General features: G+C 70.5%; 140 protein-coding genes, 37 tRNA genes and 2 pseudogenes (2 of these 179 only partly in view). 51 read left to right on the top strand and 128 right to left on the bottom strand.

Going from position 1 to position 104,237, the window contains the following annotated elements:
• From ACGF5G_RS08465 to ACGF5G_RS08360, 22 genes are all read left to right on the top strand, one after another.
• Positions 1–691, top strand: the 3' portion of a protein-coding gene (locus ACGF5G_RS08465) for a major capsid protein (protein WP_393260204.1). 341 nt of this gene lie to the left of the window's left edge; only the last 691 of its 1,032 coding nucleotides appear in the window; its start codon lies off the left edge, out of view; it ends in the stop codon at positions 689–691.
• A gap of 14 nt (positions 692–705) precedes the next feature.
• Positions 706–1,314 carry a hypothetical protein gene (locus ACGF5G_RS08460; RefSeq protein ID WP_393260202.1) on the top strand — a complete coding sequence of 203 codons (609 nt, stop codon included), beginning with the start codon at positions 706–708 and terminating at the stop codon, positions 1,312–1,314.
• A 69-nt stretch (positions 1,315–1,383) separates the two neighbouring features.
• Complete coding sequence (locus ACGF5G_RS08455; RefSeq protein WP_393260199.1) at positions 1,384–2,091, top strand: hypothetical protein; 708 nt, start codon at positions 1,384–1,386, stop codon at positions 2,089–2,091.
• Positions 2,078–2,389 carry a hypothetical protein gene (locus tag ACGF5G_RS08450; RefSeq protein ID WP_393260197.1) on the top strand — a complete coding sequence of 104 codons (312 nt, stop codon included), beginning with the start codon at positions 2,078–2,080 and terminating at the stop codon, positions 2,387–2,389. The genes ACGF5G_RS08455 and ACGF5G_RS08450 overlap by 14 nt, the downstream gene beginning before the upstream one ends.
• A 12-nt stretch (positions 2,390–2,401) precedes the next feature.
• Positions 2,402–2,851 (top strand): hypothetical protein, encoded by a 450-nt coding sequence (locus ACGF5G_RS08445; protein WP_393260194.1) that lies wholly within the window; start codon positions 2,402–2,404, stop codon positions 2,849–2,851.
• Complete coding sequence (locus ACGF5G_RS08440) at positions 2,848–3,240, top strand: hypothetical protein (RefSeq protein WP_393260192.1); 393 nt, start codon at positions 2,848–2,850, stop codon at positions 3,238–3,240. The genes ACGF5G_RS08445 and ACGF5G_RS08440 overlap by 4 nt, the downstream gene beginning before the upstream one ends.
• A 64-nt stretch (positions 3,241–3,304) precedes the next feature.
• Positions 3,305–3,970, top strand: coding sequence for a hypothetical protein (locus ACGF5G_RS08435; protein ID WP_393260190.1), 666 nt, complete (start codon positions 3,305–3,307; stop codon positions 3,968–3,970).
• A 137-nt stretch (positions 3,971–4,107) separates the two neighbouring features.
• Positions 4,108–4,305 (top strand): hypothetical protein, encoded by a 198-nt coding sequence (locus tag ACGF5G_RS08430; RefSeq protein WP_393260188.1) that lies wholly within the window; start codon positions 4,108–4,110, stop codon positions 4,303–4,305.
• A gap of 30 nt (positions 4,306–4,335) precedes the next feature.
• A complete protein-coding gene (locus ACGF5G_RS08425; protein WP_393260186.1) occupies positions 4,336–4,692 on the top strand; it encodes a hypothetical protein in 357 nt (118 codons plus the stop codon).
• A gap of 146 nt (positions 4,693–4,838) precedes the next feature.
• The gene (locus ACGF5G_RS08420) at positions 4,839–5,147 is read left to right on the top strand and encodes a hypothetical protein (protein ID WP_393260183.1); all 309 of its coding nucleotides are present in this window, start codon (positions 4,839–4,841) and stop codon (positions 5,145–5,147) included.
• Between the two features lie 39 nt (positions 5,148–5,186).
• A complete protein-coding gene (locus ACGF5G_RS08415) occupies positions 5,187–10,988 on the top strand; it encodes a hypothetical protein (RefSeq protein ID WP_393260180.1) in 5,802 nt (1,933 codons plus the stop codon).
• Positions 10,989–11,024: 36 nt separating this feature from the next.
• Positions 11,025–11,981, top strand: a complete 957-nt coding sequence (locus ACGF5G_RS08410) for a phage distal tail protein (protein ID WP_393260177.1) — start codon at positions 11,025–11,027, stop codon at positions 11,979–11,981.
• A 3-nt stretch (positions 11,982–11,984) separates the two neighbouring features.
• Positions 11,985–13,148 (top strand): hypothetical protein, encoded by a 1,164-nt coding sequence (locus tag ACGF5G_RS08405; RefSeq protein WP_393260174.1) that lies wholly within the window; start codon positions 11,985–11,987, stop codon positions 13,146–13,148.
• Between the two features lie 46 nt (positions 13,149–13,194).
• On the top strand, positions 13,195–14,127 hold the full coding sequence (locus tag ACGF5G_RS08400; protein ID WP_393260172.1) for a hypothetical protein: 933 nt from the start codon (positions 13,195–13,197) through the stop codon (positions 14,125–14,127).
• Entirely contained in the window at positions 14,042–14,830 is a 789-nt protein-coding gene (locus tag ACGF5G_RS08395) for a hypothetical protein (protein ID WP_393260169.1), read from the top strand. Before ACGF5G_RS08400 ends, ACGF5G_RS08395 begins: the two co-directional genes overlap by 86 nt.
• A 3-nt stretch (positions 14,831–14,833) precedes the next feature.
• Complete coding sequence (locus tag ACGF5G_RS08390; RefSeq protein WP_393260166.1) at positions 14,834–16,789, top strand: alkaline phosphatase D family protein; 1,956 nt, start codon at positions 14,834–14,836, stop codon at positions 16,787–16,789.
• Between the two features lie 50 nt (positions 16,790–16,839).
• Positions 16,840–17,112, top strand: coding sequence for a hypothetical protein (locus tag ACGF5G_RS08385; protein ID WP_393260164.1), 273 nt, complete (start codon positions 16,840–16,842; stop codon positions 17,110–17,112).
• A gap of 91 nt (positions 17,113–17,203) precedes the next feature.
• The gene (locus ACGF5G_RS08380; RefSeq protein ID WP_393260162.1) at positions 17,204–17,356 is read left to right on the top strand and encodes a hypothetical protein; all 153 of its coding nucleotides are present in this window, start codon (positions 17,204–17,206) and stop codon (positions 17,354–17,356) included.
• Between the two features lies 1 nt (position 17,357).
• Positions 17,358–18,059, top strand: a complete 702-nt coding sequence (locus ACGF5G_RS08375) for a peptidoglycan-binding protein (RefSeq protein WP_393260159.1) — start codon at positions 17,358–17,360, stop codon at positions 18,057–18,059.
• A 4-nt stretch (positions 18,060–18,063) separates the two neighbouring features.
• Positions 18,064–18,510: a hypothetical protein gene (locus ACGF5G_RS08370; protein ID WP_393260157.1), complete on the top strand. Its 447-nt coding sequence runs from the start codon at positions 18,064–18,066 to the stop codon at positions 18,508–18,510.
• On the top strand, positions 18,511–18,885 hold the full coding sequence (locus ACGF5G_RS08365; RefSeq protein ID WP_393260154.1) for a hypothetical protein: 375 nt from the start codon (positions 18,511–18,513) through the stop codon (positions 18,883–18,885). It begins immediately after the preceding gene.
• The gene (locus ACGF5G_RS08360; RefSeq protein WP_393260151.1) at positions 18,872–19,489 is read left to right on the top strand and encodes a hypothetical protein; all 618 of its coding nucleotides are present in this window, start codon (positions 18,872–18,874) and stop codon (positions 19,487–19,489) included. Before ACGF5G_RS08365 ends, ACGF5G_RS08360 begins: the two co-directional genes overlap by 14 nt.
• Before the next feature lie 21 nt (positions 19,490–19,510).
• Here ACGF5G_RS08360 and ACGF5G_RS08355 read toward each other — a convergent pair whose 3' ends face one another.
• The gene (locus ACGF5G_RS08355) at positions 19,511–19,837 is read right to left on the bottom strand and encodes a hypothetical protein (protein WP_393260149.1); all 327 of its coding nucleotides are present in this window, start codon (positions 19,835–19,837) and stop codon (positions 19,511–19,513) included.
• A 25-nt stretch (positions 19,838–19,862) separates the two neighbouring features.
• Here ACGF5G_RS08355 and ACGF5G_RS08350 point away from each other — a divergent pair, with 25 nt between their 5' ends.
• The 3 genes from ACGF5G_RS08350 (at position 19,863) to ACGF5G_RS08340 (ending at position 21,210) form a co-directional block, all read left to right on the top strand.
• Positions 19,863–20,213: a RyR domain-containing protein gene (locus tag ACGF5G_RS08350; protein ID WP_393260146.1), complete on the top strand. Its 351-nt coding sequence runs from the start codon at positions 19,863–19,865 to the stop codon at positions 20,211–20,213.
• Positions 20,210–20,479: a hypothetical protein gene (locus tag ACGF5G_RS08345; protein ID WP_393260144.1), complete on the top strand. Its 270-nt coding sequence runs from the start codon at positions 20,210–20,212 to the stop codon at positions 20,477–20,479. Before ACGF5G_RS08350 ends, ACGF5G_RS08345 begins: the two co-directional genes overlap by 4 nt.
• 359 nt (positions 20,480–20,838) lie before the next feature.
• Entirely contained in the window at positions 20,839–21,210 is a 372-nt protein-coding gene (locus ACGF5G_RS08340; protein WP_393260142.1) for a hypothetical protein, read from the top strand.
• A 69-nt stretch (positions 21,211–21,279) separates the two neighbouring features.
• Here ACGF5G_RS08340 and ACGF5G_RS08335 read toward each other — a convergent pair whose 3' ends face one another.
• The 13 genes from ACGF5G_RS08335 to ACGF5G_RS08275 form a co-directional block, all read right to left on the bottom strand.
• Positions 21,280–22,056, bottom strand: a complete 777-nt coding sequence (locus tag ACGF5G_RS08335; RefSeq protein ID WP_393260140.1) for a hypothetical protein — start codon at positions 22,054–22,056, stop codon at positions 21,280–21,282.
• A gap of 102 nt (positions 22,057–22,158) precedes the next feature.
• Positions 22,159–22,347 (bottom strand): hypothetical protein, encoded by a 189-nt coding sequence (locus tag ACGF5G_RS08330; protein ID WP_393260137.1) that lies wholly within the window; start codon positions 22,345–22,347, stop codon positions 22,159–22,161.
• Positions 22,344–22,565, bottom strand: coding sequence for a hypothetical protein (locus ACGF5G_RS08325; protein ID WP_393260134.1), 222 nt, complete (start codon positions 22,563–22,565; stop codon positions 22,344–22,346). The genes ACGF5G_RS08330 and ACGF5G_RS08325 overlap by 4 nt, the downstream gene beginning before the upstream one ends.
• Positions 22,558–22,950 carry a hypothetical protein gene (locus tag ACGF5G_RS08320; protein WP_393260132.1) on the bottom strand — a complete coding sequence of 131 codons (393 nt, stop codon included), beginning with the start codon at positions 22,948–22,950 and terminating at the stop codon, positions 22,558–22,560. Before ACGF5G_RS08320 ends, ACGF5G_RS08325 begins: the two co-directional genes overlap by 8 nt.
• Complete coding sequence (locus ACGF5G_RS08315; RefSeq protein WP_393260130.1) at positions 22,943–23,203, bottom strand: hypothetical protein; 261 nt, start codon at positions 23,201–23,203, stop codon at positions 22,943–22,945. The genes ACGF5G_RS08320 and ACGF5G_RS08315 overlap by 8 nt, the downstream gene beginning before the upstream one ends.
• Positions 23,200–23,595, bottom strand: coding sequence for a hypothetical protein (locus tag ACGF5G_RS08310; RefSeq protein WP_393260128.1), 396 nt, complete (start codon positions 23,593–23,595; stop codon positions 23,200–23,202). The genes ACGF5G_RS08315 and ACGF5G_RS08310 overlap by 4 nt, the downstream gene beginning before the upstream one ends.
• The gene (locus ACGF5G_RS08305) at positions 23,592–24,470 is read right to left on the bottom strand and encodes a hypothetical protein (protein WP_393260127.1); all 879 of its coding nucleotides are present in this window, start codon (positions 24,468–24,470) and stop codon (positions 23,592–23,594) included. Before ACGF5G_RS08305 ends, ACGF5G_RS08310 begins: the two co-directional genes overlap by 4 nt.
• 122 nt (positions 24,471–24,592) lie before the next feature.
• Complete coding sequence (locus ACGF5G_RS08300) at positions 24,593–24,892, bottom strand: hypothetical protein (protein WP_393260124.1); 300 nt, start codon at positions 24,890–24,892, stop codon at positions 24,593–24,595.
• A gap of 3 nt (positions 24,893–24,895) precedes the next feature.
• On the bottom strand, positions 24,896–25,486 hold the full coding sequence (locus ACGF5G_RS08295; RefSeq protein ID WP_393260121.1) for a DUF6221 family protein: 591 nt from the start codon (positions 25,484–25,486) through the stop codon (positions 24,896–24,898).
• Complete coding sequence (locus ACGF5G_RS08290) at positions 25,483–25,665, bottom strand: hypothetical protein (protein ID WP_393260118.1); 183 nt, start codon at positions 25,663–25,665, stop codon at positions 25,483–25,485. Before ACGF5G_RS08290 ends, ACGF5G_RS08295 begins: the two co-directional genes overlap by 4 nt.
• Positions 25,662–25,910, bottom strand: coding sequence for a hypothetical protein (locus ACGF5G_RS08285; RefSeq protein WP_393260115.1), 249 nt, complete (start codon positions 25,908–25,910; stop codon positions 25,662–25,664). The genes ACGF5G_RS08290 and ACGF5G_RS08285 overlap by 4 nt, the downstream gene beginning before the upstream one ends.
• 20 nt (positions 25,911–25,930) lie before the next feature.
• A complete protein-coding gene (locus ACGF5G_RS08280; protein ID WP_393260113.1) occupies positions 25,931–27,061 on the bottom strand; it encodes a hypothetical protein in 1,131 nt (376 codons plus the stop codon).
• Entirely contained in the window at positions 27,058–27,429 is a 372-nt protein-coding gene (locus ACGF5G_RS08275; protein WP_393260110.1) for a hypothetical protein, read from the bottom strand. The genes ACGF5G_RS08280 and ACGF5G_RS08275 overlap by 4 nt, the downstream gene beginning before the upstream one ends.
• 75 nt (positions 27,430–27,504) lie before the next feature.
• Between ACGF5G_RS08275 and ACGF5G_RS08270 the strand changes: the two genes are divergently transcribed.
• The gene (locus ACGF5G_RS08270) at positions 27,505–28,191 is read left to right on the top strand and encodes a hypothetical protein (protein ID WP_393260107.1); all 687 of its coding nucleotides are present in this window, start codon (positions 27,505–27,507) and stop codon (positions 28,189–28,191) included.
• A 127-nt stretch (positions 28,192–28,318) separates the two neighbouring features.
• On the opposite strand, the gene ACGF5G_RS08265 is transcribed toward ACGF5G_RS08270, so the two are convergent.
• Positions 28,319–29,485, bottom strand: a complete 1,167-nt coding sequence (locus tag ACGF5G_RS08265) for a tyrosine-type recombinase/integrase (RefSeq protein ID WP_393260105.1) — start codon at positions 29,483–29,485, stop codon at positions 28,319–28,321.
• 208 nt (positions 29,486–29,693) lie between these two features.
• Between ACGF5G_RS08265 and ACGF5G_RS08260 the strand changes: the two genes are divergently transcribed.
• On the top strand, positions 29,694–30,095 hold the full coding sequence (locus tag ACGF5G_RS08260) for a hypothetical protein (RefSeq protein ID WP_393260103.1): 402 nt from the start codon (positions 29,694–29,696) through the stop codon (positions 30,093–30,095).
• A 97-nt stretch (positions 30,096–30,192) separates the two neighbouring features.
• Positions 30,193–30,690 carry a hypothetical protein gene (locus ACGF5G_RS08255; RefSeq protein ID WP_393260100.1) on the top strand — a complete coding sequence of 166 codons (498 nt, stop codon included), beginning with the start codon at positions 30,193–30,195 and terminating at the stop codon, positions 30,688–30,690.
• Positions 30,691–30,755: 65 nt separating this feature from the next.
• Here the strand turns inward: ACGF5G_RS08255 and ACGF5G_RS08250 are convergent, their stop codons facing one another.
• Positions 30,756–31,325 (bottom strand): hypothetical protein, encoded by a 570-nt coding sequence (locus ACGF5G_RS08250; protein WP_393260098.1) that lies wholly within the window; start codon positions 31,323–31,325, stop codon positions 30,756–30,758.
• A 111-nt stretch (positions 31,326–31,436) separates the two neighbouring features.
• On the opposite strand from ACGF5G_RS08250, the gene ACGF5G_RS08245 reads away from it, so the two are divergent.
• Entirely contained in the window at positions 31,437–32,084 is a 648-nt protein-coding gene (locus ACGF5G_RS08245) for a hypothetical protein (protein ID WP_393260096.1), read from the top strand.
• 126 nt (positions 32,085–32,210) lie between these two features.
• Here the strand turns inward: ACGF5G_RS08245 and ACGF5G_RS08240 are convergent, their stop codons facing one another.
• Together ACGF5G_RS08240 and ACGF5G_RS08235 are read right to left on the bottom strand one after the other, a co-directional pair.
• Complete coding sequence (locus tag ACGF5G_RS08240; RefSeq protein ID WP_393260093.1) at positions 32,211–32,426, bottom strand: DUF397 domain-containing protein; 216 nt, start codon at positions 32,424–32,426, stop codon at positions 32,211–32,213.
• A gap of 20 nt (positions 32,427–32,446) precedes the next feature.
• Positions 32,447–33,298, bottom strand: coding sequence for a helix-turn-helix domain-containing protein (locus ACGF5G_RS08235; protein WP_393260090.1), 852 nt, complete (start codon positions 33,296–33,298; stop codon positions 32,447–32,449).
• A gap of 235 nt (positions 33,299–33,533) precedes the next feature.
• Between ACGF5G_RS08235 and ACGF5G_RS08230 the strand changes: the two genes are divergently transcribed.
• From ACGF5G_RS08230 to ACGF5G_RS08210, 5 genes are all read left to right on the top strand, one after another.
• The gene (locus ACGF5G_RS08230; RefSeq protein WP_393260087.1) at positions 33,534–34,163 is read left to right on the top strand and encodes a GPP34 family phosphoprotein; all 630 of its coding nucleotides are present in this window, start codon (positions 33,534–33,536) and stop codon (positions 34,161–34,163) included.
• A 137-nt stretch (positions 34,164–34,300) separates the two neighbouring features.
• On the top strand, positions 34,301–35,719 hold the full coding sequence (locus ACGF5G_RS08225; RefSeq protein WP_393260664.1) for an APC family permease: 1,419 nt from the start codon (positions 34,301–34,303) through the stop codon (positions 35,717–35,719).
• Entirely contained in the window at positions 35,719–36,396 is a 678-nt protein-coding gene (locus ACGF5G_RS08220) for a GNAT family N-acetyltransferase (RefSeq protein WP_393260084.1), read from the top strand. The genes ACGF5G_RS08225 and ACGF5G_RS08220 overlap by 1 nt, the downstream gene beginning before the upstream one ends.
• 134 nt (positions 36,397–36,530) lie before the next feature.
• On the top strand, positions 36,531–36,677 hold the full coding sequence (locus tag ACGF5G_RS08215; protein WP_393260081.1) for a hypothetical protein: 147 nt from the start codon (positions 36,531–36,533) through the stop codon (positions 36,675–36,677).
• 73 nt (positions 36,678–36,750) lie between these two features.
• Positions 36,751–38,340 carry a hypothetical protein gene (locus tag ACGF5G_RS08210; RefSeq protein ID WP_393260078.1) on the top strand — a complete coding sequence of 530 codons (1,590 nt, stop codon included), beginning with the start codon at positions 36,751–36,753 and terminating at the stop codon, positions 38,338–38,340.
• Between the two features lie 64 nt (positions 38,341–38,404).
• Here the strand turns inward: ACGF5G_RS08210 and ACGF5G_RS08205 are convergent, their stop codons facing one another.
• From ACGF5G_RS08205 to ACGF5G_RS08190, 4 genes and pseudogenes are all read right to left on the bottom strand, one after another.
• Positions 38,405–38,755, bottom strand: a complete 351-nt coding sequence (locus ACGF5G_RS08205) for a DUF6300 family protein (protein WP_393260075.1) — start codon at positions 38,753–38,755, stop codon at positions 38,405–38,407.
• On the bottom strand, positions 38,752–42,303 hold the full coding sequence (dnaE, locus tag ACGF5G_RS08200; protein WP_393260074.1) for a DNA polymerase III subunit alpha: 3,552 nt from the start codon (positions 42,301–42,303) through the stop codon (positions 38,752–38,754). Before dnaE ends, ACGF5G_RS08205 begins: the two co-directional genes overlap by 4 nt.
• A 208-nt stretch (positions 42,304–42,511) precedes the next feature.
• On the bottom strand, positions 42,512–43,903 hold the full coding sequence (locus ACGF5G_RS08195; protein WP_393260072.1) for a hypothetical protein: 1,392 nt from the start codon (positions 43,901–43,903) through the stop codon (positions 42,512–42,514).
• A gap of 67 nt (positions 43,904–43,970) precedes the next feature.
• A pseudogene (locus ACGF5G_RS08190) lies at positions 43,971–44,048 on the bottom strand.
• A gap of 114 nt (positions 44,049–44,162) precedes the next feature.
• On the opposite strand from ACGF5G_RS08190, the gene ACGF5G_RS08185 reads away from it, so the two are divergent.
• On the top strand, positions 44,163–44,678 hold the full coding sequence (locus tag ACGF5G_RS08185) for a hypothetical protein (protein WP_393260070.1): 516 nt from the start codon (positions 44,163–44,165) through the stop codon (positions 44,676–44,678).
• A 40-nt stretch (positions 44,679–44,718) separates the two neighbouring features.
• Complete coding sequence (locus tag ACGF5G_RS08180) at positions 44,719–44,958, top strand: hypothetical protein (protein ID WP_393260069.1); 240 nt, start codon at positions 44,719–44,721, stop codon at positions 44,956–44,958.
• Between the two features lie 151 nt (positions 44,959–45,109).
• Here ACGF5G_RS08180 and ACGF5G_RS08175 read toward each other — a convergent pair.
• A tRNA-Cys gene (locus ACGF5G_RS08175) sits at positions 45,110–45,180 on the bottom strand.
• 23 nt (positions 45,181–45,203) lie between these two features.
• Between ACGF5G_RS08175 and ACGF5G_RS08170 the strand changes: the two genes are divergently transcribed.
• Positions 45,204–45,476: a hypothetical protein gene (locus tag ACGF5G_RS08170; RefSeq protein WP_393260067.1), complete on the top strand. Its 273-nt coding sequence runs from the start codon at positions 45,204–45,206 to the stop codon at positions 45,474–45,476.
• A 2-nt stretch (positions 45,477–45,478) separates the two neighbouring features.
• Here the strand turns inward: ACGF5G_RS08170 and ACGF5G_RS08165 are convergent.
• The 34 genes from ACGF5G_RS08165 to ACGF5G_RS08000 all read right to left on the bottom strand — a co-directional run bounded on the left by ACGF5G_RS08165 (position 45,479) and on the right by ACGF5G_RS08000 (position 51,144).
• A tRNA-Arg gene (locus tag ACGF5G_RS08165) sits at positions 45,479–45,551 on the bottom strand.
• A gap of 21 nt (positions 45,552–45,572) precedes the next feature.
• Positions 45,573–45,659, bottom strand: a tRNA-Tyr gene (locus ACGF5G_RS08160).
• Between the two features lie 114 nt (positions 45,660–45,773).
• The gene (locus ACGF5G_RS08155; protein ID WP_393260064.1) at positions 45,774–46,145 is read right to left on the bottom strand and encodes a hypothetical protein; all 372 of its coding nucleotides are present in this window, start codon (positions 46,143–46,145) and stop codon (positions 45,774–45,776) included.
• 82 nt (positions 46,146–46,227) lie between these two features.
• Positions 46,228–46,300 (bottom strand) — tRNA-His (locus tag ACGF5G_RS08150).
• A gap of 73 nt (positions 46,301–46,373) precedes the next feature.
• Positions 46,374–46,445 (bottom strand) — tRNA-Val (locus ACGF5G_RS08145).
• 5 nt (positions 46,446–46,450) lie between these two features.
• Positions 46,451–46,918: a macro domain-containing protein gene (locus ACGF5G_RS08140; protein ID WP_393260061.1), complete on the bottom strand. Its 468-nt coding sequence runs from the start codon at positions 46,916–46,918 to the stop codon at positions 46,451–46,453.
• Positions 46,919–46,959: 41 nt separating this feature from the next.
• Positions 46,960–47,044 (bottom strand) — tRNA-OTHER (locus ACGF5G_RS08135).
• A gap of 4 nt (positions 47,045–47,048) precedes the next feature.
• Positions 47,049–47,122, bottom strand: a tRNA-Asn gene (locus tag ACGF5G_RS08130).
• A 31-nt stretch (positions 47,123–47,153) separates the two neighbouring features.
• A tRNA-Glu gene (locus tag ACGF5G_RS08125) sits at positions 47,154–47,226 on the bottom strand.
• 6 nt (positions 47,227–47,232) lie between these two features.
• Positions 47,233–47,304, bottom strand: a tRNA-Val gene (locus ACGF5G_RS08120).
• Positions 47,305–47,348: 44 nt separating this feature from the next.
• Positions 47,349–47,423 (bottom strand) — tRNA-Met (locus ACGF5G_RS08115).
• Between the two features lie 2 nt (positions 47,424–47,425).
• A tRNA-Lys gene (locus ACGF5G_RS08110) sits at positions 47,426–47,497 on the bottom strand.
• A 9-nt stretch (positions 47,498–47,506) separates the two neighbouring features.
• Positions 47,507–47,579 (bottom strand) — tRNA-Arg (locus tag ACGF5G_RS08105).
• Between the two features lie 5 nt (positions 47,580–47,584).
• Positions 47,585–47,657: transfer RNA gene (locus tag ACGF5G_RS08100), tRNA-Lys, on the bottom strand.
• 1 nt (position 47,658) lies between these two features.
• Positions 47,659–47,733, bottom strand: a tRNA-Lys gene (locus ACGF5G_RS08095).
• A 1-nt stretch (position 47,734) separates the two neighbouring features.
• Positions 47,735–47,827, bottom strand: a tRNA-Ser gene (locus tag ACGF5G_RS08090).
• Between the two features lie 5 nt (positions 47,828–47,832).
• Positions 47,833–47,906: transfer RNA gene (locus ACGF5G_RS08085), tRNA-Pro, on the bottom strand.
• Position 47,907: 1 nt separating this feature from the next.
• Positions 47,908–47,976, bottom strand: a tRNA-OTHER gene (locus tag ACGF5G_RS08080).
• A gap of 389 nt (positions 47,977–48,365) precedes the next feature.
• Positions 48,366–49,109, bottom strand: a complete 744-nt coding sequence (locus ACGF5G_RS08075; RefSeq protein WP_393260058.1) for a hypothetical protein — start codon at positions 49,107–49,109, stop codon at positions 48,366–48,368.
• Positions 49,110–49,169: 60 nt separating this feature from the next.
• Positions 49,170–49,246 (bottom strand) — tRNA-Pro (locus tag ACGF5G_RS08070).
• A 77-nt stretch (positions 49,247–49,323) separates the two neighbouring features.
• Positions 49,324–49,396: transfer RNA gene (locus ACGF5G_RS08065), tRNA-Arg, on the bottom strand.
• Positions 49,397–49,400: 4 nt separating this feature from the next.
• A tRNA-Ile gene (locus ACGF5G_RS08060) sits at positions 49,401–49,475 on the bottom strand.
• Positions 49,476–49,481: 6 nt separating this feature from the next.
• Positions 49,482–49,569: transfer RNA gene (locus tag ACGF5G_RS08055), tRNA-Ser, on the bottom strand.
• A 14-nt stretch (positions 49,570–49,583) separates the two neighbouring features.
• A tRNA-Asp gene (locus ACGF5G_RS08050) sits at positions 49,584–49,657 on the bottom strand.
• Positions 49,658–49,769: 112 nt separating this feature from the next.
• Positions 49,770–49,838 (bottom strand) — tRNA-Ala (locus tag ACGF5G_RS08045).
• Positions 49,839–49,917: 79 nt separating this feature from the next.
• A tRNA-Leu gene (locus ACGF5G_RS08040) sits at positions 49,918–50,001 on the bottom strand.
• A gap of 1 nt (position 50,002) precedes the next feature.
• Positions 50,003–50,077 (bottom strand) — tRNA-Met (locus ACGF5G_RS08035).
• A gap of 80 nt (positions 50,078–50,157) precedes the next feature.
• Positions 50,158–50,233, bottom strand: a tRNA-Thr gene (locus ACGF5G_RS08030).
• A gap of 4 nt (positions 50,234–50,237) precedes the next feature.
• Positions 50,238–50,312, bottom strand: a tRNA-Leu gene (locus ACGF5G_RS08025).
• A 6-nt stretch (positions 50,313–50,318) separates the two neighbouring features.
• Positions 50,319–50,390 (bottom strand) — tRNA-Gln (locus ACGF5G_RS08020).
• Between the two features lie 37 nt (positions 50,391–50,427).
• Positions 50,428–50,871 (bottom strand): HNH endonuclease, encoded by a 444-nt coding sequence (locus ACGF5G_RS08015; protein ID WP_393260056.1) that lies wholly within the window; start codon positions 50,869–50,871, stop codon positions 50,428–50,430.
• A gap of 33 nt (positions 50,872–50,904) precedes the next feature.
• Positions 50,905–50,981, bottom strand: a tRNA-Gly gene (locus ACGF5G_RS08010).
• A gap of 1 nt (position 50,982) precedes the next feature.
• Positions 50,983–51,058: transfer RNA gene (locus ACGF5G_RS08005), tRNA-Thr, on the bottom strand.
• Positions 51,059–51,065: 7 nt separating this feature from the next.
• Positions 51,066–51,144 (bottom strand) — tRNA-Leu (locus tag ACGF5G_RS08000).
• 117 nt (positions 51,145–51,261) lie between these two features.
• Between ACGF5G_RS08000 and ACGF5G_RS07995 the strand changes: the two genes are divergently transcribed.
• Entirely contained in the window at positions 51,262–51,669 is a 408-nt protein-coding gene (locus tag ACGF5G_RS07995) for an Lsr2 family protein (protein ID WP_393260053.1), read from the top strand.
• A gap of 75 nt (positions 51,670–51,744) precedes the next feature.
• Here ACGF5G_RS07995 and ACGF5G_RS07990 read toward each other — a convergent pair.
• From ACGF5G_RS07990 to ACGF5G_RS07885, 22 genes are all read right to left on the bottom strand, one after another.
• A tRNA-Gly gene (locus ACGF5G_RS07990) sits at positions 51,745–51,815 on the bottom strand.
• A gap of 13 nt (positions 51,816–51,828) precedes the next feature.
• Positions 51,829–51,902 (bottom strand) — tRNA-Glu (locus ACGF5G_RS07985).
• 45 nt (positions 51,903–51,947) lie between these two features.
• A tRNA-Leu gene (locus tag ACGF5G_RS07980) sits at positions 51,948–52,020 on the bottom strand.
• A 93-nt stretch (positions 52,021–52,113) separates the two neighbouring features.
• A tRNA-Phe gene (locus ACGF5G_RS07975) sits at positions 52,114–52,186 on the bottom strand.
• Positions 52,187–52,193: 7 nt separating this feature from the next.
• Positions 52,194–52,266, bottom strand: a tRNA-Ala gene (locus ACGF5G_RS07970).
• A gap of 100 nt (positions 52,267–52,366) precedes the next feature.
• A tRNA-Trp gene (locus ACGF5G_RS07965) sits at positions 52,367–52,438 on the bottom strand.
• A 73-nt stretch (positions 52,439–52,511) separates the two neighbouring features.
• Complete coding sequence (locus ACGF5G_RS07960; RefSeq protein ID WP_393260050.1) at positions 52,512–52,640, bottom strand: hypothetical protein; 129 nt, start codon at positions 52,638–52,640, stop codon at positions 52,512–52,514.
• Between the two features lie 145 nt (positions 52,641–52,785).
• Complete coding sequence (locus tag ACGF5G_RS07955) at positions 52,786–53,508, bottom strand: hypothetical protein (RefSeq protein ID WP_393260048.1); 723 nt, start codon at positions 53,506–53,508, stop codon at positions 52,786–52,788.
• Positions 53,499–53,678, bottom strand: coding sequence for a hypothetical protein (locus ACGF5G_RS07950; protein WP_393260045.1), 180 nt, complete (start codon positions 53,676–53,678; stop codon positions 53,499–53,501). Before ACGF5G_RS07950 ends, ACGF5G_RS07955 begins: the two co-directional genes overlap by 10 nt.
• 161 nt (positions 53,679–53,839) lie before the next feature.
• Positions 53,840–54,052, bottom strand: a complete 213-nt coding sequence (locus tag ACGF5G_RS07945; RefSeq protein ID WP_393260042.1) for a hypothetical protein — start codon at positions 54,050–54,052, stop codon at positions 53,840–53,842.
• Positions 54,049–54,417 (bottom strand): hypothetical protein, encoded by a 369-nt coding sequence (locus ACGF5G_RS07940; RefSeq protein WP_393260039.1) that lies wholly within the window; start codon positions 54,415–54,417, stop codon positions 54,049–54,051. Before ACGF5G_RS07940 ends, ACGF5G_RS07945 begins: the two co-directional genes overlap by 4 nt.
• Positions 54,417–54,980: a hypothetical protein gene (locus ACGF5G_RS07935; protein WP_393260036.1), complete on the bottom strand. Its 564-nt coding sequence runs from the start codon at positions 54,978–54,980 to the stop codon at positions 54,417–54,419. The genes ACGF5G_RS07940 and ACGF5G_RS07935 overlap by 1 nt, the downstream gene beginning before the upstream one ends.
• Positions 54,981–55,068: 88 nt before the next feature.
• A complete protein-coding gene (locus tag ACGF5G_RS07930; protein ID WP_393260034.1) occupies positions 55,069–55,437 on the bottom strand; it encodes a hypothetical protein in 369 nt (122 codons plus the stop codon).
• Positions 55,434–55,754 carry a hypothetical protein gene (locus ACGF5G_RS07925; RefSeq protein WP_393260032.1) on the bottom strand — a complete coding sequence of 107 codons (321 nt, stop codon included), beginning with the start codon at positions 55,752–55,754 and terminating at the stop codon, positions 55,434–55,436. The genes ACGF5G_RS07930 and ACGF5G_RS07925 overlap by 4 nt, the downstream gene beginning before the upstream one ends.
• Before the next feature lie 103 nt (positions 55,755–55,857).
• Positions 55,858–56,358, bottom strand: coding sequence for an NADAR family protein (locus ACGF5G_RS07920; RefSeq protein ID WP_393260029.1), 501 nt, complete (start codon positions 56,356–56,358; stop codon positions 55,858–55,860).
• Positions 56,355–56,741, bottom strand: coding sequence for a hypothetical protein (locus ACGF5G_RS07915; protein WP_393260026.1), 387 nt, complete (start codon positions 56,739–56,741; stop codon positions 56,355–56,357). Before ACGF5G_RS07915 ends, ACGF5G_RS07920 begins: the two co-directional genes overlap by 4 nt.
• A gap of 55 nt (positions 56,742–56,796) precedes the next feature.
• Complete coding sequence (locus ACGF5G_RS07910; protein ID WP_393260023.1) at positions 56,797–57,480, bottom strand: DNA polymerase beta superfamily protein; 684 nt, start codon at positions 57,478–57,480, stop codon at positions 56,797–56,799.
• 1 nt (position 57,481) lies between these two features.
• Positions 57,482–57,904, bottom strand: a complete 423-nt coding sequence (locus ACGF5G_RS07905; RefSeq protein ID WP_393260020.1) for a hypothetical protein — start codon at positions 57,902–57,904, stop codon at positions 57,482–57,484.
• Between the two features lies 1 nt (position 57,905).
• Entirely contained in the window at positions 57,906–58,400 is a 495-nt protein-coding gene (locus ACGF5G_RS07900; RefSeq protein WP_393260017.1) for a hypothetical protein, read from the bottom strand.
• Positions 58,397–58,762, bottom strand: coding sequence for a hypothetical protein (locus ACGF5G_RS07895; RefSeq protein WP_393260015.1), 366 nt, complete (start codon positions 58,760–58,762; stop codon positions 58,397–58,399). Before ACGF5G_RS07895 ends, ACGF5G_RS07900 begins: the two co-directional genes overlap by 4 nt.
• Positions 58,763–58,794: 32 nt before the next feature.
• Positions 58,795–59,364 carry a hypothetical protein gene (locus ACGF5G_RS07890; protein ID WP_393260012.1) on the bottom strand — a complete coding sequence of 190 codons (570 nt, stop codon included), beginning with the start codon at positions 59,362–59,364 and terminating at the stop codon, positions 58,795–58,797.
• Between the two features lie 103 nt (positions 59,365–59,467).
• Entirely contained in the window at positions 59,468–60,400 is a 933-nt protein-coding gene (locus tag ACGF5G_RS07885) for an AAA family ATPase (RefSeq protein ID WP_393260010.1), read from the bottom strand.
• Positions 60,401–60,491: 91 nt separating this feature from the next.
• Between ACGF5G_RS07885 and ACGF5G_RS07880 the strand changes: the two genes are divergently transcribed.
• Positions 60,492–60,734, top strand: a complete 243-nt coding sequence (locus ACGF5G_RS07880; RefSeq protein ID WP_393260007.1) for a hypothetical protein — start codon at positions 60,492–60,494, stop codon at positions 60,732–60,734.
• Positions 60,735–60,770: 36 nt separating this feature from the next.
• Here the strand turns inward: ACGF5G_RS07880 and ACGF5G_RS07875 are convergent, their stop codons facing one another.
• The 8 genes from ACGF5G_RS07875 to ACGF5G_RS07840 form a co-directional block, all read right to left on the bottom strand.
• A complete protein-coding gene (locus tag ACGF5G_RS07875) occupies positions 60,771–60,962 on the bottom strand; it encodes a hypothetical protein (protein WP_393260004.1) in 192 nt (63 codons plus the stop codon).
• Between the two features lies 1 nt (position 60,963).
• Positions 60,964–61,176 carry a hypothetical protein gene (locus ACGF5G_RS07870; protein WP_393260003.1) on the bottom strand — a complete coding sequence of 71 codons (213 nt, stop codon included), beginning with the start codon at positions 61,174–61,176 and terminating at the stop codon, positions 60,964–60,966.
• Positions 61,177–61,735: 559 nt separating this feature from the next.
• Complete coding sequence (locus ACGF5G_RS07865) at positions 61,736–62,125, bottom strand: hypothetical protein (protein ID WP_393260000.1); 390 nt, start codon at positions 62,123–62,125, stop codon at positions 61,736–61,738.
• A gap of 3 nt (positions 62,126–62,128) precedes the next feature.
• Positions 62,129–62,452, bottom strand: coding sequence for a hypothetical protein (locus tag ACGF5G_RS07860; RefSeq protein WP_393259997.1), 324 nt, complete (start codon positions 62,450–62,452; stop codon positions 62,129–62,131).
• Positions 62,449–62,664 carry a hypothetical protein gene (locus ACGF5G_RS07855; RefSeq protein ID WP_393259994.1) on the bottom strand — a complete coding sequence of 72 codons (216 nt, stop codon included), beginning with the start codon at positions 62,662–62,664 and terminating at the stop codon, positions 62,449–62,451. The genes ACGF5G_RS07860 and ACGF5G_RS07855 overlap by 4 nt, the downstream gene beginning before the upstream one ends.
• Positions 62,664–63,041 (bottom strand): hypothetical protein, encoded by a 378-nt coding sequence (locus tag ACGF5G_RS07850; protein WP_393259991.1) that lies wholly within the window; start codon positions 63,039–63,041, stop codon positions 62,664–62,666. The genes ACGF5G_RS07855 and ACGF5G_RS07850 overlap by 1 nt, the downstream gene beginning before the upstream one ends.
• Positions 63,042–63,333: 292 nt before the next feature.
• A complete protein-coding gene (locus ACGF5G_RS07845) occupies positions 63,334–63,819 on the bottom strand; it encodes a hypothetical protein (RefSeq protein ID WP_393259989.1) in 486 nt (161 codons plus the stop codon).
• Positions 63,820–64,260 (bottom strand): hypothetical protein, encoded by a 441-nt coding sequence (locus tag ACGF5G_RS07840; RefSeq protein ID WP_393259986.1) that lies wholly within the window; start codon positions 64,258–64,260, stop codon positions 63,820–63,822.
• A 329-nt stretch (positions 64,261–64,589) separates the two neighbouring features.
• Between ACGF5G_RS07840 and ACGF5G_RS07835 the strand changes: the two genes are divergently transcribed.
• A complete protein-coding gene (locus tag ACGF5G_RS07835; protein WP_393259983.1) occupies positions 64,590–64,817 on the top strand; it encodes a winged helix-turn-helix domain-containing protein in 228 nt (75 codons plus the stop codon).
• 25 nt (positions 64,818–64,842) lie between these two features.
• Here the strand turns inward: ACGF5G_RS07835 and ACGF5G_RS07830 are convergent, their stop codons facing one another.
• The 8 genes from ACGF5G_RS07830 to ACGF5G_RS07795 all read right to left on the bottom strand — a co-directional run bounded on the left by ACGF5G_RS07830 (position 64,843) and on the right by ACGF5G_RS07795 (position 70,268).
• Positions 64,843–65,130 carry a hypothetical protein gene (locus tag ACGF5G_RS07830; RefSeq protein WP_393259981.1) on the bottom strand — a complete coding sequence of 96 codons (288 nt, stop codon included), beginning with the start codon at positions 65,128–65,130 and terminating at the stop codon, positions 64,843–64,845.
• Between the two features lie 40 nt (positions 65,131–65,170).
• On the bottom strand, positions 65,171–65,944 hold the full coding sequence (locus ACGF5G_RS07825) for a metallophosphoesterase (RefSeq protein ID WP_393259979.1): 774 nt from the start codon (positions 65,942–65,944) through the stop codon (positions 65,171–65,173).
• Positions 65,937–66,392, bottom strand: coding sequence for a hypothetical protein (locus ACGF5G_RS07820; RefSeq protein WP_393259976.1), 456 nt, complete (start codon positions 66,390–66,392; stop codon positions 65,937–65,939). The genes ACGF5G_RS07825 and ACGF5G_RS07820 overlap by 8 nt, the downstream gene beginning before the upstream one ends.
• Positions 66,382–66,741 (bottom strand): hypothetical protein, encoded by a 360-nt coding sequence (locus tag ACGF5G_RS07815; protein WP_393259974.1) that lies wholly within the window; start codon positions 66,739–66,741, stop codon positions 66,382–66,384. The genes ACGF5G_RS07820 and ACGF5G_RS07815 overlap by 11 nt, the downstream gene beginning before the upstream one ends.
• 119 nt (positions 66,742–66,860) lie before the next feature.
• Complete coding sequence (locus tag ACGF5G_RS07810) at positions 66,861–67,451, bottom strand: hypothetical protein (protein ID WP_393259971.1); 591 nt, start codon at positions 67,449–67,451, stop codon at positions 66,861–66,863.
• A gap of 55 nt (positions 67,452–67,506) precedes the next feature.
• A complete protein-coding gene (locus tag ACGF5G_RS07805; protein WP_393259969.1) occupies positions 67,507–67,818 on the bottom strand; it encodes a hypothetical protein in 312 nt (103 codons plus the stop codon).
• An 84-nt stretch (positions 67,819–67,902) separates the two neighbouring features.
• Positions 67,903–69,300: a replicative DNA helicase gene (gene dnaB / locus ACGF5G_RS07800; RefSeq protein WP_393259967.1), complete on the bottom strand. Its 1,398-nt coding sequence runs from the start codon at positions 69,298–69,300 to the stop codon at positions 67,903–67,905.
• A complete protein-coding gene (locus ACGF5G_RS07795) occupies positions 69,297–70,268 on the bottom strand; it encodes a hypothetical protein (protein ID WP_393259964.1) in 972 nt (323 codons plus the stop codon). Before ACGF5G_RS07795 ends, dnaB begins: the two co-directional genes overlap by 4 nt.
• 243 nt (positions 70,269–70,511) lie before the next feature.
• On the opposite strand from ACGF5G_RS07795, the gene ACGF5G_RS07790 reads away from it, so the two are divergent.
• On the top strand, positions 70,512–70,883 hold the full coding sequence (locus tag ACGF5G_RS07790; RefSeq protein ID WP_393259962.1) for a type II toxin-antitoxin system Phd/YefM family antitoxin: 372 nt from the start codon (positions 70,512–70,514) through the stop codon (positions 70,881–70,883).
• Positions 70,884–70,954: 71 nt separating this feature from the next.
• On the opposite strand, the pseudogene ACGF5G_RS07785 reads toward ACGF5G_RS07790, so the two are convergent.
• The 18 genes and pseudogenes from ACGF5G_RS07785 to ACGF5G_RS07700 form a co-directional block, all read right to left on the bottom strand.
• Positions 70,955–71,206: pseudogene (locus tag ACGF5G_RS07785) on the bottom strand (MarR family transcriptional regulator); the annotation flags it as partial.
• Between the two features lie 98 nt (positions 71,207–71,304).
• On the bottom strand, positions 71,305–72,813 hold the full coding sequence (locus ACGF5G_RS07780) for a hypothetical protein (RefSeq protein ID WP_393259959.1): 1,509 nt from the start codon (positions 72,811–72,813) through the stop codon (positions 71,305–71,307).
• Positions 72,813–73,289, bottom strand: coding sequence for a hypothetical protein (locus tag ACGF5G_RS07775; protein WP_393259956.1), 477 nt, complete (start codon positions 73,287–73,289; stop codon positions 72,813–72,815). The genes ACGF5G_RS07780 and ACGF5G_RS07775 overlap by 1 nt, the downstream gene beginning before the upstream one ends.
• Positions 73,290–73,412: 123 nt before the next feature.
• Positions 73,413–73,928 carry a single-stranded DNA-binding protein gene (locus ACGF5G_RS07770; protein WP_393259953.1) on the bottom strand — a complete coding sequence of 172 codons (516 nt, stop codon included), beginning with the start codon at positions 73,926–73,928 and terminating at the stop codon, positions 73,413–73,415.
• Position 73,929: 1 nt separating this feature from the next.
• Complete coding sequence (locus ACGF5G_RS07765; RefSeq protein WP_393259951.1) at positions 73,930–74,679, bottom strand: HNH endonuclease; 750 nt, start codon at positions 74,677–74,679, stop codon at positions 73,930–73,932.
• Positions 74,676–75,230, bottom strand: coding sequence for a hypothetical protein (locus tag ACGF5G_RS07760; RefSeq protein ID WP_393259948.1), 555 nt, complete (start codon positions 75,228–75,230; stop codon positions 74,676–74,678). Before ACGF5G_RS07760 ends, ACGF5G_RS07765 begins: the two co-directional genes overlap by 4 nt.
• Positions 75,227–75,586 (bottom strand): hypothetical protein, encoded by a 360-nt coding sequence (locus tag ACGF5G_RS07755; protein WP_393259945.1) that lies wholly within the window; start codon positions 75,584–75,586, stop codon positions 75,227–75,229. Before ACGF5G_RS07755 ends, ACGF5G_RS07760 begins: the two co-directional genes overlap by 4 nt.
• Entirely contained in the window at positions 75,583–76,302 is a 720-nt protein-coding gene (locus tag ACGF5G_RS07750) for a hypothetical protein (protein ID WP_393259943.1), read from the bottom strand. Before ACGF5G_RS07750 ends, ACGF5G_RS07755 begins: the two co-directional genes overlap by 4 nt.
• The gene (locus ACGF5G_RS07745; protein WP_393259940.1) at positions 76,299–76,925 is read right to left on the bottom strand and encodes a hypothetical protein; all 627 of its coding nucleotides are present in this window, start codon (positions 76,923–76,925) and stop codon (positions 76,299–76,301) included. The genes ACGF5G_RS07750 and ACGF5G_RS07745 overlap by 4 nt, the downstream gene beginning before the upstream one ends.
• Positions 76,922–77,434: a hypothetical protein gene (locus tag ACGF5G_RS07740; protein WP_393259938.1), complete on the bottom strand. Its 513-nt coding sequence runs from the start codon at positions 77,432–77,434 to the stop codon at positions 76,922–76,924. The genes ACGF5G_RS07745 and ACGF5G_RS07740 overlap by 4 nt, the downstream gene beginning before the upstream one ends.
• Entirely contained in the window at positions 77,431–77,691 is a 261-nt protein-coding gene (locus ACGF5G_RS07735; RefSeq protein WP_393259936.1) for a hypothetical protein, read from the bottom strand. Before ACGF5G_RS07735 ends, ACGF5G_RS07740 begins: the two co-directional genes overlap by 4 nt.
• On the bottom strand, positions 77,688–78,302 hold the full coding sequence (locus ACGF5G_RS07730; RefSeq protein ID WP_393259934.1) for a hypothetical protein: 615 nt from the start codon (positions 78,300–78,302) through the stop codon (positions 77,688–77,690). Before ACGF5G_RS07730 ends, ACGF5G_RS07735 begins: the two co-directional genes overlap by 4 nt.
• An 81-nt stretch (positions 78,303–78,383) precedes the next feature.
• The gene (locus ACGF5G_RS07725; RefSeq protein ID WP_393259931.1) at positions 78,384–78,563 is read right to left on the bottom strand and encodes a hypothetical protein; all 180 of its coding nucleotides are present in this window, start codon (positions 78,561–78,563) and stop codon (positions 78,384–78,386) included.
• Positions 78,560–78,787: a hypothetical protein gene (locus tag ACGF5G_RS07720; RefSeq protein WP_393259928.1), complete on the bottom strand. Its 228-nt coding sequence runs from the start codon at positions 78,785–78,787 to the stop codon at positions 78,560–78,562. Before ACGF5G_RS07720 ends, ACGF5G_RS07725 begins: the two co-directional genes overlap by 4 nt.
• Complete coding sequence (locus ACGF5G_RS07715) at positions 78,784–79,074, bottom strand: hypothetical protein (protein WP_393259926.1); 291 nt, start codon at positions 79,072–79,074, stop codon at positions 78,784–78,786. Before ACGF5G_RS07715 ends, ACGF5G_RS07720 begins: the two co-directional genes overlap by 4 nt.
• On the bottom strand, positions 79,064–79,831 hold the full coding sequence (locus ACGF5G_RS07710) for a hypothetical protein (protein ID WP_393259924.1): 768 nt from the start codon (positions 79,829–79,831) through the stop codon (positions 79,064–79,066). Before ACGF5G_RS07710 ends, ACGF5G_RS07715 begins: the two co-directional genes overlap by 11 nt.
• Positions 79,828–80,151 carry a hypothetical protein gene (locus ACGF5G_RS07705; RefSeq protein WP_393259921.1) on the bottom strand — a complete coding sequence of 108 codons (324 nt, stop codon included), beginning with the start codon at positions 80,149–80,151 and terminating at the stop codon, positions 79,828–79,830. Before ACGF5G_RS07705 ends, ACGF5G_RS07710 begins: the two co-directional genes overlap by 4 nt.
• Before the next feature lie 312 nt (positions 80,152–80,463).
• Positions 80,464–80,961, bottom strand: coding sequence for a helix-turn-helix transcriptional regulator (locus tag ACGF5G_RS07700; RefSeq protein WP_393259919.1), 498 nt, complete (start codon positions 80,959–80,961; stop codon positions 80,464–80,466).
• Positions 80,962–81,177: 216 nt separating this feature from the next.
• Between ACGF5G_RS07700 and ACGF5G_RS07695 the strand changes: the two genes are divergently transcribed.
• Entirely contained in the window at positions 81,178–81,582 is a 405-nt protein-coding gene (locus ACGF5G_RS07695) for a helix-turn-helix transcriptional regulator (RefSeq protein ID WP_393259916.1), read from the top strand.
• Positions 81,583–81,645: 63 nt separating this feature from the next.
• On the opposite strand, the gene ACGF5G_RS07690 is transcribed toward ACGF5G_RS07695, so the two are convergent.
• Positions 81,646–83,094: a tyrosine-type recombinase/integrase gene (locus ACGF5G_RS07690; RefSeq protein WP_393259913.1), complete on the bottom strand. Its 1,449-nt coding sequence runs from the start codon at positions 83,092–83,094 to the stop codon at positions 81,646–81,648.
• Between the two features lie 430 nt (positions 83,095–83,524).
• Here ACGF5G_RS07690 and ACGF5G_RS07685 point away from each other — a divergent pair, with 430 nt between their 5' ends.
• Both ACGF5G_RS07685 and ACGF5G_RS07680 read left to right on the top strand, forming a co-directional pair.
• Positions 83,525–84,160: a GAP family protein gene (locus ACGF5G_RS07685; RefSeq protein ID WP_393259910.1), complete on the top strand. Its 636-nt coding sequence runs from the start codon at positions 83,525–83,527 to the stop codon at positions 84,158–84,160.
• Positions 84,161–84,456: 296 nt separating this feature from the next.
• Positions 84,457–85,584, top strand: a complete 1,128-nt coding sequence (locus tag ACGF5G_RS07680) for an alpha/beta hydrolase family protein (protein ID WP_393259907.1) — start codon at positions 84,457–84,459, stop codon at positions 85,582–85,584.
• A 187-nt stretch (positions 85,585–85,771) separates the two neighbouring features.
• On the opposite strand, the gene ACGF5G_RS07675 is transcribed toward ACGF5G_RS07680, so the two are convergent.
• Positions 85,772–86,725, bottom strand: a complete 954-nt coding sequence (locus tag ACGF5G_RS07675; RefSeq protein ID WP_393259905.1) for a hypothetical protein — start codon at positions 86,723–86,725, stop codon at positions 85,772–85,774.
• A 220-nt stretch (positions 86,726–86,945) separates the two neighbouring features.
• Here ACGF5G_RS07675 and ACGF5G_RS07670 point away from each other — a divergent pair, with 220 nt between their 5' ends.
• A complete protein-coding gene (locus tag ACGF5G_RS07670) occupies positions 86,946–87,461 on the top strand; it encodes an SRPBCC family protein (protein ID WP_393259903.1) in 516 nt (171 codons plus the stop codon).
• 64 nt (positions 87,462–87,525) lie between these two features.
• On the opposite strand, the gene ACGF5G_RS07665 is transcribed toward ACGF5G_RS07670, so the two are convergent.
• Both ACGF5G_RS07665 and ACGF5G_RS07660 read right to left on the bottom strand, forming a co-directional pair.
• A complete protein-coding gene (locus ACGF5G_RS07665) occupies positions 87,526–88,233 on the bottom strand; it encodes a DUF2786 domain-containing protein (protein WP_393259900.1) in 708 nt (235 codons plus the stop codon).
• 52 nt (positions 88,234–88,285) lie between these two features.
• Positions 88,286–88,675 carry a hypothetical protein gene (locus tag ACGF5G_RS07660; protein WP_393259898.1) on the bottom strand — a complete coding sequence of 130 codons (390 nt, stop codon included), beginning with the start codon at positions 88,673–88,675 and terminating at the stop codon, positions 88,286–88,288.
• A gap of 154 nt (positions 88,676–88,829) precedes the next feature.
• On the opposite strand from ACGF5G_RS07660, the gene ACGF5G_RS07655 reads away from it, so the two are divergent.
• Positions 88,830–90,179 carry an ABC transporter substrate-binding protein gene (locus tag ACGF5G_RS07655; RefSeq protein ID WP_393259895.1) on the top strand — a complete coding sequence of 450 codons (1,350 nt, stop codon included), beginning with the start codon at positions 88,830–88,832 and terminating at the stop codon, positions 90,177–90,179.
• Between the two features lie 172 nt (positions 90,180–90,351).
• On the opposite strand, the gene ACGF5G_RS07650 is transcribed toward ACGF5G_RS07655, so the two are convergent.
• Both ACGF5G_RS07650 and ACGF5G_RS07645 read right to left on the bottom strand, forming a co-directional pair.
• Positions 90,352–91,095 (bottom strand): enoyl-CoA hydratase/isomerase family protein, encoded by a 744-nt coding sequence (locus ACGF5G_RS07650; protein WP_393259893.1) that lies wholly within the window; start codon positions 91,093–91,095, stop codon positions 90,352–90,354.
• Positions 91,092–91,949, bottom strand: a complete 858-nt coding sequence (locus ACGF5G_RS07645) for a 3-hydroxyacyl-CoA dehydrogenase family protein (RefSeq protein WP_393259891.1) — start codon at positions 91,947–91,949, stop codon at positions 91,092–91,094. Before ACGF5G_RS07645 ends, ACGF5G_RS07650 begins: the two co-directional genes overlap by 4 nt.
• A gap of 162 nt (positions 91,950–92,111) precedes the next feature.
• Between ACGF5G_RS07645 and ACGF5G_RS07640 the strand changes: the two genes are divergently transcribed.
• The gene (locus ACGF5G_RS07640) at positions 92,112–92,408 is read left to right on the top strand and encodes a hypothetical protein (RefSeq protein WP_350702120.1); all 297 of its coding nucleotides are present in this window, start codon (positions 92,112–92,114) and stop codon (positions 92,406–92,408) included.
• A gap of 48 nt (positions 92,409–92,456) precedes the next feature.
• Here the strand turns inward: ACGF5G_RS07640 and ACGF5G_RS07635 are convergent, their stop codons facing one another.
• Positions 92,457–93,236 carry a class I SAM-dependent methyltransferase gene (locus tag ACGF5G_RS07635; RefSeq protein WP_393259889.1) on the bottom strand — a complete coding sequence of 260 codons (780 nt, stop codon included), beginning with the start codon at positions 93,234–93,236 and terminating at the stop codon, positions 92,457–92,459.
• A gap of 53 nt (positions 93,237–93,289) precedes the next feature.
• On the opposite strand from ACGF5G_RS07635, the gene ACGF5G_RS07630 reads away from it, so the two are divergent.
• On the top strand, positions 93,290–93,688 hold the full coding sequence (locus ACGF5G_RS07630; RefSeq protein WP_393259886.1) for a PPOX class F420-dependent oxidoreductase: 399 nt from the start codon (positions 93,290–93,292) through the stop codon (positions 93,686–93,688).
• Between the two features lie 165 nt (positions 93,689–93,853).
• Here the strand turns inward: ACGF5G_RS07630 and ACGF5G_RS07625 are convergent, their stop codons facing one another.
• Both ACGF5G_RS07625 and ACGF5G_RS07620 read right to left on the bottom strand, forming a co-directional pair.
• Positions 93,854–94,063, bottom strand: coding sequence for a BldC family transcriptional regulator (locus ACGF5G_RS07625; RefSeq protein WP_007073996.1), 210 nt, complete (start codon positions 94,061–94,063; stop codon positions 93,854–93,856).
• Between the two features lie 251 nt (positions 94,064–94,314).
• Positions 94,315–95,154, bottom strand: coding sequence for a hypothetical protein (locus ACGF5G_RS07620; RefSeq protein ID WP_393259884.1), 840 nt, complete (start codon positions 95,152–95,154; stop codon positions 94,315–94,317).
• Positions 95,155–95,325: 171 nt separating this feature from the next.
• Between ACGF5G_RS07620 and ACGF5G_RS07615 the strand changes: the two genes are divergently transcribed.
• Together ACGF5G_RS07615 and ACGF5G_RS07610 are read left to right on the top strand one after the other, a co-directional pair.
• Positions 95,326–96,408, top strand: a complete 1,083-nt coding sequence (locus ACGF5G_RS07615; RefSeq protein WP_393259881.1) for a Glu/Leu/Phe/Val dehydrogenase — start codon at positions 95,326–95,328, stop codon at positions 96,406–96,408.
• Positions 96,409–96,697: 289 nt separating this feature from the next.
• Positions 96,698–96,913: a DUF3073 domain-containing protein gene (locus ACGF5G_RS07610; protein ID WP_091099829.1), complete on the top strand. Its 216-nt coding sequence runs from the start codon at positions 96,698–96,700 to the stop codon at positions 96,911–96,913.
• A 148-nt stretch (positions 96,914–97,061) separates the two neighbouring features.
• Here ACGF5G_RS07610 and amcA read toward each other — a convergent pair whose 3' ends face one another.
• The 5 genes from amcA to ACGF5G_RS07585 all read right to left on the bottom strand — a co-directional run bounded on the left by amcA (position 97,062) and on the right by ACGF5G_RS07585 (position 101,823).
• Positions 97,062–97,298, bottom strand: coding sequence for a multiple cyclophane-containing RiPP AmcA (gene amcA / locus ACGF5G_RS07605; RefSeq protein WP_357449724.1), 237 nt, complete (start codon positions 97,296–97,298; stop codon positions 97,062–97,064).
• A complete protein-coding gene (gene amcB, locus ACGF5G_RS07600) occupies positions 97,267–98,370 on the bottom strand; it encodes a cyclophane-forming radical SAM peptide maturase AmcB (protein WP_393260661.1) in 1,104 nt (367 codons plus the stop codon). The genes amcA and amcB overlap by 32 nt, the downstream gene beginning before the upstream one ends.
• 175 nt (positions 98,371–98,545) lie before the next feature.
• Complete coding sequence (gene purM / locus ACGF5G_RS07595; protein ID WP_350702130.1) at positions 98,546–99,700, bottom strand: phosphoribosylformylglycinamidine cyclo-ligase; 1,155 nt, start codon at positions 99,698–99,700, stop codon at positions 98,546–98,548.
• A gap of 59 nt (positions 99,701–99,759) precedes the next feature.
• On the bottom strand, positions 99,760–101,298 hold the full coding sequence (gene purF, locus ACGF5G_RS07590; RefSeq protein WP_393259878.1) for an amidophosphoribosyltransferase: 1,539 nt from the start codon (positions 101,296–101,298) through the stop codon (positions 99,760–99,762).
• A 171-nt stretch (positions 101,299–101,469) separates the two neighbouring features.
• Positions 101,470–101,823 carry a sterol carrier family protein gene (locus ACGF5G_RS07585; protein ID WP_393259876.1) on the bottom strand — a complete coding sequence of 118 codons (354 nt, stop codon included), beginning with the start codon at positions 101,821–101,823 and terminating at the stop codon, positions 101,470–101,472.
• A 160-nt stretch (positions 101,824–101,983) separates the two neighbouring features.
• On the opposite strand from ACGF5G_RS07585, the gene ACGF5G_RS07580 reads away from it, so the two are divergent.
• Entirely contained in the window at positions 101,984–103,981 is a 1,998-nt protein-coding gene (locus ACGF5G_RS07580; protein WP_393259874.1) for a hypothetical protein, read from the top strand.
• 248 nt (positions 103,982–104,229) lie between these two features.
• Here ACGF5G_RS07580 and ACGF5G_RS07575 read toward each other — a convergent pair whose 3' ends face one another.
• Positions 104,230–104,237: the final stretch of a 2-phosphosulfolactate phosphatase gene (locus tag ACGF5G_RS07575; RefSeq protein WP_393259872.1), read on the bottom strand. 748 nt of this gene lie beyond the right edge of the window; only the last 8 of its 756 coding nucleotides appear in the window; the start codon falls outside the window, past its right edge — the gene reads right to left on this strand; its stop codon occupies positions 104,230–104,232.

The raw sequence follows: 104,237 nt of genomic DNA, 5'->3' as shown, positions 1-104,237 counted from the left end.
CGCGGCCAACAACGCCCGCGCGGTCTACAACCGCATGGAGATCGCCCGCGGCGACGTGCTCCAGGACTGGAAGTTCACGCTGACCGGCGAGGGCAACCTCAGCCTGGAGGCCGACTTCGGGATGCCCGCGGGTCACGCCGTCACGGCCAGCGTCGTGTGGTCCGACCACGCCGACGCCAGCCCGCTGACGGACCTGAAGGCGTGGGTCAAGAACTACGTCGACGCCAACGGCGTGCGGCCGGCCTACATGCTCACCTCCTCCACCGTCATCAGCAACCTGCTGATGTCGCGGGAGATCCGGGAGCTGGCCGGCAGTCTCGCTGGCGTGCCGACGCTGGTCACCGAGCAGCAGCTCAACCAGGTCCTCACCGCGCACCGCCTGCCGGTGCTGGTGGAGTACGACACCCGCATCGACGTCGACGACGTCGACACCCGGGTCATCGCCGAGGACCGGATCATCTTCCTCCCGGCCGACCCCAGCTCCCTGGGCTTCACTGCCTGGGGTGTGACCGCCGAGTCCCTGGAGCTGGCCGCCGGCCAGAACCCGTCGCTGGAGTTCACCCAGCTGCCCGGCCTCGTCGGCGTCGTGCTCAAGGAGGGCGACCCGTTGCGGATCTGGACCAAGGTCGGCGCGGTCGGCATGCCCCTGATCACCAACCCGCGGCGACTCATGGTCGCCGACGTCCTCTGATCGGGGGAGAGCTGATGGCGAAGCCGAAGAGGCTCGCCACCACCGTGTACGTCGCCGGTCGGGCCTGGGGCCCGGCCGACGACGTCCCGGCCGAGGTGGCCGAGCTGATCAAGAACCCGAAGGCGTGGGCCTCCGACGACGTGGAGGAGCCCACCGAGGCGAAGGCCAAGCGCGCCGGCACCTCGTCCGGCGTCCGCCTGGCCTCCACCGTCTACGTCGACGGCCAGGCCTACGGCCCGAACGACCGGATCCCGGCCGACGTGGCCGCACGGATCCGCAACCCGAAGGCGTGGGAGGGCGGCGAGCTGCCCGCCGGCGTCGAGGCCAGCAGCCCGCTGCGCGGCCCCGAGCCGGCACAGCCGACCACCGCCTCTGCTCAGGCCTCCGGCGGCGACGCCGGAGCCACGGAGCAGGCCGCCGAGCCTGACGCCGAGGGCACTGCGACCGCGGACGGCGACTCGGCCCGGATCCAGGCCCCGCCGCGTGCGGGCGCGGGCTCCGGCGCCGACGCGTGGGCAGCCTTCGCTGCCGCCAACGGCGTCCAGGTCGATGCCGACGCCAGCCGCAACGACATCATCGCCGCGTGCGTGCGCGCCGGCGTGATCGCCGAGGACGGTAAGTAGGTCGACGAGCCCGCCCGGGGGTCAGGTCACCCCTGACCCTCGGGCGCCTACCGTCCGAGGGGAGGCTGGATGAGCGTCGTCGATGTCGGCGATGTCGTCGAGGTGACCTTCTCTACCGCAGCCGGCGCGACGGTGACCGTCACCTGGCTGGATCCGGAGGGCGTGCCCGCGGTCTTGGACGCTCCGACGGTCGAGACGCCGGCGGGATCCGGCCAGTACCTGGCCGCGTACGCGCCGACCGTGCCCGGCGTGTGGGAGGCGCGGTTCCGTGCGACCGGCACGACGACCGCCGTCGAGCGGTACTTCGTGCGCGCTCGGGCGCTCGATGGGCCGCCTCCGCTGGCCACCGTCGGCGAGGTCGCGGAGCTGTTCGGCACCATGACTCCGGCGCAGGAATCTCTGACGGCCGCCCTTCTGCGGCGCGCCTCGGAGATGGTGCGGGCGCACTTCCCTGACCTGGCCGCTCGCGTGGCCAGCGGGATGCTCAGCGCCGAAGCCCCGGCCATGGCCGTGATCAACATGGTGCTGCGCGTACTGCGCAACCCCGACGGCCTGCGCGCCGAGACGACCGGCCCGTTCAGCCGCACCTACGACACCACCGTGGCAGCCGGTCTGCTCGTGGTCAGCGACGGCGAGCTGGCGCTGATGACCAGCGGCGTGCCCGCAGACGAGACGGCGCTGCCGGTCGGCAGCGTCATCGCCAGGGCGGGCCTGGCGGACAACGTCTGGGGCGACTCCATCGAGTACCGCCTGAGGACGTGGCATGGCCTCCGGTGACCAGATCACCGTCGAGGTGATCCGGCCGCCGGCGAAAGACACCTTCGGCGACCCGCTACCGGGTCCGCCGGACGACTTCCTCATCCCGGGTTGCCTGTTCGCTCCGGGCCCGAGCGCCGAGATCGTCGACGGCGCCAACCAGGTGCGCACCGACGGCACCGTGTACGCGCCGGCCGGTGCCGATGTCCGCCCCGACGACAAGGTCAAGGTGCGCGGGGTGATCTACGAGGTGGTCGGCCGGCCCCAGGACTGGGGGCGCGCCGGCGTCGTGGTCGTCCTGCGCGAGGTCACCGGCTGAGGGGGTGACGCGGTGCCCGCGTTCCTGCTCAGGTTCAACCTCAACCGCTCGGAGGTCGAGCGCATCGCCGTCGGCTCCGAGTGCCGGCAGATGGTGCGCCAGCACGGCGAGATGGCCAAGGCGTACGCCGAGGGCCTCGCCTCCGAGATCTACAGCGGTGCCGATGACGACGACGGCATCCACTACCGCGACTCCTTTGAGCTGGACGTGCTCACGGTCCATGGCATCACGCCGGAGTGGCCGATGAGCCGCGCCGGCTCCCGACTGTGGAACTCCGCGCCGCACGCGGGCGCCATCGAGTTCGGCTACCAGGGCCTGTTCACCCGCGCCGAGGGCCAGGAGGTGCTCGGCCGGACGCTGGACTTCCTCTGGAGCCTCGACGGCCGAATCGACGCGTCGGAGTTCGACTACGACGACGGTGACGAGGGGTCGATGTCCGTCCACGACTGGACGGACGAATGACCGCCCCGCGCTTCCCGGACGTCCAGAAGGTGCTCGCAGCGGCCCTGGCCGCGTTGGTGGGTGGGCCCGAGCACACCGGCAGCGAGACGCCCGACGACCTGCAGGACCGACTGCCGTACATCCGGGTCCGGCGCCGGGGCGGCCCGAGCGACCGGTTCAGTGACTACGCGAGCGTCGAGGTCGATGTCTTCGCCAGCCGCTACGACGTCGCCGAACCTCTGGCCGAGGCAGTCCGGGAGCTGCTGACCGGCACGCCGATCACGGTCGGCCGCGCGGTGATCGATCGCATCACCTGCCCCAACGGGCCTGTCGAACGGCCCTGGGGTCCTGGTGTGCGCCGCTTCGGTGCCACCTACCGAGTTGTCTCGCGGCGCTACGCCCCGAGCTGAGCCCACACCCCATTCGCCCCGCATGTCGGGGCTTTTTTCATGCCTCGACCCGAAAGGGGGCACTGTGCCCTACTCCGCTCTGCGGGACAAGAAGCAGGAGCTGGTGAGGAAGGCCAAGGACGGCAGCGTCTTCATCGCAGACAAGGCCACCGTCACCGCCGTCCTCGGCGAACTCACCACCGGCGCGACCGCGGACCTGGCGACGCTGCCGACCGGCTACGAGGACCTCGGCTGGATGTCGACGGCCGGCGCGAGCTACGGCCGCACCACCGAGTCGTCCCAGGTGCAGGCCTTCGGCTCGACCGAGCCGATCCGGGAGGACATCACCCGGGACACGATCACCATGCAGGTGGTCGCCTATGAGACCAAGTTGCTGACGGTCGGCCTTTACACGGGCGTCGACACGTCCGGAGTGTTGGCCAAGGCCGTCACCGGCGAGGTCTCGATCGAGAAGCCGAACCTGCCCAACCCGCGGTACTACCACGCGCTGGGCCTGTTCGTGGACCAGTCGAGCGACGGAGAAATCTACATCGCTCGATACATGCCGAACGCGCGCATTACCGAGTACGGCGAGCAGGCGTACGGCGAGGGAGACGAGCCGATCGGCTACCCGATGACATTTACCGGTTTCGATGACTCGACGGCTGGATACAGCCACCGGTGGATCTTCGGAGGGCCCGGCTGGCTCGCCCTTCTGGACAAGATGGGCATCGATCAGGCCACCGCCTGACCAGCACGAACACAGGGGCGACGCATCACTGCGTCGCCCCTTTTTCGTGCCCACGACCGTCGGGGCGGCCCGCTGTGGGCTCGGGCCGTCCCGGCCATCACCCCAGCCCACGCCACGACCCCCGCGAGGAGACGGCGATGGCCGCCAAGGAGCAGTTCAAGACCTTCGTCAAGGACGGCAAGGAGCGGGTCGCGTACTCGCCCTCCGACGTCGTCGCCCTGCGCTTCGACGGCTGGACCGAGAAGGTCACGCCCCGCCAGCCGCCCAGCAGCAGCGCGACCCGGACCTCCGGCGGCACCAGCGCCGCCAAGGCCGACACCGACGCCAGCAAGTAACCCACCTCAGCAGAAGGAGCCCACATCTCCATGACCACCGACGACCGCAGCCCCGACCGCCTGCCGGAGGAGCGCCCGGACGGGCCGCGCACCGACGTCGCCCTGGACCTCGACACCCTGGAGCGCGAGGGCGCCAAGGATCCGTTCACGTTCCGCCACGGCGGCAAGCGGTTCATGATGAGCGACCCGCAGGAAATCGACTGGCAGAAGCTGCTCGTCGCCCTCCGCGACCCGGTGTTCTTCATGACGCTGGCCCTCCCCGCCGACGACCGCGAGGAGTTCTTCAGCCTCGACATGCCGAGCTGGAAGATGAACCGCCTCGTCAAGGCGTACAGCGAGCACTACGGGCTGCCGAGCCCGGGGGAAGCCGCCGGCTCGCCCTCCTGATCCGCAGGTACGGGCGAGCCATCGAGGCCGACCTTCCGCACCACTACCCGGGCCATGACCTCGGCACGGAGTGGCGGGCCCGCCGGTGGCGTCGACTGCTCAACTGGATCGACCACCTCCCGCGCAACAGCTACTTCATCGAGGCGATGACCGCCGACCCGGAGTGGGCGAAGCAGGTCATGGCCCACTCGCCGGCCGATGCGCCGCCGCGCGCCCGCATGTCGGACTGGTCGCCGGAAGTGGAGCGGCTCACCGACCTGTGCGATCTGCTCTCCGAGGCGATCCGCGCGATGGCGTCGCTCAAGGGCGTCAAGCCCGGACCGGCGAGGCGCATGCCGCGGCCAAGGACCGCGCTGGACCGCGAGCGCAACCGCCGCCGCTGGAGGCAGCACAACTCCCTGACCGCGCGACTGCTGCCGCACAAGGCCGCTGAGGGGGCGGGCTCGAACGCCTGAGCCCGCCCCGCCGGCCGTCTGACCTGAAAGCGAGGTCCGGTGGCCTACGACATCGGTACGGCGTTCATTCAGATCGTCCCGAGCTTCGACCGGATCGACGCCCAACTGAAGGAGGGCGCGCGGCAGATCGCGCAGGGGCTGGGCGAGGCCACCGAGAAGGCGCTTCCGGAGGCTCTGGCCAAGAGCGTCCGCGAGGCCGCCACGCGCACGGAGGCCGCGGCCCGCGAGGCGGGGCAGGCCACCGGCAAGGCCATCGCCAAGGGCATGGACGACCAGCTGGGAGCTTTCCGGCGCAGGTGGCAGTCCGAGCTGACCCGCGGTGCCGCTTCCCTGCCCACCATCAAGATCGACGCTGACACCAGCGTCGCCGAGAAGCGCATCGAGGCCCTGCGTCGGGAGATGCTGCGCCTGGCCGGCCTGCCTGTGGGCGAGGTCGGCAGCGAGCAGTCGATGGCGCACCTGGAGCGCCTGCGCGGTTCGCTGGAGAAGGTTGCCAGGACCTCCCCGTCGACGCAGATGCGGCACAACGCCGACATCGCCCTGCAGTCGATCGACAAGGTCTTCGACGCCACCGTCACCTCCATCGAGCGCGCCGAGCAGGCCGCTGCCGAGCAGCTGCGCAAGCTGCAGGCCGCCCAGGACGAGCGCGAGCGGGCCCGCCTGCAGCGTCTCGACGACCAGGAGCAGGCGCGTCAGCGGCGCCTCGCCGACCAGGCCGCTGCCCGCGAGCAGCGCCTCGCTGACCTGGCTGCCGCCCGCGAGCAGCGCCTTGCCGACCTGGAGGCCGCCCGCCAGAAGCGGCTGGCCGACCAGGAGGAACGCAACCGCAAGCGGCAGGAGGAGCGCGACAAGGCCGACCAGAAGCGCAAGGACGACCGCGCTGCCGCCGAGGCCAAGAAGGTTGCCGAGCGACTGCGGCGCGAGGCCGAGGAGGCGTTCGGCAAGACCTTCGCTGGCCGGGTCGCCAAGCAGCTCGAAGAGGCGTTCAAGTCGCTGCCTGACTTCAAGCTGCCGGTCGACCCGTCGCAGGGCGAGCTGGCCGTCAAGCAGATCCGCGACGACCTGCAGCGACTCAAGGACCTGGAGATCGGCGTCGACATCGACGCGGCCGAGGCGCTGCGCTACATCGCGCAGATCCGCGGTGCGCTCGTCGAGCTGGCCAACTCCGACCCGTCGCTGGAGATCCACGTCGACGCCGTCGCTGCCGCCGCCGAGCTGGCCAAGGCCGAGCGTATGGCGGAGCGGCTGGACGGCAAGTCGATCGACCTGAAGGTGTCCGGCCAGGACGAGCTGCGCGGAGTCGGTGACGCGGCCACCGTGTCGCTGTCGCGCATCGAGGCCCTGGTTGCAGGTGGCCTGTCGCTGGGCACCGGCCTGGTGCCGGTGGCTCTGTCTGCCGCCGCCGCGATCGGCTTCATCGGCACGGCCGCGCTCGCGGCCGGTGCCGGCGTCGGCGCGATGGTGCTCGGATTCTCCGGCATCGGCGACGCCGTCGGCGCGATGCAGCAGCTGGAGGATGCCTCCAACCAGTCCGCGGCCTCGTTCGCCCGCTCGGCCAACCAGCAGGAGTCCGCCCTGGAGTCGCTGGCTTCGGCGGAGCGGTCGCTGGCCAACACCCGCGCCAACAACGCCGACTCCGCCCGGCGAGCCGCTCAGGCGGTCGCCGACGCGGAGCGCGCCGTTGCCGATGCCCGCCGGGAGGCGGCCGAGTCGACGCGGGCCGCGCTGGAGCGCGCCAAGGACGAGGCTCGGGCCTACGCCGAGCGGCAGGCCGACGCGGAGCGGACCCTCGCTCGCGCCCAGGTCGACGCCCGCGAGGCCCGCGAGGCGTTGACGGCTGCCTACCGCGACGCCGTTTCCGCCCTGGCCGACCTGGATTCCGCGGTCAAGAAGAACGCGCTGGACCAGCGCGCAGCGACCCTTGAGGTCAAGAAGGCCAAGGAGGAGCTGGACAAGGTCCTGCTCAACCCCCGCGCCACGGAGGAGGAGCGCGAGCAGGCCCGCATCACCTACGAGCGGCGACTGCTGCAGATCGAGGACCTGAAGCGCCAGGGCAAGGAACTGGCCGACCAGCAGGCCGAGGCGAACCGCAAGGGGGTCAAGGGCTCCGACGAGGTGGTGGCCGCGCAGGAGCGCATCGCCGCCGCCGACGAGCGCGTGGCCGATGCCCAGCGGACCCTGGCTCGCATCCGCGAGGATGCGCAGCGTTCGGCGCAGCGCAACCAGGAGGCCATCGAGCGGGCCCAGCTGGACGGGGCTCGCCGCGTGGCCGACGCCGAGCGGCGGCTGGCCGACAGCCGGTACGCACAGCAGGCCCAGGCCCGGCAGGCCGCGTTCGCGGTGGCACAGGGTCAGCAGGCGGTCGCTTCGGCGGCCCGCCAGGCCGAGATGGCACAGATGCAGGCCGGCATCGCCGGCGGCGAGGCGTACAACAAGGTCCAGGACGCCCTGGACAAGCTGTCGCCTCGGGCCCGCGACTTCGCACGGTTCATCTTCGAGCTGCGCGACGAGCTGAAGGACCTGCGCGCCGCGGCGGCGGACAACCTGCTGCCCGGGGTGCAGACGGCCATCGAGACGGCCCTGCCGTACCTGCCCGCCTTCACCGAGTGGATGGGCTCGGTCGCCGGCGCCGTGGGTGACCTGTTCGCCGAGTCGGCGCGGTTCCTGAGCACCGACGAGACGTGGCGGGACTTCTTCGGCTTCGTCGGCGACAGCGCGGTGCCCACCCTGCAGCAGCTGTACCGGATCGGTCGCGACGTGGCCACCGGGCTCGCAGGGCTCTACCTGGCCTTCACGCCGTTCAACGGCGACGTCGGTGGCGGCCTGGAGAACCTGGCGCGCGACTTCGCCCAGTGGGCTTCGACCCTGGAGACCAACCCGTCTTTCCAGGAGTTCCTGGCCTACGTGCGGGAGAACGGGCCGGTGGCGGTCGACCTGATCGGCGAGCTGATCAGCTTCGTCGCCCGCTTCGTTGAGGCCGCGGCGCCGATCGGCTCCGTGGTCCTGGCGGTGTTCACCTCCTTCATCGAGTTGCTCAACGGCATCCCGATGCCGATGCTCACGGCGCTGGTCTTCGTGCTCGGCTCGTTCGCCGGGCTGATGCTGCTGTTCAGCAGCGCGCAGCGGCTGTCGGCCCTGACCCAGAACACCTGGAACAAGGCGGCCGACCGGGGGCGCACCGTCGCGTCGGGCTTCCGTGACGCGGTGGCCCACCTCAACGACTCGTGGAAGTCGGCGGTGGCGGAGCAGCGCGAGCACATCGCTGCCACGGAGCGCAACCGGACCGCCATGGCTACCGCCGGCACGCAGATGGCCAGCTACCGCAACCAGCTGTCCGTCACGGCGGACACGCAGCGGTCGGCGACCACCTCGCAGAACATGCTGACCGGCGCGCTGGACCGCACCCGGACGGCGTTCTACAACGCCGGCTCTCAGGTGTCGCTGTTCCGCATGGAGTGGCAGAACGCCATCCAGGCGCAGCAGTCCAGCATCGGCATGCAGGACACCGCGAGGAGCGCGGTGGACCGCACCACGACGGCGTTCTCCGCTCTCGGCCAGCAGCTGGCCGCCACACGGACGCGGATCGTCGAGTCCGACGCGGTGACCAGGACGATGACCTCGACCCTCGCGGGCGTTCGGGCCGGAGCTGGCCTGGCTGTTCAGGGGCTGGGCAGCCTCGTCGGCTTCCTGGGTGGACCGTGGGGTATCGCGATCACCGGCGCGATCCTGGCCGCCGGCTACTTCTCCGCCAAGGCGGCGGAGCAGAAGCAGCGGGTCGACAACCTCACCCAGGCCCTGATGCTGCTGGGCAAGGCGTACCGGGAGACCCGGGACGTCTCCTCGCAGAGCGTCAAGGACATCGTCGCCCAGTCCGACGAGCTTGAGCAGCTGATCAACCGTGCCAACGAGTACGGGATCGCGGTCGAGGACATCGCCCGGGCGGCGGCTGGCGAGCACGCCGCGCAGCAGCGCGTCATCGCCGCGCTGCAGGCGAAGAAGAAGGCCCTCGAAGAGGAGGCGCTGGCCTTCAGTAAGGACCCGAACGAGCGCATCCGCCGGCTGGAGGAGTACGACAAGCAGGCGAAGGCGATCGACGGGACCGTGGAGTCCCTGCAGCGGCAGTTCGCGGAGCTGAACGCGGCGACCCGGGCTCAGCAGGCTCTCGACGAGGCGCAGCTGCGGCTGGCCGAATCGACGCCGAAGCTGACGACGGAGCAGTTCCGGCTCAACGAGAAGCTCGGCGCGAACGCGGAGAGGATCTCCTACCTCAAGGGGCTCGTGGAGGTCTTCGGGAATGCCGAGTCGACCGCCGCGCAGCGCGTCGACGCGCTGCGTCGGGCCATCGAGCAGCAGACGGCCGCGAAGATCGGCGCAATCGAGGCGGAGGAGGCCCACGCACGGGGCGTCCTCGGACTCACCTCGACGATCGAGCAGAACCGCAGCAGCCTGCAGTCTCAGGTCGACGCGAACCGGCTGAGCGCGGCTGCGGCCGACAAGGCGGCCCGCAGCCTGGACACCCAGTCCGACTCCGGACTGCGCAACAGGGATGCCCTGGAGGCGGCGGCTGGCGCGGTGCGCGACCGGTATCTCGCCGACATCGAGGCGGGTGTGCCGATGGCGGAGGCCACGGAGCTGCACAACAAGCGCATCGAGGCCCTGATCAAGGAGGCCGACAAGCTCGGCTACGACGAGAAGAAGGCGCGCGAGCTGATCGACGCCTACGGAGACATTCCCGACGAGGTCAAGACGGTCTACACGACCAAGGGCTTCACGGATGTCTACAAGGAGCTGGAGATGCTCCAGGTCGCCCAGTACGCCCTGAAGCACGGCATCGAGCCCTCGGACGCCTGGGCCGAGTACAACCGAGCCAAGGCTGCTGCGAAGGGCGACTACCCGCAGGGTGGCGGCAACGCCGGCCTGAAGCCCCGCGGCGACGGATACGGCGTCTCGGCGCAGTTCTTCTCCGCCGGCGGCCGGGTCTGGGGCGAGGGCACCTCGACGTCGGACTCGAACCTGGCATGGCTGTCGAACCGCGAGTTCGTGCAGCCGGTCAGCTCGGTCGACTACTACGGCGAGTCCTTCATGGAGGCACTGCGCCACCGGCTGGTACCCAAGGAGATGCTCCCGGGGTTCGCCCGCGGTGGTTCGGTGACCTGGCCGTACAGCGTCACCGCGCTGTCCACCCGGATCCCCGCCATGGACGAGGTCCGCAGTGTGGTCCTCGCCCAGATCGCCAAGGGCGGGGCCAGCAGCGGCGGCATCGGGTCTGCCGACATGATGCGGCTGCTGCGGGTCGTCTTCCCGGGCCTCGCGTTGTACTCCGGCTACCGGCAGGGCTCGCGCACCCCGTCGGGGAACCTGTCGTACCACGCGATGACGGCCGCCGACGGCGACAAGGGTCGCGCGGTCGACCTGCCCCCGCGCCGGGATGTCTTCAACTGGATCCACGACCGCTATTTCCGGGGCACCCGGGAGCTGATCTGGGCCGGCGACCCGAACCGCAACATCCACAACGGCAGGCACCACCGGTACAGCGCATCACTGCTGGCCAACCACGGTGTCGCCGGTCAGCCGAACGCACACATCCACTGGGCCTACGACTCCGGTGGCTTCCTGCCGCCGGGCGTCAGCACGGTCTTCAACGGCACCGGCCGCCCGGAACCGGTCTTCACCGACGGCCAGTGGAGCGACATCAGCGCCCTGGTGCGCAACGCGCAGGACAACCCGCGCGGCGGCGAAACCCACCACTGGCACTTCGCCAAGCAGGACCTCGACATCCCTCGGCTCAACGCGTGGGCCAACGCCCGCGACGCGAGGGGGAGGCCTGGCCGACCCAACTGACACCACCCGGGGTGACCGGCGAGGGAGGGAGTCTGCATGCCTCTTGCAGTACGAGCGATCCAGACCCTTCCCCCGCCGGTCACTCCTCCGGTCGTCACGCCGCCGCCGCAGCGGCCCCGGGTCGGCACCATGCGTGCCACCTGGACCGACCCCAACGGCACCGTGTGGGAGCTGACCGGCCCCCACACGGTGCACGGGTGGCTCACCCGACCGGAGATCGGCGGCTGGGGCGCCAACCCCGTCACGATCGTGACCGACCCTCTGGCTCGTGGCGGCGTCACCGTGCGCCACCAGCGGGCCGAGCCGCGTCGGCTGACGTGGCCGCTGCACATTTACGGCGACACCCACCTGCAGTTCCTCGACCGGTACCGGCGGCTCATGCGGGCCTTCACCTTGACGAAGTACAAGGGCCCGGGCTTGTTGACGGTGGCGCGCCCCGACGGCAAGGCCAGGTCCATCCGGTGTCTACTCGAAGACGGCTGGGGCGGTGAGCCGGGCGAGAACCTCAGGTTCGCAAACCCGGTGCTGACCCTGTTTGCGCCCGACGGGTTCTGGCAGGACGTCGAGCCGCAGTTCGTGCGCCGCTCCTACGTCGGCGCGACGGTGCCCTACCTGAGCCCCTACCTGACCGTCTCCAGCTCGCAGATCCTCGGCGAGTCGACGATCAACAACCCCGGTGACGTCGAAGCGTGGCCGAGTTGGAAGATCACCGGCCCCGCCACTGAGCTGGTGGCGACGAACGGGACCACGGGTGAGAGCTTCACCCTCACCCACACGCTGGCGGCGGGGCAGACCGCCACCATCACGATCGCGCCCGAACGGACGCTGGTGCGCGGGCCGGCCGGCGAGAACCTGATCGGCTCCCTGAACTGGCCTGGCGCCATCCTCTGGGGGTTGGTGCCCGGCGTCAACGACGTCAACTTCGAGGTCAACGGATCCGGCGCCGGCACGCAGGTCGAGCTGTCGTACTTCCCGCGCTACGAGACGGCGTAGTCGATGGCGATCAAACTGCTCGTCACCGACCGGAACCTCAACGTCCTGAGCGACCTGACCGGCTGGGAGACCGTCGACGTCACCCTCCGGTTCAACGAGGTCAGCAGTGGCCAGTTCACCTGCCCTGCGTACCCGTGGATCCGGGAGATCCTCACCCCCGGAGCCCGCATCGTCGTGATCCGCGACGGCCAGATCTTCGCGGCCGGCCCGTGGGAGCGCCGGCTCATCGAGCGCAGCGACGACGGCGAGAACTCGGGGATCGGGAAGCTGACGGTGGAGTTCGCCGACGACCTGAGCCTGGTCGTCTCCCGCAACTCCTACCCCAAGCCGGCGCTCACGCCGGAAGCGCAGGACACCGACTTCTGGGAGTACAACAACAACGCCGAGCTGGTCCTGCTGGACCTGGTCAACGGCAACGCGGGCCCCGCCGCGCAGGCCATCCGCAGGATCCCTCGCCTGGTCGTCGCGGGCCCCACCGGCGTGGGCACCACGGTCGCCGGGAAGTTGCGCCTCGACCAGCTCGGCGACGGCATGCGCTCGATCGCCCTCGCCGGCGGCGGCATCGGCTTCCGCACCCGCCAGGTCGGACGGGACATCGTCTTCGAGACATACGGCCCACGAGACCTGAGCAACGTGGTCCGCTTCGGCTTCGGGCTCAACAACTTGCGGTACCTCGCGTACGAAGAGAGCGCCCCGGCCATCACCACGGCGATCGTCGGCGGCCAGGGCGAGGGCAGCGACCGCTACATCATCGGCCGCACCGACGCGGCCCTGGAGTCCGTGTGGGGTCGGCGCGAAACGTACGTGGCCCGACCCGGCAGCGACCCGCTGGCCGAACTGCAGCAGGCCGGCGACGAAGTCCTGACCCGCGAAGCCGCCACCGCCCGACTGCAGTCGTCCGCCTGGGACACCGAGGACCAGCGCTACGGCATCCACTACGGCCTCGGCGACCGAGTGTCCATCGAGGTCGGCCCCGGCGAGCAGGTCTCGGACCTGGTCCGCCTGGTGCACCTGCAGGCATGGGCGACAGCCGGCGAGCTGGTCAGCGCCATGGTCGGCGGCCAGGAGGCCAGCACCGACCCGCAGTGGATCCATCGCCTCCGCGAGATGAGCCGCCGGCTCGCCCTCCTGGAGCGCCGCGCCCTGCCGTCCACGCCCAGCGCCTGACCAGCCGCGGCCTCACCCCTTCACCCAGCAGCTCGGAAGGAGTGCTGTGGCATCCAAGTCCTACCCACGCCCCGGCTACAACAGCGGGTCGCTGACCAGCGTGGAGCACGAGCGCCTCGTTCACACCTCCCTGCCCGACGGGCTCGGCGGCCACCCGAACGACCCGGCGCCCGTCATTGCGGACGGCACCGGAACGCGGGTGGTCAAGGTCCGCGCCGGCCTCGTGGTCTGGCTGCGCGGCAGCTACTGGGAGTCCGGCCCGACGGACATCGCACTGCCGTCGCTGGAGGCGAACACCAGCGGCTCCCCGCGCATCGACATGGTCGTGCTCCGTCTCGACCGGTCGACGTACGAGATCAAGGAACACGTCATCACTGGCACGCCAGCGGCCAATCCCGTCGCGCCGGCGCTGACCTTCGACACCGGCAATACCGGCGTCTACGACTTCCCGCTGGCTGAGGTCCGAGTCAACTCGGGCGTGACGGCGCTGCCTGCGGACACCGTCACCACTCGCGCCTGGCACCTCGGCGAGGACGGCCAGATCCGCTGCAAGACGTCGACCCGCCCTCCAGGGCAGGTCGGCCGCAGCGTGTTCGACACCGAGGTCGGTCGGTGGCTGGTGCACAACGGCACCCGATGGCTGGTCGCCGCCGACGACAGCGGAGACCTGACCCTGCCACTGGCATCTGGATGGGCGGCGGGCTTCAACACCATGCGCCGCGTCAACGGCCTGGTGTACGTCGGCGTCACCATCCAGCGCAAGGTCCGGGCCATCGGCACCGGCCTCGTCACCTTCGCCCAGCTGCCAGAGGGATTCCGGCCCACCCGGCCGTTCGAGGGCGTGGCCTTCGCCCCGTCGAGCGGCGAGTGCCGCGTCGTGATCAACACCAACGGTGTCTGCCAGGTCGCCTGCTACGGCGGCCTCGCCGTCGACAAGTTCGTCAATATCCACCCGCTGGTCTTCCCGGCGGCAATCTGAACGGGGCTCCATGCGCTTCTCTTTCGGCGGCGGAATCGCCGACTGGACCTTTGCCCACGGCGACGAGGTCGTCATCGGGGCTTTCACCGGCAACAACGCCGTGGTGGTCGGCGGGGTGGCCATCACCTTCTGGTCGGACGAGCAGGCCGGCACGCAGTACGACGACCTGCTCGACACCGACGGGCAGCCCATCACGGTCGTCCTTTCCGAGGACGGCGCTGGCTTCCGCTCCAAGGGCCAGATCGCGCCCTTCCGCGGCCCCGACGGCATCACCAAGATGTGGGCGCAGGCGGGCGACAACGGGCCTCGCGCGCTGATGGTGACCACGGACGCGGCCGACACCACCAACGACCCCGGCACCGTCTGGCCGCCGCTGTCGATCGCGGGCCTACTGTCGGTCGGCACCGGCAGGCACCGGCTGTACAACGACACCGAGTCGAACCTGACGCTCGCCTCCGCGCGGGCGACGCTGGGCACGCCGGGCAGTGTCGACACGGTTCTCGACATCAACCGCAACGGCTCTTCGATCTTCCCCGCCCAGACGGGCCGGCTGACGATCGCCGCCGGCCAGAACACCTCCGGGAAGATGGCCCCGCTTGAGGTCGTGCAGCTCAACCCTGGCGACTACATCACCGTCGACGTCGACCAGACAGGCGGCGGCGCCGGTGACCTCGTGGTGCAGCTCCTGATGATGCAGGGCTGACCCGTGCCTACCCTTCTCAACACCTTCGAGACCGGTGCCGCAAACGGCACCACGGTCACTGCAGCCGGTTCCGGCGCCAGCGCGGCCGGAAACCCCGCCGATCTGATCGACGTCGGCGCGGGCAACGCGATGACGTACTCCGATGTCCGCTCGGCGCACGGGACGCTCAGTGCGCTCATCACCATGGGGCAGTCGAGTGGGCAGCCTGCCTACTGGGAATGGTCGACGTCGCTGGTCACCGCGCCCTACTCCGGGGCTACCTACTCCCGGATCTACGTCCACTACGACGTGCTGCCCAGCAACGGCGAGCTGGCGATCCTCCGGGGACTGCTCGGCACCAACCAGAGGTGGGCGACGCGCCTGCGTAACGACGGGAAGTTGGTCGTCTGGGGCGACGCCTCCACGCAGGCCGGCGTCTCGACCACCACCCTTACTCCGGGCTCATGGTGGCGTGTCGAGGCATCTGCGGTGGCAAGCGCCACGCAGGCCAGCACCACCATCGAGGTGCGGATCTACGCCGGGGACTCGCTGACCCCGACCGAGACGCTGTCCTACTCCGGCATCAAGATGGGCGGCCCGATCGACCGGGTCCGTTGCGGTGTGGGCAACTTCGTGGGTCTCGCGACGGCCTGGACGATCCACATGGACGACGTCGGCGCGTCCACAGTCGGCTGGCTCGGCCCTGCCATCGCACTGCCTGCGGTCACCCACTCCTGGATCGGTGCGGTGACCAGCACCTCCGCAACCGTGTCGTGCGGCTTGGAGAATGTCGCGTCGGCCCGGCTGGTCGTGTCCGCTTCGCCGGACCTGTCGGCGCCGCTGCTGTCGCCTGCCGGCACGCCCGATGCCGACGGCATCGTCAAGCTCACCTGCACCGGCCTAGCTCCGAACACGCTCTACCACTACGGGGTGCAGGCGGACGGGGCGCTGATCGAGGCGGGCCGGGGTTCGTTCACGAGCGACCCGACACCGGGCTCGCCCACGTCGTTCAGCATCGCCTTCGGCTCGTGCGCGCAGACCAACAGCAACTCCGAGACGTTCCAGGCCATCGCCGAGCGGGAGGGCCCGTACGGCAGGGCCCGCCGGATGCTCTATGAGGGCGACATCCACTACAGGGACTTCGGTGCCGGAGCCACCTATGCCGACGTCGTCGCGCAGTGGAAGTCCTCGCTCGCGCCGGCGCGCATGCGGCAGCTGACCTCCACGGTCCCGACGACCTACACGTGGGACAACCACGACTGGGGTGGCCCCAACTCCGACGCCGCCGCGCCGGCGGGGCCACTGGTCGCCGCCGCCTACCGGCAGGTGGTGCCGCACTACCCGCTGGCTACCTCTGGCGATACCGCGATCCACCAGAGCTGGGTCATCGGCCGCGTCCGGTTCATCCAGCTCGACACCCGCAGCCAGCGCTCGCCGCGCACCGACGCCGAGTCGCCCAGCAAGACCATGCTCGGCCCCGAGCAGAAGCAGTGGTTCCGCAACGAGCTGCTCCAGCCGGAGCCTCTCAAGGTCGTGGTCTCCGGCATCTACTGGCGGCGGGACTCGACCACCGGCGACCGGTGGGGGTCCTACGCCACCGAGTGGGCGGAGATCCGCGACTGGGTGGCCGCCAACGCCTCCGGCATCGGCAAGGTCATCGTTGTCAGCGGCGACCGGCACGCGCTGTACGCCGACGACGGCAGCGCCGCCGCCGACACCGGCGGCACCTACTGGCCCAATGTGTCGGGCGCCCCCTTCGACCAGGGAACATCCGCCCCGTTCGAAGTTTGGTCGCACGGCTACTACTACACCGGCGGCAACATGCGCGCCTATGGGTGGCTCGACATCCAGGACTCCGGCGCCAGCATCACCGTCACCTACTCCGGCATCACGGCGCTCGACGGCGCCACTCGCCTGTCGATGACTCTCGACGTGCCGGCCGCCTCCGCCCTGCCCGCCCGCTGGGGCATCCACCTGTAAGGCAGGACCACACACCCATGCCTCTCGCCATCCGTACGACAGGAGTCTCCTTGACCGTCAGCGTCGTTTTCAGCAAGGCCACCTACCGGCCCGACGAGCAGATCAGTTTTCAGGTCGTCGTCGAGGGCGAGCCGACCACGGTGACCAAGGACGTCACCGTCAACGGCTCGGTCGTGCTGCCCGGCCAGAACACCGTTCCGGTCACCGGGTCGACCCGCGTGGTCGACGACATCACCTACGGCGCGTTCGCCGCCGAGGGCTACGCGGTCGAGCAGGACCCGACCGACCCGTCCCGGTACACCGCCACGCCCGCCGCGGCGTAGCCGCCGGCACCCACCTACCAGGCCGTCCACCCCCTTCGGGGTGGGCGGCCTCTTCATGCCCTCTCACAAGCGCAGCGGAAGGAGCCTGCCCATGTCCGAGCAGGAACTCAAGCCGACCGTCGTCATCACGCCCGGCGACGACGAAAACCCGGAGGACGTCACCGGCGAGCCGGTCGACGAGGCGGAGGTGCTCGGCGACGCCACGCACCTCGCCGACCCGGCCGAGCATCAGGGGGTGGCCTGAGATGGGCGCACCGTGGGTGCTGGTGGCGTGGGCGGAGCAGTTCCGTTCGGAGCTGAACGCCATCGCCCCGAAGCGAGACAAGGCGTCCGACGGGTCGATCGGCGACCAGGCGCACCAGGGATCCAGGTCGGGCCACAACCCCGACGAGACGGGCCGCGCGGAGCGCAGCGACGCCGACCGGATCAACGAAGTCAGGGCGATCGACGTCGACAAGGACCTGCGGGTGACCGGCCTGACCGCGGAGATGATCGTGGCGTACCTGGTCGGGCGTTGCCGCGCCGGCCGCGAGCGCAGGCTGATCTACATCATCTTCAACCGGACCATCTGGTCGGCATCCACTGGCTGGCAGGCCCGGCGGTACACCGGGTCGAACCCGCACGACAGGCACATCCACCTGTCCGGACACCCGGACGGCGACAACGACCGCCGCCCGTTCGGCCTGGCGTCGCTGGTGGGCAAGACGCCGAAGCCCCCGGCCTCACCCAAGCCGGTCGCGCTCGGGTCTCGCACGCTGAAGATCGGCGCGCGGGGAAGCGACGTCGGCGACCTGCAGGAGCTACTCAACAAGCGCGGCGCCAAGATCAACATCGACGACGACTTCGGTCCCGCCACCCAGGCCGCCGTCCGCTCTTTCCAGAAGGCTCGCCGGCTGAGTGTCGACGGGCTGGCCGGCCCGCAGACGGTCGGCGCGCTGAGGAGCTGAGCGCGTGGTCTCCATCGACTGGCCGCGCTCGCTCCCCAGCGTCCCCACCATCCGCTGGCGCACCGTCGTCACGATCATCCTGGCCAAGGCTGCGTGGGACGCCGTCGGGCTCCTCGCCGGCGACGCCGCCTATGCCGGGCCGTCCTACGACGTATTGCGCAGCTTCTCCCCGTTCGGTGGCATGCGTCTACAGGGCGTCGCCCTGACGGCCCTCACCGTGCTGGCCTTCGTCGGCGCGCACCGCGCAGGCCGCGCCGGACGGGAACGCCTGCTGCGCGTGTGCCTATGGCTCTATGCCATCTGGTACATGACCTGGGCGGCCGGCGTTGCCAGCGCCTGGATCTACCACGAGCGCGTCCTGTCCTGGAGCGCGCCGGCGTCCGTGCTCGTAGTCGCCGTGCTGGCCATCGTCGCCGCACGCGCCACACCGCGGCAGGTGGGAGGTGGCTGAGTGTGGATCGATGTGCTGCCGGCCCGCACTCGGGCGACTGTCCAGGCCCTGTGGGTGATGGCCGCCCCGGGAGCTGCCGCACCCCAGTCGCCCGTTGAGCTGCTCTGGGTCGGACAGGCCGTCACTCTGCTGGTGGCACTAGGGACCGGATGGTTCGCCCTGCGCAGCAAGAAGACCGAGGTCGGTGACAGCCGCCAGGCGCGCTTCGAGAAGCGCCTCGACGAGGAACTGGACGACCAGCGCGCTCTGACTCGGCAGTGGCAGGAGTCCTGGACCGCCGAGCACCAGAAGGCCTTGCGCTACGAGTCCTACCTGCTACGCCACGGCATCGATCTTGAAAGCGGAAAGCGGGAGGTGACCGATGCCAAGGAGTAGGCACAAGCCCCTCTCCCCGGTTCTGACCGACGAGCCGATTATCGGCCAGGGACTGACCCGCAGGCTGCGGGTCGTGCTGATCTCGGTGGTCATCACCGTCGTCCTGACGAACCTGACCTCGTACCTGATCGGTCAGGCCGTGCGGACGGAAACCGAACGAAACACCCGCGCCCGACTAGAGGCGCTGAACCGCGAGTTCGCCGCCGACCTGGAGGAGCGGCGCAAGGCGCGCGACGCCGAAGCCGCTCGGCAGGACGCCTCCCTGCAGCAGCTGCGACGGGACGCCTGCACGCTCGCCGACCGGATCGTTCCCCGAGACGCGGCCGTGCAGGCGTTGAGGCAGCGATACGGCTGCACCGGCGACGCCCGGCCGAGCCCGGGCCCCACCGGCGAACCCGCAACGAACCGCCCGGGCCGGCCCGCCGGCACTCAGGGCGGAGGATCGCCGGACGCGCCTCCAGCACCGGGCGCACCCCAGCCGCCACGGCCGGCCCCGAACCCGCCACCCGCACCGGCTCCGCCCTCTCCAGACCCGACGCGGCCTCCGACGCCGCCCGAGGACGACGGGCTGATCTGCCTGCCGCTGCTGGGCTGCGTGCTCTGACCAACCGACGCCAAGTGCGGGCTACGAGGGCGTGTCGGAGTCGTCGGTGCGGAACCAGGTCTGCCCGCTGAGCCTCCACCCGGGCGGGTTGAGGTCGGCGCCGATCTCGGCCGGCACTTCGCGCCAGTCGTCGCGCACCTCTCGTAGCCGCTCGGCCACCTCGAAGGCGACTTCCTCGCGGGGGTACGCCCGCGCGTACGACCCGCGCTCGGCGAACCACCAGCCGTTCGGCAGTCGCCCGACGGCGAGGTACAGGCAGTCGGATCCGGACGTGTGGCCGCTCTGCCACCGCCGGATCCGCCGAGCCCCTGGGTGCTCCCAGACCCGGATCAGCTCACCGAACTCCATCCACCCACCGTACTGGAGGTTATTCATGCAGCTCTCGGCCGAGGACATCGCCCGTGTCTGCCACGAGGCCAACCGCGCCATCCAGGCGCTACTCCAGGACCCGTCGCCGTCGCCGCCATGGGACGACGCCCCTGACTGGCAGCGCGAATCGGCAGTGGCGGGCGTGCTGGAGGCCCTGAATGGAGCCGGCCCGGAGGAGCTGCACGAGGCGTGGTGCGAGGCCAAGCGCGCCGCCGGCTGGAGCTACGGCCCGGTGAAGGACCCCGAGGCGATGACCCACCCGTGTCTGGTTCCGTACGCGGAACTGCCAGAGGGAGAGCGACTCAAGGACCGCCTGTTCATGGCGGTCGTGGACGCCCTGCGAGGTGAGCGGTGACCCCCACTGTCGGCCGCATTGTTCACTACGTCTCGTACGGCACGCCGGGCGGGGAGTACACCTCCCAGTGCCGCGCCGCCATGATCACCGAGGTCGGCGACGACGACCGGCTCGGCCTGGCCGTGCTTAACCCGACCGGGGTGTTCTTCCACTCCCTGGCCGACGGCGGCTGCGAGCGCCACGACGGCGACGCCAGTGACACCCCCGGCGCCCCGGATACGCCCTCGTACCACGGCGGCACGTGGCACTGGCCTGAGCGAGTCTGACGCCGCAACGAGACGACCCCCCGGCGAGTCGCCGAGGGGTCGTCGTCATGTGCGACTGCGCCGGCCATCCGGCGCTGCGATGGTGTTGCGAGCCTCGCCTCGAAGGGCGCACCCCGCGTGGGCGGGGAATCTTGCAGTCCCGCGAATCGGCCGGGACGGCAACCTCTCTCAACAAACACATCAGTGGATCACCCCCACGTGCGTGGGGACAGGGGTTCTAGCTAGGCCGTTCCCCTGGGTTACCCCCGCGTTGGCGGGGATGCCGTGACCATACCTCACTCGGGCGACATCGAACTGTCCGGTGAGCGACAAAAGCGCTACGCCGCCCGGCTGGCGGCCCCTCCATTCAAGGAGCATCCGTGCCCAAGCTGTTCGGCCGCGACCCGGCCATCTTCCTGGCCCTCGCCGCCGCGGTGATCAAGATGGTCGCCGCATTTCTCTTCGACCTCACCGTGGACCAGCAGGCCGTGCTGAACACGGTGGCCGCTGCCGCAGTCGGCGTCCTGGTCGCGTTCATCGCCGTCAAGGACGGCCAGGTCGCCGCGCTGCTCGGTCTCGCCCAGGCGGCGCTCGCCGCCGCGGTGGGCTTCGGGCTCGACATGTCCGCCGAGGACCAGGCCGTCCTGCTCTCTTTCGTCGGCGTCGCGCTCGGCATGTTCGAACGCACCCAGATCACCGCGCCGGTCAGGCCGGCCGCGCCCGTCGAGGACGCCTCGGTCGCCGAGCTGTAGACCGCACCATGTCAGCGCCCCCGTCTGGACCTCCGGGTCCGGGCGGGGGCGCTTTTTGCGTTGCGGCGTTCAGATTGGCCGGAGCCCGCCCAGCGGGCCCGGGTAGTGACGGGCCTCCTCCAGCTCGCGCCGCACGTTGGCCAGCTCGCGCTCCCTGCTCTGAGACTTGCGGAGCCGGGACCGGGCCGCGATGCCCGCAGCCACAGCCTGCGCGGTGGCTCGACCGCCGCCATTGACTGCAGCGCGAGCGGCGGTGCGCTGCATGTGCCAATCATTTTCGATCTCCGCGCGGTGGGCCGCCTGCTCCCGGGCGGCGCGCTCCATGGCCTTGCGCATGGAGGTCCAGCCGCCCTCCAGGACGTGGTCTTCGTCGCTATCCTCGCGGTCCGACCAGCGCCAGGCGCGCAGCCTGCGGCGCACCCGGTAGAGGGCATACTTGCGGGGAAGTCGGCTGTTCCAGCCGGAGTCTTCGTGCTCCTCCCCGTCAGGCAGGTGGCTCAGCGCGTAGTGGACGTCGCGGACGCACCAGCCGGCCGCGAAGTACGGACGCACGACCTCGTAGAGGTCCTCGGGGTCGATGGGCCCTTCCTGTCCCTGACGCAACCCGATGACGAGCTGCTGCAAGGTCTTGATCGCGAGCATGGACTCCGCGCGGCCGTCCGGCGCAACGGTCGGGTCGAACTCCCACCGGTGCTCGTCGCAGATGGTCATGCAGCGGCGGCACTGCCAGGCCCATCCGTGAGGAGTTGAGGTGACCACCTTCTGCGTGCCCATCTTGCACAGCTCGCAGTACGCGGGTGGGGGCGGGCCGTAAAGGGCGCCGTCTGCGACGAAGAACCTCTCCATGCTGACCGTCCTCCGCCGACCAGGTGGGTGTCCCCATTAGAACGCTTGACCGAAGAGAGCATACCGCGAGGTCGACTCATGAATCGAGCCTTGGCCGCGCGGCTACGAGCGCCTCTCACGAGCCCGGCACTCGGCGGCAAGCCTTGCGCGCTCCGCGGCAACCTTCCGGTCGATCTGCCGAACCTCCGAGAGCGTCCTGCCGAACCACCACCCGGCCATGACGGCGAGCGCCGCAAGCTCGACGACGGTCAGCGTGATCCCGATGGCAACGAACCAGTCCATGAAGCTCACACGACCTCTCCTTGAACGACCTGCCCGTTGAACCGGAACCCGATCCGGCCGGGCCCCTCGCAGCCCGCCTTTCCTGCTCGCGTCGGCCCACGCAGGGCGGTTGCGACGGCGCGGCAGCACACCTTGCAGTAGGTGACGTCGACGATCAGGCGCTCGTCTTCAGCTTCGGGTAGGTGCGAGGCGTGGATCCTGACCACGCGGAAGGGTGGCTCACCCACGGCGCACCTCCGTTTCGTCCTCGAACGGCTCCAGGAGGTCCCACACCTCGGCGTCCTGGCCGGCCTCCAACAGCTCGCACGCTCGCGCCAGGTGGTGACGGGGGAGGATGCCGCGTTGCTCGTAGATGAGCCCGTCGTCGTCCCATCGACCGAAGAACGCGAAGCCACCAGCGGCGGAGGTGCCATTCAGGTCGGCTCGATCAAGACGCCGGCCAGGGTCGGAAATCGAGTCGGGGATGGCGCCGGGATGGTGTCGCCGAAACTCGCTGGTGAGATGGTCGAGCATCGACGCCCGATCTCCCCACGCGACCGGCGCCTCGACGACCGTCGACCAGTAGACGTAGAGGTCCCGATCGCGGTCCGGCTTGATGACGATGCTAGGCACGGCACGGCCCGACTTCGTGGTACAGGCTGGGGCGGTACGCCCGCCCCAGCTCCTCGCAGTGCAGCCCGAACAGGAGGATCCACACGGCGGCGGCGGCCCACCGATCCAGGTCGATCGTCACGGCAGCCTCGGCCGCGGCGAGCACGGAGGACGCCCACAGCAGGTCCCGGTCTGCGGGACGAGGGCCGGCGTTGATGCCGATCGCCACCGCGAGGTAGGTGAGCGCCAGCGGCATGTGCAGGTAGTCGCTCACGGCCGCCACCCGCTCGGCATCGGGCACGCGTCCAGCCACTCCTGCACCTTGGCGAGCTGCTCGCGGTACGACTGCCCGAGCGCCGGCTCGTCAGTGACCGCATGGCCGATCTCGTCGACGATCGCCTGCGCCATCCCGCCGGCCGCGCGCCGCAGTGCGGGATCGTGCAAGTGGTCAGCCACCCTGTCGAGCACCCGCCGGGCTTGGCCGAGGATCCGCCGCTCGTAGGCGAGCAGATCGATCATTGCGAGAGCGTGATCGACAGGACTGGCGCCGGCAGGACGCCTCAGCGCTGGCGCGACCCCGGCACGCTCACACAGACCGTCACCGAGGCGGATCAGCTCATGCGCGTAGCTGCGCGCGATGCCCTCGACGCTCTTCGGGGTGCTCACATCTGCTCCGTTCCGCTGGGCTCGGCCGCCGCGGCCGTGGTGGTCGCCCACTCGGGAAGGCCCGTCGCGCGTCGGCGCCCCTTCGGGCGAACCTGCCTGGCCAGCAGCTGGGTCCACTCGCGGTACTCCTCCTCGGTGTAGAGCCGGAAGCACGCGTCGCACTCGATGTAGTCGCTGCCCGGCCTGCGGACGAGCTGGGAGACGTCATCGCAGCCCTCCGTGCGGCACAGCACGCCCCACATCACCTCGGGCAGCGGCTCGGTCTCGCCGAGTGCCCCGTGTAGTGCGGTGCGCAGCTGGCGGATCTCGCCGGCGTGGTCGGCGATGGCGGGGTGTCGATCGCAGGCCACGTCGTACCGGTCGAGCATCCAGCTCGTCAGCAGCGGCACCGTCGCCGGCGGCAGGTGCTTGTCGGGGAACAGCTCGTCTCGCCAGTCGTGCACGATGTCGTCGAGAACGGTGGCGACAGACAGTCGTCCGACCTGGTCGCCCTCGGGGTCGCGGACGACACCTCGCCGCGAAGGTGCGAGCAGGTCGATGACGTCGGGGTTGATGGGCAGCTGCCGCTCCCGGGATCCGGACACCGCCGGCTGCGTTGACCTCGCGGGGGTGGGGGCCATGCCGCCCAGCAGTGACGTCGGGTCGGCGCGCCGGACCTCTCCGGTGAGCTGACCCTTGGCGTCGCGGACCGCGTAGACGCGGTCGTCGACCTCGGCCAGGTCTCCGTGGTTCAGCCGCTCGAACAGTTCTTCAACGCTGCTGATTTCGGTCCGAAGTCGGTGGCGGCAGCCCTCGTCGACGTGGGCGCGCTCGTAGGTCCGGGGCTCGGCGTCGCGCCGGTAGACGGCGCACAGCACGCACGCGTGCTCGATCATGCTCTTCTCCGATCCCGCCGGCGGCGGTGCCGTTATCGTGGGTGGTGGTCCAGCGCCGTGAGGCGCACTGGGGGGACCGTGGCGGGCGCTCGGGGGGCTTGGAGCGCCCGCCGCACCACCGGTCAGTCGCGCCCGGCCAGGTGCCGGCGTAGGTCTCGAAGCGCACGGCGTCTCGTCCAGCCGTGGCCGCAGCGGGTGCCCCTGAAGCGGTGTTCGGCTAGGTAGCCGTTGAACGAGTTCTTCGCCACACGCCAGTTGCGGGCCCGAACGCTGCGGACGACGTAGCGGACCTCGCGCCGGCAGTTGCTGTAGGCCGCGTAGATCGCGTCCCGGTGGCGGGCGCGCAAGGCTCGACCCAAGCCGAGCAGGCACGCCAGGACGCCGACGGGGTAGATGTCGATCAGGGGGCGACGGGCATGCATGCCTTAGTTCTCTTCGATCAGCGGCGGGTGGCAGGGGCAGGTGTAGGCCGGCGGGAATAGCCGCTCGGGGCACCACCTGGGCCGCCAGTCGGGATGGTCCTCGTGCTTGCGGCCTTCGAGCATCAGGGCGTACGTCAGGGCCCAGATCCGGCCGCGCAGCATCCAGGCCTCGGCCCGGGTCTGCTCGATCATCGTGTGGTCGTAGGGCTTTTCCTGCGGCAGCGCGACCAGCGCGCTGAGCAGCTCGGCGTTGGCGTCGCGGCGGCGGATCTCCTTCCGCCAGCGGGCGAGCAGATGCCGGACGGCGGCCACCTCCCGCAGCGTGCGGTACGGGCTGTGGCGGGCGATGTGCGCGGCGACCGCGCCGGCGCTGCGTGCCACGTCGCCGGCGTACGCCTCGGCCACCAACCATCCGGGCTGGCCGGCATGGTTCATGGCGATGACGGTCTCCGGCTCGAAGTGACCCGCCTCGATGTCGCTGCCGTTGCGCCACACGCGGCCGGCGTCGGCCATCCGGGCAACCAGCTCGACCTCGTCCAGGCGCTTCTCGACGAAGGCGAGCAGGGCGGCGATCTCTGCCTCGTGGCCGCTCACGCCCCGGGCTCCTCCCGGCGCCGGTTGGCGCAGGACGCGACGTGCTGCCCACGCTCGCACCGCCAGGGCCAGCTGCTGGCATCGAACTCGCACTGGTCGGTGCTGAACTGCTCCATCACGGACTCCAGCGAGACCCATCCGCCCTCGCCGTACTCCCTGTTCGGCTTGAGGTCGATCATCCCCGGGCCATCTGGAACTCGGTGACGCTGCGCGGACCGGGCCCGAGCAGGGCGTGCCGGAAGGCCAGGCTGCGGTCCTCGTCGGTGGCGTACCCGAGCAGCGTGTCCTGGCCGTCCTGGCCGAGCACGACGAGGTGCTCCCGGGTCGCGTTCGGGCCGAGAATGGTGCCGGGCTCCGGCGCGGTGGCGTAGCGGATGCGCCCGGCAACGAACCGCCGCTGGCCGGCGTAGTCGATCATGCTCATGCTCTGCTCCTGTCGGTCGGCTATCGCCGTCGGGTGGGGTCGATGCGCCTCGGCGCTCGTTGCGTGCGCTGCGGCCCGTGCTGGCGGTTCCGCTTCGCGTCGATGGCTCGTTGCGCGGCGAAGGCGTCGGTCATGCCGGACATGAGGGCGACGAGCCTGCGCATCTGCTCTGCGGCCAGGCGGACGGAGACAGCAATCGATTGGGGGATCCGGTGCCTCGACCTCACGGTGGCGTCCATTGACGCGCCTTCGCGGCCATGCCAGCCGCGCGACTCGTCGACCACGAGCCCCTCGTCGGAGGTGTACCCGACCTCAACCCAGCCGTCGCGGCTCGGGCGGCCCCCCTCGTCGAGGGGTGCCCAGAACACCCGCCCCTGCCCCTCTTCGGCGACGCGGATGGCCTCCTGCTGCACGTCGGCGAGAACGTCCGACAGCGGGTAGTCCCAGGGCAGGCGGACCGCCAGGGACAGCATCGTCTCCAGCTCCCGCCATGGACGGTCGAGACTGGCGTAGCGGGACAGACTGTCCGGAGCAAGAAGCATGAGCACGGTGTCGTCGCCGTAGCGCAGCGCCAGTTGCAGACCTCCGCTGGTGAGTCTGCGCCTTACCGTCGCCGACAGGTCGGCCGGCGGCATCGTGCCGCCGCAGTGCGGGCATCGCCGCCAGGTGCGCAACGGGCGCTCGCAGCCGAAGCCCTGGACGACGAGGATGTCCGGGGCGTCCCGGCGGGCGCAGCCAGCACAGGGGGGCAGGTACGCCAGCGGGTTGTCCGACTCCATTCGCAGCGCGTCCGCTAGGTCGCCGTCGCCGAGCATGGAGACGGCCTGTTCGACGGTCATGGCTAGCTCGCCGGGCGCTCGCTCGGGGGCATCCGGTCGCTCCCGCAGCGCCGTCGACCAGCGTTCGTCGGCCTGTCGGTGCATGCGCTCGACCGGGTCTTCGCGCCGCTGCCGGCGCATCTCCTCGGCGCGCTCGGTGTCGCCATCGGCCACTGCGGCCTGCTGGCGGCGGTAGCTCGTCGCGCAGGCCTCGCTGGCGAAGTAGAGGCTGGGGCTGGCGTCGGTGAGCGCGACGTCGCAGCCGCAGGCGCACTCGTCCTGGCGGGCCTCGGCCACTGCGGCGTCGATGCTGGCCAGTGCGTCGTCGCTCATCGCCGCCACCTCGTGAAGCGGCCCTGCGGGAGCACCGTCGAGCGGCCGGGGCGGTCGACGTAGGGGATGGACAGGTGGAGCATGATCTGCCAGCCCCACCTGGAGGCGGTCTCATCCTCGAACAGGTGCATCGGCCTTGCGGCCCCGAGGATGTGCGCCTTGCTGGAGGCCTCGCGCAGCGCCTGCTTCGCCGGGCACGTGCACCAGGCTGGACCGAGGAGCTTCTGGGCGTCGTCCTGCTGCCTGGCGATCGTCCAGGCCGCGCAGTCGTCGGCGTGTGCAGCGGCGGCCTCGCGCTGGTCGGCGTAGATCTGCTCCTGAAGCCAGCCGCCGAGCGTAGGGCCCGCCAGGGGATGCGGCGTGGTCATGGGGGCGAGGGTGACGATCTTCGCTGGTTCCGGCAATCCGGCGGGTCACGCGGTCGCCGCCGTAGACTGTCGCGCATGCTCCCCGGCCGCGCCGCGTACCTGCCGACGGTGCGCACCCACACCGTTGGCAGCCGTCAGGATGTGGCGGATGCCGTCGCGAGCCGTTGGGTCCGCAGGATCTTGAGGGACGCCCCGCGCGCAGCAGTGCACGAGCTGGCCCCTGAGGGCTTCGCCATCGCGCTGAACAGCGACGCAGACGTCCGGCTCGACTTGGTCGAGCCAGCTGGCGAACGAGGCTTCCTTGTCCGCGATCACGAAGGGTATTGGCCAACCTACTGGCCCAGCCAGGACGTAGCCTTCTACGTCGCAAGGACTCGACAGATGATCCGACTGCTACCCCGCGAGGGTCGCGAGCTGAGTCATTGGATAGCGCCCGGGGTGTACGGCAAGCCCTACTCGGCGCTGCCGGCCGTCAGGCGGCACATCGCGCACCTACATCCGAACGCGGACAACTGGGTCGCCAGCACATCGCGCATCCGAGGGCACCGCCTCAGCTTCGTCGTGTTCCACGGGGCATGGCCAACCAGCGTCGACCACCTCTGTGAGCGGCAGAGGTGCGTGAATCCACGCCATCTGGAAGACACAACCTGGCTGGAGAACAACGACCGCGCGTCGCTGACGACGAAGGAACGCCAGCGGCTCATGAGCGCCGCAGTTGCACGATACGAGCGGAATCGGCTGCCCCTCTTCGTTGAGCGGTAGCCCGACGCTTCCGGGGGTGTGGCCGCAGGCGGCCGAACGGGCGGTCGCCGGTGTCCCCGGTACCGCCCGCCCGACTGGCCGCCAGAAGCGCGCTGAAGTCGTTGTCGCAGGTCAGAGTGCTCGGTTCTCAGTCGTCGTCGAGGTCTTCCCACAGCTCGGCAGCGACGGCGACGGAGGCCTCGGCCAGCTCGACGCTCTCCTCCGCCCACTCCTCGAAGGCGCTGCCCAGGCGCTCGCGCTCCTCGCGGACCCGGGCGAGTCGGCGGCCGACCGTGAAGGTCGGAGCGTTCTCCGGGCGATGGTGGCTGCGGTCGTAGCCCTCGGTGGTTTCCGACTTGGCGTGGCCCATGTCCAGCTGCAGCGCACGGATCGAGACGCCCTCCTGGATGCTGATGGAGGCGTAGGTGCGACGCAGGTCGTGCGGCGAGAGTGTGCCGGGAATGCCAGCAGCCTCACCCAGTCGCCTGACCAGGCGGTACGCAGTCTGCCTCGTCAGGGGCTGGCCGCCCTCAGTGGACAGCAGGGTTCGCTTGGCGGTGCGGGCGCCGGCCTGCAGGGCGGGCAGCTGGCTGGTCGCTGGCCGGACCGCCAGCCAGGCCCGGATCTTCTCGTCGACGTATGGGTCCACTGCCTTGGTGATGGTCTTGCCGCCCTTGGCCACGTAGGTGATCTGCGCTCCCTGGTCACCCTCGGCCAGGTAGCCCTCGATCTTCAGATTGATCGCCTCCGACACGCGCATGCCGGCGCACAGCATGAGCGCGATGAGCAGTGCGCTGCGCTCGGGCATGCGACGCGGGCCGGAGTCGGTCTCGGCCGCGTCGAGCAGCGCCAGAGCCTGCGCGTCGTTGAGGGCGCGCCCGGCGGTGCCCGGGGTGCGCCGCTTCGGCTTCTCCTTCGCCCGGAGTCGGTGGGTGGGGTTGACGTCGATGATCTCGTCGGCGAAGAGCGAGTCGTAGAACGAGGAGACCGCAGAGACTCGACGCGCCTGGGTGCCGGACGCCTGCCCGCTGGATGCCAACTCGGCCACCCACCGCTTCAGCTCAGCCTTGGTGACCGACATGGGGTTGATGCCCCATCGGTGACACCATGGGAGGAAAGCTAGGGGATTGTGCCTGTCGGGGTTTTCGTGCTTGCACCCATGCTTTGGGTACCTGCACCCGAAGAGATCGCCTCTGTACTCTTCGCGGGTCTTGAGGTTGGAAAGACCGTCTGTGAACTCGTATGCCCGATTCACCGCGTCCCAGAATCGAGCCTCGGCTTCATCGACGAAAGTCGCTACTTCCACTGTGCTCACGAATGCATCCTAATGGTTGTTAGGTACGGACGATGCCCAAGACGAGCCGTCGTTGCCATCTGTTACCACACGGTGACTCCTAGCGCCCAGAGCAGATTGCAGCCGCCCGAGCACCCTTCGTGATCGGGTTTGGCTGTGAGCCGACATCGCCTACATGAGACATGGCCGGACTACCCTGACGACCGGACCGTCCCCGAAGGAGCGACCCGTGAGCGAGCCCCGCAAGATCACCCTCGACGACGTCGACCGGATCCTCAACGAACACCCAACCCTCGGCGAATACGGCTACAACCACCCGGATGCCGACACCGCGGAGGAATTGGACATCTCGCGGCGGAGGCTTCGCCGACAGGTCGCCGACATCCAGTCGGCCTACGACTGGCTCCTGACGCTGCACCCGCTGCCGGACGGCGGGCTGTGGCCCACGAGCTACAGCCTCAAGCACGATGGCGAGCGCTCCGGCAAGATCGGCTACGTCACCAACGGGGCGATGATCGTCGCGGCACTGCTCGCCCAGCTGCCGATGCGACTCGATCCGCCGAACCCTGCCGTCAGGGTGGCGCTGACCGCACCGCGGCCGACGCCGCCGGCGGACGGCTTCACCGCCTGAGGTGCTGTAACCCTGCGCAGCCGTAGGGCAGGATGAGGTCTTCCCCCATCACCCGGCCGCTCCACCTACCGGCGCGGCGAGACCGAAGGAGCCTCAGGTGGCGCACCTCGGCATGACCAAGATTCCCGCCGGCATCACCTGGACGCCGCTGAAGATGACCTGCGGCTGCGTCATCGACTGGGGGTGGGACTCGAACAAGGTCCCACCCCCGGTGTTCATCCAGTGGTGCATCAGCACGGTCGGCACCAACTGCCCCTGGCATGGCGGAGAAACCGGCCAGGCCGTGCCTCGCCCCGACCACGAGACGATCGCCCTGACCAATCCCGCCGACGGCGTCTCCTTCTACGCCCGTAAGGCCACCGGCGACGACATCGCCCTCGGCGAGCGTCTCGCCGAAGAGCTACGGCAACTGATGGACAAGGTCACCAACGACAAGCTCGCCGTGATCAAGGAGATCCCACTCAAGTACCGCAAGTGGCTGTACGCCAACGGCTACGACCCCCTGGAGGCATGGCTCGACCAGCGCCTCACCGACATCGTCCTCAACCGCGGGGTGGGTAGCGTGCCGCCAGAGATTCTCGAAATGATGGACTGACGGCCAGGCAGCCCGCCTTGCCGCAAGCCAGGGTGACGCCGAGCGCGCTGCGTCCGCCCCGCGGGCTACTGGCTGGCCTCGTCCTCCGGCTCTCGCGCGCCAATTCGGTCGTCGAGAACGACCGGTGGGACCGGCTTCGCCGCAGGGTCATCCGGGTCCACCTGGTCGACCATTGCGGCGAAGGCCCGGTAAAGCCGCTTGGCCAAAGCCGCCTCCCCAGGCCAGGCCACCATTGAGCGATCGTGCGTCCGGAAGAGAATCAGGGACACCTGCTGGCCGGACAGCTGGACGCGCACCATGTGCCCATCGAGCGCCTCGACGCGCCCGGCGGTTTGGCTTGGACTCCGCCAGCCGACCGTCGAATCAAGCATGACATCCAGCCTCTGCCACGTGTCCGCGTGGCAGACCAGCTCAACGACACTTATCCCAACCGCGGTCTCCAGCCGGCGCGGATGCAGCACCTTCGCCGCACGGTCAGCCTTCTCGCGCTCCTGCAACTCTTCAGCAGCGCGCACGTCCTCCGCGGCGCGGGCCTCGCGCCGGAGGCGGCGCTCGCGGGCCACGGCGTCGCGCTCCGCCTGCTCCTCCGGGGTCAGGTGTCCTCGGGCGATCCGGATGAAGTCAGCAAGGCTCACCACGTGCTCCTTCTCGGGGATGGGTCCCCATTAGACCACCCGGCTACGTCGATTCCTCAGTAGTCGCGTGCCGGACAGTGTCCGCTCGACGACCCAGGAACGATCTGAAGCATGAGACGAATCCTCACTACTGCAGCGATCGTTGCGCTGCTAGCCATTGCTGGCTGCGGCGGCGACCAGCAGGAGAAGGCAGCGGCCGACAGATCTCCCTCCCCCGCGACCACGACCGCCTCGCCCACCCCGTCGCCGTCGCCGTCGCCGTCGCCGAGCACGGCCACGCCGACCACGAGCCCGCCGGCGCCGCCGAGCCCGACGCCGGCGTGGACGCCGTGCGATCTTGAGCGGGAGTTCTACGAGGGCGGGTGCGACGACGACTTCATCAGCGGCGACGCCTGCGACGCTTCGTACTACTCGCAACAGGTGGGGAGCCTGATCGACGCCTACATCGAGAACAGGATCCACGTGGATGCCGCGCGTCTCAAGGACTGCCCCCAGTTCCTGCCTACCTGGAAGAAGGCGCAGACGGGCATGGAGGAAGGCAGCTTCGAGGTGGGCAAGGAGGTCAAGCCCGGCACCTACCAGACCACCGCGCACCTGATCGACGGCAAGGTCACCGACTGCTACTGGGAGCGCACCGGCTCCAACGGGCGCATCATCGCCAACGACTTCATCACCGCGACGACCAAGGTCCGGGTGACGATCCGGTCGTCGGACGAGATGTTCACCAGCCGCAACTGCGGCAACTGGATCCGGGTGTAGACGTCGCGCGGTCGATCAGTCGCATGACCGACAGTTCGGCTCCTGGTCGCGTGGACAATACGACAAGGCCCCGTGGCGCTACCTCCGTCACGGGGCCTTGCTCCTTGGTGTGGATCAGCCGGCTGCTCAGCCCTTCGCGCTGAATCGGCCCGCCTTGACACCATCAACGAAGCCGGTCCAGCTGTCCTCGCTGAACCGCAGGACCGGGCCCGAGCCCTGGTCCTTGGTGTCGCGCACCCCCATCCCGTCGCCCCGGCCGAGGTTCACCTCGACGCAGGCGTTGTGAGGATCGCTTCTCGTGCTCTTGTACCATCCATCGCTGGGCAGCGCGGTGGTATCCATCCCTGACCTGCCTTTCTTTACTACAGCGCCTTAACGACCTTCGTGATCAGCTCGGCGGACTGTCTATCCGACAGAGCTGCGCCACGAAGGTAGTTCAGGCTATCGCCGACGCGCGCCACGTCCTTCGGGTCGTCCAGGTAGACGCCGCCGCCCAGGTTCTCGATGTAGACGACTGCCGGGTCCTCCTCGGCGAACTCGAAGAAGTGGAAGCCCGATCCCATCGGATCGTACGCGCCCTCCGCGAACGGAATTACCTGAAGGTTGACGTTGGGACGCTCGCCGGCCTCCAGCAGGTAGAGCAACTGCTCGCGCATGACGCCAGCGCCGCCCACCTGACGATGGAGGATCGCCTCGTCGATCACAGCCCAGAGCGTGGGCGGATGCTTCCGGTCGAGCACCTGCTTGCGCTCCATGCGGGCGTTGGTCTTGCGTTCGATGGTCTCAGAGTCGAGGGTTGGGCGCCCGGCGCGGATGAGTTCCCGCGCGTATGCCTCGGTCTGCAGGAGCCCCGGCACGAAGGAGACCTCGTAGTTGCCGATCGTAGTTGCGTCGGTCTCCAGTCCGACGAAGGTGCGCATCGCTGCGGTGAGGATGTCGTCGTACGGATGCCACCATCCGCGAAGTCGGGCAGTCCGGGCGAGCTGTACCAGTTCCTCCGCTTCCGGACCCGTGACGCCGTAGACCCTCAGCAACTCCAGGACGTCGCCAGGTCGCACGCCTCGCTTGCCCGTTTCCATGCGGCTCACCCGACTCGCACTGCAACCGAGTTCCTTTGCGACCTGCTCACAGGAGAGTCCGCGCTCCTTGCGCAGGGCGTAGAGCCTGGCGTTGAGCCGTCGGCGGCGAAGGGTCGGGCTATTCGGAGCGCTCATCGTGACCCCTTGTCCTCGGTCCGCTGTGTAACCGACTGAGTTTGCCGAACCTTTCCCGCTTGCGCAAGAGGCCAATCGGCAACCTCGATTTTGGCATCTTGCCAATCGGCGCGCAGCCGTACATCCTGTTGCAGTTCCACGGCTACCGACGGCGGGTCGATCGTAGCTCTGCGCTATCCCCGCAGTCGGTTCGACCCGCTCCGTCCGGATCTTCAGCACGGGAAGGGCTCTCGCGGTGCCTCTCGCCGACGACTTCTACCTCTTGACCCACAGTGACACGTCCGGCCGCCCATACCTCAACACCCGCGCCATCGCCCTCGGCCTGGCAGCCGCGCTGCTCGCCGAGCTGGTCATGGAGAACAAGCTGAAGATCGGCGGCGGTCGCGTCGTGCCGGTCTCGCCGGTCACCCCACCCAGCGACGCGCTGGCCCACATGGTGTTCGAGCAGATCGTGCGCGACCCACAGCACCACGACCTGCGCACGTGGCTGAGCTTCCTCAGCGTGACCTCCTACGACCAGGTGGCCATGCGCTTGGTACACGCCGGCCGCCTGCGCCGCGCGGTCGTCCGTGGCCTGCTCCGGCAGCGGGAGGAGCTGGTCCCGGTCGATTCGAGCGACGCCGCCCGACCCGCCGTGATGCTCGTCTACCACGCGACCCGACGGCTTGACTTCGACCTGGCGGGCCTGACCCTCGCCTACCTCGTCGACGTCACGGGGATGACCCCCGTGGCGCTTGAGGCAGCCGACCCCAATGACATCGCCTATCTGCGTAGGCAGCTGAGCCGGCTCTGGCCGCCGATGCGCGAGCTGGGCGAGGAGGTCCGCACCGCAATCGGCGACGCGGTTCTCAGCCACCGCATGTAGATCGCACCACCCCCGTCCATCCCCGCCTCCCAGGAGTGTCCGTGACCACCGCTCCCCCCCCACTGCGCCGCGTGAGCAACGTGGCCAACACCCTTGCGCAGAACAAGCTGGGCATCCCCTCGGTCGTCTTCTTTGTGATGGCCGCCGCCGCCCCGTTGACTGTCGCCGCCGGCGGTGTAACAGCCGGGTACGCGATCACCGGCCAGATCAGCATGCCCGTGGCGTACCTCGCCGTCGCAGTCATGCTCGCCCTGTTCGCCGTCGGCTTCGTCGCGATGAGCAGGCACGTCGTCAACGCCGGCGCGTTCTACACCTACATCAGCCGCGGGCTCGGTAAGCCTGCCGGCGCCGGCGGCGCCCTGGTCGCCCTGGTCGCCTACAACGCGATGCAGATCGGCCTCTACGGCGGTTTCGGTGTCGTACTGAAGCAGTTCCTCGCCAACCATCTCGACATGAACGTGCACTGGCTGCTCTGCGCGCTGCCGGCGTGGGCCCTGGTCGCCACGCTCGGCCTGCTGCGAGTCGACCTCAACGGCAAGGTCCTGGCCGTCCTGCTGGTCGCCGAGTGTGCCGTCGCCGCGGTGTTCAGTGCCGTCATGGTCACGCATCCCGCCGACGGCCGGCTCAGCTTCGCCACCCTCGATCCGTCCCTGCTGTGGGCCGCAGGTATCGGCGCGGCTTTGGTCACCGCCATCACCGGGTTCGTCGGCATCGAAGCCACGGTGGTGTTCAGCGAGGAAACGAAGGACCCCAAGCGCACAGTCGCTCGCGCCACCTACATCGCCGTCGGCATCATCGGTGTGCTCTACGGCGGGGCCGCATGGGCCATGTCCGTTGCCACGGGGCCCAGCCGGATCGTCGAGCGCGCCACCAGCGACGGCACTCAGCTGATCTTCAACCTGGTCACGCCGTACGTCGGACAGACTCTCATCACCCTCGGCGAGCTGCTGTTCATCACCAGCCTGTTCGCCGCACTGCTGTCGTTCCACAACACCGTCGCCCGGTACGCATTCGCCCTCGGCCGCGAGCGGGTGTTGCCAGCGGCGCTCGGTCGCACCAGCCGGCGCAGCGGCGCCCCGAAAGCCGGGTCGGTCGTCCAGACCGCGCTCGCCTTCATCGTGCTCGCCGGCTACGCCATCTCGGGCGCCGATCCGTACGTGCACTTGTTCTTCTGGATCACGGTCTTTGGCGGACTTGGGGTTCTGGTCCTCATGGTCCTCACCTCCGCCGCGGTGGTCTCGTACTTCACCCAGGACGCTCGCGGCGAGAGCCCCTTCCGCGTCTTCGCCGCACCCGCCCTGGCCACCCTGCTCCTGGGCCTGGTCCTGTTCATCACCGTCAAGGAGTTCGACACGCTGCTCGGGGTCGCCGCCACGTCGCCGCTGCGGTGGGCTTTCCCCGCCGCATACCTGGTCGCCATCGCTGTCGGTGCCTGCTGGGCCCTCGCGCTGCGCTCCACTCGACCCGAGGTGTACGCCTCCATCGGACGCGGGGCGAACGCCGCCAGCGCGACCGACGAGCACGAGGCCATCCCGGCCGGCTTCGGAGCGCGCTGATGGGCCGCAACGGCGGCCACTGGCCGTCCCCCGTGCTGCCCAACCGCGGCATCCGCCGAGCCACGGCCGACGACGTGCCGGAGCTGACCGAACTGCTCGCCCAAGCCTTCCTACACGGGCCGGTGGCGGACTGGCTCGTGCCCGGCGACCCCGACGCCCGACTGGAGGTGTACCTCGAATACTTCGCCATGTACGCCGACGACGCCGTGCGCAACGGCGAGGTCGAGGTCAACGAGGACCTGACCTGCGCGGCCCTGTGGTACCCGGCGGGCCACGCCGGATGGCCGGCCAACTACAGCAGCAGGCTCCATACGCTGGCTGGCCCGCACCTGCCGCGATTCAGACAGCTCGACCAGGCGTTCTCCCGGGCGCACCCCGCGGGGGAGCACGACTACCTGGCCTTCCTGGCGGTCGACCCGTTGCGGCAGGGCATGGGGCAGGGCACGCGCATGCTCCGCCATCACCACGTGCGGCTCGACGCGATCGGCCGGGCCGCTTACCTGGAGGCCAGCAACACCCGCAATCGTGATCTCTATCTGCGCCACGGCTATGTGGTGCTCGACGAGATCACGCTCCCCGACGGGCCGCCGGTATGGCCGATGCGGCGCACGCCTGCCCCTCCGGCCACGCCGTCACCTGCCGGCTCGCCCGAGGGCGTCGACGATGACGGCGACTGAGCGCTCGATGCTTTCGCCGGCCGCGCCCTGAGCTGGCGACAGAGTCTCGGCAGGCAGCGTCAACGGCGCCGCGGCCTGCCGGTCCGACCCGCTCACGCGGGAACGCAACCGATCGCCGAAAGGAGGTGATTTCTATGCAGCAGCAGAGGCCTCTATCGCTCGTCGAGAGCCTGTTCATCGGGCCCGAGACGTTGACGGTGCCGTCCGTGGTCAGCCGCATGAAGTACAAGAAGCAGCGGGGCAGCTCGGACACCATCACCACCGCCGATGTCTTCAACTGATCCGACCCCGCGCCGGCCAGGGCGGCAGGCCCTGGCCGGCGCACCCCTACCGGCCGAGCACGAGGAGGAGTACATGCTCCGCTTCAGCATCACAGAGCGCTCTGACCCGCAGTGGATCTGGACAAGCACGGGGCGCTGGAGGTCGGGTGAAAGCTGGATCGAGCCCATCGCCCACCCGGCGCTGGAATCCATCCTGATCACCAACGGCCACGAGGTTGCCGTCATCGCACGGGAGCGGAGCGCCCGAGCGCCACAACTTCACCCCTGGACCGAGCCCGGGCGCGTCGTCGCCCTCGGCCCCGACGCCTACCACGAGACGGTGCGCGGAGCCGAACAGTGGCACCTGGACCGCGTAATCCTGCGCATGAGCACTGGCGATGGTGTCACCCTCGCCGCCGGCGTGCAGAACGTCGCCCCGATCTACCTCACCATCGACGGCGAGGCTCTGCGCGGATCCTGGGACCTCGTCGAGCTGGCGCGAGGCTGCGGCACTGACGACCTCGTGCGCTACATGCTCACCCGAACGCTGAGCTACTTCCAGCGCTACTCCAGCGTCACGCACTTCCGATCTATCCGGCACCTGACGGAGCGCGCAGTCGCCCGCTTCCAGGACGGCCGACTGACCCTGCGGTACCCGCCGGACGCCCTGCACGCCGAGCCGCGGCAACTGCACCCTGACGCCGACGTCGTCGACGGACTGAACTCCCTGCTGGAGTCGCTGGCCCAGGACCGCATCCTCAATCCGTCCAGCTCGGCGGTGACCCTGTCTGGCGGCATGGACTCGGCCAATGTCGCACTCACCCTCGGCGCCCTGCACCCCGGGTTGATCGCGGCTGCCGCGATGCTGGTCGACGGCGACGCCGGCCGGCAGCAGCGACGCCGTCGACGGGAGCTGGTAGAGGTCGCGAAGATGGGCAGCGACACGACCGTTCACGCGTTCGACTATCCGCCGCTCAACCCCGACGTAGTGGCGTTCGGTGGCAGCCTCAACCCCGACGAGGAGGGATTCGCTGACGCGATCGGCCAGATGGTTGACCAGTTGGCACAACGCGGCATCGACACCTCCTTCGGCGGGGTTGGCGGGGACGAGATGCTGGCGCTGTCCGCCGATGAGCGCGACTTCTCCGGCAACCCCGATGACCTGACGCTCCCTGTCTGGCTCACCCTTGAGGCCCGCGAGGAGATGCTGGCCGCCGAGAGCGAGATTGCGCCGGCTTCCGTAGTCAACGAGGTGACCCTGTCCGGGCTCGCCAACCACAATGCGCTGTACCTCAAGCGGGGCATCTGGCCCATCGAGCTGCTGGCGCACCCCGCCGCGATCCGGTTCGGGGAGTGGCTGCCGCCGGAGTGGCGCCGACGTAAGCGCGTGTTCCGTGAGCGGCTGCGCCGATACGGTGCCTCCGAGGCCGTCGTCGAGCCTGCTCTCCCTGAGGACCTCGGCGGGCTGATGGCCCACGGGGTGTATCGCCACGGCCTGCCGATGCTGCGCCGATTCCTCTCCGGCCACCTACTGCTGGGCGAGCTGGGCGTCGTCGACCCCGACCGGCTTCGGCTGGCCGTCGACCGGGCCGCTGCGGGGCGGGAGCGGGATGTGGACTACCGGCTGTATCCGGTGGCTGCCACGGAGGTCCGCCTCCGGCGGCTGGCTGGCCTGTCGGAGTAGCCCAGGGGGGCATCAAGACTGGGGCCGGGTCAGGCGAGAGGAGGCGCTCGCCAGGCCCGGCCCCTTATGCGTCGTACAGCCCCTGCTGCCAGGCGGCGATGTCCTCCTCGAACTTCTCGGGGCTGACGCCCTGGGGGCGCTTCGCTGTGAGCCAGTCGTAGACGAGCCGGGTGAACGTGTCGTTGGTCTGCTCGTCGACGACGCTGTGGATGGCGAAGAACGCGATGAGGTCCTGCGATGCCGGGTCGTTCGCGTCGCAGACGGGGCACAGGGTGATGCGCTGCCATCCGGGCATGCCGACGGCCGGTACCTCGGCGCTCAGGTAGAGCCCGCCCTGGCAGCGGTGGCACTTCTGCTCTGCATCGGCCACGACGGCGGCGATGAGCGGCAGGTTGGAGCCGCCACCGTCGGTCACTCGATCCCCCCGGCGCCGAGCAGCACCTTGATCTCTGAGCGCAGCTCCAGGTCGTTGCTGACCGTGACGTTCGTGAAGCCGAGCCGCAGTTGCCCATCGGGCTTGATCAGGCTCATTTCCACGGGGGCCTTGCCGGGATGCCGGTGCAGGATCTCCTTCAGCTCGCCGACGAACTTCTCGTTGATGCGGTCGAGGCGGGTGCGCAGTCGGACCGCGGGCTCGCCGCCGTTGGTGACGGTGGAGACGTCGAGGAGCGCAAGGTCGGAGCCGAAGACGCTGACCTCGCCGTCGCGGAGGCTGATGTTACCGGCGACCTTGACGACCAGGTCGACGCCGAGGTACTGCCCGACCAGCTCGTAGGCCTTGGGGAAGAACAGCACCTCGATGCTGCCGGTGAGGTCCTCCATCTCGATGACCGCCCAGGGGTCGCCGTTCTTGGTGACGCGGCGCGTGACCTTGGAGACGAGCCCGGCAAGCACGACCGGCTTGCGGTCGCGTGCGTTCTCCTCGTCGCGCAGCGACGCGATGACGTGGTCGCAGTTGGCGTTGAGGATCCTCTCGGCGCCGAAGAGCGGATGGTCGGAGACGTAGAGCCCGAGCATCTCCCGCTCGAAGGCGAGCTTCTCCATGCGTGGCCACTCCTTGCCGGACCGCTCCATGGTGAAGCCGACGATGCCGGCGACCTCGCCGGCCTCCATCAGCTCGCCGAACAGGTCCATGGCGCCGAAGGACTCCTTGCGCTTGGTGTCCATGACCGCGTCGATCGCCTGCTCGTGGTTGGCGAGCAGGTCCCGGCGGGTGTCCGCCTCTGGCAGCGCGTCGAACCCGCCGGCCTTGATCAGCGCGTCGATGGCCTTCTTGTTGCAGGCCACGGCGTCGACCTTGAGTAGGAAGTCCTCGAACGAGACGTAGGCGCCCTTGTCCTCGCGGGCGGCGACGATCGAGGCGACGACGTTGGCACCGACGTTGCGTACCGCGCTGAGGCCGAAGCGGATGTCGCCGTCGACGGGGGTGAACGGCCCGCCGGAGGTGTTGACGTCGGGCGGCAGGACCTGGATGCCCATCCGTCGGCACTCCGACAGATAGAGCGCCATCTTGTCCTTGTCGTCGCCGACGGAGGTGAGCAGCGCCGCCATGTACTCGGCTGGGTAGTTGGCCTTGAGGTAGCCGGTCCAGTAGGAGATGAGGCCGTAGGCGGCGGTGTGCGCCTTGTTGAAGGCGTAGTCGGCGAACGGGACGAGGATGTCCCACAGGGTCTGGATGGCCTCGTCGGAGTAGTTGTTGTTCCGCATGCCGTCGCGGAACGGGATGAACTCCTTGTCGAGGACCTCCTTCTTCTTCTTGCCCATCGCCTTGCGGAGCATGTCGGCGCGGCCGAGGCTGTAGCCGGCGAGCTTCTGCGCGGCGCGCTGCACCTGCTCCTGGTAGATGATCAGGCCGTAGGTCGGGCCGAGGATCTCGTCGAGGGGCTCGGCCAGCTCGGGGTGGATCGGGGTGATCTCCTGCTGGCCGTTCTTGCGCAGCGCGTAGTTGGTGTGGGAGTTGGCGCCCATTGGGCCGGGTCGGTAGAGGGCGAGGGCGGCGGAGATGTCCTCGAAGTTGTCGGGCTTCATCTGCCGCAGGAGGGTGCGCATGCCGCCGCCGTCGAGCTGGAACACGCCGAGGGTGTCGCCTCGCGCCAGCAGCTCGTAGGTCTTCTTGTCGTTCAGCGGCAGCTTCAGCAGGTCGATAGTGTCGCCGGTGGTGGCCTCGATGTTGCGCAGCGCATCGTCGATGATCGTCAGGTTGCGCAGCCCGAGGAAGTCCATCTTCAGCAGGCCGAGGGACTCGCAGGTCGGGTAGTCGAACTGCGTGAGGATGGTGCCGTCCGAGTCGCGGCGCAGCAGCGGGATGTGGTCGATCAGCGGCTCGGAGGACATGATCACGCCGGCGGCGTGGACGCCGAGCTGCCGAACGAGGCCCTCCAGCCCCTTGGCCACGTCCATGATCCGAGCCACGTCCGGCTGGGTCTCGACCAGGGTGCGGACGTCGCCGGCCTCGGCGTAGCGCGGGTGCTTCGGGTCGAAGATGCCGGACAGCGGGATGTCCTTGCCCATGACCGCCGGCGGCATCGCCTTCGTGATCTTGTCACCCAGGGCGAAGGGGAAGCCGAGCACCCGGCAGGCGTCCTTGATCGCCGCCTTGGCCTTGATCGTGCCGAAGGTCGCGATCTGTGCGACCCGGTCGGAGCCCCACTTGTCGGTGACGTACTTGATGACCTCGCCGCGCCGGCGCTCGTCGAAGTCGATGTCGACGTCGGGCATCTGGACGCGCTCGGGGTTGAGGAACCGCTCGAAGATCAGGCCGTGCTGCAGCGGGTCCAGGTCGGTGATGCCGAGCCCGTAGGCCACGATGCTGCCAGCGGCGGAGCCGCGGCCCGGGCCCACCCGGATCCCCTGGGCCTTTGCCCAGCCGATGAAGTCGGCGACGACGAGGAAGTAGGCCGGGAAGCCCATCTGGATGATGATGCCCAGCTCGTACTCGGCTTGGGTGCGGTGCGTGTCAGGGATGCCGTTCGGGAAGCGGCCCTCCAGTCCGGCCCAGACCTCCTTGCGGAACCAGGACTCCAGCGTCTCGCCGTCGGGGACGGGGAACTTCGGTGCCAGGTTGTAGAACTCGAACATCCCCGTGGGGTCGACCTTCTCGGCCACCAGCAGGGTGTTGCGGCAGCCCTGGGTCCAGACGTCGGAGGAGTCGACGGCGTACATCTCGGCGGCGCTCTTGACGTAGTAGCCGCCGCCGTCGAACCGGAACCGGCCGGGGTCGTCGAGCTTGCTGCCGGTCTGCACCGCGAGCAGCGCGTCGTGCGCCTCGGCCTGGCTCGCGTGCGTGTAGTGCAGGTCGTTGGTGACCAGCGGCGGGATGTCGAGCTTGCGGCCGATCTCCAGCAGCTCCTCGCGGACGCGGCGCTCGATGTCGATGCCGTGGTCCATCAGCTCCAGGAAGTAGTTGTCCTTGCCGAAGATGTCCTGGTAGGTGCTGGCGGCTTTGAGTGCCTCGTCGAACTGGCCGAGTCGCAGCCGGGTCTGCACCGCGCCGGAGGGGCAGCCAGTGGTGGCCATGATCCCGTCGGCGTGCTCGGCGATGAGGTCCTGGTCCATGCGGGGCCACTTCACGTAGTGACCCTCGATGGAGGCGAGGGAGTTGAGCTTGAACAGGTTGTGTAGGCCGGTCTTGTTCGCCGCCCACATGGTCATGTGGGTGTAGCTGCCGCTGCCGGAGACGTCGTCGCTCTTCTGCTCCGGCCGGCCCCACTTCACCCGCTGCTTGAGGAACCGCGACTCCGGCGCCACGTACGCCTCGACGCCCAGGATCGGGGTGATGCCGGCGGCCATCGCCTGCTTGTAGAAGTCGTTCGCGCCGTGCATGTTGCCGTGGTCGGTCAGCGCCGCCGCCTTCATGCCGAGGCGCTCGACCTCCTTGAACAGCTCCTTCAGTCGGGCAGCCCCATCGAGCATTGAGTATTCCGAGTGCACGTGAAGGTGGGCGAACTGCTCCTGCTCCGACATGCGAGGCTCCCCTGACTTTCGCCGCGGCCGAATACCTCCGACCTTCCGACCTTAGCGGCCTTCGGGTCCTCGATCGAGACTTGCGTGCCTGCATGTTGGCCTTGTCGCACTTTGTCACACGGGCACACGGGCCAACGGCGACGGCCCCGGAGAAACGCCCCGGGGCCGCCCGCGGTCGAGTCCTCGACCGTACCAGTTTGACGCGATCTTACCCCGTGCTCGACATGCCCGGCAGATCGCTGGTGACCATGCCGACCGGGAACCCGACGGCCAGCACGCCGGCGTACCCGGCCTTGATCTGCTTGCCAGAGAACGCGCCGGCGCGCCGCAGCATGTCCCCCCACGCCGGGTCGGCGACCGTGACACCGTGCACTAGCTCGGGCGTCGGCTCGAACTTCGCCACCTTGCCGCGGGCGCGCGGCGCGGTCCAGCCGCTCAGCTCCGGGTCGAGGCCCGCCCGCCGGCACGCCGCCGCGACCGTCTCCCGGCTGCACAGCTCCTCGCCGCGCAGCACCTTCCACGGCAGCGGCAGGCTCGCCCAGACCTCGGTGTCCGGGTCGACCTTCGAGCCCGAGCTGGTGTGCCAGTAGACGAGGTCGGCCGCCATGACGCGCATGACCTTGCCGGGGCAGGCGACGTCCAGGAGCCGCTCCGCGCCGACGGCGTAGACGACGTTCATCCAGCCGGCCCGGGCGGTGTTGTACGCAGCGGCCACCGTGTTCCAGGTCGAGGAGTCCATACCCGGGCGCACCACCATGGTCCGACGGTTCACCTGGTCGCTCCACGCGCCGGCGAGCAGCTCCGCGGCCGAGCGCATCAGCGCCGACCAGCGGCCCATCAGCTGGCCCTGCTCGGCCCTGCTGAGGCGGGCGACGATCTCGGGCTTGCTGTGGACGCGCGAGATCATCCACCAGTTGGTGTCCTCGTCGACGACGCAGCGGCGCAGCAGCATCTCCGCGATCTCGTCGAACGGGTTGACCTTGCCCGACAGGCTGAACTCCCGGCGCAGGTTGCGCCGCGCCGTGAAGTAGGCCACGAAGCACGCGGCCTTCGGGTCGCCGGTGAACTGCTCGAAGCCGATGTCGGCGACCAAGCCGTTGCGGCCGGCGATCAGCAGCTCCCGCAGTGCGACCTGCCGCTCCAGGCGCTCCACCTTGTCGTGCATGCGCGCCAGGTGCCGCAGCAGCCGGTTGTACTGCCGCTTCGACAGATGCAGCCCCGACTCCTTCAGCTCCTGCCGGGTCATCCGGTGCTTGAACGCGTCGCCCGGGTGCCAGTCGATCGTGTGAGCGACCGACTCGATCAGCTCGCGCACCTGCTCCGGGCTCGCCCCGTCGACCTGCGTCCCGCTGTCGTCGAGCAGTCGCAGCAGCACGTCGACCTTGCCCTGCGCGGTGGCCGGCCGTTCGAAGTCGGCCGCCATCATCGAGCCGTACCAGTACCGGCCGCGCGAGGAGCGCACCGCGCCCTCCAGCAGCTGCCGCTCCGACCGAGGCATCTCGTTGCCGAAGCCATCCAGGATCAGCTTCGCGACGTCCTCCGGCCGCATCCGGGCATCGAGGCCCGCGTACAGCTCCTTGAGCACCGTCCACCGCGACACGGAGACCTCCAGGTTAGGGATGAAGAAGAGCCGGGGCCGCGAATCGCGACCCCGGCTCTCCGAGCTGTGCTGCTGGCCGGATTCGAACCGGCGACGACCCGGAAAGCGAGAGCCAGGCGTTCCACCCAACAGAACTTCAGCAGGCGGCTCGACGCTAACAGCGCCTCCGAAAGTGGCGCGAGTTCACGTGTCACCCACCCGACTCCCCGGTGGTTCGTCGAGACCCCCGCCCTGCGAGGCGGAGTGAGACACTGCCGCGATGAACAGCCGACTCCCCCTCGTCGCCGCCCTGCTCGCCGCTGTCGCGCTCGCCGGATGCAGCGACAGTGAGCCCACCGCGACCACCCCCACATCCCCCGGTGCGAGCGCCGCCACGAGCCCGACCGCAAGCGCCACCGCAGCCGCGAGCCCCAGCCCATCCTCGTCCTGGCGGCGCAACTCGCTGCAGTGCGGCCACGTCGAGCGCGCCTACACCACCTGGAACGGCGATCGAGTTCCGGCCACCGCCGCAGACGTCCAGAAGTTCGACGAGGTCGACCTCAAGCGGACGATGAACGACAGCAAGGTGTTCATGGACGCAGTCACCGGCTACGGCGACCAGGCGTCGAAGGACCTAGTCGTAGCCGTCGCCGAGTACAACGTCGAGGTGGGGATGGCGAACCTGCAGCTGACCGTCGATGGCAAACTGGACGGGGAGCAAGCCGGCAAGGTAGCCAAGGCCGCCACTGGCGTCCACGCCGCCTACCGGAAGTTCGTGGAGGCGACCTGCCTGTGAGGGCTCGGCGGCATGCGGTCACGAACAGAGGAGGCAGAGCTTGAACCACGCCCCGCCCGCCTACTGGCACCTGGAGGATCTCGCCGCCCTGGGCGACCTCGCCAGCGAGTTCGGGGTCGGCAACGCCACGGTGAGCAACTGGACGACCCGCTACCCCGATTTCCCTCGCCCACTGCTCGAACTCTCCACCGGTCCGGTCTACTCCCGATGGCAGGTCCGCCAGTGGCACGACGGCCGGACGTGGAAGGCGAGCCGGAACCATCAGCAGCGCAGCCAGTGAGACGGCCGCCGGAGTCGGGCACTCCGCCCGCTGAGCCGCGAGGGGTGCCTGCGATTGAGTTGCGAGCCCCGGTGTCGAACCGGGCCGGCCGCCGTTATGAGCAGCAGCTGGGCACCACGCCCGCCCGCAAAGACCACAGCGGATGACATCGAGGCCGTGGCCGGATTCGAACCGGCGTACGCGGTTTTGCAGACCGCCCCCTGGCCACTCGGGCACACGACCGTGCGTTGTTATCGTTCAGGTACATGGGCGTACCGGTAACGAAGCTCCAACTGACCCCGCTCGACGACGGCCGCCAGGAACTGCTCATCCAGTTCGGCCACGACGAGCAACCGACGACGGTCATCTGGTACGGCCACCTGGAGGCCGACTTCCTCCCCGCGCACGACACCGCGCTCCAGTTTGACCTCACCATGAAGGTGCGACCTGGAGGGTTCGGCCGAGAGTGGGCTCGGGTCACCTGCCAGGCGCCGTCGCTGGACGAAGCGCTCGACCTCGGCAGGCCGGAGCGGCGCTGATGTGCCCGCGGAGGGATTCGAACCCCCGACACCCGGCTCCGGAAGCCGATGCGCTATCCACTGCGCCACGCGGGCAGGCGCCGGCTTGCGCCAGCTTGGTGTGGGTGGAGGGACTCGAACCCCCTGAGCGCGAACGCACCTGGTTTACAGCCAGGCCCACCTCGCCATCGGTGGCGCACCCACTCGGGTCGGACGCGCGCAGCGCCCGGAGATCAGCTACGGTGGCCGCAGCCCCCGCGTTTCCCCCCACGGACGCGGGGGTCCTTGCTGGTGTGACCGGGGGGGGATTCGAGGGCCCTACGCTTCGACGGCGGCGCGATGTCGCCGGACGATGCGGTAGACGCTTTCGCGCCGGATCCCGTGCCGGGCGGCGATTGCAGGGACGGGCTCCGCTCCGGCGAGGACTGCGGCGACGATCTCCTCAGCTTCCTTTTCGGAGGGTGTGCGCAACGGGCGCGGCCGAGCCTCCCAGCCGGCCACAGCGCGGTCGACCTGCGCCTGCCGCCTTTGTCCAAGCAGGGGGCGAAGATGCAGCATCAGCTGAGCCGCCCGCGCCCCCTTCAAGATGACCCTGAAGGACTGCTTGTGATGCTCCTTTTGGGGCCGGATGCTCGCGACGGACACCTTCCAGAGTTCGGCCACCCGCTCGATGATGTCGCGGTCGGTCATCTGGATTGATATCCGCGGGCTGTGCCCGAAGAGCATGAAGCTCCCCTCCCCTTCGAGCAGGCCGGCGAGCCAGCAATCCTCGGGTGACAGACGGGAATCGAACCCGCGTGTTCCGGTTCCACGGACCGGCGCGTCTGCCTCTGCGCTACTGCCACCATGGGCGCCCATGACACACCACCCTACTAGGGCCTTCAGCGCCCGCGTGAATCCCATGTGTCACAGGAGCCGTACCCGCGGAGGGTTTCGAACCCCCGGCCTGCGCTGTGTGAAAGCGCCGCTCTACCCCTGAGCTACACGGGCATGTCCTAGGAGCAGGGGCCGTACACCAGCACCCGGGCTCCGGTTGCGCCGAGGGTCTCCTCGATCCTCGGCCGTACGTCCTTCCACTGCAGGCCGCCGAGGCCACAGCCGAGCGCTGGCAAAGCCACCGAACTGATGCGGAGTGCGCGGATGCTCCGCGCCAAGTCCCGCAGGCCGGCCTCGACGTCCTCGATTCGCGACGGCTGCCGCCAGTGCCTCTTCGTCGGGAAGTTGATCACGTAGCGGTGTCGATCTTGGCGAGCCAGGACGACTAGCACCTTGCCTGGCTGCACCAGGCCTTCCTGGCAGGCTTCGCGGTAGGTGGCGAAGTTGGCAGGGAAGCGTTGCTTGAACTGCAGCGCCAGGCCCCTGCCCATCACGCCGACGCAGTTGACGGGGTTGACCAGGGCGTCGACGTCCGCGGCGAACAGGTCGCCCTCCACGTCCAGGACCTGGCTCGCCTGCTGGGCCATGCTCGCTCCCTCGTTGCGCTCGATCACCACTGTACTGAGCGCGGAAGGGGTGGGATTCGAACCCACGAGGAGGCTCGCACCCCCTGCGCCGCTTCCAACGGCGCTTCCGTGTCCACCGGCCCCTCCATCGCTCCCTCGCCTGGGCTCGAACCAGGAATCTTGCGGTTAACAGCCGCCTGCTCTGCCAGCTTGAGCTACGAGGGAATGGCAGCAGCGCTCGACGGCGCCGCACGAGTAGAGCCGACGGGGTTCGAACCCGCACCATCCGCCTTGAAAGGGCGGCGACCTGCCAGTTAGTCGACGGCTCCATGACGTGCCCCGACGAGGAGTTGAACCTCGGACCTCTGCTCTGTCAAAGCAGCGCTCTCCCCCTGAGCTACCGGGGCATGGGGTGGGCCGGCCGCGGCGCGAGGGCCACGGCCGGCCGCCGTAGCGGAGGCCGGATTTGAACCGGCGACCTCTGGGTTATGAGCCCAGCGAGCACTCCGAGCTGCTCTACTCCGCTAGTGCCGCCGAAGGGAATCGAACCCCCGCAATCCGGATTAAAAGTCCGGAGCCCGGCCATCAGGCGCCGGCGGCAACGTGCTGCGCCCCGCGCTGGACTCGAACCAGCGGCCTGCTGCTTAGGAGGCAGCTGCTCTATCCGCTGAGCTAGCGGGGCCTGCGTACGCCGGGCGAGATTCGAACTCGCGCCCTACGGATTAAGAGTCCGCAGCTCTGGCCTCTGAGCTACCGGCGCATGGTGCCCCCGGGGGATTCCGACACCCCGACCCGCCGGTTAAGAGCCGGCTGCTCTTCCTCTGAGCTACGGAGGCTTGGCGGAGAGAAGGAGGGTTGAACTCCTACGGGCTGTTTCACCCCAACCGCTTTCGAGGCGGTGGCCGTCGCCATCTGTCGGCTGGTCTCTCCACGAGTCGGGTACGAGGGACTTGAACCCCCGACCTCCGCGTCCCGAACGCGGCGCTCTCCCAAGCTGAGCTAGTACCCGTTGGTCAGGGCGGCCGGAGTTGAACCAGCCCCACATCGAACCGGTGCGCTCCCACGTGCGCTACGCCCCGTTGGCGGAGGCCCGGCGATACCCTTCGCCGGGCCCCCCAAGTTGTTCACCGTTGACACGCCAGCGGCGTTTAAGACCACCCCGATGCTGATGTCTCCGCGCTCTGCCATTGAGCTACCGCCGCATGTTGGAGCGGCAGACCGGACTCGAACCGGCATCTCGGTGGCGCTTGGTGGTGGTCGGTCGATCTGGCGATTGGTGAGGTGCTGAGTCTGGAGCGATAGCCTCAGCCTGATTCGCGGCGGCCTGCCTCTTCCGTTGGGCTACCCCGGCATGGAGAGCCGGGAGGAGGATTTGAACCCCCACTGGAACCGCCGCTTGATGAGCCTGACGAGCAGTCTCAACCTTGTGCGCTCTCGCGCTACCCCCGCTCCAGGGGGTGTCTTGGGGCTACCCGAGCAGGTAGCGGAACACGTCGGCGCCGGCCTTGCGCTCGACCGCGGCGGCGCTGTTGGCCTCCTCGCGTGCCACCTTCACGGCCTCCAGGAGCGCGTCGACGCGACGGCGCAGCTCCTTCACGCGCTCGGCCTCCAGTGCGCCGGAGAGCTTGATCGTCGTCCAGATGCCGACCGGAACGTCCTCGTGGTACAGCTGAACTTGCGCCGGGTGCTTGTCCGTCGCCTCGGCCAGCACGTGGTTGCGTGGCACCTTCTTCATCTTCTGGGTGCGCGCCGGCGCGGATCGGAAGCAGCCCCGCTCGCGGTCCAGCTCCCACGTCTCGGAGGGGTCGAGGGTCGGCAGCTTGTCGACGAAGGTCCGCCAGTCGGTGAGCTGCTTCTCCAGGAAGAGCAGATACGTCACCGGCGCGTCCTGGATGAGGACCTGTCCGTCGACGACGACGTTCGCCTTCGCGACCGCGTTGCTGGCGTCCTGCGTGAGCTGCAGGTCGAACAGCCGGGTCAGCGCGCGGGATGCGTCGGCGATCACCTCGTCCATGTTGATCTGGACTCGGGTCGACTCCTCCGGCAGCTGCTCGCGCTCGTCGTCGGAGAACGGCTGGTAGGTGCGGGAGATTCCCGCGAGGGGCTGGCCCTTCTGGGAGGCGTGGTGCGCGTCCGTGAGGGCTCGGCTGGCCTGCGGCTTGTACCCCTTCACGAGGGCGTTGATCTGGTGGAGCTTGGTCTGGGATGCCACCGTGATCCTCTCGATCGCTTTCGGGCCGGGACGGTACACACCGCCTCGGGGTCCGGCAACTGGTCGGGATGGACGGACTTGAACCGCCGGCCCCGCGGCCCCCAGCCGCGTGCTCTACCAACCTGAGCTACATCCCGATGGCGAGGTGCGCGCCGCCCCAGGAGCATGGGCGGTGGGTGGTCGGCGTGGCTACCGCTCTTCGCGCTCCTCTGCGTACCCCCGGCAGGATTCGAACCTGCGACACCCGGATCCGTAATCCGGTGCTCTATCCGCTGAGCTACGGGGGCTCGGTACCGTCGGCGGGAGTCGAACCTCGCTACCTCCGAGTTATCAGCTCGGCGCCCTTACCACGCGGGCCACGACGGCTTGGAGCGGAGGGACCGGGATTCGAACCCGGGACGAGGTTGCCCCCGTACTGCCTTAGCAGGGCAGCGCCATCGACCGCTCATGCCACCCCTCCATCATCTTGCTGCGCGGCGTCGACGGGACTCGAACCCGCAACCCCCGCCTCGACAGGGCGGTGCTCTGGCCAGTTGAGCTACGACACCAGGTGCGCGGCAACCGGCTCGGCGCTGCTTCCCCGCAGGGGCCCGATCTCGCGTCCGGCTCGCCCCCGCGCTGAAGCGAGCCTGCGGCCACGGGCTGGCCGGCCGGCCGTTGTGGATCGACGGGGGATCGAACCCCGCACGCGAGGCTTGCAAAGCGACGCTGTGCACCAGCACTCAACCCATGGCGCGGCCGTCCGGAGTTGAACCGGTTCTCCCCGGGTGCCCCGGGGCGGCGGCTCCACTCCGCCTTCGGCCTTGCGTGCGCTCGGGGGGAGTCGAACCCCCACGCCTTTCGGCACCGGCTTCTGAGACCGGCGTGTCTACCTGAGTTCCACCACGAGCGCGTGGTGCCGACGCCCGGTGTCGATCCGGATGCCTTCCGGTTATGAGCCGGACGCTCTGCCGTTGAGCTACGTCGGCGCGGAGAGCCAGCGGGGCGACTCGAACGCCCTACCTCGCCCTTACGAGGGGCGCGCACCACCTGTCGTGCTGCGCTGGCATGGAGCCGGCGACCGGACTCGAACCGGTTGCCTCCGAGTTACAAGGTCGGTGCTCTACCTGGTGAGCTACGCCGGCTAGGTGCCCTCGGCCCGATTCGAACGGGCACTGTTGGCCGCCTCACGACCACGTCTCCTGCCAGTTGGACTACGAGGGCATCGCGCTCCCAGGCCAGGATTCGAACCCAGCTCTCCGCATCCAGAGTGCGGCGTCTTACCGACTAGACGACCCGGGAAGGGTGGCCGGCGGGTCCGCGGTCCCGCCGGCCGTGATCAGCGCTGCATCATGCTCGACCAGGCGGGAACCGTCGGCTGCCGCAGCAGCTGCATGCCCGCCTCGGCGGGGGTCAGGTTCGCCTTGCGCTGGTTGCACGCGTAGCAGGCGCCGATCGTGTTCTGCCAGGTGTTCCGCCCGCCCCGCGAGCGGGGAAGGATGTGGTCGACCGTGGTCGCCGGCGCGGGGCAGTAGCCGCACCGGCGGCCGTCACGCCGCAGCACTCCCGCCTTGCTCCAGGCGGGGCCGCGGGCGTAGCGCCACTTCGTGACGACGTACCGCACCAACCTGAGGACCTTGGGCATTGGGAAGACGCCGAGGCGGCGGTCGGGCTCGGCTTCGTGGATCTCGGCGACCTGGCGCATGAGCATGCGGATCGCGTGTTTGACGGGGACCCGGTGCAGCGGTCCCAGGTCGGCGTTCAGGACTAGAACGGCGTCCACCGGGCCCTCCTTTCTGCTTGTGCCGGTGGTGCTTGGAGCGGCTGACCGGGTTCGAACCGGCGAACCTCCGCCTTGGCAAGGCGGCGCTCTACCAACTGAGCTACAGCCGCATGGAGCCGTCGCGGGGAGTCGAACCCCGGGCCTCGTCCGTACCAAGGACGCGCTCTTCCACCTGAGCTACGGCGGCATTGGTGTGGTGCCCCGAGCGGGATTCGAACCCGCACTGTCCGCTTTTTGAGGGCGGCGCCTTCTTCCGTGTTGGGCTACCGGGGCTTGGTCCTTGGCCCCTGATCAGGCTCCTTGCCTTGATGATCCGCTCAGCGTCGGCTACTTTGTGAGCCACACTGTCTGAGACGGAGTGAGACACTCCGCTGCATCCCAGGGGGACAAATGGCTCGGCAGCAGCTTGTGATCATGACTGACGACATCACTGGCGAGGACATCACCGGCAAGCCTGGGGCGGGCACCGTCCCGTTCGCCATCGACGGCATCCGGTACGAGATCGACCTGAGCGCCTCGGAGCGCGACAAGCTCAGGGACCTGATGAAGCCGTACGTCAAGGCTGGTCGCCGGGTGACCGGTGTGGTCCGTGCCCTTCCCAGCGTCGGTCGAGGCCCGGCTCGGACTGACCCGCGGCAGCTGCAGGAGCAGCGGCGCTGGTGGCGGGAGAACTACAAGGTGCTGGACCTGCGGGAGCCCTCGGACAAGGGGCGGATCCCGCGGGAGGTGGTCGCCGCCTACCTTGCGCACGATGGCAAGAAGGTCCACAAGAAGGTGGACTCGCCGTTCGCCGCCTGAGCGTGATCGAGACTTCCGGCCGGGCCGGCAGTGCGGGGTTTTACTCCGCCCTGCCGGCCCGCTTCCGTTTTGCCGAGCGGCTGCGGGGAATCGAACCCCGGCCTGCTGAGTGGAAGTCAGAAGCTCTACCACTGAGCTACAGCCGCAGGTGATCTTGCGTAGGCCGTAGGGGGCTCGAACCCCTAACCTCTCGGCTGAGAACCGAGTGAGCTGCCAACTTGCTCCAACGACCCATGGAGCTGGCGGGGACCGGGGTCGCGCGCCCCCGGACCCGCCAACGTGCGTGACCGGGACTCGAACCCGGAACCTGCCCCCTCTGCGGGGCCGCTCTGCCAATTGAGCTACCGCGCCAGCCGGATGCCAGTCCAGCCCCCGCCTTGCCTCCCCCAGTTCTTCCCACCGCTGGCACAGCGGGATTTCCCGAGGTCGGATCCGGCGAACCTGTGCCCGCGGCCGGCGTCGAACCGGCACCCTCTGGCTTTTCAGGCCAGCGCTCTTCCACCTGAGCTTCACGGGCGTGCACGTGGAGAAGACGGGACTCGAACCCGTGGCCTCCGCCCTGCCGAGGCGGCGCTCTTCCATCTGAGCTACATCCCCATCGCCGGCCGTCGACGCGAACGCCGACGGCCGGGTGTTACATGCCATCCACTGTGGAGTTGAGAACCATCGTGGTCGCCGGCCGTGGTCGGGACCGAAGCAGGGGTGACAGGGATCGAACCTGCGACACACGGTTTTGGAGACCGCTGCTCTTCCGCTGAGCTACACCCCTATGCAGTTGTTTCGGGTACCAAAAAAGCCGCCCTCCCCGTTGCTGGGTGGGCGGCTTCCGCGTTTGCGGGGCGCTAGCCGCGCCACCTGCCCAGCGTCTGGGTGTTCCACTGCTCGTCGAAGGCTCGCCCGATGCACGCGGGCAGCACGACGTAGCCGAGCGGCATGGACCGCTTCGACTCGCTGATGTGCGTGCGCTGCATGGTGGCTCTCCTGGTTCCGTGGCTCTTCGTTGATCTCAAGGTAGGTCGATGCGGCCCACGGGTGCAAACATTTATTCGGGTCACCCGGCGCTACGGGGCGCGCGAAGGGCGGCCACCTACTGGCGACCGCCCTTCGTTTGTGCTGCTAGCCGTGCTGGCCGCCACGCTCCTCGTGTCGTCGAAATTCCTCGACCTCGGCGAGCATCTGTTTGCGGTGCACGCCGACGCGCTGCTCGTCGAGGCCCATTTCGGCGCGCACCTGCGGCCACGGCCGCGGTCGCCGGGGCGGCGCCGGGATCCAGCGCACCGGCAGCCGGCCGGCCTGCAGCTCGCGCACGAGGTCGTCGACGTGCCGGCCGGCCCATCGCTCCGGCCCGCCGTGCGGCGTCACCTCGACGACCTTGCCGCCCTCGACCCGCGCGCTGACCACCTCCTCGTGCCGCAACCTCGCCTGCAGCGTGCCGCGCTCGACGGTGCGCGGCAGGATGACCCGCCAGGCGGTCGCGCCCCGCTTCTCGGCCTGGTCCGTGGTCCAGCCGGAGCCGTAGGTCTTCGACCAGCGGCAGGCGATGCGCAGGATGCGGGTACAGTCGCCGGCGACGAGCAGGTTGCGCTCCTGGAAGCCTCCCGGGCCGGACCAGCGACGCACCTTCGGCAGGTACTCGCGATACGGGATGCCGTGCTTCTTGGCCAGGACGACGCCGAGCGTGTCGATTCCGTCGGCCCCGCCGGACACCACCACGTCGGGGCGCCGACGCGCGAATGTGCCCTCGACGATCTCGGCGGCCACATCCAGCGCAGTGACGTCGACGAACGACACGCTGCCGACGATTGCGAGCACGACCCGGTCGGCGTCGGTCATCGACACACGAGCACCTGTAGCGAGGAGCCATCCGCGTTGAGGTGGACCATGCTGACCACGATCCGCGCGGCGGCCACCTCGGGCAACGTGACCAGGTGACCTTCTGGCAGCACCGGCAGGTCGCCCTCCCAGGTGACGACCCGCCCTGGCCACTCCACCCTCAGTTCAGTCTTCATGATCAGCGTCCTTCCTTGTGCTGTCGAGCGCGAGCCGCTCCACCTCCTTGCGCAGCCGCTGGCGCACCTGCCGGGGCGACGGGGAGCTGTTCGGGCAGTCCGGGCCGGTTGGCCTGCGGCACGTGGGACACCACGGCCGTGCCGGCCGGCCCGGCATCGGGTCAGGCACCGGCCTCCCGCTCCAGCCGTCGCCGCCGCCTGGCCAGGTAGTCGCGCACCCTGAGCCACTCGTCCTCCACCGCTGCCACGTCCTCCTGGCTCGGCACCTCCCCCGTCTCGCGGCGAAGGTGCGCCTGCATCTCGCCCCACTCCAGCCCGCTCAGAACTGAGTCGAACAGGTCGCAGGCGTGGGCTCGCGCCATCGCCTCGCTCACGGCACGGCCCCGGCCGGATCCAGCACGGAAAGCTCGTACTCCGTGCCGTCGCCGAAGTCGTGGCCCACGGGGTGGCGGCCCGGCGGGAGGTTCAACTCCGCCGCGATCTCACCCGCGTACATGTGGGTTCGCACCAGGCAGTCGTCGGTGCGGACCATCCAGTCCCCGTCGATCCATCGGTGCTCGACGCCGTGCGCCACCGGGTCGTCTTCGAGCGCGTCGTCGTTGTGCTCCTCGTCCCGCTGCGGGCAGTCAACCCAGGCCCTGCAGGCGTCGGTGACGCCCGGGCACTCGATCACGTGCCACCGCTTGCCGTCGACCTCGCTCACGACGAGGACGTGTGGGCCCAACCTCGCCTCGCTCATCAGCGTTCAGTCCCGGCGGTCGCGCGCAGCCGCTCCATGATGCGCTGCGACTCCTGGTGCTGCTCCCATGCGCCCTCTTGCAGGGACTCGGCGTACGCGATGACCAGACGCCTCGACTCCTCGTCGGCGAGCTGCGGCAGGAGGTCGTTGAGAATCAGGTCGGCATGGATCTCGCGGTACTTCTCCTCGGCACCCTGCAGGATCCAGCCGGGGGCGGTGTTCGGCTTCGACAGGCCGGCCAACTCGGAGTACACCGTGCTGGCGCCATCCATCACCATGCTGTAGTCGCTCAGCTCGCGGGCCACGGCGTCGCGGTCGATCTGACCGGCGCCCTCCACGATGCTCGCCCACGACTTCCAGTAGGTGACCATGTAGTCGGGCGCGCCGACGTCGGCGGTGTGGCGCGCGAAGGCGTAGACGCTGTAGTCGGTGGGGCTCTTCGCCCAGCAGCAGGCGGCGCAGGCGCGGATGGATCGGCTTGCGTGCTCCTCGCCGGACAGCGGCTCGCCCCAGACGGGAGCGTGCGCCCGCCAGTCGGTGGTGGCACTGGTCGTCTCGATCATGATCTCCCTTTCTGGTAGCTCTGGCCTGGCGGCCACCGCGCGGGCTCGGCGGCATGTCCGAGCCCGACGGGAGCAGCCAGCGCGCCTCTCAGCCGCCGCTGCTGCCGTTTACCGCTGCGCCGTTGCCGCCGAACCCGCCGCGGGCAGGAAGTCCGACCCGGGTTCGCCCAGTGCCGTCGTTGGCTTGCACCTTGCGCTCGCCACTGGTGGTTGGCAGTCGGTCGCCGACCTTGTAGCGCCTGCCGTCGCCGTCGCCGACGTACGGGCCGACGTAGATCACGCCCACGGTGTCGTCGTCCTCGCACTCCTCGGCTGCCAGGACCTGGCGGTCGTCGTCGCCGCAGTACGCCCTGTCGTCGGGCCCGGTCGAGCAGCCAGCCAGCGCGCTGGCCCCGACCGTCGCTGCGAGGGCCAGAAACGCCGTCGACAGCTTGACCGTCGAGCTGCGCTTGCTCATGCCGGCACCGCGGCGATGAACGTGGTCTCGGGCGCGAGCGCCCAGGCGATCGAGTCCTGCTTGAACTCGCCGGCCAGGTAGGCGAGGTTGCGGCTCAGGTTCCGGGTGACCTGGAGGTCCTCCGGGAGCTGCAGCGCCCAGCAGGCGTTCTGCCACGGGGTGTCCGAGGCGGACCTCCAGCTGCCGTGGATGTGGCCGCCACGCGCGTCGGCTGCCACGTTGACGACGTACTCGACGCGCCGAACGAACTCGGCCCACTCGGCCTGGCTCAGCTTGTCATCGGAGTTGCCGATGCTGATGTAGACCACCGCACTCACGGCTGGTCAGCTCCTCTCGTCTTTGCTCTGGCCTGGCGGCCACCGCGCGGCTCGGGATGATCCCGAGCCCCACGGGAGCGGCCAGTCCACGCCTGGGGGGTGGTCAGACGATCCGGTAGGGCCATGGTCGGGCGGCCCTACCAGTGACCAGCTCGGTACGCAGTTCCATGAGCAGGCGACCGAGGTGGTTGCGGCCGGGCTCGTGGCACGTCGCCCGCTGACCGCAATGGCAGTCGCCCCAGACGTTGTCGTGCCAGGTGTTGCCCTCGACGAGCACTGCGTTGCCGGTGGACACCAGGACTGCCGCCTTGTCCGGGTGGGCGCCGAATTTGGCCCGGAGAACTTCCTCCATGACCCGGAATCGAGCGTCGACGTCCCAGTGGGGCCGCAGTCGGACGCTCCGACCACGCCGCTTCGCCTCGCCGGGGTCCGGCGCGGAGGCGATCCAGAGCCGCTCCCCCATGTCGAGGGTTTTCCCCGCCTGGAACGAGTGCTCCGTGGTGGGGTACTCGATCTGCTCCCAGACGTGCGGGGCTAGGTCGAAGTTCGACAGGCAGGCCCAGGCGCCGCGGAACTCGGTCACGGTGCGCTCGACGCGGCTCACAGCATCTCCTCGTACAGGTGGTCCAGCTCGGTGCCGTGTGCGCACTGGGCCGCGTGCTCCGTGCGGGAGTAGGCGCCGAGCAGCGCTGCGGCGACCGCAACGGCGGTGCAGCCGCAGTGGTGGTCCAGCAGCGCGCCGGTGGCCGGGCTGGTTGGAGGATTGACGTGCGGCTCGCAGTCGCACAGCGGCGAACCGGCCCGCTCCAGCACCCTGGCGTCCCGAAATCCGAGGTCCTGCAGGGCGGTGACGACGCAGCCGGCGAGGTCGGAGACCCACTCCTGTGCGTCCGGGCTGTCGTGGAGCAGGACGTCGACCTCGTCCAGGCCGTAGTTGTCGAACGGAAACTGGCGGATGGCCGCCTCGGCCATGTCAACGGCGGTCATCGGGCACACCTTCCGCAGGTGTCGCAGCTTCTCAGGGTCAGGAAGTGGCGGGCCATCACGCCTCCGCCAGGCATGCCAGGCGCACCCGGCGCAGCCACGCCTCGATCGGGCCCTCGTCAGCGCGCTCGGGCAGCGGCGACCGCCCGCTGCTGATCCACTGCTCGGCGCCGGCCAGCAGACGCGCCGCCGCGTCGATGTCGCCGTCTGCGACCTGGTTGCCGAAGTCGTGGTACCACTGCGGGTCTTCCAGCTCGATGCGCAGGTGCCCGGTCTTGTACAGCTCGGCGCCCTGGTGGGCGAGTCGGGCGAGGTGCCGGGCATGCTTGGCGGTCCGCTTGCGCAGGTCCGACGCGAAGGTGCCGTCGCCCCGGTTCTGCAGCTTCTGGAACTGCTTGACGGCGTACCCGAGGTAGGCGTCGCGCACGCGCGGCGCGGACAGTAGGGTGCTGCGCATCTCGATCAGCTCGTCGCCGAGCGTGGTGCGCACCTCGTAGAGATGGTCGGGCAGCCAGGCCAGCTCCATCGCGGTCGGGTTGCAGCCGAGGGCGAGCCGGGCCCACTTGGCGGCCTCGTGCATGGTCTTGTCCGGCGCGGTGGTGACGACGGACTCCTTCGGCCTGTGTAGGCCGTGGAACTCCTGGGTGGGGGCGGCGAAGATGCCGAGCCGGTCGACGTCGGAGTCCGGTCCGGCCAACCCGTAGGCGGTCGACCCGACGATGCCGGACAGCAGGATGTGCACGTCAGTCTTCCTCTCGCTGGACGAGCTTGTGCTGCCGAATGCGCCAGTTGTCGCCTGGCTGCACCTCGTCGTTGTTGTCGTCGAAGATCAGCCACGAGTCGTCGCCGAAGGCCCGCCGGCATCGTCGGCACAGTCGCTCGTCGGCCCAGGCGCCGAGGTATCCGTCGAGCGGGCCGCGGGAGATGACCCGCCCGCAGACCGCACGGAAGCGGCGGGCGATCAGGTAGTCGGCGACGTCGGCGTACCCGGGCTGGTCTTCGTCGGGCCCGACGACGTGCACCGCGCCGAACTCGGAGGCTTCGACGAACTCCAGCGTCCAGCCCCACTCGTTCTTGTCGGCGAGCAGTTGGGCGACGCGTTGGGCGGGCGTCCACGTCGAGGGCCGCAGGAGGAGGTCAACGCCTGTGATCTCAGTAGCTGTCATCTCAGGCTGCCTTCTTGAGCTGGGCGAGGGTGCGGGCGTGGTAGAGGGCCTTGTCGGCTGCCGCGGCGAGGTCGCCGGCGTCTGCCATCTCGGAGATCTCGGTGAAGGCGTCGACCAGGTCGCCGATGATCAGGTAGGGCCCGATGGGTCGCGGGTCGATCAGGGCCTTGACCTCGTCCATGCGGCCTTCGACGAGCCGCTGGAAGTGCAGCCGGCGGCGGGCCCGCGCGTCGAAGTCACGCTTGGCGTTCAGGTAGTCGGAGGTGACCCGCTCGCCGGGGCCGGGCTTGAGCTGACTGAGGTCCTTGCGGTCCTGTGCGATCCTGTTCTGCACGTCGAGGTGCATTCGGTGCAGGGCGCGCAGCCACATCAGCGGGTTCTCGTACAGCCATGCCACCTCGGCGGGGCGCGCGATGCCGCGTATGTCGGCCTCGGCGTACCGGCGGGCGGTGCGCACCCGGCTCTCGGCGAGGAACCGCGGGGAGGCCGTGGTCACGACGGGGTTTCCACCGCGTTGGCGACGTCAGCGAAGCGGGCGGACGCCTCGCTCCAGAAGCACATGGCGTGCTCTTTGCCGGCTCGATCGGTGTGCGCGTCGCGGTCGTAGACGTCGCAGCAGACGAGTTCCGCGCGGATCTTGTAGGCGATCTCCCTGGCTGCGTCCCGGCGACCCGAGTCGTAGACCTGGGCACGCTCGACTGCCAGCTCGTCGACGGCGCTCTCCAGCGTGGTCACGAGGCGCCGCAGGAGGCCCGACAGCGATCCGTCGGCCCAGCCGGTCATGCCAACCTGCATGGCGTTCAGCTGCATGGCAGCGTCCGCCACTCGTCGCACCGCCGGGCTCATCTCGCTGTCCATCACCAACTCCCCTCGCAGTCCGGGCATCACGATCAGTTCTCCAGGCCGTCGCTCGCCGCGAAGAACTGGTCGAGGAAGTGCTCGCGCAGGCGCAGGTACATCAGCGCCACCTGCGGGTCCTTGACCTGGAGCAGGTCATCCTTGCCCAGCCAGACGGCCAGGCTCCCTGCTTCCAGGCGCGTGCCATCGCCGTTCGCCTCGCCGGGCTCCAGCCCTGTCAGGTTGACGCTGAATAGGTCGTAGACGGTGTCGCTGGACTTGCTGGCATAGCTCTGGCCGAGCGGGATCAGCTGATCGCGGGAGATCGCGTAGCCGGTCTCCTCCAGCAGCTCGCGCACCGCGTCATCGGCGATGTCGGCACCCTCGTAGCCGCCGGTGATGGCGGACAGGACCGGCTCATAGGACCAGCACGGGGTGATCTCGGACTTGAGCAGGAACTGGTTGCCGCGGTCAGTGCGCCGATACGGCAGCAGAGCCACGATTCGGCCCGCGCAGCGGCTCTCGTGGGAGTAGACGTAGCCCTCGACGCCGGCGGCCGGGTCGCGCGTGATCCGCAGGGACAGCCATTCGTTTTCGCAGATCGTCTGGTCGGTGCGGCTCATCGGTCGTAGCCTCCGCGGAAGGGGTTGAGGTAGGCAGCGAACCCTGCCCACGCCAGCGCAGATGCGGCAAGTCCGATGCCGAGGATGGTCAGCACGATCCGCATCAGAAGTCCCCGTCGGCGACCTGGAAGACTGTCAGGCCGAGCTGGCGCCACATGCGCACGACCTGCATTCGGTCGTCGAACACGCCGACGACCGCGTAGCGGTCCCGGATGTCGCGCTCGAAGATCTCCCGCTTGACATCGGCGTCGGACCGGTTGTCCTTGTATGCGCGCATGTGCAGCGCCAGGTGCGGAACGTCGACGTGCCGCTTCAGCCAGGCGAGGGTGTCGGCTCGGGCGGTCTCGTCCCGGCCGGAGCAGAACACGATTCCGTAACCAGCGGCGTGCATGGCTCGGACCGCGGCGATCACCGCCGGGTTCGGCGCGTCCTCGCTCACCCGGGTCATGTCGTAGGGCGAGCGCCCGCCCTGGTTGAGGGCCACGGTGCCGTCAATGTCGACGAGCACGATCTCCGGGGCGCTGGGCTTCGGCACGTACGGCACCACCGGCGGCATCGGAGCCAGGGTTGGCAGCCGGAGCTTGCCCTTGCGCGGCGCGAGGTACCTGTCGTGCATCTCTCGGATGGCGTCCTCGCCGACGTACGGCCGACCCTCGGCCTTGCGCATGACGTCGCGGTGGATGCACACGCTCAGCGGCACGGCCAGGCAGCGCTGGTCGGGCACCAGCTCGGCGCCGGTGCGCACGGCGATGGCCACCCAGGCTCGGATGGCCTCGGCGGAGAGGTTGGTGTCGTCGACGATGACGGTTTTGCCGGCGCGCAGCAGCGCCTCGACGGCGGCGTGCTGGGCGAGGGTGACCTGCTCTTCGGCCTCGTCCTCCTGCGATCGGGAGCCGTGTAGGCCGTCGCGCAGGTCGTTGCGGCTGATGCACGAGGCGAGGATGCCCGTGGCGCGCAGTTGCTCCCGCAGCCTTTCCGCCTCGGTGGTCTTGCCGGAGGCGGGCAGCCCCTGGAAGACGACGATCTTGCCAGTCACGCAACACACCTCATCGCTCGGAAAAAATGGGACCCCATTTATGGTACGCGAACTGCTCTGAAAATGGGACCCCACATGGCAGACTGACCGAGTGGCAGAGCAGAAGCCGGACGCGCACCTGGACCCGAAGGTGGGCGCCCGTGCTCCCCGCGAACTCCAGAACGAGGTCCGGGCGATCCTCGCAGCGCGGGAGAAGACGCTCTCGGCGGCGATCGTCGCGCTGCTGCGCGCTCTGCGGCGCGACCCTGACCGAACCCTGGCCATGCTGGAGGCAGACTGGCCCCCAGAGAAGCGGGGGCGCCCGAGGCTCGACCAGCAGTCTTTCCCGGAGTAGCGATCGACCCCGACCATGTGGCCGGGGTCGAGGTGTTCAGGCCTTGAGGATGGGGTCGGGCGGCTCGGAGTATGCCTCCAGGAATCGCTGCGCGGTCTGGAAGGGTTCGCAGTCCTTCAGGTTGCAGGCCGGGCAGCGGCCGTCCTTGTTGGGCCAGTGCTTGGCGGCACGCCGCTTGGCGACCTTGATCAATCGGGCGCGCTCGTCTCTTGCGAGCGGCGCGGGCATTTCACCGCACCCCGTAGGTCGCGGTGCCGATGCGGAGCAGTTGCTTGCGCAGAGCCATCAGTTGCCGCATGGCGTCGTCGTAGGCGGGGCAGCCGTCGTCGGTGCAGCTCTGGCAGGTGCGCTGCCACGGCTCGCCTTCGGGCCGCCAGTGGGAGGCGACAGTGTTGTTGGCGTTGGCGACTGTGTCGCGGACGGGAGCGGGAGCGGCGGTCACGACCGCACCCCCGGCACTCGGTAGAGGTTGATCTGGGCGAGGGTCACCAGCGGTTCGTCGATTACCTCAATGGGGGGAACTGGCGGCTGCGTGGCGGGCACGGAAGCGCGGCCGATGGCGCTCAGCCCGAGGGGCGGCCGACGCCGCTCCTGATCAAGCCAGCGCCGAAGCCGGCGAAGTCGCCACCATCGCGGAGCCCTCAGTCGCAGCATGTCGCACTCCCTCGTCCGCGGGCGACGCGGCGACAGGGAGATTCCGGCTCACCTGCCGCCGCGTCCGGCCCTGCGGGCGCGGACCCGGCCACGGGGGAAGCCGGAGCCCGCGCCCAACTGGGGGACGCGGGCTCCGCAGCCTCACGGTGCTGATGAAGTCTGGTTCAGCCCGCATCCTGTCTGGGTTTGGTGCCTGGTGCAGTTTTCGTGCCGGTACCGTGCGCTCCGGCAACCTCCACTTTGGCACTTTGCCAATCGGCACACAAGAGGAACCACCCATTGCGGTGACAGAAAGTTTGCGAGGCGGCACCGGTCGACTTCGATCAACTACCGATGGTCGGAGCCCTTCAGCCTCGGCGGCGAGAGCGCGGAACCTGGAAACGAGCAACGGCCGGCGCCCGCCGGTCGGAGCGCCGCCGCCGCAGGTGACTCTTGGCGTCGGAGAGGGTAGCCGGCCGCCAGCCTGGGCCGCCGCAGCCGCACGAGTCGAACAATGGGCCGCCCTCGCGCCAGCGCGGGTCGAAGGACTGCACGCCTGCCCGCACCATCACCTCGATCTTGCGCCACTGCCGGATGTCGGCGCGCCGCGGCGCGTGGAAGTCGCGGCCGAGAATGATCATCTGCTCGCGGCAGTCAGGGCAGCGCGGCGCGGCGCCGATCGGATGCTTGGCGCTGCGCCGGTGGGCGACGCAGGCGAAGTGGGTCTTGATCGAGCTGAACAGGCCGTACCGGCACATGGGTCACTCTCCGGGAATTGGCTCACCGAGGATCCGGAGGAGGTAGCGCTCCGCCTGGGTCAGCGGCCAGTGCAGCTCGGGGGCACTGCAGCAGACATCGAAGCCGCAGTGGTACCCGCAGCACTCGTAGTCGTCGACGGTCGGGCAGTAGTAGGGCCGGCATGTCGCCGGCGGCGCGGGCCGGGCCGGCTTGCCCGCGCGCCGCTCGCGCCGGCGCATGCGCCGCTTGATGGCCGACGCGACACCGGCGCGCTGAAGGTAGGTGTAGTAGCGCCGTCCGCGGCCGGCGACGTCGTCCTCGTCGGCGCTCTTCGTGGCGCGCTTCATGCCGCCTCCCTGTGGTCGACCACCACGGATGCCTCGTTGACGAGGGGAATCAGCCGGGCACGGGCCTCGGCCTCCATGTATGCAGAGAAGGTGGGGTCGCCGAGTGGCGCCGCGGCCAGGTGCGCCCGCTCGGGCGTCAGGACCCACCGCCTGCTCGACATGCTGCCGTCGAGGTGTTCGATCAGGTGGATGATGGTGTGCCGCTCGCTCACTACCAGGCCTTTCCGCGGATCGGCGGGACGTCGAGGTCGTGGTGGCCGCCTCGGCGCGCGGCGAGCAGCTCGGTGCGCAGATGGCGCCAGCCGTGGCGCTCCTGGCGTCGGCGCCGCTTGCGGCGGGGCTGGTCGGCGCAGAGCCCACAGCAGCCGCGGGTGCCGGTGAACGTCGGCGCGCAGCGCGTCCAGACCTTGCGCGTTTTGCCCTCTCGCTTGTGCAGGTCGCAGGGGATCGAGCGCTTGACCAGGTATTGCCGCCGCTCGGGGTCCCAGTGCTCGAACTGCCAGTGGTTGTGGTCGACCCGGAACTCGCGGCGCAGGTGCGGGTCGCGCTCCTGGACCCAGAAGGGTCGGTGGACATCAGTGCGGGACATGTGACGACCTGTCCTTCGGCCGCCCGCGCACGGTGCACGGGTCTAACGCCTGTCGAGCACGTCGGTCACCTCCAGGGGTGGGGGGACGGATGCCGGTACGCGGGGTGGAGTCGGGGGCGTGCCCATCTCCCGGCTTAGCAGGGGAGCGCCCGTCAGGCCATGGTCAGCACGGTGCGCACCGTACGTCTCCAGCCCGGGTCCGGCAAGAACATGCAGCACCGGGACGAGCAGAGTCCCGGCGGGGCGGTGGGGACCACACCTCATGCCTCGCCGGGACTCTGGCCTACGGGCGCTACTCGGGGGTGAAGACGAGAACCTCGCCCTTGAGCGCCTCGGCGACGTCCCGGCCGCACGCCTCGTTGTCGCCGCAGTTCACGCCCCAGGTGTCGCCGATGACGTGGATGCTCTTCTGTTCCAGCGTGCCGGCGATCATCTCGCCGACGGACGCAGCCGAGTCCTTCGCATCGCTCCGGCTCCGGTAGATGCTGAGCACGATGCCCTCGGTGCAAGCCGCCCGCTCCCGCGCGCCGATTGGGTTAGCAACGGGCTTCCACGAGCCGCAGTTGATGTTCGTCTTGGCTTCGATGTCAGCGCGAAGCTCGTCGGCGGTCAGGTAGTGCTTGGCGACCTGGATCTCAGAGCGGGTCGGCGCCGGCGCCGCCGACGTGGCCGACGTGCTCGGCGTCGGGGCGTCGGGCTGCCCCTGGTCGGCGCAGGCCGAGGCTCCGAGCGCGATCATCAGCAGGCAGGCTGGAGCGCCGATCTTCCTCGCGTTCATTCAGGAAACCTTGTCGATCTTGCAGCTGATCTTGCCCTTGACCTTCTGGCTCAGCAGGATCGAGCCCTCCTCGACCGCCTTCTGGCCGGGGCGCACGTCGGACACGAGGGTGGTGGTGTTGCCGACCCGGGTGTTCTTCGCGTCGTAGATGAAGACGTCGATGATGTAGGTGTGCTGGTTCTGGCTGGCGTTGATCACCTCCAGGTCGAACTTCACGCTCGGCAGGAAGTCCGAGTCCGCAGAGTCGATCTCGCACGTCTTCAGCTTGACGTGGTCGACCTTGGCCTCCTGCTCCTTGCTGACGTCGCTGGCCGCCTTGCCGACAAAGGCCGTGCAGGCGACGAAGCCGCCACCGCACAGCAGCACGGACAGGCCCGCGCCGATCAGGACGACCTTCAGCCCGGTCGACATCCCCTTCTTCTGCGGCGCAGGCGGGGACATCGGCGAGGGGTGCTGGTGGGACATGGTTCGCCTTTCAGGAGTGGATGGTGCTGGTATCACGCGAGGCCGGCGGCCCCGCCAGCCGTGACGACGCCCATTCCGGCGCGCGGAAGACTGCCTCCAGAGATCCGGATGATCTCCACTTCAGCTGTTAGCTGGGGACGCAGCGGTCGGAACGGCGGGCCGACCGCTGCGCCGGGGGCGGTCTGCGCATGCCGAGCGAAGGTCCCCCCGCGTGCAAGGTAGGTGCGTTAGACACCTAAGTCAAGGTTGCTGCCAAAGTACGCCACTTCGCATGCCACGATCTGGGTGCCGAGCGAGGAGTATCCGTGCCCAGAACACCTGACTACGTGCGTGTCGTCGATGGCGTAACCGGACTGATAAAGGCCGGCGAACTGAAAGGCGGGGACCGTCTTCCCACCTACGCTGAGCTGGCCAAACAGTACGAAGTTAGCGTGACGACGGTGCAGACCGCCCTGCGCATTCTCAGTGAGCGCGGACTGATAGAAGGCCAGCAAGGAAAGGGCGTGTTCGTCTGCGACGACAAACGCGGATAAGCGACCGAAAGGTGGAGGCGAGGATCTAGCCGTTCACCTGACGCAGGTGCTCCCGACGGCGCGCCTCGTAGCCCTTGATCCAGCCGCGGTACCAGTCGTTGCGCCCGTTGGCCAGGACCACGCCGAGCAGTGAGACGCCATAGACCGCGTACCACTCCAGCGCGGCGGTGCCGACCGCGAGCGCGAGGAAGGCCCAGGTTGCCACTCGCGTCCGGCGGATGCCGGCCTTCGCGTCCGCCGCGGAATCCGGCGCCGGCGGCGGCGGTAGGAGGTGCGCGAGTCGGCCCCGCTTGCGCTGCTCGATGGTTGTCACCCCGCGCCCTCCCGCCTCCCGGCCCCACTGGGCTCACTTCTCACCGATGATGGACCACGGAATGTAGCTCAGCCAGATCGACCAGCTGCACGTTGCGCTCCATGCGCGACCCGTCGCAGTCGAGCCCCGTCACCTCAACGGGCCCGTAGCCGAGGTCGACGGTGCTGCGGTGGGCGTGCTCGTGATAGTGGCCGTGCCACAGGAATCGGGGCTGCACCTCGTCGACCACGCTGCGCAGCAGGGCGCGGTGCTGGTTCGCCGCGCGGATCTCCACCTCTGGGAACGGCGACCGTCCCGGCTCGGGTAGTCCGAGGTCCACGCCGGCGGGGCAGTCGTGGGTGACCATCACGTCAGCAGGGCCGCCGGCGACCGCCCGCATTGCCTCTGGCGCGCTGATCGTCTCCTCCCGCCACCAGTCGGCTCCGGGGGTGCGCCACCGCCGGTCCACGGAGTGCGCGCCGCCGAGCGCCAGGAACCGCAGCTCGCCCCAGGTCCAGCGGGCGCCGCGGGGTAGGTGCCAGACGCGGCTGGTGAGCTGCCGCAGCCCGTTCTCCCTGATCGGGTAGCGCAGGAGCGTGGGAAAGCACTCGTGGTTGCCGTCGACGAACAGCAAGGAGATCCCGGCGAGCCGGGCCGCGTTCTCGCAGGTCTTCATGAAGCGGGCGTCGAAGGTGTAACCGAAGTCGCCGAGCTGGATCACGACGTCCGCACCCTGCTCGCGGGCGTACCCGATCGCGTCGGCGGCCCAGTCGCGGTTCATGTGCCAGTCGCCGGCGAACGCGATGCGCTCTGGCGTCCGTAGTGGGTCAGTCATCGCTGCCCCATTCGGTCGCGGCGGCCAGCTCGGCGGCGACATCGAACTTGCAGGTGGTGCAGTCCATCGCGGGCCCCACGTGCCGGCGGACGAGGTGCCGGCCCTCGACGGCGACGACGAACGCGACCCGACCGCCTCCGGCTCCGTCGCGGGCCTCGTCGGCTCCGCGCTGCGCGATGCGGCGGAGCAGTGCCTCGATCGCCTCATGGCCGGCAATGCAGCGTCGGCCGAGTACGACGACGTCGGCGACGAGGCCGCGCAGGTCGGCGGCCAGGCCGGGCTCGTCGTCGGCGACCACGTCGGCGTACGCCGCGAGCGCGACCCGGGCCCGAGGATCGTTGACGTAGTCGAGCACAAAGTACCGGGCGCCCTCCTTGTCGCCGCCTGGCTGGTCGCGGCCGTCGGTGCGTCGGACGTCGAACTTGTTGTACAGCTGGTCAGCGCCCATGCGGGTCGGCCTCCTGCTCGCTGGGGATGCGGCGGTCCTCGACGACGAGGCGCACGCGGCGCCCGAAGAGCCAGGCGTACGCCTGTAGCGCCCAGACGGGCACGTCGCCGATGGACCGCCGGTCCTCGATGCGGGCGATCATGGCGCGGGCCTCGGTGTCCGGCAAGCCGACGTAGGCCGCGAACACGGCGATGACGTCGCGGTCGCCGTAGCCGGCCTCGGCGCGGGCGTCAGCGAGGGCAACCGCGAGCTGGGCGCGCTCGTCGGCGTCGTCGCCGTCGCCGCGGACGGCCGGCGTGCTCGGGGTCGGGGGTGGGGTGCTGCTACGACGGAAGAGCCTGGGAAACACGGGTGCTCGCTTTCGTGGGCTGCCCGAAGGGTGCATGAGGGGTAAGGCGTCGCCCGGCCTGCCGCTGTTACACGGCAGGCCGGGCGAACGTACGCCGACCGAGGCCTGCGCAGCGTCCGTCAGAAGACGACCTTGGCGTTGGCGCGCCGGGGCTTGCCGTCGATCCTGGTGAGCAGCGGGTTGACGAAGGCGCGCATCTCCATCGCCTCATTGCGCCACCGGTCCCGGTCGGACTCCAGGCGACGGACGCGCTCCTCCAACTCGGGGATAGTCGCGAGCCGGTCCAGGATGTTCTGGAGGTCGACCGCCGCGCGGCTGGCCGACGGTGCCGGCGTCTCGGGCTGCGCCGGACGTGCCGCGGGCTTGGCCCGGTTGATCGGCCAGTCCTCCCGCTCCTTGATGGTCGGCATGGCCCGCTCCATCCAGATCGGCTGCTGCGCGGGCGCGGCCGGCTGCACCGAACCCTTGGCCGCGGCCTCCTTGGCCTCCTTGGCCTTCTTGACCTTGCAGCCGCCCAGGTGGGGCCGGATCGACCGCCAGTTCTCGCTGGTGTAGTCGCAGTGCACGCAGCCGGCCAACTCCTGGCCGTTGGCCAGCAGGATCCTGACGGTCTGCTTGAAGTAGAGCTTCTCCCCGTGGGGTCCGGGAATTGGCGACGGGTAGGGCTCGACGGCGTAGACCTCGACGCCGTTGACGTGGGTGGCAGTCACAGTTGTCGTGCTCCTTGGGTCGGTCTGGTGTTTCTCGTTCCGCTCGGCGCGGAAGTCAGTGGGCCGCCTGCGCGGCGGCGGGGATGGCGTCGAGGGCGCGCAGCACGTCCTCCAGTCGCCGGGCCATGACGGCCTCGTCGGGCTCCTTGAACGTCCAGGTGCCGCCCGGTCCGGACAGGACGAAGTGGCCCTGGCCTGCGTCGTAGATCGCCCACAGGCCGGCGGGCGTGGACCAGGTCCAGGAGTTCCCCAGGGGCGGCGGCTTCAGGACGATCGCAGCATGGTCAGGGACGAACGCGCGGATGCGCTCGGCCATGCTCGGCGCGGCGACCGCCTTGGTGGGGGTGGAGTCGGTCCTCAAGGTCATGCTCCTCAGGGGGATGCGGGTCACTGCTTCCTGTTCTCCGTTAGGCTCGGCGGCCATTCGGCGCACTCATGGGGGCCGCCGGGGTCAGTAGAGTTCTTCGTCGTCGAAGCCGAAGTCCTGGAAGCGCGAGTAGTGCAGGGGTGCGGCCACCTCGACGGTGTCGGTCGGGCCACCGCGGTTCTTGGCGACAATGAAGTCCGCCTCCCCGGCGCGCGGGGACTCCTGGTCGTAGTAGTCCTCGCGGTGCAGCAGGATGACCATGTCGGCTTCCTGCTCGATTTCGCCGGAGTCGCGAAGGTCGGACAGCTGGGGTCGCTTGTCCGTACGGTTCTCGTTGCCGCGGTTGATCTGCGCTGGCGCGACGACGGTGCACTGCAGCTCCTGTGCGAGGAACTTGAGGTCCCGGGCGTTCGCCCCCACCGCCAGGTCGCGGCGGTCGTACGCCTTGGTCTCACGCAGTCGCTGGAGGTAGTCCACGGTGATGATGCCGACGCTGCCCATGCGCTGGTGGAAGCGGCGCGAGACCGAGCGGATTTGGGCCACCGTGTGGCAGTCGTCGACGACGTGCAGCGGCCACGTCGCGATCTCGCGTCCCGCTTCCCTGGCCCGCTCCAGGTCCCGCTCGCTGAGCCGGCCAGTGGTGAACAGGTTGGAGTTGATGTCGCCGACGTCGGAGAGCAGGCGCCACATCAGCTCCCGCTTGCTCATCTCCAGGGAGAAGATGATCGACGGGTGGCCGCGCCGGGCGGCGGCCTTGGCGAACCCGAGGGCCGCCAGGCTCTTGCCCATGCCCGGCCGGCCGGCCGGGACGATGAGCTGCCCTGGCAGGAAGCCGCCGATGAGCTTGTCGAGCCGGCCGAGGCCGGTGGACAGTCCCTTGGGCACCCGGCCCTCGACGACGTCGACCAGGTGAGCCAGCTCGTCGTCGACGATGTCGCCGACGGCGGCGACGGTCGCCTGGTGGTTGCTGGCCGTCGCGTCGTGGATGGTTCGCTGCGCCAGGTCGACGACGTCCTCGACGTCACGGTTGGCGTCGTCGCCCTGGCCGTACCCGAGCTGGACGATCTTGGTGCCGGCCTCGACCATCCGGCGGAACACGGCCCGCTCGGCCACGATCCTGGCGTAGTACGCCCCGTTGGCCGCCGTCGGCGGCTTTGCCATGAGAGTGTGCAGGTAGGGCGCTCCGCCCACCCGCTGCAGGTCCCCGGCCTTGTCCAGAGCGTCGGCCATGGCGATCGGGTCGATCGGCAGGTTGCGCCCCAGCCGACTGACCATCAGCCGGTAGAGGCTCTCGTGGATCGGCCGGTAGAAGTCCCGCGGCTGCAGGATGTCGATCACGTCGTCGGCAGCCTGCTCGCTGAGCATCATCGCCCCGAGCACGGCCTGCTCGGCGTCGACGTCCTGTGGCGGCGTCCGCTCGAACTGCGGATCGGCCGGCGACTCCTCGGCGCGGCGGGGGCGGACCGCCGTGGCGGCGCTCACCTGGTACTCCCTTCGTCTCGACGGCCGCCGCGCTCGGCGCGGCACAGGCCGCAGTTCTTCTTCAGGCGTCCGGGGTGGTTCGGGCACTTGTCGGCCTCGGGGACGGACCTCGGCGAGGTGGCCGGGCCCTGGCCCCGCGCGGCGGCGTAGCGGGCCTCGCGGTCGAGCTGCTCCCGCACGCGCTTCTGCTCCCGGCGCATCCAGTTGCGCCAGGTTGCCGGCCAGTCGATCTTGACGCCCTTCTGGCCGGGAGCGCCCCGGAAGTGGTCGATGAAGGCATGAGTCTCGGCGAGCCCGACGTTCGGGGTGTCCGCCTTCGCCCAGGCGATCATGTCCTCGTCCGGCCAGAAGTCGGCGGGGATCCGGGTGCCCCTGGTCGCCTTGGTCGCACCGGCGTCGGAGGTCTTCTTCGTCGTCGTGTCGGGCTTCGGCGGCGAAGCCGACGAAGAAAGATCACTAGAAGTAGAAGAAGAAGTAGAAGAGTTCTTAAAAGCGCGTCCCGCTGCGGGACTAGTCCGGTCCCGCTCCGGGACCAGTCCCGCCCCCTGCTGGCGCGTTTCTGCGTCTCGCTCCGGGACCAGTCCCGCATCGGTACTAGTCCCGCTCTGGGACCGGTCCCGCTCTGGGACTAGTCCCGCTCCGGGACCAACGAGTCCAGCCATGGACTCCGGGATGGTCAGCAGGTAGCTGTTGGTCTCCTTGTCCTGCCACGATGCCTGCACGTTCGGGACGGAAACCTTGAACCAGCCGTCCTCCTTGAGCTGCGGCATCGTCCGGATCGTGGTGGATCGGCCGAGCCCCGCGTACTTTGCCAGCTTCGTGTAGCCCGGCTGATCCTTCTCCGGGATGAGTCCGGTCTCTGGGTCGACCAGGGAGGACAGGGCGTAGAGGAGGGCCTTCTTCGGGCCGGGCAGGTCCGCCTTGCGGATCGCCTCGTTGTACGCCTTGACATCGACCATCGTCGCCACCCTCCCTTCTTTTCTCTTCGCCATCGCCGCCTCCGCGCCGGGTGCTCAGCAGTACCCGGTCGAGGCGGGCTGATAGCCGGCCTTCGATCGCTTGTAACCGCTGAACGGGTTGCCCTGCGGTGCATTGAACCGTACACTAGACGGGACATGTGCAACACCGCAAGAACGACTCAGGGGAAGGCCGGAATAGTGGCAGCCACCACCAGGGACAGGGCGACGGCTTCGCTCGGGTACGATCCGGCCATGACCAGGAAGCCTCAGATGCGGATCGTGGGAGCCCGCGAAGCTCGGGACTCCTGGCGCACCACTCTCGAACGCGTCGCCGCCGGCGAGCAGCTCATCCTGCTGCGCAACGCCAGTCCCGCCGCCGTCATGGTCCCGCCGACCTTCTACGTCGCTGCGGTCGACAAGCTCCGCGAGCCCCCGCTGGCCTCGCGCACCTCCGTCGGCATGGCCGCGGCCCGCACGAACTGGTCCGCAACCCTCGACCTCGTGGAAACCGACGGCAAGTTCGTCCAGCTGCTGCGCAGCAACGTCGAGGTCGCCCACCTGCTGCCCGTGCCCTGGTACTCCCAGGCGCTGGAGAAGCTGGGCGGTCCGCAGCTGAAGGTCTGACCGGCCGCCGGTCACGCCGCGCCGCCGGGCAACACCCGCAGCTGGTGCCGCTGCTCTTCCTCCGTCTCAACGACCACCAGCGCACGGGCCCGAACCGGGTCGCGACGGATGTAGCCCTTTTCGTGCAGCCGGCGAACCTGGTAGTGCGCGGCGGATGCACTCAGTCCCACGGCGGCGCCGATCTCGCGCACGGACGGCGGGAAACCGTGGGTCTCGACGTGGGTACGGATGACCGCGAGAACGCGCCGCTGGCGCAAGCTCAGGGGCGGGAGCGGGGTGGTCGTGGCGGACGTCGCGTCCGCGCTGCCGTCGCTCACCGGGATGGCGTGGAGGTGGGTCATCGGCGTGCCCTTGCTGCTCGGAAGGTCTGGGTGGGCGCGGCCCGCGTGGACGGGCGGGCCGCGCCCGGGAGAGGGTTGGATCAGCGGCGCTGGCAGGTCGCCTTGTCGAGGCGACAGGCGGCCTCCTCCGCCACCCTCCGCTGCAGCGCGGCGAACTCGGCGTCCGACATCGACCGCATGTCCCCCGACGGCGCCGGCACCGGCGTCCCCGGGTCGCTGCCCCCGTACTGGGTGCCGACGCCGTTGCCGTTGACGCCGGCGAGGGTGCCGCACCGGTACGTGCTGCCGTCCGCCCGCAGCAGGCACGTCGGCTTGTCACCCTTGAGGTCGCCGGTGCCGGTGGCGCGGTAGAGGATGTTCTGCCCGGTGCCCAGCGTGGCGACCCACGCGTTCGGCCCGGTCGGGATCACCTCGTACACCTGGATCGTCTGCCAGTTCGGGATGTCCTGGTAGTCGGCCTTGATTCGGTCCACGATCGCCCCGGGCGACACCCACACCGGCGTGAGCTTGTGGGCTCGCATCGGTGCGAGCCCCAGGCCCGAGTGTCGAGCCGGAACGGTGGTCACCACCGAGATCGCGGTGGCCGATCCCCGCCCGGTCAGCGGGGTGGCGTACATCGGTTGGCCGCCGGCGTCCAGGGTGTACTCCGCGTCGTTGCCGGAGTTCGTGTCGTCGTCCGGGGTCTCCCACCCGGCCCGCTTGAACACCCAGTCCGCGAACGAGCCGATGCCGCGGGTCGCCTCCCGCTGCTGCCGGGCAAGGCTCAGCGGGTACGACGGGCCGGGGATCTCCGAGATGTCGGTGGTGATCGTCAGGTCGCCGGTCTTGCCGTCGTACAGGGCCACCCCGGCCGGGCGCTCCGTGAGCACCATCAGGCCGACCTGTCGCTTGAGCGGCACGACCACCACCGGACGGTCGCCGTCGCAGTAGGCGTAGATGTCAGCGCCGTCGAAGCGCACCCACCGCTGTTCCTTCGAGATCAGCCGACCCAGGTTGTGGGTGAAGTTCCCGCCAGAGCGGGCGTCGGCCCTGCTGCGGTCGAACGCGCACTTCTGGTCGGTCGCCCCGCGGCCCTGCAGTGGGATCTGCTGCGTGAACGCCACCTCGTAGCCGGACAGCCAGCCCCGCCGGTTGACCAGCGTGGCGTACCGGTCCTCGCCGGGCACGTAGGTGGTGTCGGCGATATCGCCCCCCGTGTCGCCCAGGTTCGGTCGGGCCTGCGCCTGGCCCACCTGGTACGGCGCGCGGGGACCGAACTGTGGCAGCGGGTCGGCGGTGACGGTGGTCGCCTCCGAGTACGTGCGGTCCTGGTCGTAGTTGGTGTGCAGCAGCCACAACCCGCCGACGACGATGCCGACGACAAGGCCGAGAAGCGCCAGGCCGCCGCCGGAGCCCTCGCTGCGGGCGAACCCCACCGCGCCGAGCCCCGCGCTGAAGATCACGGCCACGGCGACGAAGGCGAGCAGCGGCACCAGCTCCCGCAGCTCCCACACGGCGATGGTGGTGTAGTACGGCGCGATGCCGGCGCAGGCGAGGAAGCCGACCGCCAGTGCCCCGACGATGAGAGCGGCCTTCAGGGGACGGTTCATCACCAGCTACCCCCGCTGTCGCCGCTGGAGTACGACGAGCCGCTGCTGCCGCCGCTGTCGTAGCTGGACGAGCTGCCGCCGCCGCTGTAGCTCGACGTCGACGAGCCGCCGTCGTGGCTCGTCGAGCCGCTGCTGTCGTGGCTCGACCACGACGAGCCGCCGTCGTGCCGCGAGGAGCGGTCGTCACAGTCGGGCGTCGAGGAGTAGTCCGCCCGGGTCGAGCCCCAGAACGGCCCGCCGTAGACAGCCTGGTGCTGCGGGCTGAGCGGATCGGCGAGCGGGTCGTGCGCCGCTCGGCTGACCGGTCGACTGGTGGTCGACCGGCTCGGGCTCGACCGGTGCGCGGCCGACCGGCTCGCGGCGGAGGGCCGGTCGGCGCTGAAGGTGGTCGTGGTGTGCCTGGCGGCCGGCGTCAGGCGGCCGAGGAGTCGGCAGAGCAGTCTCCTGCAGCCGGCACCGTGGCGGGTGCATCGCATGGATGCGGTCCTTTCGGTCGGGGATGTGAGGTGGTGCTCTGCCGGCACGTGCCGGCGCTCGGGGATGGTCCGAGCGGTCGCCCGCGGCTCAGGGCCGGCGGGCGACCGCTACTCAGGTGCGGATCAGAACGGGGGCTCCTCGTCGCCGGAGCTGCCGCTGGCGCCGAACACCTCGCCCTGCGGCGCGGCGCTGGCCCACGGGTCGCTGCCGTCGCGGCTGGCGGCGCCCGTCGCCCAGGGGTCGTCCGGGCCGGGGCCCGCCTGCGGGCCGGAGCGGGCCATCTTCTGGATCTTCGCCGTGGCGTACCGCAGCGACGGGCCGATCTCGTCGACCTCCATCTCGATGACGGTGCGCTTCTCGCCCTCACGCGTCTCGTACGAGCGCTGCCGCAGCCGGCCCGTGACGATGACCCGGGAGCCGCGCTCCAGCGTCTCGGTGACGTGCTCGGCCATCTGCCGCCACACAGTGCAGGACAGGAACAGCGGATCGCCGTCCTTCCACTCGCCGCTGGCCTTGTCGAGGAACCGCGGCGTCGAGGCGACGCGGAACTTGGCGACCGCGGCGCCGGACGGGGTGAACCGAAGCTCCGGACTGTCCGTGCAATTGCCGATCAGAGTGATCGTGGTGTCTCCAGCCATGTCAGGCCGCCTTCCTGTTGATCGGACGCCGGCCGGGGCGGCCGTGCGTCTTGATGGGTCCGCCGACGTGCCGCCAGGAGTGGCCGTTGACGATGTGGCTGATCTGGGAGTCCGAGACCTGGAACTCGGCGGCCAGCGCGGGCTGCGTGTCGCCGGCCGCGAAGCGCACCCGGATGGCGAGGACGTCGCGCTCGGTGAGCCGGGCCTGCGGCAACCTCTCGCCGTAGGCCGCGCGACCGCGGGCCCACATGTCGTCGACGTTGTCCTGGCGGGTGCCGTAGTAGACGTGCGCCGGGTTGCAGCAGGGCGGGTTGTCGCACCGGTGGCAGCCCTCCAGCCCCTCAGGGCACGCCCGGCCGACGGTCAGCTCGACGGCGAACGTGTGCGCGGGGACCCTGCCCCGCTCGGGGGAGACGAAGAACTCGCCGTGGCCGCTGCGGTTGGCGCTGCCCGTCCACGGCCAGCACTCGGCCCGGCTGCGCCGGTCGACCTTGCGCCAGAAGCGCTCGGCGATCGTGGCGGCCTTGAGGTGCAGCGCCGTCGGGCGCTGCTTCCCCCGGGTGGCGCGCCACCAGCGCATGTAGTGCTTGCGGCAGCGGCCCCGCCCGACGAGTTTGCCGCCGCAGGTGCCGTTGTCGTCGATGCAGCCGGTGAGGCCCTGCGCGCTGACGACGTCAGGCAGCGGCGCCGACAGGATCGCGGTCGCGGCCTCGTCGGGCAGGTCCGGCACCAGCGTCAGCTTCGCGCTCATGCCACCCTCCTGGACTGCATGGCGGCCTGCCGGGCGGCGAGCTTCGCCCCGGTCAGCCCCCAGCGGGTCTGCGCACCGCGCACCCCGCGCTCGGGGAGGTTGAGCCGCTGACAGATCTCCGCCCGGGGCACGCCGGCGAGAGTCCACTCGGTGATCTGCTGGCGGTACGCCGCCGGACGGTGCTCGTTGATCTCGGCGTAGACGCCCTCAACCTGCTGGTTCGACGGGCACAGCCGCCGCTTGCACGCGCCCTGCGGCGCCTCGGCGCTGATGGGCATCGGGAAGTCGCAGTGCGGGCACCGGCTCAGCGCCCGACCCCGGTCGTCGTAGGCGACCCCGGCGAGGATCACACCCCGGGTGCTCTCGTCGGGGGCGCAGTCGCCGATCTGCGGCAGCCGGCAGGCCGCGCAGACGGCGTAGGCGAACAGGTTCCCCTCGTGGCCGGTGTTCCATCGTGCGGCGTCCTTGCCGGCGCAGCGCGGCTGCTCGGCGGCCTCACGCTGCTGCCGAGACATCCACATCCGCCAGGCGGCGGCCCCGCCGGCCGTCACGGCTGCTCCTCGGGGGGCTCGCCGGCGCCGCTGCACGCCTCGTCGGAGGCGACCATCCGCCCGTGCCGGATGATCATCTTCGGGTGTGGAGCGACCCGGCTATCCGCGTCGACGGCCACGCTGCCACCACAGTCCGGGCAGGCGCCGCTCTCGAACGGGGCACGCATCGCCACGGCCTCGCCAGCGGCCAGAGCGGCGGCCAGCCGGTCCTGGCATGCGGTGTGCACGAACGGGTTGGCCGGCCGCTGGTGCGGCACGAACGCCAGCCGGGTGCCGCACAGCCCGTGGGTGGGTCGAGTGGCGGCGACGTAGTGCAGGTCGTCGCCGCGCTCGTTGTAGCCGAGCAGGTACGTCACGCGTCACCGCCGACCACGTAGCCGGCCAGGCGCAACTGGGTGGCGTGCAGGTCGACCAGCAGCGCGGCCGGATCGTCGACGTCGGCGGGCGTCAGCAGGCCGTACGCGGCCTCCAGCTCCGTCCGAGAGTCGAAAATCTCGGACTTCTCCCCGCGCAGGAATCCGTCGTCGACGAACTGCTCCAGGTCCAGTCCGTGGCGGAACCACCGCCTGCCCTCCGGGTCCCTCCACGTGACCACCCGCCAGCCGATGCCGGACTCGGGGATCGGCGGCGGCGTCGACAGGTCCCACACCGTCACCACCGCGTACCCGAACGGGTGCGTCGAGGTGTCGGCGAGCCGCTCGCTGATGGTGATGTTCGGGCCGTGGACCTGCTTGGCGGTGTCGTCGACGACAACCCCGTGGCCGGGCTCGATGCGCGGGTTCTTGCCCCTAACGATGCGCTGCGGCCCGAGGCCGTCGACGATGCGCTTGCCGATCTCCTGGTAGTAGTTCGGCGCGTCTCGCTTGGCCTTGGCCGGGAACACCAGCTCGATGTCCACCCGGATGCGCGCCAGCCCCTTGGGCATCCGCAGGCGGTCGGCAGCCTTGGCGGCGATGGCACGCCATGTGGCGCGGGCCTCGCGGGTGCCGCTCCAGTGCTTGTTGTCGTTGGAGGACTGCATCTTGTGCACGGCCCGCAGCTCGAACTGCCACCGCGTGATCGAGTCCGTCACGCCGCCACCCGCTGCGGCAGCTCGTCGGACTCGACGGTCAGGCCCTCGGCGAGCCACCGCTCGCCAGCCTCGGTCAGCGTCCACGGCTTCGGCAGGCCCCACGTGGGACGCACAGCCAGACCCGAACGCTCGAAGATCTTCGCCAGCTCGCCACAGCGAACGAACGACATCCGCGTCACGTTCCTCGCGCCGCCGATCGGGCGCCGACGGGTCTCGGTGGCGCTGCTGTGCGGCCGGGGGTCCTCGGTGACGGCACCAGCGGCCAGCGCGCGAGCGAAGGACACCAGCGGCCGGGTGTGCGCCGGCGCCGGCTCGAACGGGTTGGCCGGGTCGAGGCCGTCCAGGCGAGCGGCCTTCACCTCACGCACGTTGAGGGTTCGCAGCTTCTCACTGGCAGTCAGGCAGATCCGCTGCCCGCCGGTCGTGACCAGCACGGGCTTGCGGTACCGGTCGGAGACGCCTCCCTTCATCGCCTGGAACTCGACCTTGTCGATCAGCGCCCAGCTGGTCGGGTCCTGCCGGTCGAGCTGGACCCACCAGCCCTTGCGGACGTTGCGGGCCTCCCGCTCCATGCCGGCGTCGGGCGAGGGCAGCGCGAAGGTGGTGCTCGCAGTCGTGGTCACAGCCTGTCCTCGCTTCCTGTCATGGGCGGCTTGGTCGTCCAGCCGCCGTCGTTCGTGAGCCAGATCAGTCCCGGCCAGTGCCGGGTGATCACCGGGACGAGCAGCGCGTCCTGGCCTTCCAGGAGCAGCCAGCCCATCTCGATGACCTGTTCGCGGTCCTCGCCGACGGGTGAGGTCACGAACTGGTGGTGTGTCCGGCACGCCCGCAGCAGCCACGCCGGCTGGTTGATGCGCTCGTGCATCGCCCCGCGCCGGCCGCCGGCCTTGCGGTTGAGCCGGTGATGCGTGTCGGTCGCCTCCCGCCGGCATGCCGGCCACTCGCACATCGGCCCGGCGCGGCCGACGATCTCCTTGAGCGCCGCGGTGGACGGCCCGGTGTGGCGCGGGTTGCGCTTGGCCGGCTTGCCGCTGGCCAGGCGCGAACGCCGAGGCAGCGCCTTGCCCGGCGCCAACGGCGTCTTGCGGGTGATCCCGGTTCGGCGCAGCGCCGCGCGGACGCCCCGCGTCAACCGGTCACCGACTCGTCGTCGTAGCGCGGCATCACCCGCGTGTCGCCGTCCAGCCGAACCCGCCCCACCGCCACCTGACCCCGCCACGTCCGCGGAGCCTTCGCCGCGCCCCGCACGTACCGGCCACGCCGCGGCCGTCGCCCCCATAGCACCGCCACCAACACGCCGATCCCGCCCAGCAGCAGCGCCGACCAGGTGAACAGCCCGATCAGCGCGCCGCGCTCCAACTCCGTCAAGAACTCGTCCAGCGCGCTCACTCGGCACCCGCCGGGGTCTTCTGCTGTCGCGACGACAGGCCGAGCACGGCGAGCAGCGCCGCCACGAGCTGACTCCACGCCTGACGCAGGTTCAGGTCGTAGTTCGCCAACTCCGCCACCTCGGCCGGGGTCATCGCGAAGTCCGCCGGCTGCTGCGGCTCGACCGCCTCCACGGCCGGGATCACCTCGGTCGGCTGCTGTCGCTGCGGCGCGCTCAGCGACCAGTTCACCGGCGGCATGCCGGACGCCATCGCCAGCCGCTGCGCGGCCTGCTCCGCCGCCAGCGCGATACCCACCAGCCGCTGCCGCTCAAAGCCCGACTCCGCCAACTCCGACTCCGACAGCCGCGCGTGGAAGTCGGCCCGCAGGGCCGCCAGCACGTCCAGCACCGTCAGCGACGGGGTCACCGGCGCCCAGGTCCGCGCGGCCTGCAGCCGCGCCACCACCTGGCTCCAGCCCTCCCGGTCACCCGACGGCAGGAACCACCGCTCCGGCTCACCGTCGGCGTCCTCGTCGTGCCGCTCGATGAACGTCACCACGTTGTTGTCCCCGTCGGCGACGCGCAGCACGGTCCGGTCGGGAAACTCGAACAGCAGGTCGATCATCGCCACCACTTCTCTCTCAGGTCAGAAGGCGGCCCGCCCGGCCGCGAGCGCCGATGCGCTCACGCCCCCGGGCGGGCCGCCGATCGATCAGGCCGCTTCGGCTCGCCACCCGGCCACCGGACGCTGCTCCACCGGCACTAGCCGCACCGGCCGCCGAAGCGCCGCCGCGAACGCCGCCTGCACCCGCTCGGCGTCCTCCGGGGTGTCCGCCACCCCGAGGCACCTGTCGCGACCCCGCATCTGCGCGCGGATCTCGACCCGCGTCACGACGGACCACCCGCCCAGCAGCCGGCGCACCAGAACAGGTGCCCCTCGAACCGGCCCACGGCGTCGCTCACGCCGTGGGTCCGCACGGCACCGCACGCCAGCCGCACCTCCGGGCCCGGCTGCACCGACATCACGCGGTGCACCGGCGCGTCAGCGGCCGGATCCTTGGCCCACGCCTGCCGCCCACGCAGCGCCAGCTCCGCCAGAACCTCCCGGGCGCTCACCGGGTCCGCCCTCCGGCCGCGGCGATCTTCTTGGCCAGCTTCGCGTCGTCGTCGTTCTCTCGGCGGGCCATGCCGTGCCCCGAACAGAAGAACTGGACGCCGTCGCCGACCGTCCGCTTGTATCGCGCCGCGTTCGGCGCGGCCGAGGTGTCGCCGTGGTGGCGCCGCAGAACGCACTCGCCGCACGACTGGTGCCTGCCGGAATGCTTGCTCCACTTCGCCTCGGCGCTCGGGATCACGTCCCAGGGCCGCCGCTGTGGGAGCGCCCTCGCTTGCTCAGGACGCACGAGCCATCCCCTCCTCCGCGTACTCGCTGCTGAACCGGGGGAGGTCGGCCACCGGCAGGGGGTCCGGCGTCATCGGGATCGGCCGCTCGGCGGAGCTGCCCACCCGCGGGCGCACCGGCATGGCGACCCCGCAGAAGTGCGGCCCGGCTTGGAAGAGCACGCCCCCGTACTCGCTGGTGAACCACAGCCGGGTGTCCTGCGGCTCGCCGGCGAACCTCGCCGCCAGGGCCGGGTTGAAGCACACGCTGGCGTGCGGCAGCTTCGCCCGCCCCTCAGTGATCCGCTGCGTGTGGCTGATGATCTTGCCCATCAGCAGTCGCAGGTGCCGCAGGTCCCGCTCACTCGGGACGACCAGCGACGCGACCCAGCCGGGCGTCTTCTCGTCGCGCGGGGTCAGCATCAGCCGATCGCCGAGGACCGACAGGCCGACCAGCCCCTTGAGGCCATCCAGCGCGGCCACGGCACCCTTCACGTCCTTCGGCTCGACACCCAGCAACGGCACCCGGGCCGCCGGACCCTCCGTCGGCACCTTGTACTGGCCGGCAGCGATCCCGTCCTGACCGAACAGAGCCAGGTTCCGGTCGCATCCCCACAGCCAGACGCAGCGCACGTCGGCCCGCGTCTTCGCGAGCGCGCCCGTGCCAGGGAACTTGGCGATCCGCTGCAGCGCCTTGCGTAGCGCCGGGGCGTCGACCAGCACGGTCGACGCCGGCAGCCCCTCCTTCGGGCGCACCTCGAACAGCGCCACGTCGCTCATCGCGACACCTCCCGCTTGGCCGGCATCTGGATCTGCACCGACAGGCACGTCAGGTAGGCACGCGCCGCCTGGGTGCACGTGTGCTTCCCGCGCCGCCCGCAGATGCCGCACGGCGGCTCCGCCAGCGCCTTCGCGCACGCGGCGCTGCCGACCGGCTTGCCGTCGACGTGGAAGCACCTCTCCTGCTTGCCGTCGGCATCGCGGTGCTCGCCCAGCGCCAGGCCACAGCCCGGCGCGGCGCACTTCGTCGACGCCGTCACCTCGATCTGCCCGCTCCCGCGGGCGGCACCCGGGGCTCGGGTACGCTCTCCGCTGGTCATTGACCTACTCCTCTTCCAGTGGTGTTAGGTCGGTAAGTGGCCGCGAGGCGTCATCCGTGGCTGCGGGTGACGCCTCACCTGTTGTGGCTGGTGGAGATCAGCGGGGGCGCTGGCCGTCGCGACGCCAGCGCCCCCGCTTCCCCCGCCCCCGAATTACGTCTGAGGTCCCGGGGCCGCCGCTTGGCTCAGCGGCCCCGGGACCGGTGCGCGTCCGCGAGGCGGACGCGGGGTTGGCACCCCAACGGGAGCGGCCAGCGCTCCCGTTGGGTGCCCTCTCGCCACACGGCGTGACGTCTGTGGTCGCGAGCGCGGTCATGCCGCGGCCCGCGGGGTGGTGCGTCGCGAGCGGCGAGCGCGGGAGCGGTCAATCCGCTCGCGCTCCGCGGCCCGCTCGTCGTCCTCGCGCACGGTGACGGTGTTGCGGTTGACGAACGCGTCGCCCTGCGCCGGCGTGATGTAGCGCCGGCCGTTGAACTGGACGTGCTCGAACTTCTTGTCGCGGGCCGCCTGCAGGAAGCCCCGCACGGGGATGTTGTTGGCCAGGGCGAACGCCTTCAGCGGGATCAGCTGGGCCAGCTCCGGCTCTGCGTCCACCTCGCGCTCCTCCTCGTCGACTCGCACCGTGCACTTCGCGAGAAGGTCCACCAGGGACTGCCGGCTGTACCGCTTCGCCCCGTCGCGGCCGGATCCCGCGACCCGCACGGGCGTCAGGTCGCCGTTGTGGCTGACGCGCCAGAGGGTCATGCGGGAGATGCCGAGCAGGTCGGTGACCTCGTCGATCGTCAGCAGCTCGTCCGCCCCAGCTGACAAGATCCACTCCCCTGCATCATACCGTCTCACTTCGTTGCGTTCCGTACGGTACATGATGAGACAGAGCAAGACAAGAGAAGCCCTGACCAGCGACTTAATGCGCAATTAAGGTGATTGGATTGCACCTGAGTAGTGACCTGTCTCGTCTTGTGTGCTACAAAACAAGACGTGATGGGACAGGGACGGGTCGGACCCGCATACCAGCTATGGGTCGCGGTGGAGCGCTACCGCCGCACCGAGCGGCTGACGTGGGAAGAGATGGCCAAGGCGGCAGGCGTGGGCCGACAGACCCTGAACAACCTGCGCGACAGCAAGGAGTCACCACGCCTGCGCACTGTGCACAAGATCGCCGCCGCCATCGGCATGGACCAGGAGAAAGCCGAAGCGCTCGCCGGCATCGAACCCGTCGAACCCGTCGAGGAAGAAACCGAGGCCGCCCCGGAGGCAACCGGGGACCCCGCCGTCGACGCCCGCAGCGCGATCATGCGCGACCCGCGGCTCAACGACCGGTCTCGCAAGCTCATGCTCGACGTCTTCGACGCCATCGCGGCCCGCTTCGACGACCCGGCACCGCCGCAGCCAGCGGCAGACGACAACCGTGGCCACCGCCGCGCCAGCTGATCACCCAGCAGTACGAAGGAGGGCCACCCGCGGCGTGCGGGTGGCCCTCCTTCCGTTCCAGACTCAGTCCTCGCCGTCCTCCGCCAGGCCCTCGTCATCCTCCGCCAGATCCTCGTCGTCCCCCGCCGGGTCCTCCAGCATCTCCGCCAGCGCGTCGGCCGCAGCGTCGTCCGACTCCGGCATCAGGTGCCCGTAGATCTCACTGGTGACCGCGAGCGTCGCATGCCCGAGTCGACGCGAGATCGCCAGCGGCGCCAACTTCTTGGCGAACAGCCACGACGCGCACGTGTGTCGCAGCCGATGCGGACCGCCTCCCGAGTCGTCCAGGCGCAGCACCCCTTCGCAGTCACAGTCGGACACCGCGGCCGGGTCGGGGCCGATGTGGTTCACGCACCGATCCCACCCTGGCGACAGCCACGCCCCGCACGGTTTGCCCTGGTCATTCTTCCCGCCATGGTCCCGGCATCGCCCCTTCAGCCCGGCGACCCGCTGGCCCCGCATCTCCGGAGGATGCTGCGCGCAGCGCTGGGCGTCTGCCAGCGCCGGCGTCCACACCCGGTGGTAGAAGTTCGAGTAGTCCAACATCTGACCCTCGTCGCCACAGAAGACCAGCTCGCCCTTCTTCTTCCCCTTCAGCAACGGCTTCAGTGCCTGGTAGAGGGAGTCGTCGATCGTCATCTCCCGGCGCCTGCGGTTCTTCGTCGGGCCCAGGTACCGACCCGCCCCGACGCCGGTGCGCTTCCACGCCCGGCGAATCTGGACCTTCGGCTTGCTCTTCGCCGTCGGCGCCACGACGTTCTCAACAGGGAGTGCGGTCGCCTCGGACCAGCGGGCGCCGGTGCGGACCAGGAAGTCCAGGAGCGGGTGCCACTTCGGTTCGAAGGAAGCGCGCAGCAGCTTGTACTGCTCGGGGGTGAAGACCAGTACCTCGCCCTCGCCGAGGTCGTCGTCGGCGACCTGGTTGCGGACGAAGTTGGTCTCCTTGCAGGGGTTGTGGCTAATGTGCCGCTCGCGGACCGCAGCTTGGAGGCAGTGCTGCAGCAGCGAGAAGTCGCGGGTGATCGTCGTGTTCTTGGCGCCGTCGGTACGCCGACGGTTGATCCACTTCCCGACGTCCAGGGCGCTGATCTCGTCCAGCCGCTTGCTACCCAGAGGTTCGCTCATGTGATCACGGAACTGCTGCTGGTACGTTGCTCGGGTGCCTGGCGAGATGCTGGTGACGGCCGCAATCCACTCCCCGAACCACTCTGCCAGCGTGGGCACGCTCGGCTTCGAATCGGTGTCGGAGGGTCCGAGGATCGCATCCTCCACCTGTTCCGCCGTCCACGCGTGACGGTGCGCCTCCGCAGTCGCCTTCGCCTCCAGCGCGAGCTTCTCTGTCGACCACGTCGTGGACTGCCACGCCACCTTGCCGTCGATCTTCACCAGGCTGCCGTTGCGGTCGCACAACCGCCACCGCACCCGCCAGGCCGAGCTGCCGTCAGCTCTCGGACGCTCCTTGATCTCTGCCACTGCGTCTCCATGTCGCCGTAGCCCGTGCGCCCCTGGGCGCACGAGAGGGGAAGGAGATGCAGTCTAGCGTCACGTTCCGTAGAAGTTGATACATGAGATATTCGGACAAAACGGTACAGACGCAGGTCAGGCGAGGCTCGGACGACAGACTGAAAATCGGAAGGTCGGCGGTTCGACCCCGCCCCTGGCCACATAGCCTTTCGCCGGGCTACTGAAGCGCCGACCAGCGGAAACGCCGGTCGGCGCTTCTGCGTCACGCCCCGAAATCCCGGCTGCCCGGTCTGACCCTCGTTGACCCCGGAATCCCGCCGATGGGCCGCCCCGTGTCGCACGATCGCGCGGACTCACTGTGGGCCGGACGGACCGGATCACCCAGAACGCCGACCTGGCGGGCCGGTTCGGAAAAGAATCAGGGCAACAGGGAGGGACCGTGAATCTGCTGAGTGTCCTGCCGCTCGCCTTCGTGATGATCGCCGGTCCGCAGATCATCAGCGCCATCTTCCTCGCCTCCAGCCGGAACGCGAAGCGCAGCTCGCTCGCCTACCTGGTCGGCGCCGGGCTCGGCATCCTCGTCGCGCTGACCGTGTGGTACGTCGTCTTCCGCACGGTGCATGGCGCTGGGAACGGGCAGAACAAGCATGACGGCACGCGTCGCGTGATCGACTGGGTGGTGCTGCTGGTGCTGCTGGCGTTGATGGTGATGATCTTCGCCCGCCGCAAGCGAAGCCAGCCGCCGAAGTGGATGAGCAGGTTGCAGGAGGCCGAGCCGCGCTTCGCCTTCGGGCTGGGCTTCCTTCTCTTCATCGCCATGCCCAGTGACGAGGCGACAATGCTGGCAGTCGCCGGGAGCCTGGCAGGCCACGACAAGCCGTGGTGGAACCTGCTGCCGTTCCTGTGTCTGACACTGCTGCTACTGGCATTGCCACTGCTCGCCCTGCTCGCGTTCGGTCAGCGGGCGACGGCAGCGCTGCCGAAGATCCGCAACTGGGCCAATGACCACTCGTGGTTGGTCAGCGAGGCGGTGGTCCTGATCTTCGTGGCTATCGTCGTGTCCGACCTGCTCTGATCACCGCCGCTTGCGGAGGATCTCCTCGTCGGACAGTCGCCAGACCGGCCAGCCCTGAAAGCGACGCGGAGAAAGCTGCGCCTCTGCCGGGCCGGTCGACGCTGCCGTGGCCGACCGCGCAGGGCCGAACCCTGACGAAGGTGGGTACGCCCGCCTGTCGTTCGGGCACGGTGCGAGCCCCTGGCGGATCCCTACCGTCGATGCATCACGACGGATCCCCAGGGAGGGCGGCATGATCAATTCAACTGGGCTGACGACACGCTTCGGCGCGGCGGCGGCGTCGGGCGCAGCGGCCGGTGGTCGCCTTGCGTAGCGGCGGCCGGGCACTGCTCGTACTCCTGACGCTGTTGGCCACACTGCTGGCCGGCAGCCCGGTCGCGGCCCAGGCTTCGGCGCCGGCGTTGAAGCTGCCGGCACCGACCGGCCGCTACCCGGTCGGCACCACCTGGCTGCACCTGACCGACGACGCCCGGCCCGACCCGTGGCGGCCCGAGCTACGCCGGGAGCTGATGGTGTCGCTCTGGTACCCGGCGGTGGCCGCGCCGGGCGCGCGGGCGCCCTACACCACCGCGGCGGTCTCCGCGCGGATCATCGCCGCCGAGGGGTTGCCCCTCCCGCCGGATCTGTTGACCACCGTACGCACCAACGCCCGCCGCGACGTGCCGGTCCGGCCGGCCGCCCGGGGCTGGCCGCTCGTGGTGCTCTCTCCCGGTTTCAGTCTCAGCCGGGAGTCGCTGACCGGGCTGGCCGAGGATCTGGCCAGCCGGGGGTACGTGGTGGCCGGCGTGGACCACCCCCACGAGGCGCGGGGAGTCGAGTTCCCGGACGGCCGGGTCGCCGACTGTCTCGCCTGTGAGGCGACAGGGCAGGACAGGCTCCCCCGGGTGGTCGAGGGACGGGCGGCCGACGTGTCGTTCCTGCTGGACCGGCTGACCGGGCCGCGTCCGGTGTGGCGCGGCGCCCGGTTCATCGACCCGAGCCGGATCGGCATGGCCGGGCACTCCATCGGCGGCGCGAGCGCCGCGCAGGTGCTCCGCACCGACAGGCGGGTCGACGCCGGTGTCAACCTGGACGGCACCCACTTCGTCCCGGTCCCGGCGGGCACCGTGGCCAAGCCGTTCCTGCTGGTCGGCTCCGAGCGGCCGACGGACGCAAGCTGGCTGCGCGACTGGCCCGGCCTGGCCGGCTGGAAGCGGTGGCTCACCGTCACCGGCAGTGGTCACCTCTCCTTCACGGACCGGCCGGTCCTCGGCGCCCAACTAGGCATGGACCCGGGCGCCATTCCGGGGGACCGGCAACTGCTGATCACCCGCGCGTACGTCGCGGCGTTCCTCGACGCGCACCTGCGTGATCGACCGCAGCCCCTGCTCGACGCACCGGCCCCGGCCTATCCCGAGGTGCGTTTCCGGGACGGGGCGGCATGACGAGGCGCCCTACGCCCTGACCCGTACCGGTCGGGGGCTGGCAGCCGGAAGGTCGGCGGGCCAGCACCACCCCTGGCCACAGTCGCCGGGGATGGATGGTCCCCGCCCGCCCAGGACGCGGGTGGGGACCGGCGTCGTCTGCGGCTGATCCGTCGTCACCGGCGGCCCAGGGTCGGGGGCCGACCCGTCAGCGCCCCTGTTGCCGGCGCTGGGCCATCCCGCTCTGGATCGCCTCCCACACGCTTCGCCCGGCCTGCCGCAGCGTCTCGCCCGCCTGCTCCGCGAGCTGCGTCGCGCTCGGCGTCCCACCACCGCCGGCTTCGTCGGGCTGCTCGCGCGGCCCGCCCTGCTCCCCGCGGGCCTGTTCGGGCCCACCCCGCTCAGGGCGCGCCTGGGGGGACGGGCCCGCCTCGCGCCCCGCCTGCTCCTGAGCGCGCTCGCCTTGCTCCCCGCCGCCACCCGCGCCCGGTCCCCCGCCCTGACCCGGGGCGCTTGGCTCCCGCAGGGACCGGTCGGCGACCGCGCCGATGGCGCCGACCTGCTGCCCGAGATCGTCGGTCGCGCCGCCGGGCCGCTCCCCGGAGGCGCTGACCTGCCCGCCCCGCCGCTCCGCCGAGCCCGCTGCCTGCACGCCGAGTTGCCCCGCCGAGCCGGCGACCTGCCCGCCGGGTTGCGTTGCCGAGCCGGCGAGCAGCCCGCCGGGTTGCGTTGCCGAGCGGGCGACCTGCCCACCCGGGCTCGCGATCTGCTGCGTCGCCCGGTTCACGTCGTCGATCGGGGCGATCGCCGTACGCGACAGGGCGTCGATGATCTGCGGGTTGCGGTCGATGGTGCTCAGCGCGCGGTCGAGGATGTCGACCAGCTTCTCCAGGCGCACCTTGAGCTGCGCCTCGGCGTGCACCCCGGTCATGTCCAGCTCGACGCCCTGCAGGTGCACCCGGACGCCGGCGTCGAGCTGGAGGAGGTTGGCCAAGCGCGCCCGCAGGGACAGGTCGGCGTCCAGCCCGTCCACGGCGAGCCGGATCGAGTCGACCGACACCTTCGGTACGTCGAGCAGGACGTCCGGCTCCGTCGCCCCCTCCTGCCGTGGCGATGGCCCGGCGCCCCGGTTCGGCTCCCGCTGCTGCGCGTTCTCGCTCATGCTCCCGCTCCGCATCCTCCGGCCCGGTCCGGCCGGGACCGTCCGGCGCGCTTACCCGCTATCCGGTCGACCATCCCGTCCCGCCTCCGTCCCGCCCCGCGAAGACGCGGCCGGCCGGCCGCCGGCCGCCGGCCGCCGTACGGGCGTACGAAAAGGGTGTCCGGAACCGGGCAGCGCGCGAAGCTGCACACCCGGGCATCAGCCGGTATGGTCCGGGCCTATGGGACAGGAGATGGCTGACCCGGCCGGCATCCGGCAGGAGTACGACCAGTTCTCGTTGCGCAGTGTTCTCCTGGTCCCCGCCCCACCGGATCAGGCGTTCGCGGTGTTCAGCGACGCCCTGGCGGCGTGGTGGGTGATGGAGTACACGTGGTCCGGCCCGGAGCACCTGGCCGAGCTGGGCATGGAGCCGCGCGCCGGCGGGATGCTCTACGAGATCGGCCCGTACGGCTTCCGCTGCGACTGGGGGCGCGTGCTGACCTGGGATCCGCCCCGACGGCTGGTCTTCACCTGGCAGATCGGCGCCGACCGGGCGCCGGTGCCGGATCCCGCGCAGGCTAGCGAGGTGGAGGTCCTCTTCCACCCGGACGGGCCGGAGCGGACCCGGGTGGAGGTCGAGCACCGGCACTTCGACCGGCACGGCGAGGCCGCGGAGGGCTACCGGCAGGCGCTGACCGCCGGCTGGCACGAGCTGCTCTCCCGCTACGCGACCACGGTGGCCCACGGCGCCGGCTGACCGGCCCGCGCCGCCCGCCGCCTCACCCACCGGGCCGCGGGCACCGTCGACGTGGCCCGAGCCGTCAGCGGCCGATGCCCGGGCGGGTGCCGGGAGCCGCGGCGACTCCCCGGCCGCCGAGGTCGGCGCGGCGTCCCGCCTCCGCGCCGGAGCCGAACCCGCTGCCGGCCAGCCTGCGCGGCGCGGCGGTGCGCAGGCGCGGGTACACCTCGGCGACGCGATGCCGCACCCGATCCGACCGGTCGGCCAGCACCAACGCGACCGACGACCCACCCGAGTCGGCGGCCGCATGGGCCTCGGCCGCCCTCAGCCGCACGCCGATCACCTGGGCGAAGCCGGCCAGCCAGGAGCGCCGGAAGGCGGCGGGATGCTCGCCGGGCGGCACCTCGGCCGCAGCCAGCCCGTGCGCGGCCTGCACGAGCAGCGACGTGAAGAGCAGGTCGACGCGTTCCAGGTCGCTGGCGAAGCCGAACAGGTGCATGGCGAAGCCGCTGCCCTGCCGGCGGCGGACGCAGCGGCAGCGCAGCGGGTCGGCGACCGCGGCGAGCAGGCCGGCCTTGTCCCGGGCGTACGGGGCGACGACCTCGACCACCCGGTCGCCCACCGGGTCGGTGGCCGGGTCCCGGGCGGCCAGCAGCGCCCGGTCCACGCCGTAGCGGGCGATCAGCTCGGTGGCCTTGGCGGTGAAGGCGGCCGACTCGGCGGGGGTGCAGGCCGGGTCCTCGGCCTGGGCCAGCAGCTTGCGCACCTTGCTGAGCATGGCCTCGGACATGTCCCCAGCCTGTCACGCGGGCAGGTCGACTCGGGACGGCGGCGGTCGCCGATCAGCCGGCCCGGCTGCGCAGGGTGGCCACCGTCGAGCCGGCCAGGGTGAGCAGGCAGTCCGGCAGCAGCCCGTCGGCCGCCGCCGCCCCGAACAGCGCCTCGCCGGTGTCGGCGTCGGCGTTGGCGTACGCGCTGACGAAGCGGGCCACCCAGCGCGTGTCGTAGTCGGCCTCGTCGATCCCGGGAAAGTCCAGCGCGCACGTGCCCTGCGGCACCGGCCCGCCGACCATGGTCGCGGCGAGGCACCAGGCCACCCCGTACGCGCCGGCCAGGCCGGACCGGTCGACGACCGCGTCGAACGCCCCCACCACCGCGTCGCCGTCCCCGGCCAGCGCCGAGCGGAGCACGGCGGTCGCGTCGTCGAGCGTCTGCTGTGGTGATTCCGTCACGCACCGCACGGTAGGGCAGCGGGTCAAGCGATCGGCGGTCGTGACTCTCCGTGTGCATGGCGGACGACCTGCGGATTGAGTCGCCTCCGTGGTCACGCCACACATGTCGGCACGCTAATGTGCGCAGCGGACCTTCGCCGGAGGAAGGACGACCATGCTCAAGTCACGCGCCTCGCGGGCGGCCACCCTGGCCGCCTGCGCGACGTTCCTGCTCGCCACCAGCGCCTGCGGGACCGAGGGGCCCGACGAGACGACCACCCACCAGGTGCGCCTCTACGGCTCCGACGGCAACATGCTCAACTCGTACCCCGCTGAGCTGAAGGACCGCGCCAGCCTCGTCGACGGCATGAAGGGCACCACGCCGATGACGCCGCTGCCGGAGAGCTTCAAGAACCGGCTACGGTCCGTCGACCCGAAACTGAACGACTTCCTCTACACCGCCGAGACGTACGACGCGGTGGTGATCAGCGCGATCGCCGCCCAGCTCGCGGGCAGCACCGACCCCGCCGCCATCGCCAAGCAGATCGTCGGCGTCACCAACGAGGGGCAGCGCTGCGAGGACGTGGCGTCCTGCCTGGCGTTGGCCCGCGCCGGCCAGGACGTGGAGTACCGCAGCGTCTCGATGACCCGGGCCGGGTTCACCGACGCCGGCGAGCCGGCCACCGCCAGCTATGCCACGGTGCACTTCGACGGCCAGCAGCTCAACGACGGCAAGACGGAGTTCGTCGGCGCTGGCGACGAGTCGGCGGCGAGCACCGAGGCCCCGCCGAAGGGTAAGAAGCAACGCGGTGGCCGCACCGACCGCAGCGACGGCTCCCCGCTGGTCGTGGGCGGCCTGCTGCCGATGACCGGTGACCTCTCCCTGGCGTACCCGCCGATGGCCGCCGCGGCCGCCCTGGCGATCAAGGAGATCAACGCGGGCGGCGGCGTGCTCGGCGAGCCGGTGGTCTGGATCGACGGCGACGACGGCACCAACCCGAAGGTGGCCAAGGCCACCGTGGCGAAGCACGTGGAGCAGAACGTGCACGTCATCATCGGCGCCGGCGCCTCCGGGATCTCCCGCGAGGTCCTGCCCGACGTGGTGCGGGCCGGAAAGGTCCTGTTCTCCTCCTCGAACACCGATGCCGGTCTGACCAAGCTGGACGACAACGGCCTCTACTTCCGCACCGCCCCGCCGGACAGCCTCCAGGGACGGGCGCTGGCCGACGTGATCCTTCGGGACGGGCCGCAGAAGGTCGCGATCGTGGCCCGCAAGGACTCCTACGGCGAGGGCCTCCAGGCCACCGTCAAGGCCGAGCTGGAGCGTACCGGCGTCGACGGCGACCGGATCAAGCTGCTGGCCTACGAGCCGCCGGCCGACGCCAAGGCCAACCCCGTGGACTTCACGGCCGGGGCGAAGGAGATCAAGGACTTCGGCGCGGACGCCGTGCTGATCATCGGGTTCGCGGAGTCGGCGCAGGTGATCCGCGCGCTCGCGGACGCCGGCGTGGAAATCCGGCACTGAGCCGCTGACCCGTCGCACGTGGATGGCCGCACCGGATCACCGGTGCGGCCGTCCTCGTCATGCCGCCGACGCCGCGACGCGGGTGCCGCCGTCGTCGTCGCGGGTGCCGACGCCGCGTCGCGGGCACCACCACCACAAACGCGGACGTCGCCGCTCAGCGGGGCGTCGCGGGTCAGCGGGGCCGTCGCCGCTCCAGGAAGTCGGTCATCCGCCGGCGCTTCTCCTCGTCCTCGAAGAGCACCGCCTGGCTGACCAGGTCGAGGTGCGGGTGCGCGGCGGCCGGCGCGTCGACCGCCAGCTTGGTCAGCCGCAGCGCCAGCGCGGACCCCTTGGCCATTTCGTCCAGCAGCCCGTGCGCGGTGGGCAGCAGCTCGTCGGGCTCGGCCACCACCCGGTTGACCAGGCCGATCCGCAGCGCCTCCTCGGCGTCCACCCGGCGGCCGGTGAAGAGCAGTTCCTTGGCCCGGGCCTCTCCGACCAGTGCCGGCAGCCGGTGGGTCGCGCCCGCGCCGGCCAGGATGCCCAACCGCACCTCCGGCTGCCCGAACACCGCCCGCTCGGTGCAGACCCGCAGGTCGCAGGCGTACGCCAGCTCGGCACCGCCGCCCAGCGCCGGCCCGTCCACCGCCGCCACGGTCGGCATCGGCAGCGCCCTGATCCGGGCGAAGGCGGCGGAGTTGATCGCCGCGAGCGCGTCCAGCCGGCCCCGTTCGCGCAGTTGCCCGATGTCCGCCCCGCCGGCGAAGATGCCCTCGGCCCCGCCCGTGAGCAGCAGCAGGCGGGGGCGCGCCTCCAGCTCCGCGCAGACCTGGTGCAGCTCGGCGATCAGGTCGGCGTCGATGGCGTTGCGCTTCTCCGGCCGGTCGAGCGTGACCACCAGCCGGTCCGGCCGCTCCTCGACCCGCAGCCCGCTCACGACTTCACCCCGCCTTCCCAGCGGTAGAAGCCCTGACCGGACTTCTTGCCCAGCCTGCCGGCGGCCACCATCTCCGCCAGCAGCGGCGGCGGCGCGAACCGGTCCCCGTACGCGGCCTGGAGGGTGCGCGCGATGTCCAGCCGCACGTCCAGCCCGACCAGGTCGGTCAGCTCCAGCGGGCCGATCGGGTGCCGATAGCCGAGCACCATCGCCTTGTCGATGTCGGCCGGGCTGGCCACCCCGTCGGCGACCATCCGGATCGCCTCCAGGCCGAGGGTGACCCCGAGCCGGGAGGTGGCGAAGCCGGGCATGTCGCGTACGACGACGGGGTCCTTGCCCAGCCGGTCGGCGAGCGCGACGGCCGCGGCGGTGGTCTCGTCGGCGGTGGCCGGGCCGACCACGACCTCCAGCAGCGTCATCGCCCAGACCGGGTTGAAGAAGTGCAGCCCGAGGAAGCGCTCGGGTCGCGCCAGCCCGTCGGCCAGTTCGGCGATGGAGATGCTGGACGTGTTGCTGCCCAGCAGCGCCGGGCGCAGCGCCTCGGCCTCGCGCAGCACCGCCCGCTTGAGGTCCGGCCGCTCCGGTACGGCCTCCACCACCACGGCCGGCTCCTGCGCGACGTCGGCGAGTGCGGCCCGCAGTGTCACCCGCCCCCGGTTCGTCGCGGCCTGGTCGGCGGTCAGCTTGCCGCGCCCCACCGCCCTGTCCCACAGCTCACCGAGCCGCTCCACGGCCGCGGCGCCCCGGGCCCGGTCCACCTCGACCAGCTCGACGGTGTGCCCGGCCCCGGCCGCCACGTACGCGATGCCGAGCCCCATCGTGCCGGCCCCGACGACGACAAAGCGGTCGCTCATGACGCCTCCCTGCCTCCGGCGGCGACCCGGGGTTGACCCGCGCTCCGCCACCCGCTCCACTCGCTCATGGGGCGACCCTATGCAGCGGCGCTCGCTCCGACATGCGTGGGGGCGGCGCGGATCGGGTACGACGGCCGTCAACCGAGGGAAGGACGAATTGAAATGAGCCAGGCACCGGAGACCGTGGACAGTGCGGGCGCGGCGGAGACGGTGGAGACCCGCGGGGACGAGCGGGTCGACCTGCTGCGCGCGGACACCAACAACGACGGCCGCACCGACGTCTGGGTTGCCGACACCGACGGGGACGGCAGGCCCGACCTGTTCCAGTTCGACACCGACCACGACGGCAAGGTGGACGTCACGATGGTCGACCTCGACGAGGACGGCACCCCGGACGAGGTGGTCGACGGCGACGGCGGCCTCCCGCCCGAGCAGCTCCCCCCGACCGTCCAGGTCTGAGGCGTACGCCGGTCGTCCGGGGTGCCGCCGCGCGGCGGGCCCCGGGCGTCAGCCGGCCAGGCGCAGGGTGGCCAGGTAGTACGGGGCGTCGTGGTCGTCCACGTCGGTCAGTCGCCAGGCGGTGCCCCGGACCAGCTCGGCGAGTTCGTCGGGCGAGCAGACCAGGTAGTCGAACCACTCGGTGCCCAGCTCCCGGTAGCGCAGGCGGAGCCGGAGCTGCCCGCCGAGCCGGCCCCGGCGCCGGTTGCGCTCGTGGTAGCCCGTGTGCAGCGGGTCCCGGGTGCCGTACGGGTCGGTGCCCTGCGCGATGACCCGCGCGCCCGGCCGGGCCAGCGCGGCGAGCGCCGCCAGCAGGGCCGGGGCCCGCTCCTGCCCCTCCAGCAGCCCGACGTTGTTGCCGAGCAGCAGGAACGTGTCGTAGCGCCGGCCGTCGGCGACGTGCGAGTCGACCGTCCCGTGCACCAGCTCGCGTACGCCCCGGCGGCGGCAGACGGCCAGCGCGCCGGCCGAGGTGTCCAGCCCGGTGACCGGCGCGCCCCGTTCCTGGAGCAGCAGCGCGATCCGGCCCGCCCCGACCCCGACGTCCAGGGTGGCGCCCTCGACCCGGTCCACCGCCCGGTGGTCGTACGGCTGCCAGTCGGCCGGGCCGTCCAGGTAGTGCGCGGCGGGCGCGCCGTTGATCAGCCCGTCGTCCCGCTCGATGATCTCGATGACCGGCCGTGGCAGCCGCCCGCCGGCCAGCGGCCGGGGGCCGATGCCGGTGGCGACGGCGAACGCGTCGCGCAGCATCTCGCCGAAGACGTCACCGATCCGTGGTTCCACCGTCACGGCTTCACGCTATCCGGCCGGTCAGTCAGCCGTGGCGGCCGTATCCTGGCGGGATGGCCACACTGGACCGCCTCGCCGCGGAGAAATACATCCTGCTGACGACGTTCCGCAAGGACGGGCGGGCGGTGCCGACGCCGGTCTGGGCGGTCCGCGACGGCGACGCGCTGGCGGTGTGGTCGGCGGCGGATTCCGGCAAGGTGAAGCGGATCCGGCGCAGCGGGGACGTCACGGTCGCACCGTGCGACGTCCGGGGCCGTCCGCACGGCGAGGCGGTGCCCGCCCACGCGACGCTCTGCGGCCCGGCCGACACCCGACGGGTCCGCGACCTGATCAAGCGGAAGTACCGGATGATCGGGCGGCTCAGCCTGCTCGGCAGCCGGTTGCGCCGGGGCGAGGGCGGCACGGTCGGCATCCGGGTCTCGCTCGCCGGGCGGCCGCCGGGCGGCGACTGACCCGCGCGCCGCCCCGCCGTCGCCGCGCGGCGGCCGGGGCGCCTGTGCGGCCGGCCTGCGCAACCGGTCCGGCCGCGCGGGCGCCGACCGGCCGGACCCCGACACGACGAAGGGCGACGGACCGTGTCCGCCGCCCTTCGTGCACACCTGTCTGACTTCCGGCCGTCAGTCCCCCTGGCGCTGCTGGGGGATCTGCCCCTGCAGCAGGGCCCTGACCTCCGACTCGCGGTACCGGCGGTGGCCCCCCAGGGTGCGGATGGCGCTGAGCTTGCCAGCCTTGGCCCACCGGGTCACCGTCTTCGGGTCGACACGGAACATCGACGCCACCTCGGCCGGCGTGAGTAGCGGCTCTGGTTCGTGCGTTCGCGATGCCATCGGTCACTCCTCCACATGTATAGACATCGGCCGGGGTCCCGCCGGCCGACGCGTCTCCCATGGTCCGGCTAGTCCCCGATGTCCGACATGGGCCGAACGGCCGAACGTCCCTAGACGGACGGATGAACCATGCCCGATTTATGCGACTTTTACACGGCAGAAAGTACCTTATTCGGACTCATGATCACGGTTCGTGATGCGCCAACTACGAGGACGCCTCGGCTTCGCGGCCCCGCCTGGGCGAATTGTCGTCAGTTGCACCGTTCCAGCAGTTGCACCGCGCGCCACCTCGCGACCAGCTTGTCGTACGCGGCCGAGGCCTCCTCGGCCTCGCCCCGGGACAGCCCGGCGAGCCCACTCGCCACCAGCTCGGGCGAGTCGTCGGCGGCCAGCGTCTCGTCGGAGAGCAGGTCGACCAGGCCGCCGTAGTCCAGCTCCACCATCGAGCGGGGGTGGAACTCCTCCAGCCAGCGGGCGGCCTCCTCGACCGCCTCCGTGATCGGCGCCTCGCCGACCGACTTGCGCAGCACCGACAGTGCCCGCGACGACCGGCGCCGCGCCTTCGAGATCTCCGTCCGGAAGCGCAGCGCCCGCCGGCCCGGGCGGGTCACGTGGTGCCGCTCCTCGGGGTCGAAGAGCACGAACCAGCGCAGCGGCACACCCCACGTCGCGATCTGCTCGTGCAGCCGGGGCACGCCGTGCTCCAGCACGCGGGCCCCGCTGCGCCAGTCCTCCACCACCGCCTTGGCCTGCCCGGCGAGCACCGGCGGCACGAACGCGTCGGCCAGCACCGGCGGCACGCCGTCGCGCGCGCTCAGCGCCGCCTCGGCCACCCGGATGCGCAGGTTCCACGGGCAGACCAGCAGCGTGTCGTCGGCCTCCAGCACGTACGCCTCGTCCGGCAGGTCGGGCAGCCGCGTCCAGCCCGCGCCGAGCGCCTCGATCACGGACGTCCGTTGCCGGCCGGGCCCCTCCACGGGGGCCACCGCCCGACCCTGCTCGACGTAGCGGCGCCAGTACGTCTGGCGGTCCCGGTCGAAAGCGGTCAGGGGCTCGTACACGCGCAGGTAAGAAGCGAAGAGCGACGGCACGGCGCGATCCTCCCACGAATCGGAACCCGACCGTCGTCGACGCTGCGATCACGCGCGCCGTGGGCGGTCGGACGGCGTCGGCCGATACTAGGCTCAGCGGCACCGGCAGCATCCCGCCGGCGTCCACAGGTCCTCGTCCCACAAGGGCGCACCCCACACCAGGAGCTACTCATGGGCGTATTCGCCAGCAACGACGACCCGGGATCCACCGGTCACGAACAGGTCGTGTTCTGCCAGGACAAGCAGTCCGGCCTGAAGGCGATCATCGGGATCTACTCCACCGCGCTCGGCCCCGCGCTCGGCGGCACCCGGTTCTACCCGTACGCGAGCGAGGAGGCCGCCCTCGCCGACGTGCTCGACCTGTCCCGGGGCATGGCGTACAAGAACGCCCTGGCCGGGTTGGACCTCGGCGGCGGCAAGGCGGTCATCTGGGGTGACCCCGAGCGGGTCAAGAGCGAGGCGCTGCTGCGCGCGTACGGCCGCTTCGTGGAGTCCCTCGCCGGGCGCTACTACACCGCCTGCGACGTCGGCACCTACGTGGCCGACATGGACGTGATCGCCCGGGAGACGTCGTACGTCACCGGCCGCAGCGTCGAGCACGGCGGCGCCGGCGACTCCTCGATCCTCACCGCCTGGGGCGTGTTCCAGGGCATGCGGGCCGCCGCCGAGCACGTCTGGGGCGCCCCGACCCTGGCCGGCAGGCGGGTCGGCGTGGCCGGCCTGGGCAAGGTCGGCAAGTACCTGGTCGGCCACCTGCTCGACGACGGCGCCGAGGTGGTGGCGACCGATGTCAACCCGAAGGCCCTGGAGTGGGCGCGCACCACCCACCCGCAGGTCGCGCTCGTCGACGACGCCGCCGCGCTGGTCGCCGCCGACATCGACGTGTACGCCCCGTGCGCGCTCGGCGGCGCGCTCAACGACGACACGGTGCCGGCGCTGCGCGCCAAGGTGGTCACCGGCGCGGCGAACAACCAGCTCGCCCACCCGGGCATCGAAAAGCTGCTGGCCGACCGCGGCATCCTCTACGCCCCGGACTACGTGGTGAACGCCGGCGGCGTGATCCAGGTGGCCGACGAGATCGAGGGCTTCAACTTCGAGCGGGCCAAGCTGCGCGCGACCCGGATCTACGACACCACCCGGGAGATCCTCCAGCTGGCCGACGCCGAGGGCGTGCCCCCGGCGGTGGCGGCGGACCGGCTCGCGGAGCGGCGGATGGCCGACGTCGGCCGGCTGCGCACGATCCACCTGCGATGAGCGTCACGGAGGCGGGGCCGGCCCGGTTCCGCCTCCGGCGCCGCCGCACCGAAGCGCCCGTTAAGCTGGTTTCGTCGGGCTTTGTCCGGTGTCACGGGCGCTCCCGGCACCGCTCCTTACCCGGTACAATCGGTAACGACTGGACGACCGCGACGCGCGGCACCGGTCGACGGTAACCCGAGGTGCCGAACGATGGCATCCCCATGTACCGTAAGAGCTACGAGAGATGCCTGACGTCATCGGGGCCCGCCTTCGGGCTGCCCCGCATTCTGTGCGAGGGGGTCGAGCCATGGGGCGCGGCCGTGCTAAGGCCAAGCAGACGAAGGTGGCGCGGGAGTTGAAGTACCACTCCCCGAACACCGACCTCACCGCCTTGCAGCGCGAGTTGGCGGGTGCTGGTAAGTCTGAGCACAACTTCGACGACGACTACAAAGAGTATGTCGACGACGATGATGAGGATCACGCGGACGAAGACCCGGATCCCTGGGTACGTCCGACCCGCTGACCTCCGGTCGCAGCTGAGCACGCGGTAATCCCCCGCGTGCTCACGCATGTGCCCATCCGAAGCGGCGCCAACACCGACGATCAGGGACCATGCCGTCCCGGAGGCGACTCCGGCTGATCGGCAGGTCCCTGATCCCGGTGTGGCCGCCTCAGCGGGGCCGGTTGTTCCAGTTGTAGAACGTCGGGATGTTCTCGAAGTGGTTCCAGGCGCAGACGGCGCTCGCGCCGTCGCCGCCCGCCACCTCCGCCCGCAGTCGCCGCGCGGCCTCGGCCTCGTGGAGCAGAGCGGTGAGTCCCGGCGCGGCTTCCCGCACCCGATCGGCGACCTGGCCCGGGGCGGCGTCCACCCCACGCTCAGGCTGCCGGTGACTGGTGGTCTCGGGCATGCTCCAACACTCCCTCCAGTAGGTGGATCTTGCTGTTGCGGCAGTGCGCGGTCTCCGTACCGTCGAAACGCCCCAGCTCGAAGTAGCGGTTGGCGGCGTGGCCGCCGCCGCAGAAACCGAAGTAGGGGCAGGCTGCACGGCACGCCTCGACACCGGCGAGGAACTCACCGACCCAGGGCGTCCGGCCCGCGTGGGCGAGGATGTCGGCCAGCGGCGTGGCCAGCACGTTCCCGCTGCTGAAGTCGCCGTACCGGACGTCGGTGAAGCCGGCCAGCTCGGGCGAGAGCACCGTCACCGAGCCGTCGTGGCCGACGGTCGGGATCGGGTCCAGCCGCCGGGGCAGCACGTCGTCGGCGGTGCCGTCCAGCACGGCGGCGGCGTACCGCAACGACCACTCGACCTCGCGCAGGTGGATCCGGGGCTCCCGCCGCCAGGCCGCCACCAGTTCCGCCCAGAACGCGGTCACCGCCCGGGCGTCGTGGGAGTTGTCGCGGAGGTTGACCCCCTCGGTCTCCTCGATGTTGACGCCGAGCACGTCACACCCCAGGCCGAGGAAGTAGTCGTACAGCTCGGTGGCGAGGCCCGGCTCCGGGCGGCCCACCACCGCCAGCGCCGAGAACGGCAGCCCGTGCCGGCGCAGCGCCGCCACCCCGCGCACGATCCGGTCGTACGCCGGCCCGCCGGCCCGGGTGACCCGGTCGCCGTTGCGCTCCCGCGGGCCGTCCACGCTCACGCTCACCCGCACCCGGTGCTCGGTGAAGAACGCGCACCACGCGTCGTCGATCAGCGTGGCGTTGGTCTGCACGTGGTGCTCGACCTCGGGCCCGAAGGGCGCGATCAGCGCGGCGAGATGCTCCCGGCCGGCGGCGAGCGGCTCCCCGCCGTGCCACACCACCGAGAAGCGGCCCGCCGCCGCCCACGGGTTGACCGACGCGGCCACCGCCTCGGCCACCGGCACCGGCATCCGCCGGTCGACCGCCCGGAACGGCAGGTAGCAGTAGGCGCAGTCCAGGTTGCACAGGGTGGTCGGCTGCATCACCACGTACGAGGGGACGGCGGCCAGGCCGCGCATCCCGCTGAACGACTGTCCCCGAGCAGCCATTGCCCTCCTCCGCGCCTGAAGGGCTGTCGGGGCCCCGATGAGGGGGTTGCCCCGACAGCGTTGAGGGTGCCCCTCAGGCTAGGCGGCGACGGCCACTCGGGTGAAGCCCTGATCAGATGCTCGTACGGTCACCGGAGCGTGATCATCATCCCCGGGTGTGCTGCCCGATCATCTGCACGTTGCCGGAGCCCTCGATGATCTCGCCGGCCTGCCACGCGTCGACGCCGCGGCCGGTCAGCGTGGCCAGCGCGCGGTCCGCGTCCTCGGCGGAGACGATCGCGAACATGCCGACGCCCATGTTGAACGTCGCCTCCATCTCCGGGTCCTCGATCCGCCCCTTGGTCTGGATCAGGTCGAAGATCGGCTGCGGCTTCCAGGTGGACCGGTTGACCACCGCGTCGACGTGCTCGGGAAGCACCCGCACCAGGTTGCCGGGGATGCCGCCGCCCGTGACGTGGGCGATGGACCGCACCTCGGCCTCGGCGATCAGCTTGAGGCAGTCCTGCGCGTAGATCTTCGTCGGGGTGAGCAGCTCCTCGCCGAGGGTGCGCTGCCGGCCGAAGTCGTCGATCACCACGTCGAGCCGCATCCGGCCGGCGCCCAGCAGCACGTGCCGGACCAGGGAGTAGCCGTTGGAGTGCAGGCCGGAGGAGCGCATCGCGATCACCACGTCGCCCACCTCGACCCGCTCCGGGCTGAGGATGTCGGCCTCCTCCACCACGCCGACGCCGGTGGCGGAGATGTCGTACTCGTCCGGGCGGAGCACGCCGGGGTGCTCGGCGGTCTCGCCGCCCAGCAGGGCGCAGCCCGCGTACCGGCAGCCGTCGGCGATGCCGGCGCCGATCTCGGCGACCTTGTCCGGCACGACCTCGCCGGTGGCGATGTAGTCGAGCAGGAAGAGCGGCTCGGCGCCGCAGGCGACCAGGTCGTCGACGACCATCGCGACGAGGTCGATGCCGACCGTGTCGTGGATGTCCATCTGCTGCGCGATCACCAGCTTGGTGCCGACGCCGTCGGTGGACGAGGCCAGGATCGGGTTCTTGTACTTCTTCGTGTCCAGCCGGAACAGCCCGGCGAAGCCACCCAGGTCGCCCATCACCTCCGGGCGCCGGGTCTGCTTCACCTTCGACTTCAGCAGCTCGACCGCCCGGTCGCCCGCCTCGATCGAGACCCCGGCGTCCGCGTACGAGACCGACCGTTTGCGTGCCGGTCGGCCGGTGCCGGCCGTCCAGGGCTGACGGTCGCCGCCGGCGCCGGTCGGGCTGCTTCCTGCGCCGCTGCGCTCGGACACGTGCGTCACGGTTCTCCCCTTTGTGGTTCTGGCGCCGCGCCGGCGGTGACCGGCCGCGCCGGGTGGTGCTACGGGCGGTGTGTTGTCGCGCCGCCCGGAGTGGCGACGAGCGGAGGGGTGGTGTGCTCGGGAGCGTCGGGCGCCGCGGTGACCCGCCGGCCCACCCCCTCGAGCACGTGCTTGCCGATCAGGTTGCCGGCGGGCAGGTCGATCGGGTACTCCCCGTCGAAGCACGCGCGGCACAGCCGGGTCTTCGGCTGCTCGGTGGCGGCGATCAGGCCGGAGAGGGACACGTAGCCGAGCGTGTCGGCGCCGATCGAGCGGCGGACGCCCTCGGTGTCCAGCCCGTTGGCCAGCAACTCGGCCCGGGTGGCGAAGTCGATGCCGTAGAAGCACGGCCACTTGACCGGCGGCGAGGAGATGCGCACGTGCACCTCCAGCGCGCCGGCCTCGCGCAGCATCCGCACGATCGCCCGCTGGGTGTTGCCGCGCACGATCGAGTCGTCGACCACGACCAGCCGCTTGCCCCGGACGTTCGCCCGCAGCGGGTTGAGCTTGAGCCGGATGCCGAGCTGGCGCAGGGTCTGCGACGGCTGGATGAAGGTGCGCCCGACGTACGGGTTCTTCATCAGGCCGGCGCCGTAGGTGATCCCGGACTCCTCGGCGTAGCCGATCGCGGCCGGAGTGCCGGACTCCGGCACCGGGATGACCAGGTCGGCCTCGACCGGGTGCTCCTTGGCCAACTGGCGACCGATCTGCACCCGGGCCGCGTGCACGTTGCGGCCGGCGATCGTGGCGTCCGGACGCGCGATGTAGACGTACTCGAAGAGGCAGCCCTTCGGCTCCGGGGCGGCGAACCGGCTGGAACGCAGGCCGTCCTCGTCGATCGCGATCAGCTCGCCGGGCTCGACCTCGCGGACCACGCTCGCGCCGACGATGTCCAGGGCGGCGGTCTCGCTCGCCACCACCCAGCCGCGCTCCAGCCGGCCCAGCACCAGCGGGCGTACGCCGTGCGGGTCGCGGGCCGCGTAGAGGGTCGACTCGTCCATGAAGACGAAGCTGAACGCGCCGCGCAGCTGCGGCAGCACCTCCAGCGCGGCCGCCTCCACCGACAGGTCGGGGTGGCTGGCCAACAGCATCGTCACCAGGGAGGTGTCGTTGGTCGAGCCGTCGGCGACCAGGCCCCGCTCGGTGACCTCACGCTGGAGGTCGGCCGTGTTGACCAGGTTGCCGTTGTGTGCCAGCGCGATCGTGGTGCCGGAGCTGGTGGACCGGATGGTCGGCTGGGCGTTCTCCCAGGTCGAACCGCCGGTGGTGGAGTAGCGGGCGTGGCCGATCGCCACGTGCCCGCGCAGGCTGGCCAGGGTCGGCTCGTCGAAGACCTGGGCGACCAGGCCGAGGTCCTTGTAGACCACGACGCCGGAGCCGTCGCTCACCGCGATGCCGGCGGCCTCCTGGCCACGGTGTTGGAGGGCGTATAGCCCGAAGTAGGTGAGGTTTGCGACCTCCTCCCCGGGCGCCCAGACACCGAAGACGCCACACGCGTCCTGGGGGCCTGGTCGTTGGGGATCAAGGTCGTGGCTCAGCCGGCCGTCGCCTCGGGGCACCTGCGCTCCCTCATGCTGGTCTGGACCGGCCTGGCGAACCACGCGGGGGGCGGGACTCGCACTCCTCGGCCGGGACCACTGTCGTCGCCTGACAGTGTACGCGAATCCGCGTCGACACAGAAAGTCACGATCTGGCTCCCGAACGTCACCAGCCCCTGCGCGTCGCCGCAGCTAGAGGGGCAGGTGCTCGGAGAGGTCGGCCCGGATTCCGCTCACCCGCACGCGACCCTGGGTGATCGCCTCGGCCCAGTCGAGCCGCCCGGTCGCCACCGCCAGCCAGGTCGCCGGATCCATCTCCACGACGTTCGGCGGGGTGCCGCGGGTGTGTCGAGGCCCGGGAATGCACTGAACTGCGCCGTAAGGTGGGACACGCACCTCCACCGATCGGCCGGGGGCGCGCTCCGCGAGGGCGGTCAAGAGGGCACGGACCGCATCTCGGAGGACCGGCCGTTCGGGCGTACGCCCCTCGTCGAGCGCCGACAACGCCGCCGCGACCGCGGCGGACTTTATGTGCGGAGAGGACACGACGGGACGATACGACTCGAACGCAGCGCGTCACACGCTGGCCCTGGGTCGCGCCGTTCCGGTCAGACAAGGCATAGTTGCCAACGGCGTATTCGTACCGTGATGATCCCCGGCCCGGCGCCCCGCCGGTCGAGGGAAGTCAGTCCGGAAGGCGGTGGACGTGTCAACACACCGACGTGCCTGGAAGCAGCGGGCCGGTGTGGTCGTGGCGCTGGTTGTCGGCGCTCTGCTCGCTGTCCCCGCCACACCAGCCCTGGCCGCCCCACCGAGCGTGCAGATCGGCTCGTCTCCCTCGACGTTGAACGCCGGAGACCGGGTAAGCCTGTCCTTCGTCGTGGCGAACAACAACGCCAGGCCGCCGGTGGGCAACGGTTCCGACTCCGCCGAGATCAAGGTCACCACCTCCGGCGCGGTCAAGTGCGACGGCCGCTGCGAATTCACCGAGAAGATCGACGGCGGCGGCAACAAGTCCCTGACCGTCACGCTGCTGGCGGACAACGTCGCTGCCGGTCAGACGAAGTCCGGCGGCGTCCAGATCAGCGCCACCATCAACGGCGAGTCCGGCAACGCTGACCGCAGTTTCACCGTGCGCGGTCCGCAACAGGCCCAGACCGTCCGGTCGGTCTCCGGCAAGGTGGTCATCCAGGCGAACAGCAAGGCCGTGCCGAACGCCGTGGTGATGCTCCAGGACGGCGCCGGCAACAAGCGGGACACGGTCAGCGACGACAACGGCAACTTCCGCTTCACCGGCACCAGTGAAAAGCCGATCGCGCCGGGCCGGCTCGCCATCGGCGCCAGCGTCGGTGAGGTGTACGCCACCAAGGCGTTCGACGCGAGCGCGGGCCAGGAGATCACCGGCCAGCGCATCGCCCTGGCGATCAAGGTCGAGACGACCCCGAGCGCCACCCCCTCGGCCAGTGAGGAGCCGCTCCCCACGGACGAGGCCCTCGACGAGACCGAGGAGAGCACCGAGGCGAGCCCGGGCGCGGCGGCCAACGCCAGCAACGAGGACTCCGGCGGCATGGGCTCCTGGCTGATCATCCTGCTCGGGGGCCTGCTCGTCGCCGCGGGCGTCGGCACCATCGTGCTGCTCTGGATGCGGCGCAAGGACAACGGCGACGAGGGCGACGACGCCCCGGCGGGCGCCGCCGCGGCGGGCGCGGTCCCGGCGGCGCGCGGGGCGTACCGGGGCGCTGGCGTGGACGACCAGACCCGGGTGGTCAACCGGGCCGGCGCCGGGCCGGACCCGACGATGGTCGGCGGCACCTCGCTCAGCGATGCCCCGACGATGATGCACCGTCCCGTGGTCGACGACGTGCCGCCGGACCCGTACGGCGCGCCCCCGCAGCCCTACGGCGCGGCAGGCGCGGGGCAGGGCTGGGCCGGCAACGGCTATGGCGACGAGCCCGCCGGCTCGGGCGGCTACGGTGCCGGCGGCTACGGCAACGCCCCCGCCTCCGGCGACGGCTACGGCAACGCGCCGTCCTCCGGCGGTGGCTACGGCAACGCCCCCGCCTCGGGCGGTGGCTACGGCGGGCACGACTACGGCGCTCCGGCCGGCGCTGCGGGCGCCGCGGGTGCCGCCGGCTACTCGGCGGGAGCCGGAGGCGGCCGGGGCTACGGCGACCGCTACGACGAGCCGACCGGCCGCTACACCGGCGAGTCCACGCAGTACCCGGCCCCGGCCGATCCCTACGCGACGGGCGTCTACCAGCCGGAGCAGGGCCAGGGCTACGGCCGGTCCGAGACCGCGCCGTACGGGCGGGGCGGCGAGCCGACCGGCGGCTTCGACCAGCAGCGCGGCGGCGGCTACGACGACCCCGGCTACGGCCAGGAGCCCCCGCAGCAGCGCGGCGGCGGCTACGGCCAGGGCGGCTACGACCAGCCCACGTCGTACGACCAGGGTGGCTACGGCCAGCAGGGTGGCTACGGCCAGGAGCCCCCGCAGCAGCGCGGCGGCGGCTACGACGACCGCGGCTACGGCCAGCAGGGCGGCTACGGCCAGGAGCCCCCGCAGCAGCGCGGCGGCGGCTACGACGACCGCGGCTACGGCCAGCAGGGCGGCGGCTACGACGACCCGCAGGCCGGGCGCGGCCGCCCGGACGGCCCGCCGCAGCAGGACCGGGGCGGTCGCCGGCTGGACTGGCTGGACGACTGACCGCACGGGCACAGCCGAAGACGACAGCGCACCACGGCGAGGGCCGTCCGGGATCCCCGGGCGGCCCTCGCCGTGGTGGCGCGCGGCACCGTCAGTCGGTCTGCTGAGGCGACGACAGCCCGGCAAACGCGGGTGAGCTGATGCCCGGGCGGCAGGGCGTCGCGCAGTCCCGGCGGGCGGCCGGGCGCGGGCGGCCGTCAGGTGCCAGGGCGGGCGCGGCCCGCGGGCTGCAGGGCGTCGGCGAACTGTCAGGCGG

This window comes from Micromonospora sp. NPDC047730 (assembly GCF_043204765.1).
GTDB lineage: Bacteria > Actinomycetota > Actinomycetes > Mycobacteriales > Micromonosporaceae > Micromonospora.
The sequence above is the reverse complement of the archived record's forward strand: the minus strand, read 5'-3'. Positions and strand labels throughout refer to the sequence as shown.

Coding starts and splice junctions, on each gene's coding strand:
- ACGF5G_RS08275 (WP_393260110.1), bottom strand. CDS start 27,429: ATGACCACGCCGCATCCCCTGGCGGGCCCTACGCTCGGCGGCTGGCTT.
- ACGF5G_RS07950 (WP_393260045.1), bottom strand. CDS start 53,678: ATGAAGACTGAACTGAGGGTGGAGTGGCCAGGGCGGGTCGTCACCTGG.
- ACGF5G_RS08170 (WP_393260067.1), top strand. CDS start 45,204: ATGGGCGTACCGGTAACGAAGCTCCAACTGACCCCGCTCGACGACGGC.
- ACGF5G_RS08440 (WP_393260192.1), top strand. CDS start 2,848: ATGACCGCCCCGCGCTTCCCGGACGTCCAGAAGGTGCTCGCAGCGGCC.
- ACGF5G_RS07865 (WP_393260000.1), bottom strand. CDS start 62,125: ATGTGCCGGTACGGCCTGTTCAGCTCGATCAAGACCCACTTCGCCTGC.
- ACGF5G_RS07675 (WP_393259905.1), bottom strand. CDS start 86,725: ATGAGCGAGAACGCGCAGCAGCGGGAGCCGAACCGGGGCGCCGGGCCA.
- ACGF5G_RS08225 (WP_393260664.1), top strand. CDS start 34,301: ATGGCCGCCGCCGCCCCGTTGACTGTCGCCGCCGGCGGTGTAACAGCC.
- ACGF5G_RS08270 (WP_393260107.1), top strand. CDS start 27,505: ATGCTCCCCGGCCGCGCCGCGTACCTGCCGACGGTGCGCACCCACACC.
- ACGF5G_RS08280 (WP_393260113.1), bottom strand. CDS start 27,061: ATGAGCGACGACGCACTGGCCAGCATCGACGCCGCAGTGGCCGAGGCC.
- dnaE (WP_393260074.1), bottom strand. CDS start 42,303: ATGTCGGAGCAGGAGCAGTTCGCCCACCTTCACGTGCACTCGGAATAC.
- ACGF5G_RS07995 (WP_393260053.1), top strand. CDS start 51,262: ATGGCTCGGCAGCAGCTTGTGATCATGACTGACGACATCACTGGCGAG.
- amcB (WP_393260661.1), bottom strand. CDS start 98,370: ATGCGCGGCCTGGCCGCCGTCCCCTCGTACGTGGTGATGCAGCCGACC.
- ACGF5G_RS07780 (WP_393259959.1), bottom strand. CDS start 72,813: ATGAACCGTCCCCTGAAGGCCGCTCTCATCGTCGGGGCACTGGCGGTC.
- ACGF5G_RS08240 (WP_393260093.1), bottom strand. CDS start 32,426: ATGGATACCACCGCGCTGCCCAGCGATGGATGGTACAAGAGCACGAGA.
- ACGF5G_RS08185 (WP_393260070.1), top strand. CDS start 44,163: ATGAACAGCCGACTCCCCCTCGTCGCCGCCCTGCTCGCCGCTGTCGCG.
- ACGF5G_RS07840 (WP_393259986.1), bottom strand. CDS start 64,260: ATGTCCCCGCCTGCGCCGCAGAAGAAGGGGATGTCGACCGGGCTGAAG.
- ACGF5G_RS08420 (WP_393260183.1), top strand. CDS start 4,839: ATGACCGCCGACCCGGAGTGGGCGAAGCAGGTCATGGCCCACTCGCCG.
- ACGF5G_RS08410 (WP_393260177.1), top strand. CDS start 11,025: ATGCCTCTTGCAGTACGAGCGATCCAGACCCTTCCCCCGCCGGTCACT.
- ACGF5G_RS08215 (WP_393260081.1), top strand. CDS start 36,531: ATGCAGCAGCAGAGGCCTCTATCGCTCGTCGAGAGCCTGTTCATCGGG.
- ACGF5G_RS07630 (WP_393259886.1), top strand. CDS start 93,290: ATGGCCACACTGGACCGCCTCGCCGCGGAGAAATACATCCTGCTGACG.
- ACGF5G_RS07940 (WP_393260039.1), bottom strand. CDS start 54,417: ATGAGCGAGGCGAGGTTGGGCCCACACGTCCTCGTCGTGAGCGAGGTC.
- ACGF5G_RS08380 (WP_393260162.1), top strand. CDS start 17,204: ATGTCCGAGCAGGAACTCAAGCCGACCGTCGTCATCACGCCCGGCGAC.
- ACGF5G_RS07770 (WP_393259953.1), bottom strand. CDS start 73,928: ATGGCTGGAGACACCACGATCACTCTGATCGGCAATTGCACGGACAGT.
- ACGF5G_RS07850 (WP_393259991.1), bottom strand. CDS start 63,041: ATGTCCCGCACTGATGTCCACCGACCCTTCTGGGTCCAGGAGCGCGAC.
- ACGF5G_RS08350 (WP_393260146.1), top strand. CDS start 19,863: ATGCAGCTCTCGGCCGAGGACATCGCCCGTGTCTGCCACGAGGCCAAC.
- ACGF5G_RS07860 (WP_393259997.1), bottom strand. CDS start 62,452: ATGAAGCGCGCCACGAAGAGCGCCGACGAGGACGACGTCGCCGGCCGC.
- ACGF5G_RS07640 (WP_350702120.1), top strand. CDS start 92,112: ATGAGCCAGGCACCGGAGACCGTGGACAGTGCGGGCGCGGCGGAGACG.
- ACGF5G_RS07625 (WP_007073996.1), bottom strand. CDS start 94,063: ATGGCATCGCGAACGCACGAACCAGAGCCGCTACTCACGCCGGCCGAG.
- ACGF5G_RS08210 (WP_393260078.1), top strand. CDS start 36,751: ATGCTCCGCTTCAGCATCACAGAGCGCTCTGACCCGCAGTGGATCTGG.
- ACGF5G_RS08245 (WP_393260096.1), top strand. CDS start 31,437: ATGAGACGAATCCTCACTACTGCAGCGATCGTTGCGCTGCTAGCCATT.
- ACGF5G_RS07905 (WP_393260020.1), bottom strand. CDS start 57,904: ATGACAGCTACTGAGATCACAGGCGTTGACCTCCTCCTGCGGCCCTCG.
- ACGF5G_RS07655 (WP_393259895.1), top strand. CDS start 88,830: ATGCTCAAGTCACGCGCCTCGCGGGCGGCCACCCTGGCCGCCTGCGCG.
- ACGF5G_RS07915 (WP_393260026.1), bottom strand. CDS start 56,741: ATGACCGCCGTTGACATGGCCGAGGCGGCCATCCGCCAGTTTCCGTTC.
- ACGF5G_RS07645 (WP_393259891.1), bottom strand. CDS start 91,949: ATGAGCGACCGCTTTGTCGTCGTCGGGGCCGGCACGATGGGGCTCGGC.
- ACGF5G_RS07705 (WP_393259921.1), bottom strand. CDS start 80,151: ATGACCAGCGGAGAGCGTACCCGAGCCCCGGGTGCCGCCCGCGGGAGC.
- ACGF5G_RS07825 (WP_393259979.1), bottom strand. CDS start 65,944: ATGACTGACCCACTACGGACGCCAGAGCGCATCGCGTTCGCCGGCGAC.
- ACGF5G_RS08375 (WP_393260159.1), top strand. CDS start 17,358: ATGGGCGCACCGTGGGTGCTGGTGGCGTGGGCGGAGCAGTTCCGTTCG.
- ACGF5G_RS08140 (WP_393260061.1), bottom strand. CDS start 46,918: ATGGCCCAGCAGGCGAGCCAGGTCCTGGACGTGGAGGGCGACCTGTTC.
- ACGF5G_RS07845 (WP_393259989.1), bottom strand. CDS start 63,819: ATGAACGCGAGGAAGATCGGCGCTCCAGCCTGCCTGCTGATGATCGCG.
- ACGF5G_RS08155 (WP_393260064.1), bottom strand. CDS start 46,145: ATGACCGACCGCGACATCATCGAGCGGGTGGCCGAACTCTGGAAGGTG.
- ACGF5G_RS08455 (WP_393260199.1), top strand. CDS start 1,384: ATGAGCGTCGTCGATGTCGGCGATGTCGTCGAGGTGACCTTCTCTACC.
- ACGF5G_RS07930 (WP_393260034.1), bottom strand. CDS start 55,437: ATGAGCAAGCGCAGCTCGACGGTCAAGCTGTCGACGGCGTTTCTGGCC.
- ACGF5G_RS07775 (WP_393259956.1), bottom strand. CDS start 73,289: ATGCGATGCACCCGCCACGGTGCCGGCTGCAGGAGACTGCTCTGCCGA.
- ACGF5G_RS07805 (WP_393259969.1), bottom strand. CDS start 67,818: ATGACCTTGAGGACCGACTCCACCCCCACCAAGGCGGTCGCCGCGCCG.
- ACGF5G_RS08305 (WP_393260127.1), bottom strand. CDS start 24,470: ATGATCGAGCACGCGTGCGTGCTGTGCGCCGTCTACCGGCGCGACGCC.
- ACGF5G_RS07875 (WP_393260004.1), bottom strand. CDS start 60,962: ATGCCCGCGCCGCTCGCAAGAGACGAGCGCGCCCGATTGATCAAGGTC.
- ACGF5G_RS07765 (WP_393259951.1), bottom strand. CDS start 74,679: ATGAGCGCGAAGCTGACGCTGGTGCCGGACCTGCCCGACGAGGCCGCG.
- ACGF5G_RS08335 (WP_393260140.1), bottom strand. CDS start 22,056: ATGGAGAGGTTCTTCGTCGCAGACGGCGCCCTTTACGGCCCGCCCCCA.
- ACGF5G_RS07710 (WP_393259924.1), bottom strand. CDS start 79,831: ATGAGCGACGTGGCGCTGTTCGAGGTGCGCCCGAAGGAGGGGCTGCCG.
- ACGF5G_RS07670 (WP_393259903.1), top strand. CDS start 86,946: ATGGGACAGGAGATGGCTGACCCGGCCGGCATCCGGCAGGAGTACGAC.
- ACGF5G_RS08285 (WP_393260115.1), bottom strand. CDS start 25,910: ATGAGCATGATCGACTACGCCGGCCAGCGGCGGTTCGTTGCCGGGCGC.
- ACGF5G_RS07895 (WP_393260015.1), bottom strand. CDS start 58,762: ATGGACAGCGAGATGAGCCCGGCGGTGCGACGAGTGGCGGACGCTGCC.
- ACGF5G_RS08460 (WP_393260202.1), top strand. CDS start 706: ATGGCGAAGCCGAAGAGGCTCGCCACCACCGTGTACGTCGCCGGTCGG.
- ACGF5G_RS08300 (WP_393260124.1), bottom strand. CDS start 24,892: ATGCATGCCCGTCGCCCCCTGATCGACATCTACCCCGTCGGCGTCCTG.
- ACGF5G_RS07935 (WP_393260036.1), bottom strand. CDS start 54,980: ATGATCGAGACGACCAGTGCCACCACCGACTGGCGGGCGCACGCTCCC.
- ACGF5G_RS07960 (WP_393260050.1), bottom strand. CDS start 52,640: ATGCAGCGCACGCACATCAGCGAGTCGAAGCGGTCCATGCCGCTCGGC.
- ACGF5G_RS07615 (WP_393259881.1), top strand. CDS start 95,326: ATGGGCGTATTCGCCAGCAACGACGACCCGGGATCCACCGGTCACGAA.
- ACGF5G_RS07610 (WP_091099829.1), top strand. CDS start 96,698: ATGGGGCGCGGCCGTGCTAAGGCCAAGCAGACGAAGGTGGCGCGGGAG.
- ACGF5G_RS08360 (WP_393260151.1), top strand. CDS start 18,872: ATGCCAAGGAGTAGGCACAAGCCCCTCTCCCCGGTTCTGACCGACGAG.
- ACGF5G_RS07665 (WP_393259900.1), bottom strand. CDS start 88,233: ATGTCCGAGGCCATGCTCAGCAAGGTGCGCAAGCTGCTGGCCCAGGCC.
- ACGF5G_RS08220 (WP_393260084.1), top strand. CDS start 35,719: ATGGGCCGCAACGGCGGCCACTGGCCGTCCCCCGTGCTGCCCAACCGC.
- ACGF5G_RS08235 (WP_393260090.1), bottom strand. CDS start 33,298: ATGAGCGCTCCGAATAGCCCGACCCTTCGCCGCCGACGGCTCAACGCC.
- ACGF5G_RS08430 (WP_393260188.1), top strand. CDS start 4,108: ATGGCCGCCAAGGAGCAGTTCAAGACCTTCGTCAAGGACGGCAAGGAG.
- ACGF5G_RS08405 (WP_393260174.1), top strand. CDS start 11,985: ATGGCGATCAAACTGCTCGTCACCGACCGGAACCTCAACGTCCTGAGC.
- ACGF5G_RS07890 (WP_393260012.1), bottom strand. CDS start 59,364: ATGAGCCGCACCGACCAGACGATCTGCGAAAACGAATGGCTGTCCCTG.
- ACGF5G_RS08355 (WP_393260149.1), bottom strand. CDS start 19,837: ATGGAGTTCGGTGAGCTGATCCGGGTCTGGGAGCACCCAGGGGCTCGG.
- ACGF5G_RS07820 (WP_393259976.1), bottom strand. CDS start 66,392: ATGGGCGCTGACCAGCTGTACAACAAGTTCGACGTCCGACGCACCGAC.
- ACGF5G_RS07790 (WP_393259962.1), top strand. CDS start 70,512: ATGACCAGGAAGCCTCAGATGCGGATCGTGGGAGCCCGCGAAGCTCGG.
- ACGF5G_RS08425 (WP_393260186.1), top strand. CDS start 4,336: ATGACCACCGACGACCGCAGCCCCGACCGCCTGCCGGAGGAGCGCCCG.
- amcA (WP_357449724.1), bottom strand. CDS start 97,298: ATGCCCGAGACCACCAGTCACCGGCAGCCTGAGCGTGGGGTGGACGCC.
- ACGF5G_RS08450 (WP_393260197.1), top strand. CDS start 2,078: ATGGCCTCCGGTGACCAGATCACCGTCGAGGTGATCCGGCCGCCGGCG.
- ACGF5G_RS08290 (WP_393260118.1), bottom strand. CDS start 25,665: ATGATCGACCTCAAGCCGAACAGGGAGTACGGCGAGGGCGGATGGGTC.